The following is an 86,032-nucleotide window of genomic DNA, read 5'->3' on the forward strand; positions in this document are numbered from 1 at the left end:
CACGGCAGCCTAACCCCGGCAGAGGCTCCACTTATCGACGCGGATATTCTGTTCAGACAACCGGGGCCAGCTCAGATGGAACCAAATGTCCGATATGGGGTTTAAGGTCTCACCTCGAACGCTTAGGTGTTTTGGTGAGCAATGAATTTAGGAACGAAGTCTTTACGAACTACAATCCCAGTCCACTCCCAAGCTGCAGCCACTGCGGAAAAAAAACGAAGCAAGTCCGCTCGATGTTGGACCCCCTCACCGGGAGTACCGTCCGCATGTTCAAATGCGAATGCGGTGAGCAAGCTTGGACTGAAGCGAAAGAATAAGGCCGCTTCGGTGTCCCTGGAGATGCCCCGGAGCCGTTTGCATAGAGGAACATTCGTCCGATTGCCGAGTTTTCCCGACGCCCTTGCCCGGGGCAAGCCCCCAAGTGAAGTGGCCCCAGCTTACCGCCCCCCCTGCAAGCTGGGGCTTTTTCTCGTTCTCGCTGGCCCTTTTTGAGCATTCGCGCCTGGGATGATATTTATGGCCTCGGTACTCATCGTTGAGGATGAAGCGCTCATTGGGATGATGATCGCGGACATGCTTGTCGAGTTAGGTCACACGATTGCGGGACAGGCCACTGGTCTTGCGACTGGGGTTGCCTTGGCCCAATCGACGGACGCTCAGGCGGCCATTCTCGACGTCGCGCTCGGCTCCGACAGCTCGGAGGCGATCGCCTGCGTTCTACAAAAGCGAAGCATTCCATTTGCTTTCGCGAGCGGTTACGGCGCGGCCGGAGTTCCTCAGGAGTTCAACGAACGTCCGCTGCTGCGAAAGCCGTTTACGATGGAAGAGCTGGCAGGCTGCCTGAGAAGACTAATAGGCTAAGCGTCGGTCGCCCCGCTTTGGTCTGGAACGAGTTTCCCGAAGCAGCATTTTACCGTCATGCCGAGGTATTTCTTCCACGTTACTCACGAACACAAGCAGGTCGATGAGCAAGGGGAGGAACTCCCCGATAACCATGCCGCCTGGAAGGAGGCGACCGTGACGGCAGGTCAGATGCTGCAAGGCCTCGACGGCAAGCTGGCACCCGGTCGGGATTGGCTGATGGAAGTCACCGACGAATCGCAGAAGACGCTTTACGTTCTGCACATCCACGCCGAGAAGCCCGTCGGCTGACTGACCCTCTCATACAAAGAGACAGCGAAAGAATAAGCGGCATGACGCACTGAACCTCGCCATGCGGCGTCACATACTTTCATCGGATTTTACGATCTCGCTCCCGGGGCTGGTACTTCCGCCGTCCGCACATTTAAGCGGGCGGCGCTTTTGTTTCTGCCACAGTAAATTGCCCAGTGTCCGAGCGACCTCAATTCACCTTGCGGCGCAGCCTCCTTGCGATCTCCCGCAAATTCTCGACGTATTCCTCGACGATTCGCCTTGCCTCCTCAAGGCGCGACGGCTCCGGGAGTGGTTCTTGACCCGGAGACGGTTCATCGGGCTTGCTACGTGCCCATGTTCGATCCAGTGCCACGGCTACCATTGAGATAAGTCAAAGCTAATTCGGCGGCTGCAAACCAGGCGACCGCAGCCATTCGCTCATGTGCGAGCCGGTCTCAGCCTGTCGGGCCTTACGTAGCAGCTCCTCGCGGGCCGCTCCAGGTGGAAGCAATGCGGCTTTATCACGTAGCCGCGTCGCTTCTTCGGCAAGACGGACCTCTAGGATGTTTGTGTGTTTGAACCGACGCCGCTCACTCATCGTTCAACCTCCGAATACGAGTTCCGAACCCGTCAACGGGACTGCCGATTTTGAATATGCAGATAAACTGCCTTCGGTTCCAAAGTTCCATTCAAATAAGCTCGGGCGGCTCGCTATGGCGGGCTTACGCCAAGCTCCAAACTCGCTTCGCCTCGCGAACGCCGCCTTTGTCTCAAGGCCACCTGTCTCGGCTAGCCCCAGTGGGGCTCGACAGCGCCTGCAGTCCCGCCTCGATTGCAATTGCAGCGATGTCCCTCTCTAGCAGGGTGATCGCGGCTCCAGGGTCGAAGCCGGTCATCGCTTTCAAATCGACGGCCAGGTTTCGACGAGGTATCTTTAGGTTTTTCCAGGGACTGTCGATCCGCGAGTTTAGTGCAGCCGCTCACAATCAACTCTATCCCATTCGACATAACGCTACTCTACAACAATTCGGATTTAGAATAGAGGAAGCTAGCGAGGACGCGATTCGCTCGCCCACGCGGAGCCAGACAAGAGGCGCCGCAGGAACGAAGGTCTCCTGATCAAATTATGAGTCTCGCCAGGCTCGCCGCCGAGACTGGCGGAGCGGCCCCGGCCCACCTCACAAAGCCCCCCTGTAGCCGGGGCCGTCTCTCCGACCTCGTAGTATCGGAGTATGCGTATGCGTTCCTCGCCCTCGATCGTCCCAGCCGATCGCCTCGACCGAGACATCTACTTGGTGCTTGAGGATTTCGGCGCGCGCGCCGGCTGCGCCTGGCGCGAGACCGACGAAGCCGATACGGATCTCGAGACCGTCCTGCAGGACATCCTGTCCGGCCAATACGCCTATCCGCTTCGAATCGTCTGTTTCAATGCGGTCGAGGGTTGGTCCCACGACGCGACCTCCGACGTCGCCGATGCCTTGGCCGAGCGCGCCACCAACACAGACGCCGAGATCTCGCCGGCCCTGCAGGACTTCATCAACGCCAATGCCACAAGGCCGTTCAATGTACAGCTGGCCCTCCCGCTGCGTGGCGTTGCCTGATGGCGACCGAAGGCAAGCCGTTTGGCTGGACGCCGAAGGACGAGCGCGAGCACTACTTCCGCTGCCCGGTCTGCGGCGAGCTGCTGGACATGCGCGACCTATCTCAGGTCCTTGACCATTTGCACGGGCAGAATGTTGGAGCCGACGGTTCAGTGAACTATTCATCCCCACAGAACCAGCTCCGAGAATTAGACTTGAGCAAAGGCATGGGGTTCCCTCCGAAAACTCCCAGCGCGCGCAATTCACATTTGTAATGGCCGGAACTCGCGTCTCCGGGAAAATTCGGCAAACCGGGGCTGGCCGCATATTTCACCTGCACCCTTTTCACCCGGCATTTTTGACACGGCGCGGCCGCGGCGATTGAGTTCGCCGCGGCCTTCGTCTTGATAGTGACTCCCGGATTGCCGCTTTCTCCCTATCTACAACCCCATGCCCAACGCGTTCGAGTTTTGCCTGCCGACGACCGCCAAGGCCGTGCCCGATGGAGCTGACTGGCTGCACGAAATCAAATACGACGGCTACCGCCTGCGCGTCGAACGCAACGGCAAGTCTGTCCGGCTGCTCACCCGCAATGGCCACAACTGGACCGACCGCTACCCCTGGATCGTCCAGGCCGCGCTCAAGAACCGCGAGCAGCATTTCGTCATCGACGGCGAGGCAGTGGTGCTCGGCGTCGACGGCGTTTCCGACTTCAACGCCCTGCACTCACGCAAGCATGACGAGGAGGTGCAACTGTACGCCTTCGACATCCTGATGCTGGGCGGCGAGGATCTGCGGCCGCTGCCGCTCTGGATGCGCAAAACCAACCTCGCGCGCCTACTGCGCGGTCGCCCAGAAGGCATGTTCGTAGCGCCATTTGAGCTTGGCGAAATCGGCCCAGACCTTTTCCGAGCGGCTTGCCGAATGGGCCTCGAGGGTATCGTTTCGAAGCGCCACGATCGACGCTACATCGCGGGGCGAACGCAGGAATGGATCAAGGTAAAAAATAGGACCCATCCCGCTATGTCACGTGTAGAGGAGAGCTTTAGATAAGGCTTCTTTGCGGCACCTGAAGCATCGACGTGCCGGAGCGCTATGCCGACTTCGGCCGATTTTTCAAATCGATCATCGCCCGACGTGCAACTGCGGTTAGGTCGGTTAACGTGAAGTGTCCCGCCTCGGCCGCCTCAACCATCTGCTGAGCAATGAACTTGCGGCTTTCATGGTCTCCGCCGTTTGGAAGCTCTCGGCAAACTTGCTCGAGTACCACGTCCATGTTTGCACGCGCGCGGGAGGTGAGATCGGCCATGTCGCATCTCTTCGTAGGAGAGGTGCTCAGCATGCCACTTCGGACGAAACGGACAACGGCAAATCTTTGGGAGCGTTAATGCATGCTGGCCGCGCAAAACGTTAGCACCGGCATGCACACAAAAACCGTTTGCAAACCATCACGAGATTATCGCCGCTTCCAATGTTCACAAATGAACGTTGCCGCGTGGGGTCAGCAGTTATCGTGTCCCGTCCGGTTTGGCTTCGCCTCCGTTCCGGACAGGGCGAGCCTCCAGCTTACCCGCGCTAGGGTAGCTGGAGCGCCTTCGGTGTCGGCTTAGGCGCTAAGACCGGGGGTGCCACGTAGGTCCTCTTACTCGAGGCGCGGCGGGGTCGACCCCTGTTTGTACAAAAGTGAACACATAACCGCAGAACGACTTGACGCACGCGTCACGGAGCGTGGTTCATGAGTGAGGGAGAACAACGCAAGGAAAAGCGCGTCGCTTTCGAACGTCCGATCGAAGCTCGCTTGATGGCGATCGACGGCACGTGGCAGCGCGCCTGCAAGATCCACGACGTCTCAGAACTGGGCGCAAAGCTGATCATCAATGGTGCGGTCACGGATATCGGACAGAAGGAATTCTTCCTCGTCTTGTCACCCGTGGGCTTGGCTTACCGACACTGCGAACTCTCCTGGGTGAACGGTGAGTTCGTGGGCGTTCAGTTTCTCAACCGGGGCATAGCTTCGAAAAGAGCGCGCCGCGGCGAAACGTTGGTCAAGTAAGCATCCGGCATAGGGGCTCGTCTCCGTGCCGATAGATTGTATCGAATGACGCACAAGGGCGCAGATCGCCTTGCCGCGCCACGCCGCTGGGGGACATCAATGTCGCGAGCCCTACAATCGATCGTTGCTGGCTACGTTAAAGTAAAAGACCGGCGCGCGCTCGAAGGGCTGCTGGCGCATCGACGTGGAATGCTAGCCCAGCTTCAGGCGGTCACCGCCATCAACGCCTCCGCCGCGGTTCAGACGGTCGAGGACGAGATCGCGATCATTGAGGCGGGATTAGAAGAGGTGAAGCCTCCGACTGGATCCCTTCCGGAGAACGACTGGACCTAAAAGAGGTTCACAGCTGCCCTCCCCCCTCCGCCGAAGTTGAAGAACGCGACCTACAAAGAAGATCCCGCCCATTGGCGGTCTGCCGACGGGTCATCCGCATCGTCCGCCACGTCGGCGGGGCTGAGATTATTCGGCGAGATCGTTACGGTCGCACTGCTTGCGCTGCCCGTGGGCATCGCTCGCAACCAGGCTTCAAAAGCCCCATGGCCTTCGCCTGCCGAAGAAAGCGGGCGCGCCGCGAAGAGCGGCCCACGGCTGACCTGCCTAGCCTAGATAAGACACGTCTTTCGCTCGCGATGCTAATTCAGCTTCGATCTTGTCAATCTCGGCTTGATTGCTCGCTATGAAGGCAGCGAGTTCGTCACGAGACATTTCGGAGAGCGACTTCTGTTGGGAATACTGGTCTTTGCGCGTAGGCACAATGTGCCCTGCTCTATCCAAGACCTTGATCGAAAGATCAGCTCGAACCCGAGCACTGACGCTTGCGTCCTGGAGCAGCGACTTCGCGACTCGATAAGCGAGAGGTGCTCCAACTACTGCAAGGTCAAGTTGGATTGATTCCGAAATCGCTGCAGCGACTGCCGGGAGCCGCATTGTCTTGTAAACCGACTTGGGATGGTATCCGGCGAGTTCGGCGGCCTCTTCGGGGCGCCGTCCTTCATTGACGATAAGACGCACCAAGGTGCGCTGTTGCTCGGATAGATCATAGGCGGCAATTGAAGGCACCGATATCCTCTTAATTTTCCCGGGCGGCATTGGCGGCGGCGATCAACCGGCGCAGCGGAACGCTGTTGAAGTTGGCATTCTGGTTCTTCAGCGGCCGCTCTAAAAGGTACGCTGCGATGTCAGGATTGAACCATGCGGCCTGCACGATCTGGTCGGCGCTCTCCCGGTTAGACGGCAGGAGCTCGAGCATCAGTTTGAACCGTTTGATGAGCCCGCCGCCGGCAAGGTCGCCCTTGAAGTGGCGCACAGCCAGTTGCGCCCATCCCGGGATGCTCATCTTCTCAGCGGTATCGCTGCCAACAGTCGCTCGCTTCTCGGCTTCCTTAAAGTACGACAGGATCTTATGAGCCTGCCTGAGATTGTTCATCTCTTCGGGCGAGTAGACCTTTGCGAGAATTTGCTCGTTGTCCTTGAATTCGCGCGCCAGCCGCGCGAAGTGCACCTCCAGCGTATCTCCTACTTGGCGGGTGCCTTGGATCTTGTCCGCAAGAACCTCGGACACGGCCGCCTTCCAGCCGCGGGCCGCCTGCTCGTCCTTCCCGATGACGTCTTGGATTTCCTTCAATTTTGCGTCAGCGCCGTATTTGCTCCCAAGGAGCTTCTTCGCAACATCCCGCGGGTCCTCGCGGAGCAGCGTGCCTACCGCCGACCGGTCTATCTCGGCTTCGGTTGCCTTGCGGTTCGCGCGTGCCGCCTCCAGGTCCGCCTTGCTTTGTGCAGACAGCTGCTCTCCACGTCGCGCGGCCGCGACGATGTCATCGAACTCACCTCGCACCGCGGGAAATTGCTCGAGGATATCCGCAAAATTTCGGGCCCAGGCGTTCGCCCTGATTGAGTTCACCGTGCCATCCACGTTGAGAGCTGACCTAGCAAAGTCGGACCGCAGATAATCGCGAAGCGCCGCATGAGCATCCCGCGCCGCCGGCGCCCCCTCGAGCGCCCGCGTCAAGCTAGCTGCCTTCTCTGGCGAGGCCAAGAAACGGTCACCAGTCGCGCTCGGCGGGGTGGCGCCACGATTGAGTTGGCCATCAACGTTCTGGCCGCCGCGATCAAGCTCACGGGTGAAGCGCGCCATTTCATCTCTTCGCTCGGGGCGGAAACGCTCCGCGAAGCGCTGATAGTTGGCGTTGGCTTCTGAATAGCCAGGCGCGTCCTCAAGAGTTCGGTTGATCGCACTGCGCAGCCGGCCGAGGTTGTCGGCTAAATCAAAATTGCCGGAGGTTTGCGCGCGCTCCTGAGCTGGGCCGATGAACTTCCGGAGGTCCGCCAGATCGCCCCCGAGCGCTGTGCCGGGCCCACCTACATTGACCATCCGGCCGCTTTCCGGTGGGTGCTCGACCATTTGCGGTCGAAGGGCGTTCAGCCGCCTCATGAAATCCTCTGGCAGCACACCGGGCGCCAGGCCATTCGCGTTGCCGCGGATCCGGTCGATCGCCGAGAAGATGGTGTCGGCCGGAAGCTCATCCGCACGGCCGGGAGCGTTGTCGAACAGCCGGTTCTTCTCGGTGCGCGCGGGGATGTACGTCCTCTCGACGAGGGCCTCGTCCAGGCGACGGGAGGCATTCGCCTTAACCTCACTGTTGCCGAGCGCCCCGAACGGCTGTCCCTGATCCGCTCGAATACGGTCTACTGAACGGTGCACCTCTTCTCTCTGGAGGATCTCGTTCTCTGCAGCGCCAATTCGCTCATCTCGGGTCTGCGCGGCGCGGCGCATGACGGCCTCTAGGTCGGCCCCCGGGTCTCGCATGGCCTCGACACGCTCAGCCGCAGCGCCCTTTACATTCTGGTCGCGCTTGATGAAATCCGGCGCTGACTTGAGGCGCGCTCCCTGCTCTGCCGCGATGAGACCGGGATCGCCTGACAAGAGCCCCGATGTCGGCATGGCCGAACTCTGTAGCGGCGAGGCGCCTTCCTCTACCGGTCTCGCCAAAGCTGCCGCATTCTCGCGGATATCTTGCGCCAGCGCGCGCGGCGCGCCGGACGCAGCGTCCTGGATCTTCGCAGCCGCGCGGGCGACATCGGCTACGCTGTACGGCGCTCGCGTGTTGGGATTGAGCGGGATAGGCGCTGGAGCGGAGCTGAACGACCGCGCCGCAATGTTGCGGATTGCGCCTGCGATGCCCTCGGCGGTGCCCTGAATGGAGTTCGCGCCAACGGCCCCGACCAGCGGCGCGACAATGTTCGCCACCTGTTTTGGTATTGTGTCCCCAACCACGGCGTGCTCGGGGACATAGTCGTCAGCGGCATTCACCGCAACACCCGAGCCCATGCCCCCGATCGTGTCGCCGACAAGCGTCCGCGCAGGCGCCTCGGTGTACGGCCGAGACAAGTGGTCCAGGACGCGCCCGACGGCCGTGTCGGCCCGCGTTGTCGCAGCGGCGACGCCGGGAGCTCGAGCGGCAAGCATTGCGCCGGTACCGAGCGCCTGGGTGCCGAAGCGATTGACGTTGTAGCCGAGTTTCTCCCCCGGAGACATCTCGCTCTCAGGAATCGAGAACGACCCGGTGACCTTCTCGACCAGCTTGGAAGCTGGCGTGGACATCGGAATGTTCGTGCCGAGCAACTTGTTGATGCCGCCCGTGACCAGGTTCTGCGCCCCAGCTGCGAGGTCGAATGGTCCTGTCACAATGTCCGTGATCCCCTTGCCGACGCCTTGAGCGCCGACGGCGAGGCTGTGAAGGGCACTCGGAGCGGTGTTTGGCTTAGGAGCTTCCGGCGAAACGTAGATGCGGCCTTCTGGCGTCGTGACCGGAGCCGCGGGCGCCGCGAAAGGATCGTGGTCTACGGGGACAAGTCTCAGCTGCGCCGGTGCGGCTGCCGTTGGCGGCGCTGTGAACGGATTTGCATCCGGAGACGCCGCCCACGGATCGTGATCCACAGGCACAAGCGTTGGCTTGCGATCAAGTGTGTAGCCCGGCGGCAACGGCGGGATACGCTGCGGCGCGGCCGCTGTGTCGGGAGCGCCAATCAGCGGAATTCGACGATCGGACGTTGGCACGTCGCGCATTGGCGGCGAGCGCGGCAGCGAGCTCAATGCGCGCTGAATGTCCGCCGACGTGAAGTCGTCGGGGAATTCGTGTTGCTGACCTTCGAAATCGATGAGTTGAGGCATCCTAGTTGAGCCTTGATGATGTAGTAACAACGGTCATCAGTAACGCTCGTAGAACGTGAGCTCGCCGAGCCAGGCGTTTCCGCCCGTCGTGCCGGACTGGTAGACGATGCGCCAGTAGCGATGCGCACCGAAGTCACCGATTTGCTTGTCACTGAGTTGCGACGTTCCGGCGTTTACCGTGATCGTGCTGGCCGTCGTGAATCCGGACGTCAAGTTCGTGTCGCTGTATTGGATGGCGAACACAACGCTTGCGCCAAAGCCGTTCGTCGGTGCCGTGATGGTCCGCACCCGAGCTATGCTCTTTGCCGCGCCAAAATCGTACGCGGCATGGGTCGATGCTGTAAGTCCTCCAGGATCCGCCGCCGGCGTCGCATCGTTGCTGTCGTAAAGTTGCGCTTGCGCCGCGCCGCCGGTAGCAAGCGTGAAGGACGTATCGACTGCGGACGGCGAGACGGCCCGCTGCGCGCGCCCCTCACTCCCGATCAACTGCGTCAAAGCGGTCATGACAGTCCTGACCCGGAGATCATCCATTTCGTGGAGGTGATCTTGATCGCGGTGGCGATGCCATTTGCGGCCAAGGTGCGGCTTCCGGTGGACCCTGTGCCGGCCTGCACCAAGGTGTCGGAAGTTATCGCGATTGTGACCGTGTTGATCTCGTTGATGAACGTGATCGCGGTCCCGATCGGGTAAGCGACGTTCGCGTTGCTGTCGATCGTGAACGTCCGCGGGTTGTTGTCAGAGGCCGGGTGCAGAATGTGCGTTTGCGCATCGGCTAACACTGTGGTGTAAGCCGCCGATTTGATGCTCTGCGGAATGCCACTGTAGGATTGCGCCTGCGAAGCCGATGTAGCCGCCGCAGTTGCGCTGGTCGCGGCATTCGTCGCCGACGTCGAAGCACCGGATGCGGAGCTGGCGGCCGCATCAGCGGAAGCTGCCGCATGTGTTTCACTCGTCGCCGCCGCAGAAGCCGCAGCCACCGCATCGCCGCGTGCAGCTAGAATTTCATCCGCCGAAGTCGTGTCGCCTATGCTGGCTTTCACACTCGTGGAGAGCTGGTCGAAGCTAACCGCGCCGTTCATGATCGCGCCGTCTGAGCGCAAGCTGGTCTTCAGGAAATCAACGATCTCGCTGGTCGAGAGCGCTGCCGCGTTAAGATCGGCATGAACGTGATTGGCGGGCAGCGGCTTCGACGGGTTCGCGTTCTGATATGAAATGTAGTCGTATTGGCGCGTGTATTTTGTGGGATATGACATCTATCGCCGACGGGGTGAGAGGATGTGCGCGGGATTGCGAGGTGGGTGCCGTCGGCGAAGCGGCGTTGCGTCCGTGGGATGAATTATGACTCTGGAGTAGTAAGCGGAAAGTTACGGCTGCCCACGTCGTTTACTGACTTAGGCCCGCCTTGCTTGCTGGTCTGCACCCCCGTTGGACTGATCCATCATTCTGAGGACACGCAGATTTCCACATGCCTGTAGGCTTGCAATGAGAGCAGCCCTATTACAGTTTCTGCGCTGCGAAGGTGCGGCGTGATGCGCCGCAACTAGACCGCCACTTTGCTGCGTTGCGCCTGGCGCATCTCGGTACCAACGTCGCCAATACGGTATGCATTCACCGTTTTGTGGACACATCAAAGTCTGTTCAGGAACACGCCTGAGAAGATCGCATTGTCCTCTGCTCGACAATGTATTGAGGTCTACCATGCGTACTCTTTCTAGAATAGTCGCGATTGCAACCGTACCGGCTTGGATGTGCGCACATGCACACTCTGCTGCTGCACAGGACTTCAATGATAGATGGTCTATCATTCCAAAGGCACACGCCGAGCCCGCTCCTGAAGCACCGGAGCAGACCAATCAGAGCCCGCAGACGCGACCTGCTACCGAACAGGAGCCGACGCGCAGTTCGGGAAATCGATCAGCGTCTCAATCCTTCAACCGAGTGTTTTCCGGGAAGGCTTCCTACTACTCATATTCGAAACGTAAGACGGCGAGTGGTACCACGTTCGATAGGAATGCTCTTACTGCTGCTCATCGCAACCTGCCGTTCGGCACGCACGTTCGCGTCACCGACATTAAGAGCAGCAAATCGGTGGTTGTTCGTATCACCGATCGCGGACCATGGGTCGGGGGGCGCGTTATTGACCTCTCGCTTGCCGCCGCTCGCAGCCTAGGATTCACCGACCGTGGCGTCGCCCATGTTCGCGCAGTGGTGCTTTAGCTGGGCGACGCAACGGATCAAGCATTACCGCGAATTGCCCGTTTTCATGAGACCTGCGAAGTTGCACGGAGAGCTCCTCGAAGCGAGCATCGACTGCCTGAACGCATCAACAGGTCGGCGCTCACTACTTGAGAGAGCGGCAGGAGCGCAATTTTCCTGGTGATAGTTCACTGCCGGCAGTTTGATGGCACCTCGCACAACCGCTAGCGTCCCAGGATATTTTGATTTGGGGAGATTTCTGTGCGCTTTTTGCTTTGCCTGCCTTTTGCGGCTGTTGTTTCCATGACACCCGCGTATGCCGCACCGCCGGCTAGCTGCGCTTCCAAGTTTATCGGCGAATGGCGGCATTCCGGAGGGAATAAGGGGACGCTTACCGCTGACGGAAGGGCCATCTGTAGCGAACACGCGGCGTGTCAGGCTGAGGGCACCTGGACCTGCTCCGGAAACAATTTGACCTATACGACCAGCCTGGGCTCGTGGGTGTACACGCTGCAGCCCGACGGTTCGATCACTGCCAACGGTGGTATAGCACGGGCCGTGCGCATCGGTAGAGCGCCCGCGGCACCGGCGAAGCCCCGCTCAGATTGGCTCGAGCGAAGCAGCTGCTGTCGGCAACCAAAGCTCACAGCCGGCTAAGCCGGCGAAAGATTGTAGCGGCGTCAGTGGAAAGGTGAACGGCGTCGAACTGAAGCCAACGAAATGCGATGACGCACCGCCGAAAGCCACTGCACTGGCGCCGGCGCCGACTGCTCAGCCAGCCAAACCAACGCCGGTTACCTCCGGCACGGTGGCCGGATCGAAGCGCGCCTTGGACGCAATCGCGGATATCTCGCCGGAGTTCAAAAAGGCGCTTGAAAATGCATCGCTCAGTTTGGACAACGCGAAGATTGACCCTTCGCGCGTCAAAGAACCGGTGGTCCAGGCTCCCGAAAAGCGCCCCTCCGCGATCGAAGCAAAGGCAGCCCCGGAAACGCCGCTGTCTCAACAGACCACCGACGTTGCTCAAGAACAGCCGAGAGAGATTACCGACCTTGACCCGGAGGACTACGCGAAGAAGTGCAGAGATGAATCCTTCGAAAGCGGCCTCAAGAGCCTGAAACATGATATCGCCGCCGCAACCAAAAGCGTAACGCTGGAACGTGATCCGAAAAACAAGAAGACAGCTCGCGGGCTCAAGTTCTACTTAGAAAAATACAAGCTGGTGAAGAAGGTGCTCAAGAGGTGCGCCGTAGAGGTCCTCAACAGGCAAGTCATCGATCCCATCGAACGAAGCGGGATTTTAGCCGACATTGCAGATGATCCTCAGTGAGCGAACCCTGGACTCTCTGGAATCGCAAAATTAGCGGAGCGGCTTTGCGGTCTTTGGAGTACGTGCGGCCGGCTCCCCCCTAGGGGTGGGTGGCGGGCCCTTGGGTTGGTACCGGCCGGGCGCCGCGCGCCGCTCTGTCGAGACATCATACGACGATCGCCGAACGAAGTCGCATCATTGACGAGTCTTTGACCTGAGCGCTGCAAACCCGACGGCTCATACTCGCTAATCTCTTGATCTTGTTTTTATATTGGAGTCGCAAAAGCCATTGCGAGACAGGCTTTTCTTGTATGGTCTCACGCGATTGCGAAACCCGACAAAAACGCGCAAATCGACAGAATGCGCAAACTGATCAAGCGCTAAGCTGTCTGGTTTTACGTTTAGACTTTTATCGACAAAATTTTCGTTGCTGAATTTTCGACTGAGCGCATCCTGATCGCGGGTCGAAAGCCCAAACATCAGCCGATAGCCATTCCGGTAAGCGGCGATCAGAAAATCTTGTCCAGGGGCCGCGCGCGTATGTCCAAGGCGCACGCCCAAAGGTGCGCGGGGCCGTCTGATGTCGGTCATTTCGCCCCTGGACTGCCGTCTTGCTCGAAAGGCAAAACATCATGCGCACCTCAATCGCCCTCCGCACCTCGACCCCATCGACCGATCTCGGCGCCCTACTTGCCCGCCGCGGCACCGACCTGATCCTGGCTATCGAGGACGGAAACGCCCTGATCCGCTGTCAGGTGAGCTCGGCGATCGCCGCAGCCATGCTGGCGCCGCTCAAAGGTAAGGCTGCCGGCCAATTCCGGGCGCTGCCGGGCAATCGCGTCGAGATCGACGCCGTGGTGACCTTGCCGTTGGCGTTGCGAATGATGGAAGCCAAGGCAGCAATGGAGAAAACGCTGCACTGAAACCGATGGCGGCGGGCGGCGGCAATGCCGCCCGAAAGGCCTAAGATCCGCGCTCGTGCTTCCCCGGTGCTTCCCCGTGGGTGGCGCGGGCGCATTTAGCGCGGAAAGGAGAAAGAAATGTCGTCGCAGTTTCAAGGGGTTGACTGGTCGGGGCAGCTGGATTCGAACCAACGACCTGCAGTACCCAAAACTGCCGCGCTACCAGGCTGCGCTATACCCCGAATGTCCAGCGAGCCCCGTCGATACACGCTTCCAAAGGCGCCAGCAAGCTCACAAACTGGCGCCAGCAAGGCTGCCAATGCCCCTCGCCTGCCTCCCTATTTGCTGCCGAACAGCGGATGACCGACGCGGTCGCCGACGCGGATGCCGTATTTCTGCACCGTTCCCGCCACCACCTCCAGCACGGCCCGGGCGGGCCCCCCTGACGAAATGATCCTTCTCGATAGCGGCTCAGTTTTCTCGGCGATGCGCAGTATGCGGCCGTCGGCGCGTATGAAGATCATGTCGAGCGAGACGTAGGTGTTATCCATCCACATCGACACCTCCTGCTCGGGGCTGAAGTCGAACAGCATACCTTTGCCGTCCGCGAGCTCCTTGCGGTACATCAGGCCGGTCTTCTTCTCCTGCTCGGTCGTCGCCATCTCGACGGAGAACACTTGCACGCCGTTCCGTGTGACGATCTCCAGCGGCTGGAAGCTGGCGGCGCCGGCAGGCGCGGTGGCGACAGCGCAGCCAGCGGCGACGAGGATGGCGGCAAGCCAGCCCTTCAGGGCGGACCAGACAGCCTTTCGATCAAAATTCATGGGAGACACTCAAGGCGTGGGACTAGAGCCAGTCCTTAAGCGGCGGTCGCCGGAAAAGCCAGAGGCGCGACGGCCTGCCATCGCGCCTCTGCTCACGATTGCGGGACTTGGAAGCTCGAGTGCGAGCCTGATCGCGCTTTAGTGCGACTGCAATCCCGGCGATCCCGTCTCGGGATGGATCTCGGCCGCCATCATGCCCTTGGAGCCGGGCCCGAAGCGGACCAGGACATACTGGCCGGGCCTGAGCTCGGTCATGCCGAAGCGGCGCAGTGTCTCCATGTGCACGAAGATGTCGGGCGTGCCCTCGCCGCAGGTCAGGAAGCCGAAGCCGCGCAGCCGGTTGAACCATTTGACCTGTGCCCGTTCCAGCCCGCTGGTCGGGGTGACCGTGACATGGGTGCGCGGCGGCAGCATCTGCGCCGGATGGATCGCGGTCGACTCGTCCATCGAGACCACGCGGAACGCCTGGTAACCCTTGGCGCGCTGGATGCACTCGACGACGATGCGGGCGCCCTCATAGGCGGTCTGGAAGCCGTCGCGCCTCAGCACGGTGACGTGCAGGAGCACGTCGGGCCAGCCATTGTCGGGAACGATGAAGCCGTAGCCTTTGGAGGCGTCGAACCATTTGATGACGCCGTGGACTTCGACGAGGTTGGCGCTGGCCTCACCCAACCCGCTGAAGGGATTGAGCCCGCTGTCGCGGCCGGCACCGCCGTGTTCGCCCGGCGTGATCCTCGCGGACGATACTCCCTGCCCGGGAACCCCGAGCTTCTTGGACTCAAATCCGTCCGACGACCCCATAACCCCGGACCCCACACTGCCATTGCAACCCGCCACATTGGCGGCGCTCGAATCACGCGTCTTAAGAGAATGTTCTCAATTCGACGCGACGCGAATCTTTCGACTCAAAAGATAACACTCCCGGTTGCGAGGCATAGACAAAAAAGAGATTCGCCGGAACCTATGAACAGCTTGCACGGCCGCGAATCAAATTGATGCCTCAATTACCGACAAAGGGCCCGAGCGTTTCGCCGATGTCGTGACGGATGACGAGGTCGGCGATGTCGTCCTGCTCGGTCGGCTCGCGATTGATGATCACCAGACGAGCACCGGCGTTCTTCGCCATCATCGGAAAGCCCGCCGCCGGCCAGACCACGAGCGAGGAACCGATCGCGATGAAGAGGTCGCAGGCTTGCGACAGCGCGGTCGCCCGCTGCATTTCGTCGTCGGGCATCATCTGGCCAAAGGAGATCGTGGCGGTCTTCACCGGCTCATCGCAGCCGGTGCAGTTGGGTGCGGCGCCCGCCGCGTCGAAGCGACGCTTCACCCAGTCGAGCGGATAGGCCTGTCCGCATCCGATGCATCGCGCATAAGTTGTATTGCCGTGAAGTTCAATTACGTGCTCGCCGGCGAAGCCGGAGGCCTGGTGCAAATTGTCGATGTTCTGGGTGATGACGGCGGGAACCTTGCCGGCACGATAGAGCGAGGCCAGCGCGCGATGGCCACGGCCGGGCTTGGCCGCCGCAAACACCTCTTCCATCGCGAAACGGCGACGCCAGGATTCGTCCCGAGCAGACTGGCTTGCGACGAACTCGCCGAAGTCGATCGGACGATAGCGCGTCCAAATTCCGCCCGGCGAGCGGAAGTCGGGAATGCCGCATTCGGTCGAGATGCCGGCGCCGGTGAACGGCACGATCACCTTTGCCTCGGCGATCATGTCGCCAAGCCGTTCAACGCCGCTCCGAAGATCCGATGCAATCATTCGCGGCCTCCCGATTCGCTTTGCCCTGTCAGCGACATGCGTAAGCGGCAAGATTGTTGACGCTCTTATCAAGCGCTAACGCGATGCGCTCGGCAATTTCTTCCGACCTTCGCATATCACAATCCTGCAATGCCTCTTCCCCATTGACGCCCCATTCGGGAGCATCAATGGATGTGTGAATGCGACTCAAGATGATGCGGCGGCAGTGCTTGAGTTCAGTAAACCCGAGGGGATGGCCATGACCGAAGACGAAGAACGCAAAGCCCGTGAGCGCGACGAGATCGCCGCCCGTGTCGCCGCCTTCCGTGCCACGCAGGAAAAATTCAAGCGCGAGCGTGAGGAATATTTCGTGTCGACGCTGGAGAATGCCCGCAAGGTCGAGCGGCCCTCGCTTTGGCCGTAACACGGCTCTGATCGATGCGCATGACAAAAAGCCCGGAGCATCGCTCCGGGCTTTTCGCTTGTCAGGGGTTACCCTTGTCAGCTGTTACCAATGGCGCCAGTGGTGATGGTGCCGGTAGTACGGTCCACCGCCATAATAGGCGTAGGGGCCAGGCCCGTAATAATAGGCGGGACCGTCATAATAGCCGTAGCGGGGGCCGTAATAGCCGTACGGGTGGGATGCTGCGACTGCGCCCGCGGTGATCGCGCCGGCGGCGAGGCCGAATGCGAGGCCCGGGCCGATTCCGCGCCCGCGTGCCTCGGCAGGCGCAGGGGCTGCAACCGCGGTCACGCCGACGGCTGCGACGGTGGCCAGAACTGCCAATGTCTTCTTCATGCTCTCCTCCTTCGCGGCTTGCCGGGACAACGACGGGCGCCTGCCATGGTTGCGCGCAGGTGCGGAACCGAGACTGCAAAAATGCCGATGGCGCTGGAACGAAATCGCCTGGCGCGCATTACCTCCTCAAGTGCGGGAGCCTCCGCCATCCGGTGAGGCAACAGCACGAAGACCCCGTCGGCGTCTCCGCGATGCCGGCGGGGTTTTTCAGTTTCACGGGAACAGATGGCAGCACACGCCAATGGCTGCCAGCGGGGCGGACGATCGAGGAGGAAGATTTGCCACTATCCGCTTTGCTGGCCCGTATCCGTAAATTGGTTCCCAGATCCGACGATCGGCATTACGACGAGATCGTGCGCAGCTTCGGTGTCGGCGCGCTGCACCCGCCGCCGACGCCGATGAGCGACCGCGAGCTGGCGCGGGCCATCGCCGAGTTCCTGAAGGAGCAGCCGTCGAGCGAAACCGTTGCGACCCTCGGCCGCCGCCTCGACCCCTCCTCTCCGGTCTGATCTGCTTTTTCGGCGGGAGCAAGGAACCAGGATTACGCGCGGACGTTGTATCCTTCTTCACGCAGAGCGGAAGAGGCCGACATGCCCGCCTGGCTCGAAATCTTGCTCAACCTGTCCGGCTATGCCGGCTTCCTGGCGCTCGCCTCGCGCGGCACCGGATGTCCGCAAGCGCCGGCCGACAATCGCAGCGACGAGCGCTAATTGGGTACGCCACGCTTGATCTCGTGCGCCACTCTCATTGACGTGCGCCGCCTCAATTGGCATGCGCCGGCTGGCCCGCCGTGCGCACTAGCCGGTCGGCCTTGACCGCAACGCGCGTGTCCTCGACCTGCGGTCGCAGCGAAAAGCTGACGACCACGAAAGCGAGACAGAACAGCGTGCCGACGATGGCGACGCGCCGGTAGGTGTGGCGGTCGCCCTGGTAAAAGGAAGGCTGTGAAAAAGGTGTCATGACAAAATTGCTTCTTGGCAAAGTCGTTTCTTGCTTGTCTTTGCCAGACACCTACCCCAAGCGGCGACAAGCGCAACGCGATTGGGCTTTTAACCTAACCGAATAGGGTTATCGGCTTTCGCGCAATCGATCGTTAGGAATTTCGCGATCACGAGTTGCTTTCCAGAATGCGAAGCGGAGTTACGACAGCGCTGCGAGCCGGCCGGCTTTGTTCCAGCTTCGACTCCTTTTCGTTCTCAAGGAACGAATCGGAGTCGGAAAAATCAGTGCGAAGCGTTTCCTAACGATCGATGAAAGCGCGCGACGCAACGTCTTCCGCCGCGAGACTCGTCGGCACGATCTCCGGCGGCAAGAATTTCGAGACGACCGCAAACACGATGACAATCTCGCGGCATGGCTCACATCGAAAGCTGTTGGCGGAAATCGCCGTCATCGGCTGGGCGCATCGCGGGCATGTCATGCAGGCCGAACGCTGACGGCACAGGTTCGTTCCTGCGCCTTCGTGCTCCCTGCTCGTTCTGCCCGCTGGCTCCCTGCTCGTTCTGCCCGCCGGCGCGGATCAGGCCGCTCGCTTCGCTTTGCTCTTCTCCGAGAAGCATTCCAGGATCTGAATGCGGAGCTCTTCTGCGGCCGGCCCCTCGAGCCTCCTGAGCTCGTTCCAGAGCCTGATCACTTCGCGCTGCTTTTCGACGGTCATGGGTCACCTCCTTGCGCTCGATCTAAGGGAGGCCATTAGAACAAAGAGGGAACAGAAAGTCCAGCGCGATTTCCCCTGCCATGTGGCTTTGAACCTTTTTGGCGCAGCGCGGACCCATGGGAGCTGGGGATTTCAGCGCCCAGTCATATGGCAGCGCCGCGGTGAACGAACATATTCCGTCACCGCGGCGCTGTTGCTTTTTGGATTTTCAACTTTAAGTTTGAGCTACGGCTGACGGCCAGGCGCTGAAATCCCAACGTCGTCAGCCGGAAGAGCCCCGTGCGAAAGCGCGGGGTTTTTCTTTTGTCGTCGCGCCCGGACGGGCCGACCTGCGCTCTCTGGCTTGTCCTGATCGTCGTGGTGATGTTCGGCATTGCGGTCGCCGAGCACCACCTTTTCGTCAGCCCTTGATCGCTGCGTCGTGTTCGGAAAGAGCGCGCCGCAACGATGTCGCTGCGCCTTAGACGGCGTCCTTGGCCACCTTCAGCGGCGAGGCCTTGACCGACTTGCTCGCGGGCTTGGCCGCAAACTGCATCGGCTCCTTGGTGAAGGGATTGACGCCCATGCGGGCTTCGGTCGCCGGCTTGTTGACGACCGACATCTTCACGAAGCCGGGAATGACGAACTCGCCGGACTCGTTGAGCTCCTTGTAGCCGACGGTGGCCATGTATTCGATCACAGACTTCACGTCGTTCTTCGAGAGCTGCGTGCCCTCGGCAATTGCATCAATCAATTGGGTCTTCGTCATCTTCGCCATGTCTGAATTCCTCTTGTGCGCGCGAGCAGCTTTTGCTGTGGACGCGGCCTGAAGCGCGGGGGGCGCGCTAGCTGATTTCATGCCTGAGGTCATGAAGTGACGGGGCTTAGACCCCATCGAGGCTGAAAACGCAAGCAGGGCTTCTGCGGGGTTCCCGACTTCCTGTGCAAGCTGCCGCAGAACCTGCCACTTTCCATTTGAACCATTTTGCCCCTGGCGCGTCTTATCATTGAAGTCCCTAAGCTTCACCCCACCAGAGAGCCCCGCTTTCCCCAGGCGGGGTTTTCGCTTTGCCTGCCTGGCAGAACGTCCCCGGCTGCTATAATGGCCTGAGGGTTTCTCGCGGGGTGCTCATGAAGATCGCTATCGTCATCGCAGGTTTGATCGTCGTTGCCGTCGCAGCCCTCGTCGCGATCCAGCCGAGCTTCCTGAAGCCTGCATCCCTCGCCGTCGTGAAGAAGTCCGACATCTTCGGCTTCTCGCCCGGGATGACATTCGAGGAGACCAGCAAGCTCGTCAGTCAACGCCATTATCTCTGCCGTCAGGGGCGCAGCTCGTACACCCTCGAATGCGATATCAACGGCGCCAAGGTCACGGTTGACGGCGACGCGACCGACGCCAGGCATCCGATCTGGCGCGTCAATGCGACATTGAACAATCCGGGGCCTCAGGATGCTGCTGTCAAATCGATCTCCGACCAGTTCAATGCGCAGGCCATCAAGGACCGGCAGGGATGGACCTGGATCGTCGGCCGCGGGCTCAAGCTGAGCTATGACGGCCACGCCTTGAACCTCGTGGACGAGGCCGCGGAGGCCAGGTTGCGCAAGGAGGAAGCAAAGCGCTGAAGCATGATCCGGAAAAGTGCGCGGCGGTTTTCCCAAAAGATCATGCTTGAACAGCAACCTGAAGCGCGATGGAGATTCATCCTCGGCGCAGCGCGCCTTGGAGCCTGACGTCACCCCGTCGTGAAACTTGTGGCTCGGCTCGCATTGTTGACACTTCAGTAACCCAACGAGGCCAAGCTCCATTCAGTCTCGTTGCGTTGGAGTATCCCCACAGTGCTTGATTTTGACGAGCTGCGTGAACTCGCGGCCGATGTGCGTGTTTTTGTCGAGCTCGCCGAGGACAAGGCCGAAGCGCTCAAAGCCGTCATCTCGGCCTATGACGTGGTCCTGGCGATCTTCCCCGCCGACGAGGGCATGGGTCTCCATGTCATCAAGGGCAGCGAGATCCTGGACCGGATCGCAAGATCAGGGAGCCATGCGGTCTACAGCCACACCGCGGTCGCGGTCCCCGATCTGCAACATGCGCAAGCGCTCAAGCTGCTGACGGCGCCGGTCGAACAACGGATCGCGGCCTAAAGCATGATCCGGAAAAGTGCGCAGCGGTTTTCCGAAAAGATCATGCTTAAACAACAACCTAAAGCGATGACGATTCGTCCCAATCGCATCGCGCTTTAGTTGCAGGCGCCGAGGATGTCTGCCTCGGCTGTCGTCCCCTGGGCGCCGCCGAGGGTCCTATCAGCGGAGCCGGTTCAGGACCAGGAGCGGGATCCACGATCCCAGCACCACGAAGGTCGCCATCGCCGCGACCACGACGTACTTCAGGGGATGTTGCGACGAGGCGAGCGAGCCTTCGAGGCGAAGGTAAGGGAGCACGGCCTCCATGGCCATTCCGATCAGGGCCACCGCCGTCAGGCCGCCCACGATCGATGCGAAGAGATTGACGATCCATCCCATCACGCCGCGCTTGTTCGACAACGCCTCGTAGATCGCGACCGCCAGCATCACGACGACAAAGACCAGCATGAAGCTCATCGAGCCGCCGACGCTCGACGTCGGGCCGAAGACCTCCAGCAGCAGCATGGCCGCCACCGCAAGCAGCGTGATCGTCTTCACGAAGCTCCCCTCATCCGTGCCCCAGCAGCAACACCGCAGAGCTGATCACGATACAACCGAGGCCGAAGACGACCGTCGCGATCTCGACGACATTTTCCAGGCCGAAGAACCTGACGACGGCGCTCCATGCGGCGGACAGAAGAATCTCCACGATCGCGCTGAGCAGGGCTTGAAGCATAAGAATTGGTCGCGGCGACGGAACTGGGGTTCGGCGACGGTGAGTTAAATTTAGCCGCTGTCACGCCCCTCACAATCTCCTCACCGAATATCCCCGCCCTTCCGGCTGTCACCAATCGAGACCGGCTTGTTGAGGAAATACTCGCGGTTGCCGGTCGCGGCTTCCGCGTACTGGTCGATCGCCACGATGATGGCCTGGACGTGGGCATAGCACCACCCTTCCCGCGTCGCCCGTCGGCGAACGTCCTCGAGCGCGGTCAGGAATGGCGACAGCTCTCTCTCGTCGTCGAACCATCGCCTGCTCACCATGTCCTCCCGCCCAGCACCCTGCCCTTAGCCGCGCGCGGCTGCGCCGCCTTCAGCGCGTCGCGCTCCGCGCAAAGACTTTCGACCTTCGCTTCCATTCGCGACAGCAGCGCTTCGGCCGAGGCCGTGCCGACGCCGGCCCGTTGCAGCTGGAGGATCTCCTTCCTCTGCCTGCCCATCTGGATGCGCATCCGTTCGATCTCCCGCCTGACATGGTCCAGGTCCGGCATTGTTCCGCCTCGCGAATTTTGGAGCTGGCTCATGAGAACAAAAACGGAACGAAGAGTCGAGTCCGACGTTGTACGGAGACGGAAAGGAGCCGCGTGATGGCCGACAACACCAGGAAGGATCCGAAGAACTGGGTTTCCGGAGACGACCCGATGACCGGAGCCCAGGAATCCTATCTCAAGACCCTCGCCGAGCAGGCGCACGAAAGTCCGCCCGAGCCGGAGCTGACCAAGGCCGAGGCCTCGGAGCTGATCGACAAGATGCGGCAAAAGGCCGGGCTGGACGAATAGGCCCCGGAATTGCGGAAGCGCCGAGCCGTGTGTATGCAAACGACATTGGGAATCGAAAATGCCTTATTTCGTTTGCGCCCGCGACGGAGCGGGCCAGATCATCTTGAAGCGGGACACCAGGGAAGCGGCCGAGAAGAAGGCCGCCGAGCTCCGCGACCTGGGCTATTTCGAAGTCGAGATCATTGCGAAGGGTGTTGAGAAGGCGGCGTGAGGGGCGGACGCACTAGCAGGTCATGATGACCAAGGAAGCCATCGGCCCTTTTCTTCGTGAACGCGTGGATGACTGTTCCGCTTAGGTGGGTGACGGTTCACAGAGAGAAACTACGAGATCGCGTATTACGGTGACAGCTCGTAGGATGGGTAGAGCGAAGCGAAACCCATCGATGGCCTGGTTGCGTGACGAAACATGATGGGTCTCGCAAGTGCTCTATTCATCCTGCGAGCTCACGCACGTTCTTCGGCGGCGACCCTCGGGCCTCACTCCCCCCGACTTTCAATAAGCGATCAGGCAATCAACGCACAACGGTGTCTTGAATGAAAACCGCACTTGTCTTCGGCGCAACCGGCTTCATTGGCTCGCATTTGCTGCGCGACCTGTTGGACAGTCCCGACTATTCGCGGGTTGTCGCAAGCCGCTGGCCGTGAGCCATCCGAAGCTCACGGTGCTGATCGGCGATCTCGCTTCCCTGCCCGCACTCAAGCCGCAATTGGTTGCGGACGAGATCTTCATCGCGCTGGGGACGACACGAAAGCACACGCCTGACGAGGCCGAGTACTACAAGATCGATCATGACTATCCGGTGTTGGCGGCCGAGATCGCCAGGGCGAACGGCGCGCGGTCGGTGTTTCTGGTCACGGCCGTTGGCGCCAACGCCGGCTCCGGCGTGTTCTATCTCAGGACCAAGGGCGAGGTGGAGCGGGACATTCTCTCGCTCGATTTCGAGCATACGCATATTTTCCGCCCCTCGATGATCCTCGGCGATCGCGACGAGGACCGCCCGCGTGAACGCCTGATCGTCGCGATATGGGGCGTGCTCAATCCGCTGCTCGTTGGCCCGGCCGACCGCTATCGCGGGCTCACCGGGAACGACATCGCGCACGCCATCGCCAAAGCCGCGCGGCATCAAACGGAGAAGGTGCGAATCTATCATTGGAAAGAGATGGCGGCACTGCTTCGAACGTGATGCAGTCCGAGCCGAACCGGCGCCCTTCACGCACATTTGCCGCGGTCCCCTGCCCCTCCTGCCCGTTTCCTGCTATTTCCTACTCTCGTCGTCCCGACCCAAGACAAAACCCTCCATCCGTTCCAGGGAGCAACAACCATGCGATACCTCCACACCATGCTGCGCGTGCGCAATCTCGATGTCGCGCTGAAGTTTTACCAGGATGCGCTGGGGTTGAAGGAGGTGCGGCGGATCGAGAACGACAAGGGGCGGTTCACGCTCGTCTTCCTGTGCTCGGCGGACGATCTCGAGGCGCTGAAGAAGCAGCCGCCGACGCGCGGCGCGCCGCTGGTCGAGCTCACCTACAATTGGGACGAGGAGACCTATGGCGAAGATCGCTTCTTCGGCCATCTCGCCTATGAGGTCGACGACATCTACGCAACCTGCGAGAAGCTGCAGAAGGCCGGGGTCACCATCAACCGGCCGCCGCGCGACGGCAACATGGCCTTCGTCCGCTCGCCGGACCTGCACTCGATCGAGCTGTTGCAGAAGGGCGACCCGAAGCCGCCGCAGGAGCCGTGGGCGTCGATGCCCAACACCGGCCACTGGTAGGCTCGCGGGACAGGAACAAGCGCTTAGCCCCGGCGTTCACCCTCCAGTGATGCGATTGGAGGAGGATGCGATGGCGAGAGGGCTGTTGCTGTGGATGATCGGCGTGCCGATCCCGGTGATCATTTTGTTGTGGCTGTTCTTCGGCCGCTGAGGGACAGGCTCAATTTTGCAATGAAAGCTCCGCCGCGTGCGGAGCTTTTTGCATGAGAGGCGCGCCGCAATCGCATCGCGCGCTTTGGGAAATTCGGCTATCACCCGCAACAAGCAAGGATGCCGTGGGAGAGGCCTAATGCCTGACAGCAAGCTGACGATCTGGGGCCGCGCCAATTCGGTCAACGTGCAGAAGGTGCTGTGGTGTCTGACCGAGCTCGATCTGCCCTATGAGCGCATCGATGCCGGCATGAGTCACGGCAGGACGCGCGAGGCCGAATATCTGGCGATGAATCCCAATGCGCGGATCCCGACGCTAGTCGAGGGCGACTTCGTGCTGTGGGAATCCAATTCGATCATGCGCTATCTTTGCCTCGCGCATGGACGTGGCACGCCGATCTATCCGGAGGCGCCGAAGCAGCGCGCCTCGGTCGACCGCTGGCTGGACTGGACGCTGTCGACGGTGCAGCCGGTCGACCGCCCGGTGTTCTGGGGCATCGTGCGCACGGCGCCCGCCGAGCGCGACATGATCCAGGTGCAGCGCGATGCCGACGCCGCCGCCGAGGTCTGGGCGATCGCCGACCGCCTGCTCTCCTCGCGCCGGTTCATGGAGGGCGAAGCATTCACGCTCGCCGACATCGCGCTCGGTTGTTATGCGCGGCGCTGGCTCGGCGTCGAGGGCATCAGCCGGCCGGCGCAGCCGCACCTGACGCGCTGGCTCGCCGAGCTCGGCAAGCGGCCCGGATTTGCACAACATGTCGCACCGCCGATGTCGTGAGCCGGCGGCGCCTAAGTTGCGGTGAGAGCGCGATGAATCCGCGTTTCGGCGCAAGCCTTCGCCGTCACCTCGGCGCTTGACGGCTACTGTGCATGGGGTTGTTTTCGCGTTTTTGTCTTGGGCCTGGTTTGTCTGGGCCTAGCGCCCGCCGCGCTCGACCAGCAGCACGCCGACGATCAGCACCAGGGTCACCACCGCGGTCGCCAGCCGCGCCGTCCAGCTCAGGCCGCGGCCGACCCACCACAGCAGCGCGCAGTACATCACGACGGGAACGATGAGGTCGAGGCGCAGCAGATCCGGTGACATCGATCGGCCTTTAGCGCCTGACGGTGGTGTCGACGCTGATCGCGCCGTCGATCTTCACGCAGGTTCCGGTGCCTTCGACCATGACGAAGTGCGGGCCATAGGAGGCGCAGGAGCTTCCTCGGGCCTTGCCGGCCGCGCCCTTCAGCGGCGCGGCGGTCGCGCCTGCCTGCGGCCGCTCGGCAGGCGGCAGACGCAGGGCCTCCGCTGCGGCAGCGGACGTGACGATCAACGAGATCAGAACGAGGAGCTTCGTGCGCATGGCGGCGTTCTAGCCCGGACCGGCGCAGCGCGCCATCGGGGCGGCCATACCCGGCGATCAGATGAACTTGATGCCGGCCGATTTGCCGCGGCGCCAGACCACCTGGCAGCTCCGCCCGGTGCGCGAATCGCGCGCGAAGGCGAGCCGGATCACGCCCGGGAGCTGGCTCGTGTCCTCGTCCAGCGTGATCTTGGCGCCGGAATCCGAGATGTCCTGGACCAGGCAATGCCGCGCGGCGAAGCCGCCGTCGAGCGTGATCCAGGCGTGCTTCGAGAGCAGCTTGCGGGCTGCTCGCTTTTTCGGCGGTGGCATTGGCGAGAGATCTCCCTCCCCAGCGCTACTCAGGGACCCCCTAACAAACCGTTGCAATCGCCTCCTGATCGTCCCCGGATCGGCGCTGTCCACCGGGGCCAAAAGACCGGCCCGACCGGCTTGCCCGGAGGCGGAAAGGCCACTATACGTTCGCCCGCTGCAAGCCGCCGGGCCCTGTTCGGCCGGCCAGCGGCCGTGCCGGGAACAACGGCAGGGCCCTGCGTTTGCTCCCTTCGTCTATCGGTTAGGACGCCACCCTTTCACGGTGGAGAGAGCGGTTCGATTCCGCTAGGGAGCGCCAGTGCGCAGGCGATGAACGCGCCGCATCGGCTGCCACGGCGACCGAACGGCAATTTCCGCTGCTTCCGCATGAACCTCCCCACCGCTCGCCACCGACCAATGTCGGTTGGAACCGGTCCTGGCCCATGGCGCAGCGCTACCCCGAGATTGAAGGTTTGCCCGGTGCGTCCGCACTGACGCCGGACCTTCCGCCATGGCTGGGCCATCCCCGCCCGCATCCATCGGACCTGCGTGCCAAGATGCTGGAGCACATGGCCCGCGCCGGATCGCGTCCGAAGGCCGATCTCGCGCCGGCCGCGCCGGTGCCGTCAGGCGGGATCGCTCTGGATCTCCTCAGCGATGTCGTCGGCCACGTCATCCTGTTCGGCGTCGTCGCCCTGCTCTTCCAGTCGCGCGTTCCTCTCTATTTGGGGGCGTTCATCTTCCTAACCGACGGCGGTCGCATCGAAAGCGCGCTGGCAGGGATCGGCATCCGCCTCGAGCCCGAAACGATCGGCGCAGACATCGTCAAGCGCTCCGCATTCTGGTTCGGATGGTTCGCGTTGCTGGCCGCCTTGAAAGGCTCCGTCCCCGCCTGGCTCGCGCCGTGGCTGCCGCCGGCGGACTCCTGGTCTTTCCTCGCCGGCATCGCCCTCCTGCTCGCCGTCGTCGAAGCATTCACGGCGCTCGCATTGCGGCGCGCGTTGTCGCAACTGGGATTGGAGATCAGCCCGAACGGCCTGACATGGACGACGATCCAGTTCGCCGTGGCCGTCGGCGCATTGGCCTTGCTGGTGCTGTTCGGATCTTCCTAGGCAGCGCGGTTGCTCCACCGCGCCCTCAATGACGAGGTTGTGAGAAAGCTTCCAGCAAAGCGGGTCCTTATGCCGCGCTTTTTCCTGCGTCGTCGAGGCGCGCATTTACCGGAAATTTACCCCCGCTTCTGAGCGCAGGTATCATTTACTTAGAATCTGAGCGCTACCGTGGAATTACGGAAACGATCCCAGACACGATTGGCGCGCATGTCCGTCACAGAGTTCCTCAGGCAACGAGCAGTGGACGTCGCCGTGAACGGCAGCTACTCGCTGCCGCGCTGGTACGATTGCGAGGGCAAGCTGCGCACCTTCGCTTGCCGCACCAAGCGCGTCTCACCCTTCCGCATGATCGTGGACGTGCCTGTCGTCGGCAAGGTCGGCGAGCGTCTCACGTCCTACTTCCAGGATTTCGGCGAATTCCAGTGCACCATCAGCGCGACGCTGAAGGCCGGCTTCCTGATGGAGCTGGACATGACGCGGGCACGGCGCGCCTGGATGTCGGAGAAGCTGACCTGGCTTGAGAAAAAGCAAAAGGACGACAGCATCCAGGAGCTGCGGCGTGATGCGCGCTTCGTTCCCCAGGTCTCGCACACCTTCCTGACGTTCGCCGACGGCAGCACCCATCCCTGTTTCATCATCGACGTCTCCACGGCCGGCGTCGCCATATCCTGCGAGTACGACCCGCCGGTGGGAACCGCGTTGGCCGTCGGCGCCTGCGTGGGGCGGGTCATCCGCAAGTTCGACAACGGCTTCGCGGTCAAGTTCGCCGAGAAGCAGGCGCGGGACGACGTGGTCCGCCTCGTTGCGCGCTCGCCGCTGCAGCAATCGGCTTGAGCCGTCCAGCCCCCGCATCGCCGCCCTATCGCCGCCCCATTGCGGGATCAATTTTTGACGGTCCGTGCCTCACGCCGGACGTCATTTGCGGACTCGCGATCGGGGGACCGGATGGCAGTCAACAACATCACAGTTGATAAGATTACCTGGGACAGGGTCGGCCGGGTCACCGTGCCCGGACGCTACATGTACACGTTCGGCTGGCTGACCATCACGGCCGGCGATCTGGAGATCTGGAAGCTCTACCCACAAGCCGCGTTCACGCTGCTGGCGCAGCCGGGTGATCCGGACACATCCCCGGGCGGCGAGTTCCATCTCGGCGCTTTCGACGTCGCCCCCGAAGCGCCGCCGCCGTTCACCACGCACTGACGGCGGCAAGCGCCGGCCGAGAGCTCGAACAGGGGCAGACGCGCCGGATCGCTTTCGCCGCCCTGCAGGAACTCAAACCGCAATTAGCGGGCCTGCCGGCTGTCCACCTCCGGCCTTGCCTTCGGCGCTCCACCGCGACAGATGGAGCAAGCTGGCCAGCGACTCAAAGAAACCTGCGCATATTATTGATCTGGCTTACCAACGTGCTCCGGTCTCGGAATACGCGGCCGTTGCCATGGCTGACGAACTGGTACTGTGATCCAATTGATTACGCTTGTATTCTCCAGCCGGCAGGCGACCGCAGATGAACGGGAGCTGTCGCGCGCGTTAAGTGAGCCGACAGCGAGCGCATGACACATGGTCGCATCGCTGAATGTAGATTAGCGAACCAAGGGAACCTATTTTCGGCGCCGATGTACCTGATCGAAGCGTTGCCCACCGTCATCGGAACTGCTGCCATCGCCCCGGCGCTGCTGATGCTGTGGCTCGTCATCGCCGCCGAAGAGCGACCCGGCCCGCCCGCTCAGGTCTGGACCGCGTTCCTGTTAGGTGCGGCCAGCATCTCGTTGCTGGGCCTCGCCCGAGCCCCCTTCGCCAAGATGGTCGCAGCCCCCGACGACCCCTGGGCGGCGCTGGCCATGCATTCGATCTTCGGCGTCGCGCTGCCCGAGGAGGCGGTCAAGGTGATCGCCATCGTTCTGATCTCCTCGACCAAGCGGCGGACCTTTGCCAATCCGATGGACACCGTGGTCTATGGCGCCGCGGTCGGCCTCGGCTTCGCTGCTTACGAGAACCTGGCTTATCTGGTTCAGCACGCCGAGATGTGGCGCTCGCTGGCCGCCTTGCGCAGCGTACTGACCGTGCCGTTCCACGGCGCGCTCGGCATCATCGCGGGCGCCTACCTGACGATCGCGCGCGCCGGCACGGCGCTGGGCGCGAACCGCCACCATCGCGACTGGGCGCGCCTCTCCAGCCGCCTCCTGATGCTCGCCGGCCCGCTCGCGCTGCATTCGGCATTCGACTTTCCGCTGCTGACCTTGCAACGGATGCCCGATCTCGACCCGACGCTGCGGATGTGGCTGGGCGCGGCCAGCCTGCTGGTCGGCTTCGGCTCGATCGCCTTCGCGATCCGCCTGGTCCGGCGCGTCGCCCGCCACCACGCCCCCCGGACCGATGTCGCGCGGGAGCGGCTCAGCCAACTCCGCCGGATGTGGGCGCTGCTGCTCGCCGGCGGCGGCGTCGGCTTTCTCGGCCTCGCCTTCGTGCTGACCTCGATCCATCACTGGCTGATCAATCCCGAGCGCAACCTGACGCTGGCCCTGATCCCGATCGGCTTCGTCTCGATCCTGCTCGGCCTCGCGCTTCTGATTGTCACAACCGCGATCTACATTCTCGGCCGCAACCGCATCCGTACCAGCGCGGAAGGTTTTTCGTCGGCGCCCGGCGGCGGTTGATCCACCGCATGGCGAGCGCGCCGCGCGCATACTAGATTGAGCACCGACCTTTCGATCTGGAGCCTGCCGATGACATCGCCCGAGGAGTTTTCGCGGCTGCAATCCGCCATGAACCAGACGGTCAAGGCGCATTGGAAGGCCTTCCTGTTCGAAGGCATCCTGCTCGCCATTCTGGGCGTCGCCGCGCTGATCCTGCCGCCGCTCGCGAGCCTTGCGATCGCGATCTTCCTCGGCTGGATGTTCCTGATCAGCGGCATCGGCGGGCTGATCGTGACCTATTGGGCGCGCAACACGCCCGGCTTCTGGTGGTCGCTGATCTCGGCTGCGCTCGCCGTGCTCACCGGCATCCTGCTGCTGGCCCGGCCGATCCAGGCCGTGCTGACGTTGACCATCGTGCTGGGCGCCTACTTCCTTGCCGAAGGCGTTGCCACCATCATGTACGCGCTGGAGCACCGCCGCGAGTTGAGCAGCCGCTGGTCGTGGCTGCTGATCTCGGGCCTCGTCGACATTGCGATCTCGTTCATGGTGATCACGGGGCTGCCGAGCTCCGCAGAATGGGCCATCGGCATCCTCGTCGGTATCAACCTGCTGTTCGGCGGCGCCAGCCTGATCGGCATGGCGCTGGCGACGCGCAACAGCAACACCTGACGCGCCCCGTCGCCTGCTGCGCCGATTGGGGGGTGACAACCCTCGAACGGCACGCTATATGGCCTGCCATGATCACCGTCGCCACCAGCTATTTTTGGTATTTTAGCTACGACAGCTCGCTGGCGGCAGGAGGATCGCGCTCAATCTGAAATATTGCAGCAAACGTCCGAACAAGCCGCCAGACCTGGCGGCTTTTTTATTGGCCGGCAGGTTCGAAACAAACAGGAGCCCGCCGTGCTGAGCACGACCGACGATCTTCGCATCCGCGAACTGAAAGAACTGAGCACCCCGGACGAGGTGATGCGGGAGGTCCCGCGCACGCTCACCGCTACCCGTGTGGTCATGGCCGCGCGCAATGCGATCCATGCCATCCTGAGCAGCCAGGACGACCGTCTTCTGGTCGTCGTCGGCCCCTGCTCGGTGCATGATCCCAGGGCCGCGCTCGATTACGCCGAGCGCCTCGCCAAGATGCGCGAAGACCTCGCCGATCAGCTCGAGATCGTGATGCGGGTCTACTTCGAGAAGCCGCGCACGACGGTCGGCTGGAAGGGCCTGATCAACGATCCCGACCTCGACGGCAGCTTCGACATCAACAAGGGCCTGCGGCTGGCGCGCAACGTGCTGTCGGCGGTGAACAATCTCGGCCTGCCCGCCGGCACAGAGTTTTTGGACATGACGACGCCGCAATACATCGCCGACCTCGTGTCATGGGCCGCGATCGGCGCGCGCACGACCGAGAGCCAGATCCATCGCGAGCTGGCGTCCGGGCTGTCGTGCCCGGTCGGCTTCAAGAACGGCACCGACGGCAATGTGCGGATCGCGGCAGATGCGGTGAAATCGGCATCGCATCCGCATCATTTCATGGCCGTCACCAAACTCGGCCGCTCGGCGATCGCCTCGACTGCCGGCAACGAGGATTGCCACATCATCCTGCGCGGCGGCAGCAATCCGAACTACGATGCGACAAGCGTTGCGGCGGCCTGCAACGAGCTGACCAAATCCGGCGTCGCGCCGCTGGTGATGGTCGATGCAAGCCACGCCAATTCGAGCAAGAAGCCGGAGAACCAGCCGCAGGTCGCGGCGGACATCGCCGGTCAGATCGCCGGCGGCGAGAACCGCATCATGGGCGTCATGATCGAGAGCAATCTCGTCGCCGGCCGCCAGGACGTGGTGCCGGGCAAGCCGCTCGTCTACGGCCAGAGCATCACCGACGGTTGCATCGACTGGCCGACCACAGCCACCGTGCTCGAGCAGCTCGCCGACGCGGTCGAGGTCCGCCGCAACAGCCGTCGCGCCGGTTTGCACGAGCGGTCGGCATAGCCCGTCACAATATCGCGGTCGCTCTCCTCACTTCTCCCCGACGGGGAGAGGTGAGCCCCTCAGCAGCCACGGCAGATGCTCTTGATCTTCTTGTCGAGTGCCTGGTTTTCCTTGCTGAGCGGATCGTTCGGATCGCTCACAGTCTTCTCGTTCGGCACGTCCGAGAGGCGCGGCTGGCGATGGCCCACGGGAGCCTGTGGCACAGATCCCGAGCTGGCGCCACCCGACGTCGATCCCTTGGGGCCGGTCTGCGCAATCGCCGCGCCGCCGAGCAAGGCCACAAGCGATGCTGCGAGCATGATCTTCTTCATATCCGATCCTCCATTCAAGCCGCCGCTTCCCACCGCTCAGGTCTCAGGCGGATAGAGATGAACGTCGCCGCAATAGTCGACGATACGATAGCTCTTTTTCGATTCCGCTTCACGTGCATCGGCTGCGGTATTTTGCTCTGCCAAGACATAATTAGGCCCCACGGGCGATTTGCCGGCGCCGCCGGGAATGTCGATGACATAGTCCGGCTGACACAGCCCTGACACCCGTCCGCGCAATTGCCGCATCAAGTCCTGCCCCTCGGCCAGCGTCGTGCGCAGATGCGCCGTGCCCGGCGCGAGATCGCCGTGATGCAGATAATAGGGCTTGATCCTGCATTCGACGAAAGCTCGCATCAAATCCGATAGAGCGGCGATGTTGTCATTGACCCCGCGCAAAAGCACGGACTGGCTCACCAGCGGAATGCCGGCCTCGACGAGCCGCGCGCAGGCGGCGCGCGCCGGCCCCGTCAATTCGCGCGCATGGTTGGCATGCACAGCCACCCAGGTGGTCGCGCCTTCGACCTTGAGCGCCGCAACCAACTCGTCGCTGATGCGGGCGGGCTCGGCCACAGGCACGCGGGTGTGAAGGCGGACGATCTTGACGTGATCGATGGCGGCGAGGTCGGCCATGACCTCGCCCATCCGCCGCGGCGACAGCATCAGGGGATCGCCGCCGGTCAGGATCACCTCCCAGATCTCGTGATGCGACCGGATGTAATCGATCGCCGCGCGGTAGGCACTGTCCGACAGCGCGCTCTCCTTGCCGGGCCCCACCATCTCGCGGCGGAAGCAGAAGCGGCAATAGACCGCGCAGACGTGAACGAGCTTGAACAGGACGCGATCGGGATAGCGATGCACGATGCCTGATACTGGCGAGTGCGGATGATCGCCGATCGGATCGGCGTTCTCGCCCGGCTGCATCTCCAGCTCCGCGGCGGTCGGAACGAACTGACGGGCGATGGGATCGTCGGGATCGGACGTGTCGATCAGTTCGACCAGCGCCGGCGTGATCGCGACCGCATAGCGCGCAGCCACGCGCTCGAGCGCGGGCAGCGCTGCGGCCGGAGCAAGATGCTCGGCCACAAGTTCCGCCGGCTCACGCAAGGTACGGGCAAGATTGGTCTTCGTCATGTCTCACTAGACGTTTCATTTGCTGGCGGTGTCCACACCACCTGGTCAATTCGCGATGCGCCGCTCGCCAGCATCACCAGCCGGTCGAAGCCGAGCGCGACGCCGCTCGCCTCCGGCATTGCGGCAACTGCGGCCAGAAAGTCCTCATCCAGCGGATAGGCTTCGCCGTAGCGGCGCTGCTTCTCCGTCATCGATTCCGTGAAGCGTTTGCGCTGCTCCTCGGCGTCGGTCAGTTCCCCAAATCCGTTGGCTAGCTCGACGCCGCACGCATAGACTTCAAAGCGCTCGGCCACCCTGGGATCGTCCGCCTTGACGCGCGCCAGCGCCGCCTCTGGAGATGGGTATTCGAACAAGATGGTCAAACGCCCCTGCCCCAGATGCGGCTCGACATGCTCGACCAGGACCTTGCTGAAGATGTCGGACCAGGTGTCGTCCTCTTCTATCCGAACCCTTCCGTCGGCCGCCGCCGCGAGCGCGGCACGGTTACCCTCGCTGCCCGAGATTGTCGACAGCAGGTCGATGCCAGCGAACCGCTCGAAGGCGCCCGCGACCGTCAGAAGCTCCGGCTCGGCAAAGGGATCGGCGGTCCGGCCGCGGAAGCAGAAGGTCCCGATCCCGGTCGCCTGTGCGGCCCGGGCGATGACCACCACGGTGTCGGCCATGATGGCGTCATAGGAGGCGCCTGCCCGATACCATTCCAGCATGGTGAATTCAGGCAGATGCAGGTCGCCGCGCTCGCGGTCACGGAACACCCGGGCGAGCTCGAAGATTTGCGTCTCGCCCGCCGCCAGCAGCTTCTTGCAGGCGAATTCGGGCGACGTCCGCAAGTAGCGGCTGGCGCGGCTGCCGTCCGGCCGCATCAGCTCGGTCCGGGGGGCGTGCAGATGGGTCTCATTGCCCGGGGAGACCTGGAGAATGGAGGTTTCGACTTCGACAAAGCCCTGCTCGGCGAAAAAGCCCCGTATTGCTCCGGTCATGGCCCCCCTTGCCCTGAGGAAGGGCCGCCGGTCGAGGTGGCGGTCGGGCGACCAGAACGGTGAGATCGGCTTGTCCCCAGCCATTAACCGACCGCCCCTGGCGTGAGCAAAACGCTGGCTTCTAACGGCAAAATCAGTATGTTGCGGCCCGAAACGGGCGCCGAGGTCCGATTTGAGGCCCCAAGTCCCCCATCGATTTGACCACGTCCTGGCCGGTGCCGGGCCAAGCAAGCAGGAAATATCACTTTGAGAGTCATCGCCAGTTCTATTCGCAAGGGCAACGTGATCGAGCAAGACGGCAAGCTTTATGTCGTCGTCAGCGCCGAGAACATCCATCCCGGCAAGGGCACCCCGGTCAGCCAGATCGAGATGCGCCGAATCTCGGACGGGGTAAAGATCTCCGAGCGCTACAAGACCACCGACCAGGTCGAAAAGGCCACCATCGAAGAGCGCAACTACACCTACCTGTATGAAGACGGCGACGGTTTCCACTTCATGAACCCGGAGACCTACGATCAGGTCCAGGTTCCCAAGGACGTCGTCGGCGATGCCGCCGCTTATCTCCAGGAGAGCATGACGGTCAAGCTGTCCATGCACGACACCAACCCGGTCTCGATCGCGCTGCCGCAGCGCGTGACGCTGGAAGTGGTCGAGACCGAGCCGGTGACCAAGGGCCAGACCGCATCGTCGTCCTACAAGCCCGCGGTGCTCTCCAATGGCGTGCGCACCACCGTGCCGCCGCACATCTCGGTCGGCACCCGCATCGTGGTGATGACCGAAGACGGCTCCTATTCCGAGCGCGCCAAGGACTGACGGGAACCAGAGCGGTCGCAACAGGTGGCGCCGGGGGGCGAGACAGTGGTTGGGAAGGGTTTCCGCTTCGTCTCGCAACTTCTGGCGTCGCTTTCGCTCTTCACGGCCTCTGCTCTCGCTGCGGATGAATTCCGCAGCCCCTCGCTCACGGCTCTGCGCGTCGACTGGCGCGCAGCGCTCGACCAGTTCCGCACCGAGATCAATAGCCGCCCCCGGGTCGCGGAGGATTTCGCCTTCGCACCTCGCCGTTCCGTGCCGCGCTACGATCCGCGCGCGACGCCCGCACTGGTGCAGCTCAACGCGGTCTCCTCGCGCTTCTTCACCGGCATCACCCGCAGCCCGGTGCCCGTGCTGCTGCCGTTCGACGCCGCCGCTTACCTCGATGGGCAACGCAGCGGCGCGCCGGCGACGCTCGCACTTTCACGCTACCAGGCGGACTTCAATCCCGTCGACATGTTCGATGCCGGCTCCGCCGGCTACAGCGCGACCTTCTCGCTGGAGCCCGGCGCCGGCGACGGCATGCCGGCCCGCGTGTTCGCTCGGCCTGTCGAAGTGCAGATCACGGGCTCGGCGCTCGTCTACGACATCGCCGATCCCGCGGGGGGCAAGGGCGAGCCGGTCAAGCCGCTCGCGACGCTCTATCCGGACCTGCGACGATTCATCCGCGAAGGCTATGTCCGCTACGCCTTCACCCGCTTCGGCGTCGCCTATGTGGTCTCGATCCAGTGCCTCGACAGCGTCGCCAAGCCGAGGCGGCTCGCCTGCAAGGAAGCCTATCCGGTCGCTGAGCGCTTCCTGAAGGCTCTGCGTGTCGCCGGCGGCCAACGCACGCGGCCGTTGACGGACATTGCCTCGAACGTGCTCGATCGTCCGGCGCAGCGTTCGCCGGACTTCACCTACCGGCCAAGCGGCGACATCATCCCGAACACCGGTTACCGCAAGCAGGGCGGCCATCCCGACGTGATGGTCTATGCCCAGATCCGCTTTCCTCTCGAAAAGGCACCCGCCTTCGTGCGCTCGCAATCCTACGGCAAGCGCGACAGGAGCGATGGTCCGACCGCCTATCCCTGGCGCGACAATTTCTGCGAGTCCCGCAGTTTCGAGGTGTGGCAATGTGCCGGCGGCTACGGCCACCAGGGCGAGGACATCCGGGCCGCGGACTGCCCGCCGCCCGGTGAAGGCCGCGAGCCCTGCGATCCCAAGCGGCGCGCCGTCGTCGCCGTGCGCGACGCGATCGTGATCCGCGGAGCCAAGGACCAGGCCGCGACGCTTCAGGTCAACAGCCGCACCGAGCACATCCGTTTCCGCTACATGCACATGAACCCGCATGCGATGAACGCCGACGGCGTGCTCAGCGGCCGCATCGTTACCGAAGGCGAGAAGATCGGTGTGATCTCGAACTATCTCGACCATCCCGCGGGAACGTCGCTGCACCTGCATTTCGACGCGCAGGTGTTCACACGGGACGGCTGGATCTGGGTCAGCCCCTACGTCACCTTGGTCTCCGCCTATGAACGCCTGATCCGCGCCCGCGGCCGCGAGATCGGCCCGGAGATTGCGGTCACGGCGCAGCCGGTCGCACACGCTTTGCCGGACGACGTGCTCAAGCCGGATCTGCGCGAAGGATCGAGCGGCGAGGACAACTGACGGCTTGCCCGCTCCGTGGCCGGGCAGTGCAGGAGCTGTTGTCGCGCACACCGCCGGCTCCAACGAACAAAGGACAGGGTTGATGAGTGTCGGACTGATCGGTCTTCTCGATGACATCGCAGCGATCGCGAAGGTGGCGGCGGCCTCGCTCGACGATATCGCGGGCCAGGCGGCCAAAGCGGGCGCGAAGGCCGCCGGCGTGGTCATCGACGACGCCGCCGTCACGCCGAATTACGTCATCGGTTTCGCCTCGAAACGCGAACTGCCGATCGTCGGCAAGATCGCGGTCGGATCGCTGCGCAACAAACTGCTGATCCTGCTGCCGGTAGCTCTGCTGCTTGGCTATTTCCTTCCTGCCGCCGTCACGCCGCTGCTCATGCTGGGCGGCGTCTTTCTCTGCTACGAGGGTGCCGAGAAGGTGCTCGAAGCCGTGATGCCGCATCACGCGCACCATCACGAAGCCCAGCTCGAGCCGATCGCGCCGGATGCAAGCTCGGTCGAGGACGAGAAGGTCGCGAGCGCCATCAAGACGGATTTCATCCTGTCGGCGGAGATCATGGCGATCACGCTGGCGGCGCTCCCCGTGGGCAGCATCTGGACACAGGCGCTGGTGCTGGCGCTGGTCGGTTTCGCCATCACGGTCGGGGTCTACGGCGTGGTCGCCCTGATCGTGAAGGCGGACGATGCCGGCCTGGCCCTTGCGCGTTACGACAGCGCCTCCTTCATTGGTGGCGCGATCCGCTTGCTCGGGCGCGCGCTCGTCCGCGGCATGCCCGCCTTCCTGGCGGTGCTGAGCACCATCGGCACCGCCGCCATGATCTGGGTCGGCGGCGGCATCATCCTGCACGGCATCGAAAAATACGGCCCGCCCGCGGTCGGCCAAACGGTCCATGCCGCGACCGAGGCTGCCGCGCATCTCCTTCCATCAGTTGCCGGTATCGTCGAATGGTCGGTCGAAGCCGCCATCTCGGGCGTGCTTGGGCTGATCATCGGTGCACTTGCGATTCCGGCCGTCGAATACGGACTCGCACCGGTCTGGAAACGGTTGAGGCGATCGCGGGATCGAGCCTCTTAGCCGCATCCGGACGATGCGCGCGAGCTAATCCAGGAATGTCGTGAGCTGCGCGCCCTCATCCGCCACGAACACCGCGATCAACTCCGCCGGCTCGGTCATGCTGGCATTGGCGGAGACCAGGTGCGTCGAGCCCGGCGGCTCGAAGAACGACTGGCCGACGCCGAACGTCTCGACCGGGCCGCCGCCGAGCTGGGAGCGGATCTCGCCCTTGGTGACGGTGGCCGTCACCGAGCCTGCGTGACGATGTGGCCGCGAAAATCCGCCGGGACCGTAGGAGACGCGCACGATGGTGACGCGCTTGCCCGGGACGTTGGGCAGCGCGTAGGAGCCGATCGGCTCGACCTTGTCGAGCGACGAGCCATCCGCAGCACTGGCGCAGAGCGGGGCCAGTGCGCCGGACACAGTGTCCATCGTCACAGGAAGCGCTTTGCCGATCGCCAGCGCGCAGGCGAGCCCCGCGACGACGGCGAACACCGTCGAACCTGACGGCGCCGGGCGTTGCGCGACGGAAAAGTTCATTGCTGTCATCGTGACCTCCCCGCGCGCCGATCAGGATGCCGCAGCATTCGCGGCCGCCGGCCGCGACGCCGGCGTCCAACGAAATGCGGCACCAAAACGGTTCCAGACGTTGATCGAGGCGACGGCCGAAGTCAGGTACATCAGCTCGCTCTCGGAGAATTCCCGGGCGGCTTCGGCGTAGACTTCCTCGCTGACGCCGTCCGGCAGCAAGGTCAACGCCTCGGCCCAGGCGAGCGCGGCACGCTCGCGCGGCGAGAAGATCGGCGCCTCGCGCCAGACCGCGACCAGATGAAGCTTGTCGACGGGAACGCCGATCCGCTCCGACAGCAGGACGTGGTGCTGTACGCAGAAGGCGCAGCCGTTGATCTGCGAGGCGCGCAGCTTGACGAGCTCGATCAGCTGCTTGTCCAGGCCGGCCTTGCCCGCGAGCTGCCCCAGCGCCAACACCGCATCAAAGACGTCGGGCGCGATCGTCTTGAAATCCTCGTATTCGCTGCGGGCATGGGACATTGCGGCTCACCTCGTCTTATTGTAAGTGTCCTTATATCTTATAAGAGCTCTGATATGTCGCGCAAGACGGCTGTCGCCGCAAGATCGAAAACTGCCCGCAAGGAACCTGCCGACGACGGCACGGTGCGCGTCCCCGCTCCCGGCGAAGGCAAGCGCGGCGAGCAAGGCTATCTCGGCTATCTGCTGCGCCAGGCTCATGCCGCGGTCCGGCTGACGATGGAGCGGGCCCTCGCCGATCTCGGCGTCACCTCGCCGCAATTCGCCGTGCTGACGATGCTGAAGGCCTATCCGGGTCTGTCAGGCGCCGACGTTGCCCGCCTCACCTTCCTAACGCCTCAGACCGTCGGGGTCATCATCCGCAATCTCGAACGTGACGGCGCGATCGCGATGACGCCCCATCCCGTTCACGGCCGCATCCAGCAATGGACGCTGACGCCGCGCGGCGCCACGCTTCTGAGAGCCTGCCGGGAGCGCGTGATCGAATTGGAGAAGCGCCTTGCTCGCGGCCTGGATATGAAGACGGAGACTGCAATCCGGCGCTGGCTCACCGGCATCGCGACCGAGCTACAAGAGGATTAGTCTGGACGGCTCCGTCCCGCCTTCTGCGACCCGCAGGACCCTACCCGCCCTTCAGCGCATCCTTGACCTCGCCGTCGGGCCAGGCCTCGCCTGCGGCGATCACCCGCACGCGGGTTCTATCGGCAGCATTGACCAACACATGCGAACTCACCTGGTCGCGGCTCGGCTCCAGGTGCAGCTCGGTTTCGGGCTTCCAGCTCAGCGTGGTCGCGAGATCGCCGGGAAAGATCTGCCATTGCGATCCGTCATCGAGTTCGACGACATGGCTCTCCGCATGGGTGCGTATCTTCATTCCAGCCCGACTTCCTGATGAACGGAAGTGGCCCCGGCACTCAGGCCGGGGCCTATTCCGTCAGTTGTTGTCGTGATGAATCACGGTCTTTTCGCGATTGCCGAATTCATCTTCCTTCTTGATCACCGTGGTGCGATCAGAGGGCTCGCGCTCCCTGATCACGGTGGTGCGGTCGCGATCGCGCTCCCGCTCGCGATATTCATGGGATTGACCGACCGTCACGCCGGCGCCGACCGGACCGACGTGAACGCCGACTTCGTCAGCGCACACGGGAGTCGCGATGGCGGTAATCATTGCGGCGGCAAACAGATATGTCCTCATATTCTTCTCCTCATATCGTGCGGAGGGAATGCGGGACTGCGACAGTTTGTTCCGGCGGAACAGGACCATGGGGCGACACCAAATCATGCAACGGCTGTTCCAGGAACCGACTCACACGGGCCATGTTTCCGGCTAGAATGTGCAGATGAAACACGCTGATTCCTCGCCCCATCAAACCCGCCGCGCACTTCTGAAATCCACGCTGGGCGCGGCCGCCGTGCTCGCGTTACCCGCGAGCGTTCACGCCGCGCCTCCGGGCTTCGAGGAATGGCGCGAGAGCTTTCGTGCACGTGCGCTGGCGAAGGGCATTTCCGCCGCGACCTGGCAACGCGTAATGGGACGGGTCGAACCCGACATGAGCGTGTTCAAGCAGATGCGCAGCCAGCCTGAATTCCACGAACAGGTCTGGCAATACATCAATCGCCGCGTCTCCGACTGGCGCATCATCAACGGCAAGATCGCGCTGAAGAACAATGAGGCGCTGCTTGGACGCATCGAGCGCGATTTCGGAGTCGAGCGCGGCACGCTGCTGGCGCTGTGGGGCGTCGAGTCCGCCTATGGCGATCCTCTGGTGCAGCAGAACCACATGACGCCGGTATTTCCCTCGCTCGCCGCGCTTGCCTGGAACGAGCCGCGCCGCAAGGCCTATTGGGAGACCGAGCTGATCAACGCGCTGCGCATCGTCGATAAGGGCTGGAGTACGCCCGAGGAGATGAAGGGCTCCTGGGCCGGCGCGATGGGGCATTCGCAATGGATGCCGGAAGTCTGGCTCAATGTCGGCATCGACTATGATCGCGACGGCAAGGTGTCGCCGTTCGGCAAGCCCGATGACGCGCTGGGATCGACCGCAAAATATCTCGTCAATCGCGGCAAATGGCATCGCGGCGAGCATTGGGGCTACGAGGTGCGTGCGGCCGGCAATATGAGCGGCAGCCGCAGCTACGCGGCCTGGCAGGCGGCCGGCGTCACCCGCGCCGACGGTGCGCCCTTCCCGCAGCCGAACGCATCCGCGCAGATGTGGACGCCGGTCGCGGGCGGGCCGACGTTCCTGCTGGGACCGAATTTCTACGCGGTGAAGAGTTACAATCCTTCGATGAACTATGCGCTGGCGATCTGCCATCTCGGCGACCGCTGCCTTGGCGCGCCGCCGTTCATTCAACCCTTCCCCGGCTCCGAGCGCGCCCTGACGCTCGCCGAAGTGCAGGAGATGCAGACGCGCCTGACCAAAGCCGGCTTCGACACCGGCGGCACCGACGGCCGCGTCGGCAACGACACCATGAAGGCGGTCAAGGATTTCCAGCAGCGCGCAAGAATCACGCCGGCGGACGGCTATGGCGGGCTGAAGGTGCTGGCGAAGCTGCGGCAGGGGTCGTAGGCCAAGACGCTCTCCATTCCGGGGCGCGCCACTTGGCGCGAGCCCGGAATCCATTTCACCGCGTCGCTTGCTGCACGATGGATTCCGGGCTCGCGCTTCGCGCGCCCCGGAATGACGGTCTGCCTCAATGCCGGTACTGCGGCTCCTCCGCATCCAGCTGACGCCGGATCGCGGCGAGATGCAGCCGTGCGGATTCGCTATCGCCCTCGCGCATCTGCCGGTAGGTCTCGGCCGCAACCGCGGGATCGACCGGCAGCACCTTCCGTCCCGTCGACATCGCAAGCACCTGCACTTCGGCAGCGCGTTCGAGGTAATAGAGGTCGTCCCAGGCCTCCGCGATGGTCGGGGCCAGCACCATCACGCCATGATGCTTCATGAAGACGATATCGGCATCGCCCACTGCCGAGGCGATACGCGCGCCTTCGCGGTTGTCGAGCGCGAGGCCGTTATAGTCGCGGTCCACGGCCGTCCGGCCATAGAATTTCAGCGCGGTCTGGCCGGCCCAGATCAGGGGCTCGCCCTCGGTCATCGAAAGCGCCGTGGCATAGGGCATGTGGGTATGGAACGCGACCTTGGCGCGCGGCAGCAGCCTGTGCATCTCGGCGTGGATGTAGAACGCGGTCGCCTCGGGCACGCCCTCGCCGTCAAGCACGTTGCCGTGGAAGTCGCAGATCAGGAGCTTGGACGCGGTCAATTCCCGAAAGGCGTAGCCGTAGGGGTTGACGAGGAACAGATCGTCATGACCAGGCACGACGGCCGAGAAGTGGTTGCAGATGCCTTCCTCAAAACCGTTGCGCGCCGCCATGCGGAAGCAGGCGGCCAGATCCTCGCGCGCGGTGCGGATCGCATCGGTCGCAAGGTCCGGCCGGTTCGAGCGGAATGGCGCGGGCGCGGGTGAGGAAGCGTGAAGGCTGTGCGCCATGGCGAAGGACACCTCTGTCGGTCGGGAGCTATTCGCGTTGTACAGCGGCCGCGCCTGCGCGTCAGCCCCTGCGCATGCCACCCTGCCCTGCGCGGCTCAGGCCCGCCGCGGCACGCCCCCGGCGTTCATGCCACCGTCGATCACGAGCTCGCTGCCGGTGACGTAACGCGAGGCATCGGAGGCCAGATACAGCACGCCGGAGGCGATCTCCGCGGCGTGCCCGGCGCGGCCGAGCGGAGTGGCGACCTTGGCCCGTTCCTCCGGATCGATCGGCGCGTTCTGGCCGGCGCCGGTCGCCCCGGTCGGGATCTTGCCCCAGATCGGCGTGTCGATGATGCCGGGATGAACCGAGTTGACGCGGATGCCGTCGCCGGCCGCCGCGCATTCCATGGCGATCGACTTGGCGAACAGCCGCACGCCACCCTTCGTCGCTGAATAGGCCGACAGGCCGGGCGCGCCGCGCAGGCCCGCCAGCGACGACATCATGACGATCGAGCCGCCGCCATGCTTGCGCATCAGGGGCAGGCAATGCTTGACCGAGAGAAAGACGCCGTCGAGATTGATCGCGTTCTGCTTGCGCCAGTCGGCGAGCGTCATGTCGACGATCGAGGGCACGGCGATGCCGATGCCGGCATTGGAGACCATGATATCGAGCCGGCCGTAGCGCTTGGCGATCTCAGCGACGACCTCGATCCAGCGCTCCTCGCTGGTGACGTCCTGCGCCAGGAAGATCGCCTTGCCGCCGGCCTTTGTCACGCGCTTGGCGAGCTCGGGCCCGCGCAGCTCATCGATGTCCGTGATGACGACAGTGGCGCCCTCGCGCGCGAACAGCTCGACGATGGCCTCGCCAATACCGGAGGCCCCGCCCGTCACCAGCGCGACCTTGCCCTCAACCTGCCCTGCCATGTTCACTCCCTTTTCTTGTTGTTTGAGACGTTATCTTTCACGCATGATCTTTTCGGAAAACCGCTTCACACTTTTCCGGATCATGCGTCATCTAATCACGGACGGCCCCTGGTCCGGTAGCGCGACGTCGACGACGCGGAATTGCACCCGCTCGGCGCCCTGATAGCGGTCGACCGAGAGCGAGCCGGCGACATGCAATTGCTGGCCGCGATTGGCGAGCAGCGCGTTGCCGAGCTTCTGGCCGACCGAGCGGAATGCGATGCCGTTGACGATGGCACCGTCGCCCGATTTGAAGCGCAGCCTCAGGTGAGCCTGGCCGACTTCGTCGGCAAAGACGAGCTGGTGTGCCGGCAGCGCCAGAACGGGTTCCGGATTGCCGCTGCCGAAAGGCCCGGCGCGGTTGAGCGTCGCCGCGAGCTCCGTCGTCACCGCGCGCGCGGAAACCGCGCCGTCGATATAGAGCTCGTTGACGTGGCGGGCCTCGGCGACATCCTGCGCCAATGCGTTCTCGAGATAGGCGCGGAATTCGGCGAGCTTCTCTTTCCGCAGCGTCACGCCCGCGGCCATCGCGTGCCCGCCGCCCTTGAGCAGGATGCCGTCGGCCACCGCCTGCCGCACCGCCTTGCCGAGATCGACGCCGGCGATCGAGCGGCCCGAGCCGGTACCGATGCCGCCGGGCTCCAGCGCGATGGCGAAGGCGGGCCGCGAGAACTTCTCCTTGAGGCGGGAGGCCACGAGGCCGACGACGCCGGGATGCCAGCCTTCGGAGGCCGTGATGATGACGCCGAGCTTGTCCTCCAGCCCGATCGAGGCCAGCGCCTCGGCCTCGGCCTGCGCTTCCGCGGCCTGCTCGATGACGCGGCGCTCGCTGTTGAGGCGGTCGAGCTCGGCCGCGATCCGCGCCGCCTCGACGCTGTCGCCCTCCAGCAACAGCCGCACGCCGAGATCGGCGCGACCGATGCGGCCCCCGGCATTGATGCGCGGGCCCAGCATGAAGCCGAGATGCCAGGCCTCCGGGGGCCCGTTGAGCCGGGCCACGTCCATCAGCGCGGTATGGCCGACATGATCGCGCCGGCGCATCGCGATTAGGCCCTTGGCGACGAAGGCGCGGTTGAGGCCGATCAGCGGCGCCACGTCCGCAACCGTGCCGAGCGCGACGTGATGCAGCATGCCGAGCAGATCCGGCTCGGGCATCTCCGCGCTCCAGAAGCCGCGCTGGCGCAGCTCGCGATTGACCGCCACCAACGTCACCAGCACGAGGCCGACGGCGGCGAGATGGCCAAGGCCCGAGAGATCGTCGAGCCGGTTCGGATTGACCAGCGCGTCAACCTCCGGCAGCTCCGTGCCGGCTTGGTGATGGTCGATCACAACCACGGACATGCCGAGGCGCTTGGCTTCGGCGAGCGGCTCGATGCTGGTGGTGCCGCAATCGACGGTGACGAGCAGCGTGGCACCCTTCGCGGCGAGCGCCCGCACCGCCTCGGTATTAGGGCCGTAGCCCTCGAAAATGCGGTCGGGAATGTGGATCAGCGGATCGAGCCCGCAATGGCGCAGGTGCCAGGTGAGCAGCGCCGCCGAGGTCGCGCCGTCGACGTCGTAGTCGCCGAAGATCGCGACCTTCTCGCCTTTCGCTGCGGCATCCGCGATCCGCTTCGCCGCGGCCTCCATTTCCGTCACGGTAAAGGGGTCCGGCATGAGCTTGCGGATGGTCGGATCGAGGAAGTCCTGGACTGCATCGATATCGACCCCGCGGCCGGCCAGCACCCGGGCCAGCAGCTCCGGGAGCTGGTGCTGCTGCACGATGGCAAGCGCCTTGGCCGCGCCGCGGGCATCCAGCCGGTCGCGCCAGAGCTTGTCGGTCAGCGAGCGCGCGACGCCGAGGAACGCCTGGGGCGCTTCGACAGGCAAGGCGGTGGCAGGCGGCGTCATGTATCGCAGTTGGTTTGAGGAAGCCGCAGCCGACGAGGTCGCGCCGGTCCGGCTTGCGGAACGATTGACCCGGAATCTCCGGGCATTTGCAATCTCCGCGGCGCACAAAGCGGTGGATTGCCGATTTGCTGCGCCGAGTGACTATCATTTGGGCAATCCGCCGAATAGCAAATTAAGCAGGCGTTAGGCGGAATCTTCGAAAAAGAATCGTATTCGATCTGTAATTTGTAGTTCCGGGTTCGTTGCAGATCAGACCTCATTGCCAAGGGATGCCCCCGATGTCTGCTGCGCTGGGTCTGAAGGCCAAGCCGATCGCCACCGAACCCGCTGAGGACGATTCCGACATTTCCGCGCTGATCAACCGCCTCACCGCGGAGGTCAACCAGATCGCGGTCGACAAGACCAAGTCGATCCAGCAGATCACAAACCAGATGAAGATGCTGGCGCTGAACGCGCTGATCGAGAGCTCGCGCGCCGGCGCGCAAGGCGCGGGCTTTGCCGTGGTGGCGCAGGAGGTGCGCGGCGTCGGCCAGCAGGTCGAGACCATCGCACGCGAGCTCGAGACACAGCTGACGAAGCGCACCGGCGACCTCGTCTCCTCGATCGAGCGGATGAGCCAGCGATCGCGCGGCGAGCGCATGATGGACCTGTCGCTGAACGCCATCGAGCTGATCGACCGCAATCTCTACGAACGCACCTGCGACGTGCGCTGGTGGGCGACCGATTCCGCCGTGGTCGATTGCGCGGCCTCCCCGAGCGCCGCGGCCGTCTCGCATGCCTCGCAGCGCCTGGGCGTGATCCTCGGGGCCTACACCGTCTATCTCGACCTGTGGCTCTGCGACCTCGACGGCAACGTCATCGCCAATGGCCGGGCCGACCGCTTCCGCGTCGTCGGCCAGAACGTCGCCCACACCAAATGGTTTCGCGAGGCGCACAGCTTGCGCTCCGGTGACGATTACGTCGCCGGCGACGTCGAGAACCAGCCGCTGCTCGGCAACGCGCAGGTGGCGACCTATTGCGCCAGCGTCCGCGCCGGCGGTCAGGCGAACGGCGCCCCGATCGGCGTGCTCGCCATCCATTTCGACTGGGAGCCGCAGGCCCGTGCCATCGTCCAAGGCGTGCGCGTCGGCGACAGCGACAAGGCGCGCGTGCTGCTGGTCGATTCGAATATGCGCGTGATCGCGGCGTCCGACGGCCAGGGCATCCTCAGCGAACGCATCTCGATCTCGCTGAACGGCCAGCGCTCCGGCTTCTATCACGACCGCAACGGTTCGCTGATCGCCTTCCATGCGACACCGGGCTACGAGACCTATCGCGGGCTCGGCTGGTACGGCGTGATCGTCTGCGGGGCGTGAGTTCGCAGGCCGATTCAAAAACGCGAAAACAACCCCATGCACAGTAGCCCCGGGGTTGTTTTCATTGGCGTTTTGCGCCCACCCCGAACGCCGCCTCCCCAAAGCTCTTTTGACACGTCGGGCAAAACGCCGGCCTTCATGGCGCGGCCATGACCATGCCTGCACGCCATTGTAAGAGGGGAATGATCCCCGACCGACCAGCTCACATCCCCTCGTGCGCGATTGAGCATTTTCCGGCGAGCCAGGCCGATTCCAGGCAAAAGCTCGCCGCATTGCTCGGGTAGATTCCGCGTCGCGTTGAGCGGCGGACCATGACTCGCTTCAGGCCCCCACCAAGCTCAGATTTGCCCCATGCTGAGGAGACTTTCATGAAGATTGTCGTGATCGGCGGAACCGGGTTGATCGGATCGAAGCTCGTGGCGCGGCTCAAGCAGCAAGGTCACGAGCCCGTGGCAGCTTCGCCGAAATCAGGCGTGAATGCCGTGACCGGCGACGGCCTCGCTGCGGCATTGGCAGGCGCGGATGTCGTCGTCGATGTTGCCAATGCGCCGTCCTGGGAGCCGGCCGCCGTGCTCGCATTCTTCGAGCGTTCAAGCAAAAATCTCGTCGCGACGGAGGCTGCCGCGGCCGTGAAGCATCACGTGGCCCTGTCGATTGTCGGAACCGAGCGGTCGCCCGACAACGCCTATTTCCGTGCCAAGCTCGCCCAGGAGACAATCATCAAGTCCTCGCCGGTCCCCTATTCGATCGTGCGCGCCACCCAGTTCTTCGAATTCCTCGGCGCCATTGCCGAAATGAGTGCGATTGACGGCAAGGTCGTCGTTCCGTCGGCCTTGTTTCAACCGATCGCTGCCGACGACGTCGCCGCTCGCCTCGCGGAGGTCGCAACGGGCAAGCCGCTCAACGGCACGATCGACATCGCAGGTCCCGAGAAGGCTCCCTTCAATGAATTCATCGCGCGGCGCCTGAAGGCATCCGGCGACACCAGACCGGTGGTCGGAGACCCGAAGGCGCCGTATTACGGCGGCCTCATCGACGACACGTCGCTGATCCCGCTCGGCGAGGCGCGCCTCGGGGCGACGTCGCTGGCTGTGTGGCTCGGGAACCTCTGAGAGCGGTACCGGTCGCTCATCCAGGACGCTTGCCGGCCGCTGCCATCTCCGCCGCGAGCAGCACCGCGGCGCGGCTGGCGCCGATGGAAGCAATGCCCTGCCCTGCGATGTCGTAGGCGGTCCCGTGCGCGGGCGTGCAGATCGGGAATGGAAAGCCGCCGAGCAAGGTCACGCCGCGATCGAAGCCCATCAGCTTCATCGCGATCTGGCCCTGGTCGTGATACATCGTCAGCACCGCATCGAAGGCGCCGGCCTTGGCGCGCAGAAACACCGTATCGGCCGGGAACGGTCCCTCCGCGGCAATGCCCTCGCGCCGGCCGGCCGCGACCACGGGCGCGATCACGTCGATCTCCTCACGGCCGAAATTGCCGCCGTCGCCGGCATGCGGATTGAGACCGGCGACCGCAATGCGCGGCCGCGCGAAGCCAGCCTTGCGCATGCAGGCATCGGTCAGCTCGAGCGCGCGATGGATGCGCTCGCTGGTCAGCTTTGCGGCCACGTCCTTCAGCGGAATGTGTGAGGTCACCCGCGCGTTCCAGAGCTGATCAAGCACGTTGAATTCGCTGGCAGGCGTCTTGAGGCCGACCACCTCGGCGGAGAACGCGATCTCGTCGTCGTACTCGGCGCGCGCAAGCCGCATCGCCTGCTTGTTGAAGGGGGTGAAGCAGACCGCGTCGACTTGGCCGTCGCGGCCAAGCTCGAGCGCATGCCTGTAATTGGTCAGCGCGAATTTTCCGCCGGCAAGAGTCGCGGTCTTCGGCTCGACCTCTTTGGGATCGAGATGGCCGAGGTCGACGAACAGCGCCTCGCCCGCTGCCGCGCGAAGGTCGGCGCCCTGCTTCACCGTCGTCAGCGCCGGCTTGACGCCGGCAACGCGCGCGCCCTCGTCGAAGATGCGGCGGTCACCGATCACGACGAGCCGGCTTCGGGCGCGGATGTCATCGTGCCCCACCAGCTTGGCCGTCAGCTCGGGGCTGATGCCGGCGGGATCTCCCATGGCCAGCGCAATCAGCGGCTTTGCGGTCATATGATCACCTTCTCCTGGCTTGTCGCATCGGCCGTGGGGGATGAGGGTTTGCGCCAAAGGCGCGCGAGCTGCAGCACGAGCGGCAGCAGCAGGAGCGCGATGCCGGCCACGATCAGGCATGTCACCAGCTTGTTGGCAAAGAAGATGCCGAGGGATCCCTTGGACATCAGCATTGACTGCCGGAACGCGTCCTCGGCCTTGTCGCCGATGACGATGGCGAGCACGAGGGGCGCCAGCGGATAGAACAATTTCTTGAAGAGATAGCCGACGACGCCGAAGCCGAGCATCATGACCACGTCGAGATAGGAGTTCGAGACGGAATAGGCGCCGACGACGCAGATGATCACGATCAGCGGCGCGATCACCACGAAGGGAATCCGCATCAAGGCGGCGAATACCGGAACCGTAAGCAGCACCAGCACGACCGCGACGATGTTGCCGACATACATCGAGGCGATCAGGCCCCAGACAAAGTCCTTCTGATCGACGAACAGCATCGGTCCGGGATTGAGGCCCCAGATCATCAACCCGCCCATCATGACGGCTGCGGTCGCCGAACCGGGGATGCCGAGCGAGAGCATCGGCAGCAGCGCACTGGTGCCGGCGGCATGATCGGCGGTCTCCGGCGAGATGATGCCTTCGACCTCGCCCGTGCCGAAATATCGGCCGCGGCGCGAGAACCGGCGTGCGATGCCATAGCTCATGAACGAGGCCGCGGTCGGGCCGCCCGGAGTAATTCCCATCCAGCAGCCGATCGCGGCGCTGCGCAGCAGCGCCACGCCATGCCGCGGCAGACGGCCGACGGCGCGAAACACCTCGCGCCAGTCGATCCTGGAGGACACCGCGCGGGCATGAAACTCCTCCTCGACCGCGACCAGCAGCTCGCCGATGCCAAACAGGCCCATCACCGCGACGACGAAGCTGACGCCCTTGACGAGCTCGTCGATGCCCATGTTGAGGCGCACGCTGCCGGAGACGGTGTCGATGCCGATCGCGGCGATGGCAAAGCCGATCGCGAGCGCCACGACGGTCTTGATCGGCGCCGCGCCGCCCATGCCGACGAAGCTGGCAAAGGCCAGGAAATAGACCGCAAAATATTCCGCCGGGCCGAAGGCGAGCGCGACCTGCGCCACCCAGGACGCCAGGAACGTGATCAGGACGACACCGATCAGGGCGCCGAACGCCGCCGAGCCGAAGGCGGTCGCGAGCGCCGTGGTCGGCCGGCCGTCCCGCGCCATGGGATAGCCGTCGAAGGTGGTCGCGACCGACGACGGCTCGCCCGGAATATTGAACAGGATCGAGGTCACGGAGCCGCCGAACAGCGCGCCCCAATACATGCTGGAGAGCAGGATGATCGCCGACACCGGCTGCATGCCGAAGGTCAGCGGCAACAGCAGCGACACGCCATTCGGCGCGCCGAGCCCTGGCAACACGCCGACCAGAATGCCGAGCAACACGCCGACGACCATCAGGGCCAGATGCGGCACGGTGATCGCGATGGTGAAGCCGTGCAGGAGCTCTGCGAGATTGTCCATCGGCTTCTCCGTCAGAACCCGAGTGCGGCGGCGAGCGCACCGTGCGGCAGGCTGACCTGGAACATGCGCTCGAACACGACATAGAGCGCCAGCGAGGTTGCCCCCGCCATGGCGAGCGCACGGGGCACGGATTGGTGCCGCGGGATTGCCAGCACCGCGAAGACATAGAGCGCCGAGGCGACGTACATCCCAGCCAGCGGAATCGCGCCAACGAAGATCGCGGCCGGCACGAACAGGCCGGCAAGCCGGCGCAACTCGAGCTGTGTGATCGTGACCGGGACATTGGCCAGGGACGCTACCGGCAGCACGCCCCGCACCAGATTGTAGAGGCTCCCGAGCACGATGATGATGCCGGTCAGGAACGGAAACGTGCCGGCCTCGACGCCCGCGCTCGACCAGCCGATGCCGTTGTCGAGGCTGGAGATGACGACGGTAACGCCGAAACCTCCGGTGAGGACGGCAGTGGCGAGTTCAAGCGCGCGACGTGAGATCATGACGTAGAACCTTCGAAGGCCAAACGGTCCCATGTGACAGCGGGAAGCCTGCCGAACGATCACGGCCTGCATGGTTCGAGACGCCCGCGTTGGCGGGCTCCTCACCATGAGGGTCTGACATTGCGCCGCAAAGCCCGACCTCATCCTGAGGGCCCGCCGCAGGCGGGCGTCTCGAAGGATGGCCGCAGGCGACCTGCCCGCCCCGCCTCACTTGACGAGCCAGCCCTGCTCGCCGGCGACCTGCTTGACGTGCTCGAGATCCACCTTGATGAACTTGTCGAACTCGGCGCCGGTCAGGAAAGTGTCGACCTGGGACGTCTTCTCGATGTAGTCCTTCCACTCGGGCGTTGCCTGCACCTTCTTCATGAGGTCGACATAGAACGCGGCCTGCTCCGGCGTGACCTTGCCGGGCAGCCACACCGTGCGCGGCTGCTCATATTGCTTGATGTCGAGGCCCTGCTCGACGCAGGTCGGAACGTCGCTCCAGCCTTCGGTCGCGGTGACCTTCGGCCCCTGCGGCAACCGCTTCGGGCTGAACACGCAAAGCGGGCGCTGCGTGCCGCCGCGCCATTGCCCGAGGCTCTCGCTGGGATTGTTGACGTGGGAGTCGAGATGTCCGCCGGCAAGCTGCACGGCGGTCTCGGCGCCGCTCTTGAAGGGGATGTAGGTCAGCTTGACCTTGCCAACCTTCTCGATCATGCGCGTCAAGACTTCGTCGGTGTCCTTGGACTGCGCGCCGCCCATCTTGAACTCGCCCGATGCCGCCGCCTTCAGATAATCGCCCGCATTCTTGTAGGGCGAATCCTGCTTGACCCAGAGCAGGAACTCGTCCTGCGCCATCGCCGCGATCGGGGTGAGATCGGTGTAGTTGAAGGCGACCTTGGAGACGAGCGGCTGCTGCCAGGCGTTCGAGGTGCCGAAGATCACCTTGTAGGGATCGCCGGCCGACGCCTTGCCGTAGACGTAGCCTTCGGCGCCGCTGCCGCCGCCCTTGTTGACGACGACGATCGGCTGCTCCGTCAACTTGTGCTTGGTGATGATGTTCTGCACCGCGCGGGCGAGATTGTCGGTGCCGCCGCCCGGCCCGGCAGTCGCCACGAACTCGATCGGCTTTTGCGGTTGCCAGGCACTGAGCGCCGGCATCGTGCCGGCGAGCACGGTCGCGGCCGCGGAGAGCAGAAATGTTGACGTCCGACCCATGATTTCCTCCAGCTGATTTTTGTCTTCGTATTCTTATCTTTGGTCTTGTCGTATCGACGTCCGGTCAGGCGACGCGCTCCTCGCGTCTTGCCGAGCCCAGGACGATTGCGCCTTCCTTTGCGAGCGCTTCGATCTGCATCTGGTCGAACCCGTGCTCGGCCAGCACCTCGCGCGTATGCTCGCCATAGACGGGAGCCCCCGATCGCACCTTGCCCGGGGTCTCCGAGAACTTGACCGGAAGCCCGATCGTCTTCACAGGTCCGAGCGTGGAATGCTCGACCTCGACGACCATTTCGCGCGCCAGAGTCTGGGGATCGCTGAGCGCCTCGAGCATGTCGTGCACGGGTCCGCACGGCACGCCCTTCTCGTCCAGCGCCGCGAGCCAGTGCGCCCGCGATTGGGTGCGGAAGCGCTCGCTCAAGACCGCTTCCAGTTCTCTGAGATTCGCCATGCGGTCGGCGCCGTTGACGAAGCGGGGGTCGGCGGCCAGCTCGCTCGCGCCGAGCGCTTCCAACATCAACAGCCAGTGCTTCTTGTTGGCACCGCCGACCACGAGCCAGCCATCCGAGGCTTCGAACGCCTGATACGGCGCGTTGAGCGGATGGGCCGAGCCCATCGCGCGCGGCGCGGTGCCTGCGGCGAGCGCGATGGTCGACTGCCAATAGGTCTGCACCAGCGCGGCCTCGTAGAGCGAGGTCTCGACCCACTGCCCCTCGCCGGTCTTGAGACGGTGCGCGTAGGCCGCGAGGATGCCCATGCTCGCGAGCAGGCCGGCGGTGATGTCGGACAATGGCGGGCCGCATTTCACCGGCGGACCGTCGGGGCGTTCGCCGGTAAAGCTCATGATGCCGCTCATGGCCTGCGCGACGAGATCGAAACCGCGGCGATGCTTGTAGGGACCGGTGCGGCCAAAGCCCGACAGCGAGCAATAGATCAGCGAGGGATAGTGCTTGTGCAGCTCCTCGTAACCGAAGCCGAGGCGCTCCATCGCGCCGGGCGCAAAGTTCTCCACCAGCACGTCGGCGTCCGCGATCAGCCGCCGCAGCACCTGCTTGCCGCCCTCGGTCTTGAGGTCCAGCACGATGCCGCGCTTGTTGCGGTTCATCATCAGGAAGGAGGCCGCCTCATCGCCGATCTTCGGCGGTACCGAATGACGGGTGTCGTCGCCGTTCGGCGATTTTTCGATCTTGATGACGTCAGCGCCCATGTCGGCGAGCATCAGGGTGCAGGTCGGCCCGGCCATGACATGAGTGAGATCGACGACCTTGAGGCCGGCGAGCGGTCCCGAACGGCGCGAGGTGGATTGCGAGCTTTGCATCGGGGCGTCCTATTGGCCGCGCCATTGCGGCGCGCGCTTGTTGAGGAAAGCATCGAGCCCTTCGCGAAAATCCTGGCTCGTGTAGCACATCAGGATGAGGTCCTCGCCTTCGTCACGCGTCAGCCGCCGCTGCAGGCGAGCGACCGCCTGCTTGGTCGCATTCAGCGTCAGCGGCGCGTGGCCGGCGACGAGCCGGGCGACCTCGCCGGCGCGGCGATCGAGAGCTGGGAGATCCTCGACGATTTCGCCGAGCAGCCCGACACTCGCGGCCTCCGTGGCGTCGACGAGACGCGCGGTGAAGATGATGTCCTTGACGCGCGCGGCGCCGATGAGCGCCGTAAGACGGCTGACATTGGACATCGACAGGCAATTGCCGAGCGTGCGGGCGATCGGAAATCCGATCTTGGTGCTCTTCGTGCCGATGCGCAGGTCGCAGGCTGCGGCAATGCCGGCCCCTCCGCCCGTGCAGAACCCGTTGATCGCGGCGATGGTCGGCACGCGGCACTGCTCCAGCGTGGTCAGCACGCGATCGATCCGGTTCTCGTAGTCGATTGCGTCCTGCGGTGTCCTGAATTCGCGGAACTGGTTGATGTCGGTACCCGAGGCGAAGGCCTTGTCGCCGGCTCCGCGCAGCACCAGCACCTTGATGGTCTGGTCGAGGTTGGCCTGCTCGCAGATCGCGGCGAGCCGTTCGTACATCGCGAAGGTGAAGGCGTTGCGAGCCTGCGGGCGGTTGAAGGTGATCCGCCCGATGCCGTCGTTGCATTCAAAAACGAGGTCGTCCGTCGCCGCCGCCAAGTCCATTTCCTCATGTCCTCTTGTTTTTTGCATTTTTGAATGCAAAATTAGCCATTAGCAAGCCGGAACTTCGATATTTCGATCAAATTCTGCGGTTTTGCATTCAAATTGGAGCGCCGGTCCCCATGCTTCACGAGGATGTCGTCAGCCGTATCCGCGCGATCCTGCTCGACGGCGAAATTCCGCCGGGCGCCCGGATTCCCGAGCGCGAGCTGTGCGAGCGGCTCGGGATCTCGCGCACACCGCTGCGCGAAGCGCTCAAGGTGCTCGCCGCCGAGGGACTCGTGCAGCTCCTGCCGCATCGCGGCTCGCGCGCAGCAAAACTGACCGACAACGACATGCGCGATCTGTTCGAGGTCTGCCAGGGCCTGGAGGCCCTCGCCGGCGAGCTCGCCTGCGAGCGCATCACGGACGCCGAGATTGACGCGATCGCCGCCGCGCATGCAGCCATGGTGGAGCATTATCGCGACGGCGACCTGATCCAGTACTACCGCGGCAACCGCGCCATTCACGAAGCCATCGTCACCGCAGCCGGAAACCCCGTGCTCGCGGGGCTCTACACATCGGTGACAGCACGCATCCGCCGCGCGCGTTACGTCACGCCGATGACGCCGCAGCGCTGGGCCCTCGCGGTGAAGGAGCACGAGGCGATCCTGAACGCGCTGCAGAGGCGCGACGGGGCCGGCCTCTCGCATATTCTGCGCGCGCACTTGCGCCACAAGCGCGAAGAGGTGCTGCAGGCGGGCTTTGCCGAGACGGAAGGCAACGATCTCACGCTGAGAATTGCGTGACGTGCAATTCCGCGGACGGATGCATCGGCGAACCAATTCTACTTGCTAGCTTGTCGTAACCGGCGCAGCATGGCTTCTGCCGACCTCCGGCCGCGTGGCCGCTGAGGCCGGTCGCAACGCGCGAACAATCGCGCAAAGCAAAAGACAAAAGCGGAGCAAACGCATGACAATCGATGTCTCACGTCGATCCCTACTCGCACTTGGAGCTAGCCTTGGAGCCAGCCTTGGGGCCGGCCTTGGTGCCACCGCGATGCTCGGCAGCAGCGCGTTGGCGCGAGCTCCCAAGCTCGGCACCCAGACGCCGTACTGGCACCGCTTCGTTCTCGGCGATGCCGAGGTGACCGTCGTGTCCGACGGACCGCTGCCGCTCGGCGATCCCTCCGGGACCTTCACCGGCGTTCCCAAGGAAGAGGTCAAGAAGATGCTGGCGGACAGTTTCCTGTCGCCGGACAATGTCGTGCTCGAACAGAACTCGCCGATCGTGAACACCGGCGACAAGCTCGTCCTGTTCGACACCGGCATGGGTTCATCGAAAATGTTCGGCGCCAGCACGGGCCGGCAGCAGAAGAGCATGATGGAAGCCGGCATCAAGCCGGAGGACATCGATGCGGTGGTCTGCTCGCATGCCCATATCGATCACATCGGCGGCATCGTGGATGCCAACGACAAGCCGCTATTCCCGAACGCGCAGATCTATATCTCCCAGAGCGATTTCGACTTCTGGACCGACGAAGGCAAGCTCGGCAGTCCGGCCAAGGACTTCGTCGTTCACGCCCGCAAGAACCTGCTGCCGGTTCGCGAGCGGATCAAGTTCTTCAAGGACGGCGAGGAATTCCTGCCCGGCGTGCAGGCGATCGCGGCGCCCGGCCACACCGTCGGCCACACCATCTTCATGGTCAGCTCGGCCGGCAAATCCTTTGCCTTCCTCGGCGACCTCTCGCACCATTCCGTGCTGCTGCTGGAACGGCCGCGCATGGAGTTCTCCTACGACACCGACCCCAAGCAGGCCGCGGAATCGCGGGTGAAGTTGCTCACGATGCTCGCGGCGAACAAGACGCCGGTGATGTCCTATCACTTCGCCTGGCCGGGCTACGGTCATGTCGCCAAGGCCGGCGAGGGATTCCACTATTATCCCGAACCGATGAAGATGACGCTGTAAGCCGGCAAAATCACATCCGGGCGGCGCGAGCCGCCCGCATGATGGGCCGCCCGCGCATATTCATCCGAGGACGCCGGCTAACACCCCAGCCTGTCGGCGATTCCGCCAAAGTCCCCGGCGACGATGTCCCAATCGCCGGTCGCCTCGAAATCAACCTTCTGAAGCGGACCATACTCCGTCGGCCGTGCCACGAACGCGGTCTTCAATCCGTTCTTCTGCGCGGCCGCGAGATCGCCGTTGTGGGCGGCGACCATCATCACCTCGTCCGGCTTGAGGCAAAGCAGCTTTGCTGCGCCGAGATAGGTCTCGGGATCGGGCTTGTAATGCTCGAACAGCTCGGCCGACATGATGAGATCCCACGGCAGGCCGGCGAACTTCGCCATGTTGGTGAGCAGCGCGACGTTGCCGTTCGAGAGCGGCGCGATCACGAATTTTGATTTCAGCCGCGTCAGGCCGACGACGCTGTCCGGCCAGGGATGGAGGCGGTGCCAGCCCTTGGTGAGGTAGTCGAGATCGGCCTCGGTGAGGCCCTTGATCGCGAACTGCGCGACCAGCTTCTCCAGCGAGCGGCGGTGCAGATCATCGAGCATGACGTAGCCGCGCTCGGGGTGTTTGCGCACGTCATCCATCGAGGCCATGTACATGCCGCGCCAGCCGTCGACCAAGGCAGTCCAGTCGGCGCTGATGCCGCGCTGCCTGCTCCACCACATAAAGTCGGTGATCAGGCTGGTGCGCCAGTCCACAACCGTGCCGAACACGTCGAACACGAGGGCTCTGACGGCGGAGAGATCGGACATGGGCGCTTCCCCTGTTGTTCTTGTTGTCATTCCGGGGCGATGCGCAGCATCGAGCCCGGAATCCATTTCGCGTCGGAGTCTGCCGCCCGATGGATTCCGGGCTCTCCGGGCCGCGCTTTGCGCGGTCCCGTCGCCCCGGAATGACGGCAGTCGTTGTCGCGTCGCTCAGTCCAAATGGAACTTGGCCAGCTCGCGATGCTCGGCCTTGATGTAGCGCACGGTGCCGGTGACGGAGCGCATCACCACCGTCTCGGTCTCGATCACGCCGTCCTTGCGGAACTTGACGCCCGAGAGCAGCGAGCCCGTGGTGACGCCGGTGGCGGCGAACAGGCAGTCGCCGCGCGCCATGTCCTCGATGCCGTAGATCATCTTGGGATCGTTGACGCCCATCTTGGCGGCACGCTCGCGCTTCTCGTCGGAATCGAGGATCAGGCGGCACTGCATCTGGCCGCCGATGCAACGCAGCGCCACGGCGGCGAGCACGCCTTCCGGCGCGCCGCCCGTGCCGAGATACATGTCGACGCCGGTATTGTCAGGATCGGCGCAGTGGATCACGCCGGCGACGTCGCCGTCGGTAATCAGACGCACGGCGGCGCCGGTGGAGCGCACGCTCTCGATGATGCTGGCGTGGCGCGGACGGTCGAGCACGAGAACGGTAATCCCCTCCGGCTTGACGCCCTTGGCCTTGGCGAGGCGGCGGACGTTGTCGGCCGGGCTCGCATCGAGCTCGACGACGCCCTTGTCGTAGCCGGGACCGATCGCGAGCTTCTGCATGTAGACGTCGGGAGCGTGCAGCAGCGTACCGCCGTCGGCCATCGCCATGGTGGCGATCGAGCCCGGCATGTTCTTGGCGCACAGCGTGGTGCCCTCGAGCGGATCGACCGCGATGTCGACCTCGGGACCGGCCTTGAGGCCGACCTGCTCCCCGATATAGAGCATCGGCGCCTCGTCGCGCTCGCCCTCGCCGATCACGACGGTGCCCTGGATCGGCAGCTTGTTGAGCTCGCGCCGCATGGCGTCGACCGCGGCCTGGTCGGCCGCCTTCTCGTTGCCGTGGCCGCGCAGGCGCGCCGACGACACTGCCGCCCGCTCCGTCACCCGCACGATCTCCAGCGTCAGGATGCGCTCGAGCAAGGCTTGCGGCGGGACTGAAATATGGGTCGACATCGGCTAACTCCTTCAAACCGGTTCTGGACAGAAGTTCTCTGCCCACATCAATTCGCAACGCCCACGATTCGTTCGAACGAACCGCCTCAGTTCTTCTCGATCCGGATCACCTGCGGCCGTCCGCTGATCACCTTGTCCTTCTGCACGGCAGCGAGGGCGCGGCGCACGGCATCCTCGTGCGTCGCGTAGGTGATCAGGATGACGGGCACGGGGACCGCCTTGCCGTCCGCGGGCGCAGCGCCGCCATTGGGATGTCGCTGCACGATCGACTCGATCGAAATCTTCTGCTCGGCAAGCCGCGTCGCGATCGCAGCCGCGGTGCCGGGGAAATCGCGCGCCAGAAGACGAATGTAATAGCCGCCCTCGTGGCGCTCCATCGGCGCCTTCTTGGTGTCGCGCAATTGCGCAATGGGCCGGCCGAACGGATTGGCGCGGATGCCGCGCGCGACGTCGGCGATGTCGGCGACCACTGCGGATGCGGTCGCGGCGCCGCCGGCGCCCGGGCCGACCAGCGTGATCGGCGGAATGCCCTCGCCGTCGATCGTGACCGCATTGGTGACACCCATCACCTGCGCGATCGAGGAGGATTTCGGCACCATGGTCGGATGCACGCGCTGCTCGATGCCCTTGGCGGTGCGCACCGCAACGCCGAGCAGCTTGACGCGGTAGCCGAGATCGGACGCCGCGCGCAGATCTTCCGGCGCGATGGATGAGATGCCTTCGACATACACCGCGCTTTGAGCAACTTTCGTGCCGAAAGCGAGGCTGGCGAGAATCGCGAGTTTTTGCGCGGTATCGTGACCATCCACATCGAATGACGGGTTGGCCTCGGCATAACCGAGCCGCTGCGCGTCCTTGAGGCATTCGGCAAAGGACAGCCCCTCCTGCTCCATCCGGGTCAGGATGTAATTGCAGGTGCCGTTGAGGATGCCGTAGACGCGGTTGATGCCGGTTCCGGAAAGCCCCTCGCGCAACGTCTTGATGACGGGGATCGCGGCGCCGACGGCTGCCTCGAAATTCAGCGCACCGCCGTGCTTTTCGGCTGATTTGGCCAGTTTGAGGCCGTGCTTGGCCAGCAGCGCCTTGTTGGCGGTGACGACCGACTTGCCGGCGTTGAGTGCGGCCTCCACCGCCGACAGCGCGGGATCGCCGGCGCCGCCCATCAGCTCGACGAAGCAATCGATGCCGGGATGGGTGGCCAGCGCCATCGGATCCCTGGCCCATTCGACGCCACGCAGATCGACGCCGCGCTTCTTCGCCTTCGAGCGCGCGGTGACGGCGACGACGCGGATGCCGCGGCCGCTGCGGCCCGCGAGCACGCGCGCCTGCGTTTCGATCAAACGGACCACTTCGGCGCCCACGGTGCCGAGCCCCGCTATGCCCACTTTCAGGGGTGCAACCATGATGTCTTAGAAAACCTGCCGAAGAGAACTCAACGCCGATTGGCGAGCGGAACGACGTTGTGCAACGTTTCGATGCCGCTTTCAAGGAAGCGTCGCACGCCGCGCGCGGCCTGCCTGATCCGTTGCTCGTTTTCCACCATGGCGATGCGGACATATCCTTCACCATGCTCGCCGAAGCCGACGCCGGGCGAGACAGCGACGCCGGATTTCTCCACCATCAGGGTAGCGAACTGCATGCTGCCGACGCTGCGGAAAGCCTCCGGCAGCGGCACCCAGGCAAACATCGAGGCCTCCGGCGGCGGGATCTCCCAGCCGGCACGGCCGAACGATTCCACCAGCGCATCGCGGCGCTTGCGATAGGTGTCGCGCATCTCCTTGATACAATCATCCGGACCGTTCAGCGCCGCGGTCGCCGCGACCTGGACCGGTGTGAACGCACCGTAATCGAGATAGGATTTGACGCGGGCGAGCGCGGCGATCACGCGCTCATTGCCGACCGCAAAGCCCATGCGCCAGCCGGCCATCGAATAGGTTTTCGACATCGAGGTGAACTCGACGGCGACGTCCATCGCGCCCGGCACCTGGAGCACCGAGGGCGGCGGGTTGCTCTCGTCGAAATAGACCTCGGCATAGGCGAGATCGGACAGGATCAGGATCTCGTGCTTCTTCGCGAATGCGACGAGGTCCTTGTAGAAATCGAGGCTCGCGACATAGGCGGTCGGGTTCGACGGATAGCAGACCACGAGCGCGAGCGGCTTCGGGATCGAATGGACGATCGCCCGTTCGGCCGCCTCGAAGAATTGCGGCGTCGGCTCGGAGGGCACCGAGCGGATCACGCCGCCCGCCATCAAGAAGCCGAAGGCGTGAATCGGATAGCTCGGGTTCGGACAGAGGATGACGTCACCGGGCGCGGTGATCGCCTGCGCCACGTTGGCAAAGCCCTCCTTCGAGCCGAGCGTCGCCACGATCTGGGTGTCAGGGTTGAGCTTCACGCCGAAGCGGCGGGCGTAGTAGCCGGCCTGGGCGCGGCGCAGTCCGGGGATGCCGCGGGAGGCCGAGTAGCGGTCGGTGCGCGGTTTGCCCAGCGTCTCCTTCAGCTTCTCCAGCACATGCGCCGGGGCCGGCAGATCCGGGTTGCCCATGCCGAGGTCGATGATGTCGGCGCCGGCATTCCGCGCGGCCGCCTTGGCCCGGTTGACCTGCTCGAACACGTAAGGCGGAAGGCGGCGGATGCGGTAAAATTCTTCCATGGCTCTCTGGGCTCCGGGCAACCGGTCAGGACAGAATCGACAGGGCAGGACGGCGATTCGGAAAGGGTTCGGCCTCGTCGCGAAAATTACTCAAAATCAAATACTTAGAGCAATCATCGACGACGAGGACTGAAGTCCTTCGTCCTGACCGTCGGCTGAACCGGGGTCTTTTAGCACGGCAAGGCGGTGGCGCCAGCGATTCCCTTGCCGCGCCTCACTTCGCATCCTTGCCGGCAACGGCCTGGCGATCGCGCGCGGCGGCGAGCTCGGCCTCGATCTTGGCGCGCTGTTCCGGCGGGATGATTGCTTGATCGCGATCGGGAGGCAGGTCGTGCACCGGCAGATAGCTCCCGGGCTCCCTCGGATGCGCCTGCGCGTCCGTCGGCGCCATATCCGCGAACTGACTCGAACAGCCGCCCAGCGCAAATGCCACGCTCAGCAGCGCGCCACCGATCAGCAGCGACCTCTGTAGGACCCTCAACGCCAACACTTGGGAAATCCCCTACTCGTCCCAATGCAAGCTGCCGCACACTAACCCGACAACCTGCCCAAGCTCAAACCATTGCTGCCCACAAATGGAACGAGCGAGAAAACATCAAAGGCCCACGACCGGAGGGTTGCACCGCGATTGTGACAAAACCAAGAAACTTTGTCGCAGTGCAGCACATCTTGGAGCGTGTTTAACGTCAAACATGCGAGCTTCGCGGTGACGAATACGGAATGACCCGTTACTGTTCTGCCCATGAGTATGGCCACCACCGATACGCCCAAACCCGAGACCAAGTTCGATCCGGAAGCCTTCGCGATGAATGTCGCGCGGGCGATGGAGAGCGGCGGCAAGGCGCTTGCGGCCTACCTCAAGCCGCGCGAGAGCGGCGAGGTGCAGGATCGCCCGCCGGCCGAGCTGGCCGAGGTCGTCAAGACCTTCACCTCGGTTGCGGAATATTGGTTGTCGGATTCGTCCCGCTCGTCCGATCTGCAGACCAAGCTCGCCAAGGATTATCTCGACCTCTGGGGCTCGGCGGTGCGCCGCATGGCCGGCCAGGACGCCCCTCCGGCAATCGCGCCCTCGCCGCGCGACAAGCGCTTTGCCGATCCGGAATGGAAATCGAACCAGTTCTTCGATTTCGTCATGCAGCTCTATCTGCTCACGACCAAATGGGCGCAGGAGCTGGTGCGCGATGCCGAAGGGCTCGATCCGCCGACCCGCCGCAAGGCGGAGTTCTACGTCCAGCAGGTCATCAACGCATTGTCGCCGTCCAACTTCGTGCTGACCAATCCGGAGGTGCTGCGCGAGACGGTGGCGAGCAGCGGCGAGAACCTTGCGCGCGGCTTGAAGATGCTGGCCGAGGACATCGCGGCCGGCAAGGGCATGCTGAAGATCCGCCAGTCCGATCCGGACAACCTCGTCGTCGGCGTCAACATGGCAACGACGCCGGGCAAGGTGATCTATCAGAATGAGATGATGCAGCTGATCCAATATTCGCCGACCACGGAGACGGTGCTGCGCACCCCGCTCCTGATCGTGCCGCCATGGATCAACAAGTTCTACATCCTCGATCTCAAGCCGGACAAATCCTACATCAAGTGGTGCGTCGACCAGGGCATCACCGTGTTCGTGATCTCATGGGTCAATCCCGACAAGCGGCTCGGCAACAAGAGCTGGGAAGACTACATGAAGCAAGGCCCGCTCCGGGCGATGGACGTGATCGAGAAGGTCACCGGCGAGATGAAGGTGCACACCGCCGGCTATTGCGTCGGCGGCACCATGCTCGCGACCACGCTGGCCTGGCTCGCCGAGAAGCGCCGCCAGCGCGTCTCGTCGGCGACGTTCTTCGCGGCGCAGGTCGACTTCACCCATGCCGGCGACCTCCTGGTGTTCGTCGACGAGGACCAGATCGCCTCGCTCGAGCAGGACATGAAGGCGGCCGGCGTGCTCGAAGGCTCGAAGATGGCGATGGCCTTCAACATGCTGCGCTCCAACGACCTGATCTGGTCCTATGTCGTCAGCAACTATCTGAAAGGCCAGCAGCCCAGCGCGTTCGACCTGTTGCACTGGAATTCCGACGCGACCCGCATGACCGCGTCGAACCATTCCTACTATCTGCGCAATTGTTATCTGGAGAACCGGCTCTCCACCGGCACGATGGTGCTCGACAACACGCTGCTCGATCTCTCCAAGGTCAAGGTGCCCGTCTACAATCTCGCCACCCGCGAGGATCATATCGCGCCGGCGGAATCGGTGCTGTACGGCTCGCAATTCTTCGGCGGTCCGGTGAAATATGTGCTGTCGGGCTCCGGCCATATCGCAGGCGTGGTCAACCCGCCGGCCTCGAACAAGTATCAGTACTGGACCAACGACAACATCAAGGATGTCAACGTCGCCGAGTGGATGAAGGGCGCCGTCGAGCACAAGGGCTCGTGGTGGCCCGACTGGCGGCAATGGCTGGGCGAGCTCGATCCCGAGCAGGTTCCCGCGCGCATACCGGGGAGCGAAGCATTCCCGCCGATCGAGGACGCGCCCGGCAGCTATGTCAGGGTGCGCGCATAGCGGAATCGCCTGCGCTTTCGTATAGACTGGCGCTCACCATAGCGACGACAGAGGGACCGGACCATGACGCGCGAATTGTTCTGGCTGACACTGACGGTGATTCTGACCGGGATCCTTTGGATTCCCTACATAGTCAATCGGTGTCAGGTCCGCGGCCTCAGCGGTGCGATGGCCAACCCGTCGCGCAACGACAAGCCGCAGGCGGACTGGGCGAACCGGCTGATGTTCGCGCATGACAACGCGGTCGAGAACCTGGTGATCTTCGCGCCGCTGGTGCTGATCCTGAACGCGATCGACTATTCCACGAAATGGACCGTGCTCGCCTGCGCCGTCTATTTCTGGTCGCGCGTCGCACATCTGATCGTCTATGCGATCGGCATCCCAGTGTTCCGCACGCTCGCCTTCACCGTCGGCTTCCTCGCCCAGGCCGTGCTGGCGCTGGCGATCTTCAGGGTGTTTTGATGTCGTGTCCCGGACGCGCGAAGCGCGAGCCGGGACCTAGATGGCTGCAATCAAGACAGCAACAATGGGCCCCGGCTCTGCAGCGCATCACTGAAGAAGTGCTGCGCTGCGTCCGGGGTACGAGACAGCCTTACTCCTCCGGAAGGCCCAGCATCAGCCGCATGTTCTGCACGGCTGCGCCGGATGCGCCCTTGCCGAGATTGTCGAGCCGGGCGACCAAGACCGCCTGATGATATTTGTCGCTGGCGAAGACATAGAGTTCGAGCATGTTGGTCTCGTTGAGCGCCTCCGGCTCCAGCCGGCCGCCCCTGCTCGCCTCGTTCTGCAGCGGCATCACCTTGACGTATTTCGAGCCGGCGTAACGCTTGGCGAGCGCGGCTTGCAGGTCAGCTCCGCCAGGCTTGCCGGGCAGCGTGTCGAGCTGCAGCGGCACCGAGACCAGCATCCCCTGGCGGTAGTTGCCGACCGACGGGATGAAGATCGGCCGCCGCGTCAGGTTGGAATAGAGCTGCATCTCGGGCAGATGCTTGTGCTCGAAGCCGAGGCCGTAGAGCTCGAAGGCCGGCGCGCTGCCGTCCTCGAAGCTTGCGATCATCGACTTGCCGCCGCCTGAATAGCCGCTCACCGCGTTGACGGTGACCGGATAATCCTGCGGCAGCAGACCGGCATCGACGATCGGCCGCAGCAGCGCGATCGCGCCGGTCGGATAGCAGCCGGGATTGGAGACCTTGCTGGCGGCCTTGATCTTGCCGGCCTGGTCCGGCGCCAGTTCCGGAAAGCCGTAGGCCCAGTCGGGCGCGACCCGGTAGGCGGTGGAGGCGTCCAGCACCTTCGGCGCATGAGCTCCCATGCTGTCGACCAGGGCGACCGTCTCCTTGGCGGCATCATCAGGCAGGCAGAGGATGACGAGGTCCACCTCCTCCATCAGCGCCTTCTTGGCCGCGGGGTCCTTACGCTTGTCGTCGGGAAGCGCCTTCACCACGACATCGTTCTGAAGCTTCAGCCGCTCATTGATGCCGAGCCCGGTGGTGCCGGAGCCGCCGTCGACGAAGACGGTGGCGGGCTTGTTGGCCGCACTGGCGGTCGGAGCTTTGGTGGTGTCAGCGAGACTCATGGCGCGCTCCCTTCGAGCATGTTCGTGTCGTCTGCAAAAACCTGCGGCCTTGCCTGCCGCATCAAATCCGAGATCTGCCTGGCGTCGGCATCGCCGGCACTGAGCGCATTGGCAATCGCCGCATAATCGGCGTCCGATTTGTGCTGGTTGAGCTTGAAGCTGCCTTCGACCTCTTCAACATTCATCACCAGACCCACGATCGCCTTCTTCATCGTCTCCAGGCGGCCCGCCGTCATCTTGCCCGACGTCCACGGCTTCTTCGGCAGCAGCCAGCTCTCGAACTTGTCGCTGAGCGTGTCGATCTGCACCGACAATTCGTCGTCCGCCAGAAGGCGCACCGGCCCGCTCAGATGCACCGACTGGTAGAGCCAGGTCGGCACCTGATCCGGCGAGACGTACCAATCCGGCGATACATAGGCATCGGGGCCGTTGACCGCGAGCAGCCAGGACGCATCACTGCCCGCCAGCTTTAGCAGCGGATTGTGACGGGCGACATGAAAGGCGGCCTGCGGCGTGCCGTCGGCGGCGTAAGTCAGATAGAAGGGCAACGGTGAGGCGATCGGCTTGCTGCCGTCGAAGGCACACATGGTGCCGAAGCCGCGCGCTTCGGCGAATTTCAGGCTTGCGGCGCGGTCCTGCTTGAAAAAGGGTGGCGTGTACATCGTGGTCTCCTGCTGGGCCTCCTCGAGGGAGCCGCCGGATCAGATCGCGCTGACAGGAGAGAGAATGCCGCGGATCGGATCCAGCGGCAAAGACGATGATCTCAAACGCGATCGACCGCCCAAACCGCTAAAGAGCGGCGGCGGCGACGGGCGAACAGGATGGTCGCGGCGTTGATCATGGCGCGCGGCTATAAGGCCAGATCGGGTTCCGGTCAAGGTGCCGGCGTCAGATGACGCGCCAGATCCATTCCATGAGCTTGGCGAGCACGTCGCCGAACAGCAGGAGCACGGCGGACCAGATCAGGGCCGAGACGAAATTGGCGGCCTGGAAGCTCCAATAAGGCATCTCGAAGATGCCGGCCGCAAGCGGCACGGAGGCGCGCAAGGGGCCGAAGAAGCGGCCGATGAAGATGCTGGGGATGCCCCAGCTGCGCACGAAGGCCTCGCCTCTGGGCAGAAGGCCCGGATAGCGCGAGAGCGGCCACATCTCGGCGACCTTTTCCTTGTAGCGATAGCCGAACCAGTAAGAGACCCAATCGCCCAGCGCCGCGCCGAGGCCGCCGGCGATCCAGACCGGGTAGAAGCTGATGCCGCTCGCCCCGATCAGCGCACCGATCGCGACCAGCGCGCCCCAGGCCGGGACCACCAGCGAGATGAAGGCAAGCGATTCCCCGAAGGCGAGCAGAAACACGATCGGTGCCGCCCAGGCCTGGTGAACGCGCACGAAATCGGCCAGGGCGTGCGCAAATTGCTCCATCAAAAATAGCCTTCCCGCCCCGTCTCAAGGTGCTGCTCGATGAAAAGGACTGGTAAGCCAAGGACTTGTGTGACATCAAGTCACAAAACCCGACATGACGCTAGGCGAACCGTCAAATTGCCGGGAACTTGTGGGCCCTGCGGCGTAAAATCGCCGGGATTGGCTCCCAACCCACACCGCCAGCCCGCCGGCGGTAACCTTTCCAAGGCAGAAGTGGCATAGTCGGGCCAACCGATTCGCCGCCCATGCGGCCCTCAAAACGCATCAAGATATATGTCCAAGCAGTTGAAGCCTAAAGCAAAAGACGACTTTTTCGGCGGCGACGAGCCGAAACCTCGTGCCGCCAAGGCGGCGCCGCGCGGAAGCGGCGGGGAAGCCGATTACACGGCAGCCGACATCGAGGTGCTCGAAGGGCTGGAACCAGTGCGTCGCCGGCCTGGCATGTATATCGGCGGCACCGATGAGAAGGCGTTGCATCATCTGTTCGCCGAGGTCATCGACAATTCGATGGACGAGGCGCTGGCGGGACATGCGACCTTCATCGGAGTCGAGCTGAGTGCGGATGGGTTCCTGACCGTCACCGACAATGGCCGCGGCATCCCGATCGATCCGCATCCGAAGTTCCCGAAGAAGTCGGCGCTCGAAGTGATCATGTGCACGCTGCATTCGGGCGGCAAGTTCGACAGCAAGGTCTACGAGACCTCCGGCGGTCTGCACGGCGTCGGCATCTCCGTGGTGAACGCCCTCTCCTCGCGGCTCGAGGTCGAGGTCGCGCGCGGCCAGAAGCTGCACCGCATGATTTTCGAACGCGGTCATCCAAAGGGCAAGCTCGAGGATCTCGGGAAGGTCAACAACCGCCGCGGCACGCGCGTGCGCTTCAAGCCCGACACCGACATCTTCGGGCCTAAGGCGGCCTTCAAGCCGCAGCGCCTGTTCAAGATGACGCGTTCGAAGGCCTATCTGTTCGGCGGCGTCGAGATCCGCTGGAACTGCGCACCCGAGCTCCTCAAGGGCGTCGAGGACGTGCCGGCGGAAGCCACGTTCCACTTCCCCGGCGGCCTCAAGGACTATCTCGCGGCGGCGATCCACGCCGACACGCTGGTGCATCCCGACATCTTCTCCGGCAAGTCGGGCCGCAACGGCGCGCATGGCGCCTGCGAATGGGCGGTGGCCTGGACCGCGGATGCGGACGGCTTCCTCTCCTCGTACACCAACACCGTCCCCACGCCCGACGGCGGCACGCACGAATCCGGCCTGCGCAGCGCGCTGCTCCGAGGCCTGAAGGATCACGCCGAGCGCGTCGGCCAGGGCAAGCGCGCTTCGTCCATCACCTCGGAAGACGTGATGGTGGGCGCGGCCGTGATGCTGTCCGTGTTCGTGCGCGAGCCCGAATTCCAGGGCCAGACCAAGGACCGTCTCGCCACCGCCGAAGCACAGCGCATCGTCGAACAGGCCATGAAGGATCCGTTCGACCATTGGCTGTCGGGCAATCCGAACATGGCCAACCGGCTGCTCGACTTCGTGATCGACCGCGCCGAGGAGCGGCTGCGCCGCCGGCAGGAGAAGGAAACGGCGCGCAAGACCGCCGGCAAGAAGCTGCGCCTGCCCGGCAAGCTTGCCGACTGCACCGACGCCGGCACCGATGGCTCGGAGCTGTTCATCGTCGAAGGCGACTCGGCCGGCGGCAGCGCCAAGCAGGCGCGCGACCGCAAGACGCAGGCCGTGCTGCCGCTGCGCGGCAAGATCCTCAACGTCGCTTCCGCGGGCAAGGACAAGCTGACCGCGAACGCACAGCTCTCCGATCTCGTGCAGGCGATCGGCTGCGGCCAGCTCCTCCAATATCGCGAAGAGGATCTGCGCTACCAGCGCATCATCATCATGACCGACGCCGACGTCGACGGCGCACACATCGCGTCGCTGCTGATCACCTTCTTCTACCGGCAGATGCCGAAGCTGATCGACGAAGGACATCTCTTCCTCGCGGTGCCGCCGCTCTACAAGCTGACCCACGGCACGAAGTCGGTCTACGCACGCGACGACAAGCACAAGGACGAGCTGATCAAGACCGCGTTCAACGCCAACGCCAAGGTCGAGGTGAACCGCTTCAAAGGCCTCGGCGAGATGATGCCGGCGCAGCTCAAGGAGACCACCATGGATCCGGCCAAGCGGACTCTGCTCAAGGTGGTCCTGCTGCCCGACGACCGCGACACCACCGCAGATTCGGTGGAGCGCCTGATGGGCACCAAGGCCGAGGCGCGCTTCGCCTTCATCTCGGACAAGGCTGAGTTTGCCAGCGAAGAGCTGCTGGACGTCTGAGCGCCAGCACCGTCGCACGCCGCTCAAGTGCCCCGGCCAGAAGCCGGGGCTCTCTTGTTCTGGGGGCCATTCCTTGCCGGATATACCTGCCTACCGTCCGCCTCGCATCCGGCGATTCCCGGCACCGCCGCGGCGATTCGGCCACCGACTCGCGGTGCTCGGGCCGTGGCAAGACGGCCACGATTTCGGGGAAGGCCGAATTTCCTAACGAAACCCTACCCGAATTGGCAACGTGAAAATCTGAACAAGTCTTTGACTTTACGTAATTATTTCTGATGCAGGCATTCAGGCCGCAAATGCGCGCTTCCCGGCGTTTTCCGGCGACTGTGCCTGCCCGGCAACAGCATTTCGGGAGGAAACGTCTATAGTTCAGGTCATCAGATGACACGAACTTCAGTGCGCTCGCGCCTGCTACGACAGACCAAGGTTGGGGATTTTGACATGAAGAAGATTTTGCTCGCTCTGACCGCGGTTGCCGCAATGACCGGTTCGGCCTCGGCCGCCGACTTGGGTGCCCGTCCCTACGTGAAGGCCCCGATGCCGGCGCCCGTCGCCAACTGGACCGGCTTCTACGTGTTCGGCGGCGGCGGCGGTGGGCTCTCCAATGCCGACCAGCAGATTGTCGACACCGTCTCGGGTACCCCGCTGACGATCACTCAGCGTCAAGGTGGCTCAGGTTGGTTTGGTACGGTCGGCGCTGGTTACGATTGGCAGTTCAGCGGCACCTGGGTTGCCGGCGTGTTTGGCGACGCTCAGTTCGGCAGCATCCGCTCCACCATCCAGGATCCGATCTTCGACATCACTGGTAACCAGAAGCTGGAAACCTCTTGGGCCGCGGGTGTGCGCCTCGGCTGGCTGGTCGCTCCGAACGTTCTCTCCTACGTCAACGGCGGTTACTCCGGCGCCCACTTCGGCCGCACCAACTTCACGACGCTGGGCGGTACTCCGGTCGGTGTTCACCTCAATAGCTATGATCGCCATGGGTGGTTCATCGGCGGCGGCGTCGAGAACAGCCTGAACATCTTCGGCATCACCTCGCCCGGCTGGTTCATGAAGACCGAATACCGTTCGGCCTTCTACAACGCCAAGACCCAAACCGAGCTCCTCGATGCCGGTAACGTGCCGCTCGTCAACAGCGTCCGCGCCAACCATTGGAACCAGACGATCTCGACCTCGCTGGTCTACCGCTTCAACTGGACCGGTCCGGTCGTCGCGAAGTACTGATCTGATCTCACGATCAAACGTCAAAGCCCCGGCATCGCCGGGGCTTTTTCGTTTCGGGAATACGCTTCTTCCCTCCTGCGCCGGTGCTGGCATTGTATCCACACCGAACCTACGGTTACTGTGCGCCCAAGCTTTCGACGCCGGGGATCCTTCATCGTCGCGCGCGACAGAAGCGGACCGATGGGAGGAATGCATGCGCAGATTTCTGCTCGTCGCAGGCCTGTTTGCAACTGCCCTCGGCCTGCTCTGGATCGGACAGGGCACGGGCACCGTTCCGTGGCCGCGGTCGAGCTTCATGGTCAACCAGCTGCAATGGGCCGGCTATGGCGCCGCCATGGCCGGCTTCGGGCTGGTGCTGATCTGGCAGAGCAACCGATAGAAGAAACCAGGGAATAAGAGCATGACATCCAGCCGGTTCGATCTCCGCGGCAAGGTCGCGATCGTCACGGGAGGCAATGGCGGTATCGGGCTCGGCATGGCGCGCGGCCTTGCAGATGCCGGCGCCGACATCGCCGTCGTCGGGCGCAACGAGACCAAGTCCGCCGCCGCGGTGGCCGATCTCAGGCAGCGCGGCGTGAAGGCGATCGCCGTGACCACTGACGTGACCGACAAGGCGGCCGTCGCGGCCATGATCGACCGCGTCACCAAGGAGCTCGGCCGCATCGACGTTCTCATCAACAATGCGGGCATCAGCATCCGCAAGCCGCCGCACGAGCTCGAGCTCGACGAGTGGAACAAGGTGATCGACACCAACCTCACCAGCGCCTTCCTGTGCTCGAAGCTCGCCTATCCGGCCTTGAAGGCGTCCGGCAACGGCAAGGTGATCAACATCGGCTCGATGATGTCGATCTTCGGTGCGAGCTTCGCCGCCGCCTATGCGGCGAGCAAGGGCGGCATCGTGCAGTACACGCGCGCCTGCGCCAATGCCTGGGCGCCCGACAACATCCAGGTCAATGCAATCCTGCCGGGCTGGATCGATACCGACCTCACCCGCGGCGCGCGGCAGCAGGTGTCGGGATTGCACGAGCGGGTGCTGGCGCGCACGCCTGCGGGACGCTGGGGCGACATCGACGACTTTGCCGGCATCGCCGTGTTCCTGGCATCGTCCGCGTCGAACTTCGTCACGGGCACCGCGATCCCCGTCGATGGCGGCTTCTCAGTGATGGCCTGAGGCGCAGGCGACGCGACGCATGAAAAAAGCCCCGGCATCCCTGCCGGGGCTTTTGCGTCCAAAGCCTGGCGCGATCAGTACTTCGCCATCACGGGTCCGCCGAACTTGTAACTGACGCCGAGCGTCACGGTATGGTACTGGCTGGCGACGCTGTAGGGAACATTGCCGTTGGGCGTGACCAGCGGGGCGCCGCCGCGGTGATAGCGCTCGAAATCGTAATAGCGATATTCGACCTTGCCGAGCCAGTTCGGCGCGAATGCGTATTCCACGCCCGCACCCGCCGTCCAGCCGTTGGTGTTCGATGAGAAGGCATCAACTCCGACGCCAAGATTCGTGTTCACGTGGCGCTGCTCGCCATAGGCCCAGCCGCCCGTTGCGAAGAGCAGCCATTTGTCGAACGCGACGCCCGCCCGGCCGCGAATGGTGCCGACCCAGCGCAGCGTGGTTTCGTCCCTGGTCCCGCCGACGAAATTGTCGTCGCCCTTGATGTCAGCCCAGGCGAGATCGCCTTCGACGCCGAGCACGAAATTCCTGATCTGCCAGTTGTAGCCGGCGAGGCCGCCGGCGATGGCGCCGCTCGAGCTGTAGCTGTTCGCAAAACCGATGTCGTTGATGCGATCGTGGTCGCCCCAGCCATATCCGCCGAACCCGCCGATGTAGAAGCCGGTCCAGTTGTACAGGGCCACCGGCGGCGCGATCGGCGCGGCCTTGACTGCCATGTCGGCTGCCGTCGCGACGCCGGGCGCGCCGACCAAAAGAGACATCATTCCTGCGAAAGCCAAAACCCTTTTCATCGATATTGCTCCAGAAAAAGTTGCAACGAAGCGAAATGGTCTACCGCCGAATGTATACGTCGCGCCGGTTGCGCCGCGAGGCGAATTCGCCCTGCGCTCCGGTTCCCGTGCGCTATTTAGGGAGAAAGTGGCATTCGGATCACGCAAGGGTCTGTGATATTGACGTTTCTCATGCGCAAAAAAGAAGCCCCGGACCAGCCGGGGCTTTTTGAATTTTGCGGTGCTTTTTTTGATCGTTGGTCGCGTTGCGTCGACGTGCTCAGTAACGGGCGATGGTCGGGGCGTCGAACTTGTAGCTCGCGCGCACGACGGCCCATTGGATATCGCGCGGTTTGGCATCGAACGTGTAGTTTCCGGAGGTGCCGCCGAGCTGATAGGTCTGGCTGCCGAAGGCAGCGTAATTGTATTCGAGGCCGACGATCCAGTTGCGGGTGACGCCGTATTCCCAGCCGGCGCCGACCGTCCAGCCGTTGGCCCAGTGGGTCTGTCCGCCCGAGCCCGTCGCCACACCCGCGGTATCGGTAACCGAGAGACGGTTGTTCACGCCGGCATAACCGCCCTTGATGTAGAAGAGGTTGTTCTGCACCGCGAAGCCGGCGCGGCCGACGACGGTCGCGAGCACGTTGGCGCGCCAGGAGAACACGTCGTCCCCGGCCCCGAACTCGGTGTTCGTGATCGTGCCCTTGTTGTCGAGCCCGGAGATCGTGCCTTCCATGCCGAACACGTAGTTGTTGGCCTGCCAGTTGTAGCCGATCTGGGCGCCGCCCATGATGCCCGATTTGCGCTGACGGAAGCTATCACCCGGCGAAAGGTCGCCGAACGGCGCGCCGATCCCGTTGTTGACAAAATGCTCGTTGGTCCATGCGCCGCCGATGTGGCCGCCGACATAGAAGCCGGTCCAGGTGAACAGCGGCTCGACATAGGCGGGCGCCTTCGTGTAGCGCGCACCGAGATCGGCGGCGGAGGCAGCGCCGGTCGAAACCAGTGCGGTCGTGCAGGCGAAGGCGGCAATCAATTTATTACGCATGGTACACCCCGTGTCCTTTGATGGGCGCACGGTCACAGACGGGTGTTACTAAAATTCGAATCAACACAGTTAACGCGGCGCGCCGGCCGCTCAGGTCCGCAAATCCGCCCGCGCTGTTGCAGACCCGCAACGCCCGCCGTGCGATTTAACGCGATGTTATCCCTACCGATGTGCTGCGCTACGACGCCGGCGCGGCCTTCGAATGCACGTGCTCTGGCCGCACGCCGAGCGCCAGCAGGCGCGCCGGAATGCCCTGGAGCCATGGCAGCGCGGTGATGAGGCGCACGATCAGCGGCACCTTCAGCGGCCGGTCGCCGCTCCGCAGGGCGCCGCTGATGATGTTGTTCTGCACGAGCACCTGCATGCGCTGCGTCATCTTCACCGGGAACTCGCGGCGACGCCTGACGGCATCGAGCTCGTTCTCGGAGGGGCAGCCGCGCTGCAGCTTGTCCGCCAGCAGATTGGCGGTCGCGACCGCATCCTGCACGGCGAGATTGACGCCGACGCCGCCGACCGGCGACATCGCATGAGCGGCATCGCCGATGCAAAGCAGGCCCGGCCGCGTCCAGCGCGGCAGGCGGTTGATCGCGACGGTCAGCAGCTTGACGTCGTCAAAACTCTTCACCTCGGCAATGCCGGATCTGAGGACCGGGGCCATCCGCACGACGTCGTCCAGCAGCGCCTGCAGCCCCCTAGCCTTCACCGACTGGTGCTGTCCCTTGGCGATGACATAGGCGCATTGCCAATAATCGCCGCGATCGAAGGTGATCATCATCTTGCCGGGCTCGACGCGCGCGAACACGTTTTCCGTCTCCTCGGCGTTGCGACCGGCGCGAAACCACAGCACGTCCATCGGCGCGCCGATCTCCTCGACCGCGAGCCCCGAGCGCTCGCGCACCGTCGAATGCCTGCCGTCGCATGCGACGGTGAGATCGGCTTCGATGTCGATGGGGCCATCAGGCGTCTGCGCGCGCACGCCGGCGATGGTCTCGCCGCGGCGGATCAGATCGACCGCCTCGGTGCTCATCATCACCTCGAGCGAGGCAAAGCGCCGGCCGGCCTCGCGCAGGAAGTTCAGGAAGTCCCATTGCGGCATGAAGGCGATGAAGGGGTATTTGGTGCGGAGTCGCGAAAGATCGGCGATGCGCACCGGCGTGCCGCCGAACAGGCCGTCCATCTTCTGCAGGCGCTGATGCGGCAGCTTCAGGAAGCCCTCGATCAGGCCGAGTTCGTCCATCACCTGAAGCGTCGAGGGATGCACGGTGTCGCCGCGAAAATCGCGGAAGAAATCCGCGTGCTTCTCCAGCACCACGACCTCGATGCCGGCCCGCCCCAGGAGATAGCCGAGCATCATGCCGGCAGGTCCGCCGCCGACGACGCAGCAGCGGACCTTTTTCGTCCGGCTTGATGGTTGTTCGGATGTCATTGCAGCCACGATCCGCGATGCGAGTACGATCGAGATATGGCGGATAATGTAGCGCCGATTCCCGGCGAACCGCGCCTGAATTTGGAGCCGGGTTGTCGAACGCCGGCCCACAGCTTGGATCGCGCCGGCCCCTCCGACCCCCGGGAATAAGCCGCTCACCCAGTTGTTAAAACGGGGATATACGCCCCAAAAGGGTACCAGAGGGAACGTTCAACGTGGCATGGTTGCTTGCAGGCGTGGCAGCCTGGCTCGCCATCAACATCGCGCTGGTCTATCTGCGCACGCGCCGAAGCCGCGATGCGGAAGAGAGCGAGCCGCGGGTCTAGCTTTGCCGGCGCGGCCGTTCGCGTCAGCGCCGCCGGCCGCTTGCGAGGCAACATAGGCCCGTACCACGCGGGCCTATCTGCACAGCACCTGCCTATTTCTGATCTTCATTGCTGGTGCCGGTGCCCGGACTGCCGATCGGCAAGCCGTTCGGCGCATGACCGACACCTGCGTTCCGTTCAGCTTGCGCGGCCGATGGCGAGGTGCCGTTCGCAGTCGGGGACCGAACGTTCGGATTGATCTGGCCGGTATTGGTGTTGACGTTGGCCCCGGTCGTGGTGCCGTGAATCCCCATCCCCGAAGGAGCCGACGGCCCCGAATTGGCGCTGCTGGAGGATGTGCCCATTCCGGCGCCCGAGCTGGCCGCCGATCCCGCGCCGCCGGTCCCCGTTCCGGCCGCAGCACCGGCACTGGCACCGCCACCCGCTCCACCGCCGCCGCCTGCTCCGCCACCGCCCTGAGCGAGTACGGTCGTCGAAAGCGCAGCGCATGCGAAGGCTACGAGGATGGACTTGCGGATCATGGATGGTCTCCCTGGTTTGGGCAGACAATCCAGGACACCAGGAGTTGTTCCTCTTCCGATCCGTATCCGCCGACCATCGCCCTCAATTATTGCTGCGGTTCGCGCTGCGAAAGCTCTTGATCTCGGACACGCTGCCGTCGCGGTAGGTCAGCTCGACCGAGACGGACTGCGTGCTTGGCGCGAGCTTCATGTAGAGCGGCATGCCGGCGCTGATGGCGCTGGGATCGCGCATGTCGCAGGGCGGCATCTTCAGCACCTGGTTGGGCACGGCGGTGTCGATGCCGATGCGCACCTCGCGGATGGCACAGCGGTAGGACACGAGGTGCGTGTAGTAGACCAGCAGCCCGTTGAACTCGCGGAACGACAGCCAGCTCGTCGAGGTCATGTCGAGGATCTTGCGCTGGTCGCGGATCAGCGCGGCCTCGGGATCGAACCGGATCGGGAACGGCCCCTGCATGTCGCCGGACTGGTCGACATAGCGGACCTCGATAGTGCCGGCCTGCGCGTCCGACGGCAATTCGATCGACGGGTTCGGCATCCGCTTGCGCGTGCGCGGATCGAGCGTGTCGATGAAGCCGGTCTCGCGGAAATCACCCTTGCCGGCGATGCGCCAGGAAATGCCGAGCGTCGGGTCGGCGAACGAGAACGTAACGCTCCAGCCGCCATTGTGCCGCGAGAAGCTCGCGATCGGCGCGTTGGTGGTCACCTCCTTCGGCAGCTGCGGCACCGACACCGGCGGCAGTGCCGCGAGCTTCTGCGGCGGCGGATCGGCCGGGCGCGCGGCGGCGTCCTTCGCCGTGCCGCTCAGGAAAACGTCGTCGACCATCTGATCGAAATAGACCGGCACCTGCCTGTGCTTGACGGTATCGGCCATCTCGCTGACGGCGCGGCGGGTGCGCTGCGCCACCTGCACGAGGTTCTCGCCGGGCTGGAGCAGCTCCCTGGCGAAGGTGCGCGTGAACACCGAATTGGGATTGGTGTCGTCATTGGACAGACGATCGAGCGCGGTCTGGCGGGGACCAGCCGAGAACACCGAGAACACGCCTTCGGGCAGTTGCATCATCGGCGCAAGCCCGCCGGCACCGGCAACCGCGCGGGTGCCCTTGCGCTCGAACGGGTTGTTGCGGCAGGCGTCGAACACCAGGATCGAGGTGCGCGCTTTCTTGTTCTGCAGTCGCTCGACGATGCGGTCGGCCAGGATCGAGGCGTCGCGCACCAGCTCTTCCTGCCCTTCCGTCGCCGCCGGCACGTCGGTCGGCAGCAGATAGTTCTGGCCGGCGATCTCGAAACCGTGGCCGGCGTAGAAGAAGAACGCGGTATCGCCGGGCTCGATCGCCTTGTCGAAGGCGAGCAGCGTCTCGGAGAATTGCTGCCGGCTCTGGTTCTCCGCGACCATCACCGAGAAGCCGAGCTGCTTCAGCGTGTCACCCATGGTCCGGGCGTCGTTGACCGCCTTGAGCAGCTTCGGGACGTTCCTGTAGTCGTTGTTGCCGACGACCAGCGCAACGCGCTTCTCGGCATAAGCGGGAAGCGCAAAGCCGCTCAGGCCCGCCGCAAGGCCAAGGGTCGCCAGAATTTTGAAAAGCCGACGCGTCATCGCAAATTTCCCGTTGCAGAACGGCGGAGAGGCCGCTTCTTCGAACGGCGGTTCATTGGACCCCCTGCCGCTGTGTGATAGTCGGCCCAGGCGTAACGACGGTTCAAGGGACCTGGGCTCCGAATCCATGATCCGGCTATGGCAGATTCCCGCGGAATCTGCTCATTCTGGCGCATTGCGCTGCAAGCGGGGGTTGCCGTGTATTGGTGTACCGACGAGGTCGCGCCGAATGATCGCTTCGACTATTGGCGCGAGGTGCGTTCCAAGGGCTTGTTCGGCGTCACCGCCGAGCTCGCGCGCGAACGCCGCGCGGACTTCTTCGGCGAATTCTCGCTACGCCAGCTGGGCGGCGCCGGCCTCGTCGAGCTGAAGGCCTCGCCCTACGCGGTCGAACGCAGCAGCTCCGACATCGCCGACGCGCCGGGCGACGCCATCTGCGTCTACCAGCAGCTCGGCAGCGGCGGCTGGTTCGGCGGGCTCCGCGGAAGCGACTTTGCAATCGCCAACGGCAGCTTTGCGACCAGCCATACCGACCTGCCCTACCGCACCGCGCCGCTGGGCGACGGGGGCTTCCACCTCCAGATCCTGAAGATCCCCGTGAGCATCATCCCGGGGCAGGACAAGCGCATGCGCGAGCTTGCGCCCCGCACGTTCGGCGATCCCACCCTGGCGCCCCTGCTCGAAGCCTGCTTTGCCGAACTCGGCGAAGCCTCCAGGGATCAAGGCGCCGACGATGCGACCTCCCTGGTCCAGGCTTTGGCCCATCTGGCGCTGATCGAGCGCGGCATCGTCAGGCCCGGCAGCCGGCGCGGACAGGCCGCGCTGCGGACCGCCCGCCTCGCCCAGGCTCGCCGCCTGATCGCGCGCCATCTGCAGAACCCGCATCTGGCGCCGACGGTGGTCGCCGACGAGCTCGGAATATCCGTGCGCCACCTGCACATGCTGTTCGAGACCGCGGAAAAGACTTTCTCGCAGACCGTGACGGATGAACGCCTGAAACAGAGCCGCCGCCTGATGCGCGAGGCGCCCGAGCGGCTGATCGCCGATATCGCGGCCTCCTGCGGCTTCGAGAGCCTGGCGACCTATTACCGGGTCTTCAACGCCGCCTATGGCATGGCCCCCGGCGACTTCCGGGCCCAGGGCTCGGATCGGCGTTAGCCGCCGAGCCTGGAACCTCGCTCGATTCATGCGCGGCCGGAAAACCCTAGCAGCGCCCGAGATTTGGGCAAAAACCTCAGGTTTTTTAGGATCTTCCCGCGCCTGCTCCATTGACTTTGGCCGATTCCCGCCTATGTTCCGGGGCGACGCGGCTCAGATCGAAGAGCGATTCCTGAGCCTTGCGCTTTGTTCGCGTGAGTCAGCACCCCCAGCTTCTTTGAGAGCGCGCCGTTTCGGGGTGGAACGCGACAGCCTTATTACCCTCGATTCCGAACGGCGGTTTCGACCAGAGGCTCAATGTCCTTCTCAAATCTCGGACTATCCGAAAAAGTCCTCGCCGCAGTGGCGGCCACCGGTTACACCACCCCGACCCCCATCCAGGAACAGGCGATCCCCCACGTCCTCGCACGCAAGGACGTGCTCGGCATCGCCCAGACCGGCACCGGCAAGACCGCGGCCTTCGTGCTGCCGATGCTCACCATCCTGGAAAAAGGGCGCGCCCGGGCACGTATGCCCCGCACGCTGATCCTCGAGCCGACCCGCGAGCTCGCGGCCCAGGTCAAGGAGAACTTCGACCGCTACGGCGCCGGGCAGAAACTGAACGTCGCCCTGCTGATCGGCGGCGTCTCCTTCGGCGACCAGGATGCCAAGCTGACGCGCGGCGTCGACGTGCTGATCGCAACCCCCGGCCGCCTGCTCGACCACACCGAGCGCGGCGGCCTCCTGCTCACCGGCGTCGAGCTGCTCGTCATCGACGAAGCCGACCGCATGCTGGACATGGGGTTCATCCCGGACATCGAGCGCGTCTGCAAGCTCGTCCCGTTCACACGGCAGACCCTTTTCTTTACCGCGACCATGCCGCCGGAGATCCGGCGCATCACTGAGACCTTCCTGCACAATCCGCAGAAGGTCGAGGTCTCCAAGCCCGCCACCACCGCTGTCACCGTCACGCAGGTCCAGGTGCCTGCCGGCCGCGAGGCGCACGAGAAGCGCGAGCTGCTGCGCCGCCTGCTGCGCGAGGCCAAGGATCTCAAGAACGCGATCATCTTCTGCAATCGCAAGCGCGAGGTCGCGGTCGTTCACAAATCGCTGCAGAAGCACGGCTTCAGCGTCGGCGCGTTGCACGGCGATATGGATCAGTCGGCCCGCACGGCCGCACTCGAGCAATTCCGCAAGGGCGAGCTGCCGCTGCTCGTCGCCTCCGACGTCGCGGCCCGCGGCCTCGACATTCCCGAGGTCAGCCACGTCTTCAATTTCGACGTCCCGCATCATGCCGACGATTACGTCCACCGCATCGGCCGCACCGGCCGCGCCGGCCGCACCGGCACCGCGATCTCGATCGTGACGCCGCTCGACCAGAAGTCGATGGTGGCCATCGAAAAACTGATTGGTCAGAGCATTCCGCGCGCCGAAGGCGACTACGAAATCCAGGCTGAATCCTCCGACGGGACCGAGCGTCCGCGCGAGGCGCGTGGCCGCGAACGTTCACGCGGCGGACGCGGCAAGCCGCAGCGCGGCCGCGACCGTGAGCGCAGCCACGAGCCGCGTGAGGCGCGGGGCGAGGCAAGGCACACTTCGGAGACAAGGCACTCTTCAGAGGCCAGGCACGCTTCGGACGCAAGGCAGCCCTCTGAAGCGCGGCATCGGTCCGACGACAAGCGCAAGGCGGAGCCGCGTAACGACGCGCGCCAGCCTGTGCAGGCCAATAATTCGCATGTGCCGTCGATCGGCCGCCCCGAGCCGCGCCGCCATCGCGAGGCCGACGCCGAGCCGGGCGATCACTCACATCTTCCGGCATTCCTGCTGCGGCCGGTCCGCTCTCCCGCCGGCGCCTGAAGCGCGGGGCGCGCTCCAGGTTTTGGTTGAGGAAACAGGAAACACACGTTTTTAGACGTTTCGTGAACGTATATTTACGGGGCGTTCACGATCGTCCGTTAGCCTACGAACATAATTTAAGCATTGCTGCGGTCGCCGGCGCTCCGACCGCTGTGGGGTATGTTCCGTGGTCAAGGTGCTCGACGAACACGAACGCACGATGGCGTTCGCCGAAGTGGCGCTCGGTCAGATCCGATCGCTTCGGCAGACGGCGATTCCCCGCAATTACGAGATCTGGTACGTCTACGCCACCGGCTACAACGCGCCGCTCAACAAGATCGTCAACGAAACGCTGGCGCGCAGCGGCAAGCTGACCGAGGCCGACCTCGAGCAGATCTACGAGACCTATCTCTCCCACATCAAGACCACCGACCGCATCGACAAGGTCGGCGCGCGCGTCATCGGCGAGATCGACGACGTGATGAGGGTCTTGAGCGACGCACTCGGCATGACCGGCTCCTACGATGCCACGCTGTCTGGCGCGGCCGCGAAGCTGTCGGCGGCCAAGAGCCGCGACCAGATCAAGACGATCGTCGAAACGCTGCTGCGCTCGACCAGCGAGATGCGCGAGACCAACAAGGCGCTGGAAGACCGCCTGACGCTGTCGAAGAACGAGATCAGCAATCTCCAGCAGAGCCTGGAGGCGATCCGCGCCGAGAGCCTGACCGATCCACTCACCGGCCTTGGAAACCGCAAGTATTTCGACCGCATGATCGACATGGCCGTGCAGAGCGCGCTCGCCTCGGGCGAGCCGCTGTCGCTGCTGCTGTTCGACATCGATCACTTCAAGTCGTTCAATGATTCCTACGGACATCTCACCGGCGACCAGGTGCTGCGGCTCGTCGGCCTGTCGCTGAAGCAGACCATCAAGGGCCAGGACATCACCGCGCGCTATGGCGGCGAGGAATTCGCGGTCGTGCTGCCCAACACGGCGCTGCGGCAAGCCCTCACGGTGGCCGACCACATCCGCCGCGCGGTGATGGCGAAGGAATTGAAGAAGAAGTCCACCGGCGAGATCCTCGGCCGTGTCACCATCTCCGTCGGAGTCTCCATGCTCAAGCCGGGCGACGACACCGACGCCCTGATCGAGCGCGCCGATGCCTGCCTCTACGCCGCCAAGCGCAACGGCCGCAACCGCGTGATCTGCGAAGCCGATCCGGAGTACGCGATCGAGTCGCACAGCCGCGTGGCGTAGGTTTCCATCAACTGCCGTAGGATGGGCAAAGCGGAGCGTGCCCACGGACTTTCGGTGGGCACGGCGCTATGCGCCTTTGCCCACCCTACGGCACTGCCGCTTGACATTATTCCGCGGTGAACAACATCTGCCAATTGGCCGCCTGAGCCCGAGCCCGCAAAGGTTTTGTCGTCTTGCCCACCCCCCACGATTTCCATACACCGCAACCGTCCTACACCAGAGCCGAGCTGCTGAGATCGAGCGAAGGCGGCTATTTCGGCCCGGGCAACGCGCAATTGCCGGCACCGCCGATGCTGATGATGGATCGCATCACGGAAATCAGCCTGGACGGTGGCGCATTCGGCAAGGGCCATATCGTCGGCGAGCTGGACATCACACCAAGCCACTGGTTCTTCGATTGCCACTATCGCGGCGACGCGATGATGCCGCCGACGCTCGGCCTCGACGCCATGTGGCAGATGATCGGCTATTGGCTCGGCTGGTCGGGCTCACCGGGCAAAGGCCGCGCCATCGGCGTCGGCGAAGTGGAGTGCACCGGCACCGTCACGCCGGACACGAAGAGCGTTCGCTACGAGGTCGCGATGCGCATGGTCCGGCGCGGCAAGCTGGTGCTCGGAATCGCCGACGGACGCGTCCTGGCCGACGGCGTAAGCGTGTTCACGGCAAAGGACATGCGGGTCGGCCTGACCAAGGCCGCGGATTAGTTCTCAGATCTCGTGGGGTGGGCAAAGGCGCAACGCGCCGTGCCCACCATCTCGTCGTGACTATTTCGAACGGTGGGCACGCTTCCGCCTTCGCTCTGCGAGAACCGGCGGACGAGGCGCTTTGCCCGCCCTACGCACCGTTGTCTTGGCTGCCGTCCTGGCCGTCTTCTTGGCCACCGACTTCTTCGGCGCGACCTTGCTCGCCGCTCTCTTCTTCGGCCGGGTCTTCACCTTGGCGCGCTGGGCGGCGGCGAGTGCCGCCCTCGCCCATTGCGCGAACTCCTCGGAATCGTCGAACAGACGTGCCGGCAGCTCCCAATAGGAGTTGACCACCACGGTCTTGGCGCGGGTCGAGTACTGGAACGGTTTTGAGCCGTCGGCCTCGAAATCAGGAATGGTCGTCTCGTCGGCGCGGAAGAACAGGCCGGCGCGCAAGGACAAGGCGAAATTGACGCCGTCGGCGGAGATACCGTAGCCGGAGAACATCCTGCGGATGGTGACGGGGCCGAAACCGGCGAACAGGTCGATCAGGAATTCGCGGTCCATGCGCATGCTCCAACGTGCCCCGGACGCAGCGCAGCGTCTAACGCTGCGCTGCTGAGCCGGGGCCCAGTCCTCGACGCCGGAAATATAGCGTGGGTCCTGGCTCTGCGCAGCAGCGCAAGCGCGCTGCAGCGCGTCCGGGACACGAGAAAGGCGTGTGGGAGACGAAACTACCCGTCGATCTTGGCCGGCCGCAGCTCGACCGACTCGCCGCAGCCACAGGCGGAGATCTGGTTGGGGTTGTTGAAGACGAACTGGGCCTGCATCTTGTCGGCCCTGTAGTCCATCTCGGTGCCGAGCAGGAACAGCACGGCCTTGGGATCGACCAGGATCTTGACGCCCTTGTCCTCGACGACCTCGTCGGTCGGCCGGATCTCGTGGGCATATTCGACCGTGTAGGACTGGCCGGCGCAGCCGCCGTTCTTCACGCCGACGCGCAAGCCGACGATCTCGGAATCCGCACGCTGGGTCAGCTCGGTGATGCGCTGGGCGGCCGCATCCGTCAGCCGCATCACCTGCGGGCGCGGTCGCCGCGGCTTCGGAGTGGACACTGGGGTCACCTGGGTCATCTTGTCTATCTGGTCCGTTGCGGAACGAATTCAATGCCGGGTTATGTCACCACATGTTGAGGACGAGGCGGGCCTCGTCGCTCATGCGCTCGGGCGACCACGGCGGCTCCCAAACCACCTTGACGTCGACCACGCCGACGCCGGGAACGCTGGCGACCGCGTTCTCGACCATGGTCGGCAACTCGCCGGCGGCCGGACAGTTCGGCGTCGTCAGCGTCATCTGCACGTCGACCGAGCGGTCGTCCTTGATCTCGACCTTGTAGATCAGGCCGAGCTCGTAGATGTCGGCCGGAATTTCCGGGTCGAACACGGTCTTGAGCCCGGCGATGATCTCGCGGGTCAGCCGCTCGGTCTCCTCCGGCGGCAGCGCCGAATGGGTCTCCATCGGATTGGCTTTGATTTCGGCCGTGTCACTCATGCGAACAAATCCCGCGCCTTCAGCAGCGCCTGTGCCAGATGATCGACTTCTTCCCGCGTATTATACATGCCGAACGAGGCCCGGCAGGTGGCCGTCACGTTGAACCGCTCTAAAAGCGGCATCACGCAATGGGTGCCGGCGCGCACCGCGATGCCCTGGCGGTCGATCACGGTCGCGACATCGTGGGCGTGCGCGCCCTTGAGCTCGAAGGAGATCACCGGGCCCTTGCCCCGCGCCGTGCCGATCAGCCGCAGCGAGTTGATCCCGCGCAGGCGATCCTGGGCGTAGGTGGTGAGATCGGCCTCGTGCGCGGCGATGCGTTCCTTGCCGATCGAGTTGACGTAGTCGATGGCGGCACCAAGGCCGACGGCCTCGACGATCGCCGGCGTGCCGGCCTCGAACTTGTGCGGGGGATCGCCATAGGTGACGACATCGCGCGAAACCTCACGGATCATCTCGCCGCCGCCGTTGAAGGGGCGCATCGCGACGAGGTGGTCATACTTGGCCCAGAGCACGCCGATGCCGGTCGGCCCGTACACCTTGTGGCCGGTGAAGACGTAGAAGTCGCAGCCGATGTCCTGGACGTCGACCGGAAGATGCACCGCGCCCTGGCTGCCGTCGACCAGCACGGGAATGCCGCGCGCGTGCGCGATTCGGACGACCTCCTTGACCGGCACGATGGTGCCGAGCGCGTTCGACATCTGGGTGATCGCGACCAGCTTGGTCTTCGGCGTCAGCAGCTTCTCGAACTCGTCGATGAGAAAATTGCCCTCGTCGTCGACCGGCGCCCATTTGATCACGGCACCCTGGCGCTCCCTGAGAAAATGCCAGGGCACGATGTTGGAATGGTGCTCCATGATCGAGATGACGATCTCATCGCCCTCTTTGATATTCGGGCCACCCCAGGACGACGCGACCAGGTTGATCGCCTCGGTCGCGTTGCGGGTGAAGATCACTTCTTCGGTGCGCGGCGCGTTGATGAACTGCGCGACCTTGGTACGGCCGCCCTCATAGGCTTCGGTCGCGGCATTGGCGAGGTAGTGCAGGCCGCGATGCACGTTGGCGTATTCGCTCGTATAGGCCTGCGTCATGCGATCGAGCACCGACTGCGGCTTCTGCGCCGAGGCGGCGTTGTCGAGATAGACCAGCTGCTTGCCGTAGACCTGCAAAGCGAGCGCCGGGAAATCCTGGCGCACGCGCGCGACGTCATAGGCGCCGTTCTTGACTGCCGGATGCGTGCTCATGACCGCCGCTCCAGCCAGCGCTCGGCCATGCCGATCACATGCTCGCGCAAACCATCGTCGGCGATCTGCTCGATCGCCTCGCCCACGAACGCCTGGATCAGCAGCGCCTGGGCCTGCTTCTCCGGCAGGCCGCGCGCCTTCAAATAGAACAGCAGGCTGTCGTCGAGCGCGCCTGCGGTGGCGCCATGGCCGCAGGAGACGTCGTCGGCGAAGATCTCGAGCTCGGGCTTGTTGTCCGCCTCGGCCTCGTCCGAGAGCAGCAGCGCACGGGTCATCATCTTGCCGTCGGTCTTCTGCGCGTCGGGACGGACGATGATGCGGCCCTGGAACACCGAGTGGCCGCGGTCGTCGACCACGGCGCGGAAGATCTCGCGGCTGACGCAGTTCGGCACGGCGTGGTCGACCACCAGCGTGGTGTCGCCATGTTCGGTCTTCTGCAACAGGTTGACGCCGTTGGCCGAGAGCTCGCTGCCCTCGCCCGCCAGTGTGATGAAGCCCTGCAGACGGCTCACCGCAGCGCCGGTGGTCATGTTGAAGAAATTGTACTTCACGTTGGCGCCGATAGTGACGAAATGCGAGGTGACGTTCACCGCGTCAGGCGCATCGTCCATCAGACGGATGTGGGCGACGTCGGCATCATCCCCGACCGAGACGAGGACGGCGTCGTTGACCTGGTAGGCCTTGGCCTCCGCCGCAACGAAAGTCTCGACGATGGTGGCGCGAGCGCCCTTCCCGACCGCGACCTGCGAACGGGTGAACGCCGACACTGACCCGGCGGTCGCGATGTGAATGATCTGGATCGGCGCGGACAGCTTGGCGCCATCGGCGATCGACAAGACGACACCGTCGGTCGCCATCGCCGCGTTGAGCGCAATCACGGCATCAAGGGACGCGGTTTGCAGCAGACCAGCGTCCTTGTCCAGCGCCTCACGCAGGGTCTTGAAGCCTGCCTCGGCGACAAGCGCCTTCACGTCGGACAGATCGGCCGCGAACACGCCATCGACCAGCACCAGCTTGCGGGCGCCATCGATCGCATGCACCTTCACCGCGTCCGCGGCGCGCTGCAACGCGGCCACATCGGGGCTGGCCGCAAGCGGCAGCACTTCGCCGACGAGCGCACGCAGGTCGGTGTACTTCCATTCCTCGATCCGGCGGTGCGGCAGGCCGAGACGCTCGTAAGTCTCGAACGCCTCGCGGCGCACGGCGGTGACCGCGGGCGAACCCGGCAGCCGGCCCTCGGCGCTGGTGAAGAGATCGCTCACCGCGCGGCCCTTTCCGGTCTTTGCCACAGCAACGTTCATTGCAAACAATCCTTACGCGGCGTCCTCGAACTGGGCGTAGCCGGACGCTTCCAGCTCCAGCGCCAGCTCCTTGCCGCCGCTCTTCACGACACGGCCCTTCGACATCACGTGCACGACATCAGGCACGATGTAGTTGAGCAGCCGCTGATAGTGGGTGATCACGACCATCGCGCGCTTCGGCGAGCGCAGCGCATTGACGCCGTCGGCCGCAATGCGCAGCGCGTCGATGTCGAGGCCCGAATCCATCTCGTCGAGAATGCACAGGCTCGGCTCGAACAGCGCCATCTGCAGCACCTCGTTGCGCTTCTTCTCGCCGCCGGAGAAGCCGACATTGACGCCGCGCTTGAGCATGTCCTGCGGGATGTTCAGCGACTTCGAGACCTCGCGGACCTTCTTGAGGAAGTCCGGCGTCGAGTATTCATCCTCGCCGCGCGCCTTGCGCTGGGCGTTCAGCGCCGTGCGCAGAAAGTTCATGGTGGCAACGCCGGGAATTTCGACCGGGTACTGGAACGCCAGGAACACGCCCTTGGCGGCGCGCTCGTTCGGCTCCATCTCCAGGAGGTCCTCGCCCCTAAACAGGATCTGGCCGTCGGTGACCTCGTAGCCGGGCTTGCCGGCGATGACGTGCGAGAGCGTCGACTTGCCGGAGCCGTTCGGCCCCATGATCGCATGCACCTCGCCTTCGTTCACGGTCAGCGTCAGCCCGTGAAGGATCTCACGCTCCTCGACACGAACCTTGAGGTCTTTCACTTCAAGCAAAGCCATAATTTTCTTTCCATCTATCTCCTCATCCTGAGGAGCGCCGAAAGGCGCGTCTCGAAGGATTGAGGCCACCAATCTTTCCGGTATCCATCCTTCGAGACGGCCGCTTGCGCGGCCTCCTCAGGACGAGGTCCGAGCTAGCCGACCGACCCTTCAAGCGAGATCGAGATCAGCTTCTGGGCTTCCACCGCGAACTCCATCGGAAGCTGCTGCAGCACGTCCTTGACGAAGCCGTTGACGACGAGGCCGACCGCCTCTTCCTGGCTGAGGCCGCGCTGGAC

Annotated in this window: 102 protein-coding genes and 2 tRNA genes; 47 read left to right on the top strand and 57 right to left on the bottom strand. The window is 64.0% G+C overall.

Translation table 11 applies throughout. The features are described from left to right. The first annotated feature begins 516 nt into the window (after window positions 1-516). The 5 genes from D6B98_RS34340 to D6B98_RS34365 all read left to right on the top strand — a co-directional run bounded on the left by D6B98_RS34340 (window position 517) and on the right by D6B98_RS34365 (window position 3,767). Window positions 517-861 (top strand): response regulator, encoded by a 345-nt coding sequence (locus tag D6B98_RS34340; RefSeq protein ID WP_126261431.1) that lies wholly within the window; start codon window positions 517-519, stop codon window positions 859-861. 57 nt (window positions 862-918) lie between these two features. Next, entirely contained in the window at window positions 919-1,152 is a 234-nt protein-coding gene (locus D6B98_RS34345; RefSeq protein WP_126261432.1) for a DUF6894 family protein, read from the top strand. Window positions 1,153-2,372: 1,220 nt separating this feature from the next. Then, window positions 2,373-2,735: a hypothetical protein gene (locus D6B98_RS34360; RefSeq protein WP_126261434.1), complete on the top strand. Its 363-nt coding sequence runs from the start codon at window positions 2,373-2,375 to the stop codon at window positions 2,733-2,735. Then, window positions 2,735-2,989: a hypothetical protein gene (locus D6B98_RS40245; RefSeq protein WP_164719054.1), complete on the top strand. Its 255-nt coding sequence runs from the start codon at window positions 2,735-2,737 to the stop codon at window positions 2,987-2,989. The genes D6B98_RS34360 and D6B98_RS40245 overlap by 1 nt, the downstream gene beginning before the upstream one ends. A gap of 175 nt (window positions 2,990-3,164) precedes the next feature. Continuing rightward, window positions 3,165-3,767 carry an ATP-dependent DNA ligase gene (locus D6B98_RS34365; RefSeq protein ID WP_126261435.1) on the top strand — a complete coding sequence of 201 codons (603 nt, stop codon included), beginning with the start codon at window positions 3,165-3,167 and terminating at the stop codon, window positions 3,765-3,767. Between the two features lie 40 nt (window positions 3,768-3,807). Here D6B98_RS34365 and D6B98_RS34370 read toward each other — a convergent pair whose 3' ends face one another. Next, the gene (locus D6B98_RS34370) at window positions 3,808-4,023 is read right to left on the bottom strand and encodes a hypothetical protein (RefSeq protein WP_126261436.1); all 216 of its coding nucleotides are present in this window, start codon (window positions 4,021-4,023) and stop codon (window positions 3,808-3,810) included. Window positions 4,024-4,449: 426 nt separating this feature from the next. Between D6B98_RS34370 and D6B98_RS34375 the strand changes: the two genes are divergently transcribed. Beyond that, window positions 4,450-4,767, top strand: coding sequence for a PilZ domain-containing protein (locus D6B98_RS34375; RefSeq protein ID WP_126261437.1), 318 nt, complete (start codon window positions 4,450-4,452; stop codon window positions 4,765-4,767). Between the two features lie 45 nt (window positions 4,768-4,812). Next, a complete protein-coding gene (locus D6B98_RS34380; RefSeq protein ID WP_245481515.1) occupies window positions 4,813-5,100 on the top strand; it encodes a hypothetical protein in 288 nt (95 codons plus the stop codon). 264 nt (window positions 5,101-5,364) lie between these two features. Here D6B98_RS34380 and D6B98_RS34385 read toward each other — a convergent pair whose 3' ends face one another. Genes D6B98_RS34385 through D6B98_RS34400 form a run of 4 tightly spaced genes read right to left on the bottom strand, consistent with a single transcriptional unit; the run spans window position 5,365 to window position 10,191 of the window. Then, the gene (locus tag D6B98_RS34385; protein WP_164719056.1) at window positions 5,365-5,826 is read right to left on the bottom strand and encodes a DUF1192 family protein; all 462 of its coding nucleotides are present in this window, start codon (window positions 5,824-5,826) and stop codon (window positions 5,365-5,367) included. A gap of 10 nt (window positions 5,827-5,836) precedes the next feature. Continuing rightward, window positions 5,837-8,938: a hypothetical protein gene (locus D6B98_RS34390; RefSeq protein ID WP_126261439.1), complete on the bottom strand. Its 3,102-nt coding sequence runs from the start codon at window positions 8,936-8,938 to the stop codon at window positions 5,837-5,839. 36 nt (window positions 8,939-8,974) lie between these two features. Further along, window positions 8,975-9,442: a hypothetical protein gene (locus D6B98_RS34395; protein ID WP_126261440.1), complete on the bottom strand. Its 468-nt coding sequence runs from the start codon at window positions 9,440-9,442 to the stop codon at window positions 8,975-8,977. Further along, window positions 9,439-10,191 carry a hypothetical protein gene (locus D6B98_RS34400; protein ID WP_126261441.1) on the bottom strand — a complete coding sequence of 251 codons (753 nt, stop codon included), beginning with the start codon at window positions 10,189-10,191 and terminating at the stop codon, window positions 9,439-9,441. Before D6B98_RS34400 ends, D6B98_RS34395 begins: the two co-directional genes overlap by 4 nt. A 493-nt stretch (window positions 10,192-10,684) precedes the next feature. Between D6B98_RS34400 and D6B98_RS34405 the strand changes: the two genes are divergently transcribed. Both D6B98_RS34405 and D6B98_RS34410 read left to right on the top strand, forming a co-directional pair. Then, window positions 10,685-11,155, top strand: coding sequence for a septal ring lytic transglycosylase RlpA family protein (locus D6B98_RS34405; RefSeq protein WP_205680549.1), 471 nt, complete (start codon window positions 10,685-10,687; stop codon window positions 11,153-11,155). Between the two features lie 670 nt (window positions 11,156-11,825). Further along, window positions 11,826-12,464 (top strand): hypothetical protein, encoded by a 639-nt coding sequence (locus D6B98_RS34410; protein WP_126261443.1) that lies wholly within the window; start codon window positions 11,826-11,828, stop codon window positions 12,462-12,464. Between the two features lie 225 nt (window positions 12,465-12,689). Here the strand turns inward: D6B98_RS34410 and D6B98_RS34415 are convergent, their stop codons facing one another. Continuing rightward, the gene (locus D6B98_RS34415) at window positions 12,690-13,034 is read right to left on the bottom strand and encodes a hypothetical protein (RefSeq protein ID WP_126261444.1); all 345 of its coding nucleotides are present in this window, start codon (window positions 13,032-13,034) and stop codon (window positions 12,690-12,692) included. Window positions 13,035-13,075: 41 nt separating this feature from the next. Here D6B98_RS34415 and D6B98_RS34420 point away from each other — a divergent pair, with 41 nt between their 5' ends. Then, window positions 13,076-13,366: a hypothetical protein gene (locus D6B98_RS34420; protein ID WP_126261445.1), complete on the top strand. Its 291-nt coding sequence runs from the start codon at window positions 13,076-13,078 to the stop codon at window positions 13,364-13,366. 144 nt (window positions 13,367-13,510) lie between these two features. Here D6B98_RS34420 and D6B98_RS34425 read toward each other — a convergent pair. The 4 genes from D6B98_RS34425 to D6B98_RS34440 all read right to left on the bottom strand — a co-directional run bounded on the left by D6B98_RS34425 (window position 13,511) and on the right by D6B98_RS34440 (window position 15,931). Then, window positions 13,511-13,587: transfer RNA gene (locus tag D6B98_RS34425), tRNA-Pro, on the bottom strand. A 96-nt stretch (window positions 13,588-13,683) separates the two neighbouring features. Further along, the gene (locus D6B98_RS34430) at window positions 13,684-14,169 is read right to left on the bottom strand and encodes a DUF192 domain-containing protein (protein ID WP_126261446.1); all 486 of its coding nucleotides are present in this window, start codon (window positions 14,167-14,169) and stop codon (window positions 13,684-13,686) included. 138 nt (window positions 14,170-14,307) lie between these two features. Continuing rightward, the gene (locus D6B98_RS34435) at window positions 14,308-14,970 is read right to left on the bottom strand and encodes a cold-shock protein (protein ID WP_164719057.1); all 663 of its coding nucleotides are present in this window, start codon (window positions 14,968-14,970) and stop codon (window positions 14,308-14,310) included. A 199-nt stretch (window positions 14,971-15,169) separates the two neighbouring features. Next, a complete protein-coding gene (locus tag D6B98_RS34440) occupies window positions 15,170-15,931 on the bottom strand; it encodes an SIR2 family NAD-dependent protein deacylase (RefSeq protein ID WP_126261448.1) in 762 nt (253 codons plus the stop codon). A 238-nt stretch (window positions 15,932-16,169) separates the two neighbouring features. Here D6B98_RS34440 and D6B98_RS40250 point away from each other — a divergent pair, with 238 nt between their 5' ends. Continuing rightward, window positions 16,170-16,334 carry a hypothetical protein gene (locus tag D6B98_RS40250; RefSeq protein WP_162832225.1) on the top strand — a complete coding sequence of 55 codons (165 nt, stop codon included), beginning with the start codon at window positions 16,170-16,172 and terminating at the stop codon, window positions 16,332-16,334. An 84-nt stretch (window positions 16,335-16,418) separates the two neighbouring features. Here the strand turns inward: D6B98_RS40250 and D6B98_RS34445 are convergent, their stop codons facing one another. Beyond that, window positions 16,419-16,709, bottom strand: a complete 291-nt coding sequence (locus D6B98_RS34445; protein WP_126261449.1) for a hypothetical protein — start codon at window positions 16,707-16,709, stop codon at window positions 16,419-16,421. 152 nt (window positions 16,710-16,861) lie between these two features. Between D6B98_RS34445 and D6B98_RS41045 the strand changes: the two genes are divergently transcribed. Further along, window positions 16,862-17,218 (top strand): hypothetical protein, encoded by a 357-nt coding sequence (locus D6B98_RS41045; protein WP_245481516.1) that lies wholly within the window; start codon window positions 16,862-16,864, stop codon window positions 17,216-17,218. Between the two features lie 253 nt (window positions 17,219-17,471). Here the strand turns inward: D6B98_RS41045 and D6B98_RS34460 are convergent, their stop codons facing one another. After that, window positions 17,472-17,669 (bottom strand): hypothetical protein, encoded by a 198-nt coding sequence (locus D6B98_RS34460; RefSeq protein WP_028136572.1) that lies wholly within the window; start codon window positions 17,667-17,669, stop codon window positions 17,472-17,474. Between the two features lie 290 nt (window positions 17,670-17,959). Here D6B98_RS34460 and D6B98_RS34465 point away from each other — a divergent pair, with 290 nt between their 5' ends. Next, window positions 17,960-18,145: a hypothetical protein gene (locus D6B98_RS34465; protein ID WP_126261451.1), complete on the top strand. Its 186-nt coding sequence runs from the start codon at window positions 17,960-17,962 to the stop codon at window positions 18,143-18,145. A gap of 83 nt (window positions 18,146-18,228) precedes the next feature. On the opposite strand, the gene D6B98_RS40255 is transcribed toward D6B98_RS34465, so the two are convergent. The 3 genes from D6B98_RS40255 to D6B98_RS34475 form a co-directional block, all read right to left on the bottom strand. Then, a complete protein-coding gene (locus D6B98_RS40255) occupies window positions 18,229-18,366 on the bottom strand; it encodes a hypothetical protein (protein ID WP_164719058.1) in 138 nt (45 codons plus the stop codon). Between the two features lie 179 nt (window positions 18,367-18,545). Beyond that, the gene (locus D6B98_RS34470; protein WP_126261452.1) at window positions 18,546-18,740 is read right to left on the bottom strand and encodes a hypothetical protein; all 195 of its coding nucleotides are present in this window, start codon (window positions 18,738-18,740) and stop codon (window positions 18,546-18,548) included. An 86-nt stretch (window positions 18,741-18,826) separates the two neighbouring features. Beyond that, window positions 18,827-19,123 carry an HU family DNA-binding protein gene (locus D6B98_RS34475; protein ID WP_018323108.1) on the bottom strand — a complete coding sequence of 99 codons (297 nt, stop codon included), beginning with the start codon at window positions 19,121-19,123 and terminating at the stop codon, window positions 18,827-18,829. 353 nt (window positions 19,124-19,476) lie between these two features. Here D6B98_RS34475 and D6B98_RS34480 point away from each other — a divergent pair, with 353 nt between their 5' ends. Continuing rightward, the gene (locus D6B98_RS34480) at window positions 19,477-19,968 is read left to right on the top strand and encodes a hypothetical protein (protein ID WP_126261453.1); all 492 of its coding nucleotides are present in this window, start codon (window positions 19,477-19,479) and stop codon (window positions 19,966-19,968) included. Window positions 19,969-20,181: 213 nt separating this feature from the next. Next, complete coding sequence (locus D6B98_RS34485) at window positions 20,182-20,484, top strand: hypothetical protein (protein WP_126261454.1); 303 nt, start codon at window positions 20,182-20,184, stop codon at window positions 20,482-20,484. Between the two features lie 159 nt (window positions 20,485-20,643). Here the strand turns inward: D6B98_RS34485 and D6B98_RS34490 are convergent, their stop codons facing one another. From D6B98_RS34490 to D6B98_RS34500, 4 genes are all read right to left on the bottom strand, one after another. After that, the gene (locus D6B98_RS34490; protein WP_126261455.1) at window positions 20,644-21,021 is read right to left on the bottom strand and encodes a hypothetical protein; all 378 of its coding nucleotides are present in this window, start codon (window positions 21,019-21,021) and stop codon (window positions 20,644-20,646) included. A 10-nt stretch (window positions 21,022-21,031) separates the two neighbouring features. Beyond that, window positions 21,032-21,199, bottom strand: coding sequence for a hypothetical protein (locus D6B98_RS40260; RefSeq protein WP_164719059.1), 168 nt, complete (start codon window positions 21,197-21,199; stop codon window positions 21,032-21,034). Between the two features lie 80 nt (window positions 21,200-21,279). After that, the gene (locus tag D6B98_RS34495; protein ID WP_126261456.1) at window positions 21,280-21,507 is read right to left on the bottom strand and encodes a hypothetical protein; all 228 of its coding nucleotides are present in this window, start codon (window positions 21,505-21,507) and stop codon (window positions 21,280-21,282) included. After that, window positions 21,501-21,734, bottom strand: coding sequence for a hypothetical protein (locus tag D6B98_RS34500; RefSeq protein ID WP_126261457.1), 234 nt, complete (start codon window positions 21,732-21,734; stop codon window positions 21,501-21,503). The genes D6B98_RS34495 and D6B98_RS34500 overlap by 7 nt, the downstream gene beginning before the upstream one ends. Window positions 21,735-21,830: 96 nt before the next feature. Between D6B98_RS34500 and D6B98_RS34505 the strand changes: the two genes are divergently transcribed. The 6 genes from D6B98_RS34505 (at window position 21,831) to D6B98_RS34520 (ending at window position 24,725) form a co-directional block, all read left to right on the top strand. Continuing rightward, the gene (locus D6B98_RS34505; protein WP_126261458.1) at window positions 21,831-22,022 is read left to right on the top strand and encodes a DUF3072 domain-containing protein; all 192 of its coding nucleotides are present in this window, start codon (window positions 21,831-21,833) and stop codon (window positions 22,020-22,022) included. A 58-nt stretch (window positions 22,023-22,080) separates the two neighbouring features. Continuing rightward, the gene (locus D6B98_RS40265; RefSeq protein WP_164719060.1) at window positions 22,081-22,233 is read left to right on the top strand and encodes a hypothetical protein; all 153 of its coding nucleotides are present in this window, start codon (window positions 22,081-22,083) and stop codon (window positions 22,231-22,233) included. A gap of 323 nt (window positions 22,234-22,556) precedes the next feature. Next, window positions 22,557-22,667, top strand: a complete 111-nt coding sequence (locus D6B98_RS41050; protein WP_245481517.1) for an NAD-dependent epimerase/dehydratase family protein — start codon at window positions 22,557-22,559, stop codon at window positions 22,665-22,667. Continuing rightward, entirely contained in the window at window positions 22,664-23,206 is a 543-nt protein-coding gene (locus D6B98_RS34510) for a Rossmann-fold NAD(P)-binding domain-containing protein (RefSeq protein ID WP_245481518.1), read from the top strand. Before D6B98_RS41050 ends, D6B98_RS34510 begins: the two co-directional genes overlap by 4 nt. A gap of 138 nt (window positions 23,207-23,344) precedes the next feature. Beyond that, the gene (locus D6B98_RS34515; RefSeq protein ID WP_126261459.1) at window positions 23,345-23,797 is read left to right on the top strand and encodes a VOC family protein; all 453 of its coding nucleotides are present in this window, start codon (window positions 23,345-23,347) and stop codon (window positions 23,795-23,797) included. A gap of 289 nt (window positions 23,798-24,086) precedes the next feature. Beyond that, window positions 24,087-24,725, top strand: a complete 639-nt coding sequence (locus D6B98_RS34520; protein ID WP_126261460.1) for a glutathione S-transferase family protein — start codon at window positions 24,087-24,089, stop codon at window positions 24,723-24,725. A gap of 138 nt (window positions 24,726-24,863) precedes the next feature. On the opposite strand, the gene D6B98_RS34525 is transcribed toward D6B98_RS34520, so the two are convergent. From D6B98_RS34525 to D6B98_RS34535, 3 genes are read right to left on the bottom strand one after another with little or no spacing between them, the layout of a single operon-like run. Continuing rightward, window positions 24,864-25,031, bottom strand: a complete 168-nt coding sequence (locus D6B98_RS34525) for a hypothetical protein (RefSeq protein WP_126261461.1) — start codon at window positions 25,029-25,031, stop codon at window positions 24,864-24,866. 10 nt (window positions 25,032-25,041) lie between these two features. After that, a complete protein-coding gene (locus D6B98_RS34530) occupies window positions 25,042-25,290 on the bottom strand; it encodes a hypothetical protein (protein ID WP_126261462.1) in 249 nt (82 codons plus the stop codon). A 57-nt stretch (window positions 25,291-25,347) separates the two neighbouring features. Continuing rightward, complete coding sequence (locus D6B98_RS34535; protein ID WP_126261463.1) at window positions 25,348-25,602, bottom strand: PilZ domain-containing protein; 255 nt, start codon at window positions 25,600-25,602, stop codon at window positions 25,348-25,350. 226 nt (window positions 25,603-25,828) lie between these two features. On the opposite strand from D6B98_RS34535, the gene D6B98_RS34540 reads away from it, so the two are divergent. From D6B98_RS34540 to D6B98_RS34570, 7 genes are all read left to right on the top strand, one after another. Then, window positions 25,829-25,903 (top strand) — tRNA-Glu (locus tag D6B98_RS34540). A 124-nt stretch (window positions 25,904-26,027) separates the two neighbouring features. Then, window positions 26,028-26,696: a hypothetical protein gene (locus tag D6B98_RS34545; RefSeq protein ID WP_245481519.1), complete on the top strand. Its 669-nt coding sequence runs from the start codon at window positions 26,028-26,030 to the stop codon at window positions 26,694-26,696. A 207-nt stretch (window positions 26,697-26,903) separates the two neighbouring features. Continuing rightward, window positions 26,904-27,530 (top strand): PilZ domain-containing protein, encoded by a 627-nt coding sequence (locus tag D6B98_RS34550; protein WP_164719061.1) that lies wholly within the window; start codon window positions 26,904-26,906, stop codon window positions 27,528-27,530. A gap of 111 nt (window positions 27,531-27,641) precedes the next feature. Then, window positions 27,642-27,899 carry a hypothetical protein gene (locus tag D6B98_RS34555; protein WP_126261465.1) on the top strand — a complete coding sequence of 86 codons (258 nt, stop codon included), beginning with the start codon at window positions 27,642-27,644 and terminating at the stop codon, window positions 27,897-27,899. A gap of 413 nt (window positions 27,900-28,312) precedes the next feature. After that, window positions 28,313-29,353, top strand: coding sequence for a PrsW family glutamic-type intramembrane protease (locus tag D6B98_RS34560; protein ID WP_126261521.1), 1,041 nt, complete (start codon window positions 28,313-28,315; stop codon window positions 29,351-29,353). Window positions 29,354-29,422: 69 nt separating this feature from the next. Then, window positions 29,423-30,001: an HdeD family acid-resistance protein gene (locus D6B98_RS34565; RefSeq protein WP_126261522.1), complete on the top strand. Its 579-nt coding sequence runs from the start codon at window positions 29,423-29,425 to the stop codon at window positions 29,999-30,001. A gap of 234 nt (window positions 30,002-30,235) precedes the next feature. Further along, complete coding sequence (locus D6B98_RS34570; RefSeq protein WP_126261466.1) at window positions 30,236-31,321, top strand: 3-deoxy-7-phosphoheptulonate synthase; 1,086 nt, start codon at window positions 30,236-30,238, stop codon at window positions 31,319-31,321. Between the two features lie 59 nt (window positions 31,322-31,380). Here D6B98_RS34570 and D6B98_RS34575 read toward each other — a convergent pair whose 3' ends face one another. Genes D6B98_RS34575 through epmA form a run of 3 tightly spaced genes read right to left on the bottom strand, consistent with a single transcriptional unit; the run spans window position 31,381 to window position 33,824 of the window. Then, entirely contained in the window at window positions 31,381-31,632 is a 252-nt protein-coding gene (locus D6B98_RS34575) for a hypothetical protein (protein WP_126261467.1), read from the bottom strand. Window positions 31,633-31,668: 36 nt separating this feature from the next. After that, complete coding sequence (locus D6B98_RS34580; RefSeq protein ID WP_126261468.1) at window positions 31,669-32,763, bottom strand: lysine-2,3-aminomutase-like protein; 1,095 nt, start codon at window positions 32,761-32,763, stop codon at window positions 31,669-31,671. Next, entirely contained in the window at window positions 32,760-33,824 is a 1,065-nt protein-coding gene (gene epmA / locus D6B98_RS34585) for an EF-P lysine aminoacylase EpmA (protein ID WP_126261523.1), read from the bottom strand. The genes D6B98_RS34580 and epmA overlap by 4 nt, the downstream gene beginning before the upstream one ends. A gap of 162 nt (window positions 33,825-33,986) precedes the next feature. Here epmA and efp point away from each other — a divergent pair, with 162 nt between their 5' ends. The 3 genes from efp (at window position 33,987) to D6B98_RS34600 (ending at window position 37,275) form a co-directional block, all read left to right on the top strand. After that, complete coding sequence (gene efp / locus D6B98_RS34590; protein WP_126261469.1) at window positions 33,987-34,553, top strand: elongation factor P; 567 nt, start codon at window positions 33,987-33,989, stop codon at window positions 34,551-34,553. 24 nt (window positions 34,554-34,577) lie between these two features. After that, a complete protein-coding gene (locus tag D6B98_RS34595) occupies window positions 34,578-36,200 on the top strand; it encodes a M23 family peptidase (RefSeq protein WP_126261470.1) in 1,623 nt (540 codons plus the stop codon). Between the two features lie 82 nt (window positions 36,201-36,282). Beyond that, window positions 36,283-37,275, top strand: coding sequence for a DUF808 domain-containing protein (locus tag D6B98_RS34600; protein ID WP_126261471.1), 993 nt, complete (start codon window positions 36,283-36,285; stop codon window positions 37,273-37,275). Window positions 37,276-37,299: 24 nt separating this feature from the next. Here D6B98_RS34600 and D6B98_RS34605 read toward each other — a convergent pair whose 3' ends face one another. After that, complete coding sequence (locus D6B98_RS34605; RefSeq protein ID WP_126261472.1) at window positions 37,300-37,803, bottom strand: cupin domain-containing protein; 504 nt, start codon at window positions 37,801-37,803, stop codon at window positions 37,300-37,302. Window positions 37,804-37,824: 21 nt separating this feature from the next. Beyond that, window positions 37,825-38,304, bottom strand: a complete 480-nt coding sequence (locus tag D6B98_RS34610) for a carboxymuconolactone decarboxylase family protein (RefSeq protein WP_126261473.1) — start codon at window positions 38,302-38,304, stop codon at window positions 37,825-37,827. A 54-nt stretch (window positions 38,305-38,358) separates the two neighbouring features. Here D6B98_RS34610 and D6B98_RS34615 point away from each other — a divergent pair, with 54 nt between their 5' ends. Further along, window positions 38,359-38,883 (top strand): MarR family winged helix-turn-helix transcriptional regulator, encoded by a 525-nt coding sequence (locus D6B98_RS34615; RefSeq protein ID WP_126261474.1) that lies wholly within the window; start codon window positions 38,359-38,361, stop codon window positions 38,881-38,883. Between the two features lie 40 nt (window positions 38,884-38,923). On the opposite strand, the gene D6B98_RS34620 is transcribed toward D6B98_RS34615, so the two are convergent. Both D6B98_RS34620 and D6B98_RS34625 read right to left on the bottom strand, forming a co-directional pair. Next, window positions 38,924-39,175, bottom strand: a complete 252-nt coding sequence (locus tag D6B98_RS34620) for a hypothetical protein (protein WP_126261475.1) — start codon at window positions 39,173-39,175, stop codon at window positions 38,924-38,926. Window positions 39,176-39,235: 60 nt separating this feature from the next. Next, the gene (locus tag D6B98_RS34625; RefSeq protein ID WP_126261524.1) at window positions 39,236-39,496 is read right to left on the bottom strand and encodes a hypothetical protein; all 261 of its coding nucleotides are present in this window, start codon (window positions 39,494-39,496) and stop codon (window positions 39,236-39,238) included. Between the two features lie 145 nt (window positions 39,497-39,641). Between D6B98_RS34625 and D6B98_RS34630 the strand changes: the two genes are divergently transcribed. Next, window positions 39,642-40,871 (top strand): lytic murein transglycosylase, encoded by a 1,230-nt coding sequence (locus D6B98_RS34630; protein WP_126261476.1) that lies wholly within the window; start codon window positions 39,642-39,644, stop codon window positions 40,869-40,871. Between the two features lie 124 nt (window positions 40,872-40,995). On the opposite strand, the gene D6B98_RS34635 is transcribed toward D6B98_RS34630, so the two are convergent. From D6B98_RS34635 to recJ, 3 genes are all read right to left on the bottom strand, one after another. Continuing rightward, the gene (locus D6B98_RS34635) at window positions 40,996-41,793 is read right to left on the bottom strand and encodes an aldolase (protein ID WP_164719062.1); all 798 of its coding nucleotides are present in this window, start codon (window positions 41,791-41,793) and stop codon (window positions 40,996-40,998) included. A gap of 96 nt (window positions 41,794-41,889) precedes the next feature. Then, the gene (locus tag D6B98_RS34640) at window positions 41,890-42,699 is read right to left on the bottom strand and encodes an SDR family NAD(P)-dependent oxidoreductase (protein WP_164719063.1); all 810 of its coding nucleotides are present in this window, start codon (window positions 42,697-42,699) and stop codon (window positions 41,890-41,892) included. Between the two features lie 87 nt (window positions 42,700-42,786). Then, window positions 42,787-44,628 carry a single-stranded-DNA-specific exonuclease RecJ gene (gene recJ, locus D6B98_RS34645; RefSeq protein WP_126261479.1) on the bottom strand — a complete coding sequence of 614 codons (1,842 nt, stop codon included), beginning with the start codon at window positions 44,626-44,628 and terminating at the stop codon, window positions 42,787-42,789. A 278-nt stretch (window positions 44,629-44,906) separates the two neighbouring features. Between recJ and D6B98_RS34650 the strand changes: the two genes are divergently transcribed. Beyond that, window positions 44,907-45,983, top strand: a complete 1,077-nt coding sequence (locus tag D6B98_RS34650) for a methyl-accepting chemotaxis protein (RefSeq protein ID WP_126261480.1) — start codon at window positions 44,907-44,909, stop codon at window positions 45,981-45,983. Window positions 45,984-46,351: 368 nt separating this feature from the next. Then, entirely contained in the window at window positions 46,352-47,095 is a 744-nt protein-coding gene (locus tag D6B98_RS34655; protein WP_126261481.1) for an SDR family oxidoreductase, read from the top strand. Window positions 47,096-47,111: 16 nt separating this feature from the next. On the opposite strand, the gene D6B98_RS34660 is transcribed toward D6B98_RS34655, so the two are convergent. The 6 genes from D6B98_RS34660 to D6B98_RS34685 form a co-directional block, all read right to left on the bottom strand. Then, the gene (locus tag D6B98_RS34660) at window positions 47,112-48,122 is read right to left on the bottom strand and encodes a 4-hydroxythreonine-4-phosphate dehydrogenase PdxA (protein WP_126261482.1); all 1,011 of its coding nucleotides are present in this window, start codon (window positions 48,120-48,122) and stop codon (window positions 47,112-47,114) included. After that, window positions 48,119-49,657, bottom strand: coding sequence for a tripartite tricarboxylate transporter permease (locus D6B98_RS34665; protein ID WP_126261483.1), 1,539 nt, complete (start codon window positions 49,655-49,657; stop codon window positions 48,119-48,121). Before D6B98_RS34665 ends, D6B98_RS34660 begins: the two co-directional genes overlap by 4 nt. Before the next feature lie 11 nt (window positions 49,658-49,668). Continuing rightward, complete coding sequence (locus tag D6B98_RS34670; protein WP_126261484.1) at window positions 49,669-50,151, bottom strand: tripartite tricarboxylate transporter TctB family protein; 483 nt, start codon at window positions 50,149-50,151, stop codon at window positions 49,669-49,671. 207 nt (window positions 50,152-50,358) lie between these two features. Continuing rightward, complete coding sequence (locus tag D6B98_RS34675; protein WP_126261485.1) at window positions 50,359-51,351, bottom strand: Bug family tripartite tricarboxylate transporter substrate binding protein; 993 nt, start codon at window positions 51,349-51,351, stop codon at window positions 50,359-50,361. A gap of 64 nt (window positions 51,352-51,415) precedes the next feature. After that, a complete protein-coding gene (locus D6B98_RS34680) occupies window positions 51,416-52,669 on the bottom strand; it encodes a CaiB/BaiF CoA transferase family protein (RefSeq protein ID WP_126261486.1) in 1,254 nt (417 codons plus the stop codon). A 9-nt stretch (window positions 52,670-52,678) separates the two neighbouring features. Next, entirely contained in the window at window positions 52,679-53,473 is a 795-nt protein-coding gene (locus tag D6B98_RS34685; protein ID WP_126261487.1) for an enoyl-CoA hydratase/isomerase family protein, read from the bottom strand. A gap of 119 nt (window positions 53,474-53,592) precedes the next feature. Here D6B98_RS34685 and D6B98_RS34690 point away from each other — a divergent pair, with 119 nt between their 5' ends. Further along, complete coding sequence (locus tag D6B98_RS34690; RefSeq protein WP_126261488.1) at window positions 53,593-54,258, top strand: GntR family transcriptional regulator; 666 nt, start codon at window positions 53,593-53,595, stop codon at window positions 54,256-54,258. A 163-nt stretch (window positions 54,259-54,421) separates the two neighbouring features. Further along, window positions 54,422-55,417: an MBL fold metallo-hydrolase gene (locus tag D6B98_RS34695; protein WP_126261489.1), complete on the top strand. Its 996-nt coding sequence runs from the start codon at window positions 54,422-54,424 to the stop codon at window positions 55,415-55,417. Window positions 55,418-55,494: 77 nt separating this feature from the next. Here D6B98_RS34695 and D6B98_RS34700 read toward each other — a convergent pair whose 3' ends face one another. The 5 genes from D6B98_RS34700 to D6B98_RS34720 form a co-directional block, all read right to left on the bottom strand. After that, the gene (locus D6B98_RS34700) at window positions 55,495-56,214 is read right to left on the bottom strand and encodes a haloacid dehalogenase type II (protein ID WP_126261490.1); all 720 of its coding nucleotides are present in this window, start codon (window positions 56,212-56,214) and stop codon (window positions 55,495-55,497) included. A 165-nt stretch (window positions 56,215-56,379) separates the two neighbouring features. Further along, a complete protein-coding gene (gene glpX / locus D6B98_RS34705; RefSeq protein ID WP_126261491.1) occupies window positions 56,380-57,381 on the bottom strand; it encodes a class II fructose-bisphosphatase in 1,002 nt (333 codons plus the stop codon). An 86-nt stretch (window positions 57,382-57,467) separates the two neighbouring features. Beyond that, the gene (locus D6B98_RS34710) at window positions 57,468-58,784 is read right to left on the bottom strand and encodes a homoserine dehydrogenase (RefSeq protein WP_126261492.1); all 1,317 of its coding nucleotides are present in this window, start codon (window positions 58,782-58,784) and stop codon (window positions 57,468-57,470) included. Window positions 58,785-58,813: 29 nt separating this feature from the next. After that, window positions 58,814-60,034: an LL-diaminopimelate aminotransferase gene (locus D6B98_RS34715; protein WP_126261493.1), complete on the bottom strand. Its 1,221-nt coding sequence runs from the start codon at window positions 60,032-60,034 to the stop codon at window positions 58,814-58,816. 214 nt (window positions 60,035-60,248) lie between these two features. Further along, complete coding sequence (locus tag D6B98_RS34720; RefSeq protein WP_126261494.1) at window positions 60,249-60,524, bottom strand: hypothetical protein; 276 nt, start codon at window positions 60,522-60,524, stop codon at window positions 60,249-60,251. Window positions 60,525-60,776: 252 nt separating this feature from the next. Here D6B98_RS34720 and D6B98_RS34725 point away from each other — a divergent pair, with 252 nt between their 5' ends. Both D6B98_RS34725 and D6B98_RS34730 read left to right on the top strand, forming a co-directional pair. Beyond that, window positions 60,777-62,585 carry a PHA/PHB synthase family protein gene (locus D6B98_RS34725; RefSeq protein WP_164719064.1) on the top strand — a complete coding sequence of 603 codons (1,809 nt, stop codon included), beginning with the start codon at window positions 60,777-60,779 and terminating at the stop codon, window positions 62,583-62,585. A gap of 63 nt (window positions 62,586-62,648) precedes the next feature. Continuing rightward, window positions 62,649-63,047 carry an MAPEG family protein gene (locus D6B98_RS34730; RefSeq protein WP_126261495.1) on the top strand — a complete coding sequence of 133 codons (399 nt, stop codon included), beginning with the start codon at window positions 62,649-62,651 and terminating at the stop codon, window positions 63,045-63,047. Between the two features lie 130 nt (window positions 63,048-63,177). On the opposite strand, the gene argC is transcribed toward D6B98_RS34730, so the two are convergent. The 3 genes from argC to D6B98_RS34745 form a co-directional block, all read right to left on the bottom strand. After that, window positions 63,178-64,161 carry an N-acetyl-gamma-glutamyl-phosphate reductase gene (gene argC / locus D6B98_RS34735; protein WP_126261496.1) on the bottom strand — a complete coding sequence of 328 codons (984 nt, stop codon included), beginning with the start codon at window positions 64,159-64,161 and terminating at the stop codon, window positions 63,178-63,180. After that, on the bottom strand, window positions 64,158-64,823 hold the full coding sequence (locus tag D6B98_RS34740; protein WP_126261497.1) for an FMN-binding negative transcriptional regulator: 666 nt from the start codon (window positions 64,821-64,823) through the stop codon (window positions 64,158-64,160). The genes argC and D6B98_RS34740 overlap by 4 nt, the downstream gene beginning before the upstream one ends. 226 nt (window positions 64,824-65,049) lie before the next feature. Continuing rightward, window positions 65,050-65,580 (bottom strand): DedA family protein, encoded by a 531-nt coding sequence (locus D6B98_RS34745; RefSeq protein ID WP_126261498.1) that lies wholly within the window; start codon window positions 65,578-65,580, stop codon window positions 65,050-65,052. Window positions 65,581-65,853: 273 nt separating this feature from the next. Between D6B98_RS34745 and parE the strand changes: the two genes are divergently transcribed. From parE to D6B98_RS34765, 4 genes are all read left to right on the top strand, one after another. Continuing rightward, window positions 65,854-67,896 (top strand): DNA topoisomerase IV subunit B, encoded by a 2,043-nt coding sequence (parE, locus tag D6B98_RS34750; RefSeq protein WP_126261499.1) that lies wholly within the window; start codon window positions 65,854-65,856, stop codon window positions 67,894-67,896. 441 nt (window positions 67,897-68,337) lie between these two features. Then, window positions 68,338-69,120, top strand: coding sequence for an outer membrane protein (locus tag D6B98_RS34755; protein ID WP_164719065.1), 783 nt, complete (start codon window positions 68,338-68,340; stop codon window positions 69,118-69,120). A 193-nt stretch (window positions 69,121-69,313) separates the two neighbouring features. Next, complete coding sequence (locus D6B98_RS34760; protein ID WP_126261501.1) at window positions 69,314-69,499, top strand: hypothetical protein; 186 nt, start codon at window positions 69,314-69,316, stop codon at window positions 69,497-69,499. Between the two features lie 21 nt (window positions 69,500-69,520). After that, window positions 69,521-70,291 carry an SDR family NAD(P)-dependent oxidoreductase gene (locus D6B98_RS34765; protein ID WP_126261502.1) on the top strand — a complete coding sequence of 257 codons (771 nt, stop codon included), beginning with the start codon at window positions 69,521-69,523 and terminating at the stop codon, window positions 70,289-70,291. A 74-nt stretch (window positions 70,292-70,365) separates the two neighbouring features. Here D6B98_RS34765 and D6B98_RS34770 read toward each other — a convergent pair whose 3' ends face one another. The 5 genes from D6B98_RS34770 to D6B98_RS34790 all read right to left on the bottom strand — a co-directional run bounded on the left by D6B98_RS34770 (window position 70,366) and on the right by D6B98_RS34790 (window position 75,982). Continuing rightward, window positions 70,366-71,058 (bottom strand): outer membrane protein, encoded by a 693-nt coding sequence (locus tag D6B98_RS34770; RefSeq protein WP_164719066.1) that lies wholly within the window; start codon window positions 71,056-71,058, stop codon window positions 70,366-70,368. A 286-nt stretch (window positions 71,059-71,344) separates the two neighbouring features. Continuing rightward, window positions 71,345-72,112, bottom strand: a complete 768-nt coding sequence (locus tag D6B98_RS34775; protein ID WP_126261504.1) for an outer membrane protein — start codon at window positions 72,110-72,112, stop codon at window positions 71,345-71,347. Window positions 72,113-72,290: 178 nt separating this feature from the next. Then, window positions 72,291-73,538 carry an FAD-dependent oxidoreductase gene (locus tag D6B98_RS34780; protein WP_126261505.1) on the bottom strand — a complete coding sequence of 416 codons (1,248 nt, stop codon included), beginning with the start codon at window positions 73,536-73,538 and terminating at the stop codon, window positions 72,291-72,293. 418 nt (window positions 73,539-73,956) lie between these two features. Beyond that, the gene (locus D6B98_RS40270; protein ID WP_135167241.1) at window positions 73,957-74,385 is read right to left on the bottom strand and encodes a hypothetical protein; all 429 of its coding nucleotides are present in this window, start codon (window positions 74,383-74,385) and stop codon (window positions 73,957-73,959) included. Window positions 74,386-74,467: 82 nt separating this feature from the next. After that, a complete protein-coding gene (locus D6B98_RS34790) occupies window positions 74,468-75,982 on the bottom strand; it encodes a caspase family protein (protein WP_126261507.1) in 1,515 nt (504 codons plus the stop codon). A gap of 198 nt (window positions 75,983-76,180) precedes the next feature. Between D6B98_RS34790 and D6B98_RS34795 the strand changes: the two genes are divergently transcribed. The 4 genes from D6B98_RS34795 to fabA all read left to right on the top strand — a co-directional run bounded on the left by D6B98_RS34795 (window position 76,181) and on the right by fabA (window position 80,914). Further along, the gene (locus D6B98_RS34795) at window positions 76,181-77,140 is read left to right on the top strand and encodes a helix-turn-helix domain-containing protein (RefSeq protein ID WP_126261508.1); all 960 of its coding nucleotides are present in this window, start codon (window positions 76,181-76,183) and stop codon (window positions 77,138-77,140) included. 297 nt (window positions 77,141-77,437) lie between these two features. After that, window positions 77,438-78,976, top strand: a complete 1,539-nt coding sequence (locus tag D6B98_RS34800; protein WP_126261509.1) for a DEAD/DEAH box helicase — start codon at window positions 77,438-77,440, stop codon at window positions 78,974-78,976. A gap of 166 nt (window positions 78,977-79,142) precedes the next feature. Continuing rightward, a complete protein-coding gene (locus D6B98_RS34805; RefSeq protein ID WP_126261510.1) occupies window positions 79,143-80,210 on the top strand; it encodes a GGDEF domain-containing protein in 1,068 nt (355 codons plus the stop codon). Window positions 80,211-80,383: 173 nt separating this feature from the next. Beyond that, on the top strand, window positions 80,384-80,914 hold the full coding sequence (gene fabA / locus D6B98_RS34810) for a bifunctional 3-hydroxydecanoyl-ACP dehydratase/trans-2-decenoyl-ACP isomerase (RefSeq protein WP_126261511.1): 531 nt from the start codon (window positions 80,384-80,386) through the stop codon (window positions 80,912-80,914). A gap of 60 nt (window positions 80,915-80,974) precedes the next feature. Here the strand turns inward: fabA and D6B98_RS34815 are convergent, their stop codons facing one another. The 6 genes from D6B98_RS34815 to sufC all read right to left on the bottom strand — a co-directional run bounded on the left by D6B98_RS34815 (window position 80,975) and on the right by sufC (window position 85,754). Beyond that, a complete protein-coding gene (locus tag D6B98_RS34815) occupies window positions 80,975-81,460 on the bottom strand; it encodes a TfoX/Sxy family protein (protein WP_126261512.1) in 486 nt (161 codons plus the stop codon). A 167-nt stretch (window positions 81,461-81,627) separates the two neighbouring features. Beyond that, window positions 81,628-82,026, bottom strand: coding sequence for a HesB/IscA family protein (locus D6B98_RS34820; RefSeq protein WP_126261513.1), 399 nt, complete (start codon window positions 82,024-82,026; stop codon window positions 81,628-81,630). Window positions 82,027-82,072: 46 nt separating this feature from the next. Then, a complete protein-coding gene (locus D6B98_RS34825; RefSeq protein WP_018641712.1) occupies window positions 82,073-82,444 on the bottom strand; it encodes an SUF system Fe-S cluster assembly protein in 372 nt (123 codons plus the stop codon). Further along, window positions 82,441-83,688, bottom strand: a complete 1,248-nt coding sequence (locus tag D6B98_RS34830; protein ID WP_126261514.1) for a cysteine desulfurase — start codon at window positions 83,686-83,688, stop codon at window positions 82,441-82,443. The genes D6B98_RS34825 and D6B98_RS34830 overlap by 4 nt, the downstream gene beginning before the upstream one ends. After that, window positions 83,685-84,989 (bottom strand): Fe-S cluster assembly protein SufD, encoded by a 1,305-nt coding sequence (sufD, locus tag D6B98_RS34835; protein ID WP_126261515.1) that lies wholly within the window; start codon window positions 84,987-84,989, stop codon window positions 83,685-83,687. The genes D6B98_RS34830 and sufD overlap by 4 nt, the downstream gene beginning before the upstream one ends. 12 nt (window positions 84,990-85,001) lie before the next feature. Beyond that, window positions 85,002-85,754 carry a Fe-S cluster assembly ATPase SufC gene (gene sufC / locus D6B98_RS34840; protein ID WP_126261516.1) on the bottom strand — a complete coding sequence of 251 codons (753 nt, stop codon included), beginning with the start codon at window positions 85,752-85,754 and terminating at the stop codon, window positions 85,002-85,004. Between the last annotated feature and the right edge of the window lie 278 nt (window positions 85,755-86,032).

The sequence above is a fragment of the Bradyrhizobium sp. LVM 105 genome (assembly GCF_003957705.1).
Lineage (GTDB): Bacteria > Pseudomonadota > Alphaproteobacteria > Rhizobiales > Xanthobacteraceae > Bradyrhizobium > Bradyrhizobium frederickii.

Coding starts and splice junctions, on each gene's coding strand:
- D6B98_RS34695 (WP_126261489.1), top strand. CDS start 54,422: ATGACAATCGATGTCTCACGTCGATCCCTACTCGCACTTGGAGCTAGC.
- D6B98_RS34380 (WP_245481515.1), top strand. CDS start 4,813: ATGACGCACAAGGGCGCAGATCGCCTTGCCGCGCCACGCCGCTGGGGG.
- D6B98_RS34790 (WP_126261507.1), bottom strand. CDS start 75,982: ATGACGCGTCGGCTTTTCAAAATTCTGGCGACCCTTGGCCTTGCGGCG.
- D6B98_RS34460 (WP_028136572.1), bottom strand. CDS start 17,669: ATGACACCTTTTTCACAGCCTTCCTTTTACCAGGGCGACCGCCACACC.
- D6B98_RS34620 (WP_126261475.1), bottom strand. CDS start 39,175: ATGAAGATACGCACCCATGCGGAGAGCCATGTCGTCGAACTCGATGAC.
- D6B98_RS34435 (WP_164719057.1), bottom strand. CDS start 14,970: ATGGGGTCGTCGGACGGATTTGAGTCCAAGAAGCTCGGGGTTCCCGGG.
- D6B98_RS34740 (WP_126261497.1), bottom strand. CDS start 64,823: ATGTACACGCCACCCTTTTTCAAGCAGGACCGCGCCGCAAGCCTGAAA.
- D6B98_RS34505 (WP_126261458.1), top strand. CDS start 21,831: ATGGCCGACAACACCAGGAAGGATCCGAAGAACTGGGTTTCCGGAGAC.
- epmA (WP_126261523.1), bottom strand. CDS start 33,824: ATGGCTGGGGACAAGCCGATCTCACCGTTCTGGTCGCCCGACCGCCAC.
- D6B98_RS34685 (WP_126261487.1), bottom strand. CDS start 53,473: ATGGACTTGGCGGCGGCGACGGACGACCTCGTTTTTGAATGCAACGAC.
- D6B98_RS34745 (WP_126261498.1), bottom strand. CDS start 65,580: ATGGAGCAATTTGCGCACGCCCTGGCCGATTTCGTGCGCGTTCACCAG.
- D6B98_RS34500 (WP_126261457.1), bottom strand. CDS start 21,734: ATGCCGGACCTGGACCATGTCAGGCGGGAGATCGAACGGATGCGCATC.
- D6B98_RS34660 (WP_126261482.1), bottom strand. CDS start 48,122: ATGACCGCAAAGCCGCTGATTGCGCTGGCCATGGGAGATCCCGCCGGC.
- D6B98_RS34730 (WP_126261495.1), top strand. CDS start 62,649: ATGACGCGCGAATTGTTCTGGCTGACACTGACGGTGATTCTGACCGGG.
- D6B98_RS34775 (WP_126261504.1), bottom strand. CDS start 72,112: ATGCGTAATAAATTGATTGCCGCCTTCGCCTGCACGACCGCACTGGTT.
- D6B98_RS34405 (WP_205680549.1), top strand. CDS start 10,685: ATGTGCGCACATGCACACTCTGCTGCTGCACAGGACTTCAATGATAGA.
- sufC (WP_126261516.1), bottom strand. CDS start 85,754: ATGGCTTTGCTTGAAGTGAAAGACCTCAAGGTTCGTGTCGAGGAGCGT.
- D6B98_RS34480 (WP_126261453.1), top strand. CDS start 19,477: ATGAAGATCGCTATCGTCATCGCAGGTTTGATCGTCGTTGCCGTCGCA.
- D6B98_RS34430 (WP_126261446.1), bottom strand. CDS start 14,169: ATGAATTTTGATCGAAAGGCTGTCTGGTCCGCCCTGAAGGGCTGGCTT.
- D6B98_RS34725 (WP_164719064.1), top strand. CDS start 60,777: ATGAGTATGGCCACCACCGATACGCCCAAACCCGAGACCAAGTTCGAT.
- D6B98_RS34605 (WP_126261472.1), bottom strand. CDS start 37,803: ATGACAGCAATGAACTTTTCCGTCGCGCAACGCCCGGCGCCGTCAGGT.
- D6B98_RS41050 (WP_245481517.1), top strand. CDS start 22,557: ATGAAAACCGCACTTGTCTTCGGCGCAACCGGCTTCATTGGCTCGCAT.
- D6B98_RS34635 (WP_164719062.1), bottom strand. CDS start 41,793: ATGGCGCACAGCCTTCACGCTTCCTCACCCGCGCCCGCGCCATTCCGC.
- D6B98_RS34395 (WP_126261440.1), bottom strand. CDS start 9,442: ATGACCGCTTTGACGCAGTTGATCGGGAGTGAGGGGCGCGCGCAGCGG.
- D6B98_RS34535 (WP_126261463.1), bottom strand. CDS start 25,602: ATGCCACCGCCGAAAAAGCGAGCAGCCCGCAAGCTGCTCTCGAAGCAC.
- D6B98_RS34370 (WP_126261436.1), bottom strand. CDS start 4,023: ATGGCCGATCTCACCTCCCGCGCGCGTGCAAACATGGACGTGGTACTC.
- D6B98_RS40260 (WP_164719059.1), bottom strand. CDS start 21,199: ATGCTTCAAGCCCTGCTCAGCGCGATCGTGGAGATTCTTCTGTCCGCC.
- D6B98_RS34630 (WP_126261476.1), top strand. CDS start 39,642: ATGAAACACGCTGATTCCTCGCCCCATCAAACCCGCCGCGCACTTCTG.
- D6B98_RS34815 (WP_126261512.1), bottom strand. CDS start 81,460: ATGGACCGCGAATTCCTGATCGACCTGTTCGCCGGTTTCGGCCCCGTC.
- D6B98_RS40255 (WP_164719058.1), bottom strand. CDS start 18,366: ATGACCGTCGAAAAGCAGCGCGAAGTGATCAGGCTCTGGAACGAGCTC.
- D6B98_RS34710 (WP_126261492.1), bottom strand. CDS start 58,784: ATGGTTGCACCCCTGAAAGTGGGCATAGCGGGGCTCGGCACCGTGGGC.
- D6B98_RS34475 (WP_018323108.1), bottom strand. CDS start 19,123: ATGGCGAAGATGACGAAGACCCAATTGATTGATGCAATTGCCGAGGGC.
- glpX (WP_126261491.1), bottom strand. CDS start 57,381: ATGTCGACCCATATTTCAGTCCCGCCGCAAGCCTTGCTCGAGCGCATC.
- D6B98_RS34610 (WP_126261473.1), bottom strand. CDS start 38,304: ATGTCCCATGCCCGCAGCGAATACGAGGATTTCAAGACGATCGCGCCC.
- D6B98_RS34760 (WP_126261501.1), top strand. CDS start 69,314: ATGCGCAGATTTCTGCTCGTCGCAGGCCTGTTTGCAACTGCCCTCGGC.
- D6B98_RS34670 (WP_126261484.1), bottom strand. CDS start 50,151: ATGATCTCACGTCGCGCGCTTGAACTCGCCACTGCCGTCCTCACCGGA.
- D6B98_RS34680 (WP_126261486.1), bottom strand. CDS start 52,669: ATGCAAAGCTCGCAATCCACCTCGCGCCGTTCGGGACCGCTCGCCGGC.
- D6B98_RS34575 (WP_126261467.1), bottom strand. CDS start 31,632: ATGAAGAAGATCATGCTCGCAGCATCGCTTGTGGCCTTGCTCGGCGGC.
- D6B98_RS34655 (WP_126261481.1), top strand. CDS start 46,352: ATGAAGATTGTCGTGATCGGCGGAACCGGGTTGATCGGATCGAAGCTC.
- D6B98_RS34615 (WP_126261474.1), top strand. CDS start 38,359: ATGTCGCGCAAGACGGCTGTCGCCGCAAGATCGAAAACTGCCCGCAAG.
- D6B98_RS34550 (WP_164719061.1), top strand. CDS start 26,904: ATGTCCGTCACAGAGTTCCTCAGGCAACGAGCAGTGGACGTCGCCGTG.
- D6B98_RS34415 (WP_126261444.1), bottom strand. CDS start 13,034: ATGACCGACATCAGACGGCCCCGCGCACCTTTGGGCGTGCGCCTTGGA.
- D6B98_RS34690 (WP_126261488.1), top strand. CDS start 53,593: ATGCTTCACGAGGATGTCGTCAGCCGTATCCGCGCGATCCTGCTCGAC.
- D6B98_RS34820 (WP_126261513.1), bottom strand. CDS start 82,026: ATGACCCAGGTGACCCCAGTGTCCACTCCGAAGCCGCGGCGACCGCGC.
- D6B98_RS34465 (WP_126261451.1), top strand. CDS start 17,960: ATGAAAGCGCGCGACGCAACGTCTTCCGCCGCGAGACTCGTCGGCACG.
- argC (WP_126261496.1), bottom strand. CDS start 64,161: ATGAGTCTCGCTGACACCACCAAAGCTCCGACCGCCAGTGCGGCCAAC.
- D6B98_RS34470 (WP_126261452.1), bottom strand. CDS start 18,740: ATGCCGAACATCACCACGACGATCAGGACAAGCCAGAGAGCGCAGGTC.
- D6B98_RS34715 (WP_126261493.1), bottom strand. CDS start 60,034: ATGGAAGAATTTTACCGCATCCGCCGCCTTCCGCCTTACGTGTTCGAG.
- D6B98_RS34345 (WP_126261432.1), top strand. CDS start 919: ATGCCGAGGTATTTCTTCCACGTTACTCACGAACACAAGCAGGTCGAT.
- D6B98_RS34520 (WP_126261460.1), top strand. CDS start 24,087: ATGCCTGACAGCAAGCTGACGATCTGGGGCCGCGCCAATTCGGTCAAC.
- D6B98_RS34675 (WP_126261485.1), bottom strand. CDS start 51,351: ATGGGTCGGACGTCAACATTTCTGCTCTCCGCGGCCGCGACCGTGCTC.
- D6B98_RS34770 (WP_164719066.1), bottom strand. CDS start 71,058: ATGATGTCTCTTTTGGTCGGCGCGCCCGGCGTCGCGACGGCAGCCGAC.
- D6B98_RS34825 (WP_018641712.1), bottom strand. CDS start 82,444: ATGAGTGACACGGCCGAAATCAAAGCCAATCCGATGGAGACCCATTCG.
- D6B98_RS34640 (WP_164719063.1), bottom strand. CDS start 42,699: ATGGCAGGGCAGGTTGAGGGCAAGGTCGCGCTGGTGACGGGCGGGGCC.
- D6B98_RS34340 (WP_126261431.1), top strand. CDS start 517: ATGGCCTCGGTACTCATCGTTGAGGATGAAGCGCTCATTGGGATGATG.
- D6B98_RS34555 (WP_126261465.1), top strand. CDS start 27,642: ATGGCAGTCAACAACATCACAGTTGATAAGATTACCTGGGACAGGGTC.
- D6B98_RS34440 (WP_126261448.1), bottom strand. CDS start 15,931: ATGATTGCATCGGATCTTCGGAGCGGCGTTGAACGGCTTGGCGACATG.
- D6B98_RS34665 (WP_126261483.1), bottom strand. CDS start 49,657: ATGGACAATCTCGCAGAGCTCCTGCACGGCTTCACCATCGCGATCACC.
- D6B98_RS34765 (WP_126261502.1), top strand. CDS start 69,521: ATGACATCCAGCCGGTTCGATCTCCGCGGCAAGGTCGCGATCGTCACG.
- D6B98_RS34700 (WP_126261490.1), bottom strand. CDS start 56,214: ATGTCCGATCTCTCCGCCGTCAGAGCCCTCGTGTTCGACGTGTTCGGC.
- D6B98_RS34625 (WP_126261524.1), bottom strand. CDS start 39,496: ATGAGGACATATCTGTTTGCCGCCGCAATGATTACCGCCATCGCGACT.
- D6B98_RS34755 (WP_164719065.1), top strand. CDS start 68,338: ATGAAGAAGATTTTGCTCGCTCTGACCGCGGTTGCCGCAATGACCGGT.
- D6B98_RS34445 (WP_126261449.1), bottom strand. CDS start 16,709: ATGAAGAAGACATTGGCAGTTCTGGCCACCGTCGCAGCCGTCGGCGTG.
- D6B98_RS34780 (WP_126261505.1), bottom strand. CDS start 73,538: ATGACATCCGAACAACCATCAAGCCGGACGAAAAAGGTCCGCTGCTGC.
- D6B98_RS34525 (WP_126261461.1), bottom strand. CDS start 25,031: ATGTCACCGGATCTGCTGCGCCTCGACCTCATCGTTCCCGTCGTGATG.
- D6B98_RS34650 (WP_126261480.1), top strand. CDS start 44,907: ATGTCTGCTGCGCTGGGTCTGAAGGCCAAGCCGATCGCCACCGAACCC.
- parE (WP_126261499.1), top strand. CDS start 65,854: ATGTCCAAGCAGTTGAAGCCTAAAGCAAAAGACGACTTTTTCGGCGGC.
- D6B98_RS34830 (WP_126261514.1), bottom strand. CDS start 83,688: ATGAGCACGCATCCGGCAGTCAAGAACGGCGCCTATGACGTCGCGCGC.
- D6B98_RS34365 (WP_126261435.1), top strand. CDS start 3,165: ATGCCCAACGCGTTCGAGTTTTGCCTGCCGACGACCGCCAAGGCCGTG.
- D6B98_RS34560 (WP_126261521.1), top strand. CDS start 28,313: ATGTACCTGATCGAAGCGTTGCCCACCGTCATCGGAACTGCTGCCATC.
- sufD (WP_126261515.1), bottom strand. CDS start 84,989: ATGAACGTTGCTGTGGCAAAGACCGGAAAGGGCCGCGCGGTGAGCGAT.
- D6B98_RS40245 (WP_164719054.1), top strand. CDS start 2,735: ATGGCGACCGAAGGCAAGCCGTTTGGCTGGACGCCGAAGGACGAGCGC.
- recJ (WP_126261479.1), bottom strand. CDS start 44,628: ATGACGCCGCCTGCCACCGCCTTGCCTGTCGAAGCGCCCCAGGCGTTC.
- D6B98_RS34420 (WP_126261445.1), top strand. CDS start 13,076: ATGCGCACCTCAATCGCCCTCCGCACCTCGACCCCATCGACCGATCTC.
- D6B98_RS34800 (WP_126261509.1), top strand. CDS start 77,438: ATGTCCTTCTCAAATCTCGGACTATCCGAAAAAGTCCTCGCCGCAGTG.
- D6B98_RS40250 (WP_162832225.1), top strand. CDS start 16,170: ATGACCGAAGACGAAGAACGCAAAGCCCGTGAGCGCGACGAGATCGCC.
- D6B98_RS34580 (WP_126261468.1), bottom strand. CDS start 32,763: ATGACGAAGACCAATCTTGCCCGTACCTTGCGTGAGCCGGCGGAACTT.
- D6B98_RS34495 (WP_126261456.1), bottom strand. CDS start 21,507: ATGGTGAGCAGGCGATGGTTCGACGACGAGAGAGAGCTGTCGCCATTC.
- D6B98_RS34600 (WP_126261471.1), top strand. CDS start 36,283: ATGAGTGTCGGACTGATCGGTCTTCTCGATGACATCGCAGCGATCGCG.
- D6B98_RS34360 (WP_126261434.1), top strand. CDS start 2,373: ATGCGTTCCTCGCCCTCGATCGTCCCAGCCGATCGCCTCGACCGAGAC.
- D6B98_RS34390 (WP_126261439.1), bottom strand. CDS start 8,938: ATGCCTCAACTCATCGATTTCGAAGGTCAGCAACACGAATTCCCCGAC.
- D6B98_RS34515 (WP_126261459.1), top strand. CDS start 23,345: ATGCGATACCTCCACACCATGCTGCGCGTGCGCAATCTCGATGTCGCG.
- D6B98_RS34545 (WP_245481519.1), top strand. CDS start 26,028: ATGGCGCAGCGCTACCCCGAGATTGAAGGTTTGCCCGGTGCGTCCGCA.
- D6B98_RS34565 (WP_126261522.1), top strand. CDS start 29,423: ATGACATCGCCCGAGGAGTTTTCGCGGCTGCAATCCGCCATGAACCAG.
- D6B98_RS34530 (WP_126261462.1), bottom strand. CDS start 25,290: ATGCGCACGAAGCTCCTCGTTCTGATCTCGTTGATCGTCACGTCCGCT.
- D6B98_RS34375 (WP_126261437.1), top strand. CDS start 4,450: ATGAGTGAGGGAGAACAACGCAAGGAAAAGCGCGTCGCTTTCGAACGT.
- D6B98_RS40265 (WP_164719060.1), top strand. CDS start 22,081: ATGCCTTATTTCGTTTGCGCCCGCGACGGAGCGGGCCAGATCATCTTG.
- D6B98_RS34400 (WP_126261441.1), bottom strand. CDS start 10,191: ATGTCATATCCCACAAAATACACGCGCCAATACGACTACATTTCATAT.
- D6B98_RS40270 (WP_135167241.1), bottom strand. CDS start 74,385: ATGATCCGCAAGTCCATCCTCGTAGCCTTCGCATGCGCTGCGCTTTCG.